Origin of the sequence: Azospirillum sp. A23 (assembly GCF_042938965.1) — a bacterium.
GTDB classification, from domain to species: Bacteria; Pseudomonadota; Alphaproteobacteria; order Azospirillales; family Azospirillaceae; genus Azospirillum; species Azospirillum melinis.
The window spans coordinates 577,358-692,700 of sequence record NZ_CP170666.1; the positions used below are offsets into that span (position 1 = coordinate 577,358).

Here is a 115,343-nt window from a genome sequence, read left to right on the forward strand (position 1 = left end):
CCGGCCCGCCATGAAGGTCAGGTAATTCGGTGCAGCGGCCACAATGGTTCCCGACAGGATCATCAGGACGGTCAATCCCAGAAGCAGATGCTTGCGGTCGAGCGAGCCGGCCAGGGACGAGATGAAAAGGCTGGTCAGCATGGCAAAGGCGCCCGACACGGAAATGGCCTGTCCGGCCTGCCCCTCGGTGATGTGAAGCTCCGACGCTATCGGGGTCAGCAGGCTGACCGGCATGAATTCGGATGCGACCAGGGCGAAGGCGCCGAGGGACAGCGCAAAGACGGCACCCCATGCTGCCGGCTGCGACACGATCCTGTCGGCATCCGAAGAGAATTGAGTTTGCATATTTGCCGAAGTCCAGGGCAGCAACCCCCGTCCGGCGGGCCGCTGGGGGCGCGCCGGTTCGGGGGTGCTCACATTTTTAAAAGGGAAGCGGGAGCCGGGATCAGGCGGACAGGGAAGCGTTGTCGATCACGAAACGGTATTTGACGTCGCCCTTCAGCATCCTCTCATAGGCCGCATTGATGTCCCCGGCGCGGATCAGCTCGATGTCCGCGGTGATGCCGTGCTCGGCACAGAAATCCAGCATCTCCTGCGTTTCGGGGATGCCGCCGATCATCGAGCCGGCGATGGACCGCCGCTTGGTGATCAGGTTGAACACGTTGGGCGAGGGATGCGGCGTGGCCGGCGCACCGACCAGCGTCATCGTTCCATCGCGCTTCAGCAGCACGAGAAAGGCGTCCAGATCGTGCGGAGCCGCCACCGTGTTCAGGATCAGGTCGAAGCTCTTGGCATGGGCGGCCATCTCGCCCTCGTTGCGGGAAACGACGACCTCGTCCGCACCCAGCGCCTTCGCATCCTCCCGCTTGGATTCGGACGTGGTGAAAGCCACCACATGGGCGCCCATCGCGTGGGCCAGCTTGATGCCCATATGGCCGAGGCCGCCGATCCCGACGACGCCGATCTTCTTGCCCGGCCCCGCTTGCCAGTGGCGCAGGGGCGAATAGGTGGTGATGCCGGCGCACAGCAGCGGCGCCACCGCCGCAAGCTGCTCCTCCGGGTGCTTGACGCGCAGAACATAGCGTTCGTGGACGACGATCCGCTGCGAATAGCCGCCCAGCGTGTGACCGGGCGGGTCGTCGGTCGGTCCGTTGTAGGTGCCGACCATGCCGTCGCAGTAATTTTCCAGTCCGGCCTCGCAGTCGTCGCAATGCTGGCAGCTGTCGACCATGCAGCCGACGCCGACCAGATCGCCTTCGCGGAAGCCCTTCACATGGCCGCCGACGGCGGAAACCCGGCCGACGATCTCGTGTCCGGGAACGCAGGGCCACTGCGTGCCGGCCCATTCCGCCCGCACCTGATGCAGGTCCGAATGACAGATGCCGCAATAGGCGATCTCGATCTGCACGTCATGCGGGCCGGGAGCCCGGCGGGCAATGTCCATCGGCTCCAGCGGCCGGTCGGCCGCATGGGCGCCATAGGCTTTTACAGTCATGGGGATACTCCTCGCTTCTCTCGGCTTCTTTTCCGGGACGGGCGGCGTCAGGCGCCGTATTGCTCGTCCGTCACCTTGTCCATCCAGTCGACCGCCTTGCCGTCCAGCTGTTCCTGGATGGCGATGTGCGTCATCGCCATGGTGGGCGAGGCGCCGTGCCAGTGCCGTTCGCCCGGCGCGAACCACACCACGTCACCGGGGCGGATCTCCTCGATGGGGCCGCCCTCGCGCTGGACACGGCCGCAGCCGGCGGTGACGATCAGCGTCTGCCCGAGTGGGTGGGTGTGCCATGCCGTGCGGGCGCCGGGCTCGAAGGTGACGCTGGCGGCGGTCGTGCGGGCCGGCGGGTGCGGCTGGAACAGCGGGTCGATGCGGACCGTACCCGTGAACCAGTCCGCCGGTCCCCTGGTGGATGGCTGCGAGCCGACGCGTGTGATGTCCATGGCCTCGATCCTCCGGTCGTTGCCCGCCGCAGTGCGGCGGTGGTGGCACCAGAGAAGCTAGTCCACGGGACTGTCTGCGATTAGCCCCCCAAAGATGCATGGACTTATGAAGACGCCTCATCAATCCATGTGACGTGTCGCATCCTCGATGTCCGTTCGGAGTTTGGTCAGGCGATGGCGCCTCCGCCATCCACGCGCACCGTTGAGCCGGTGGCAAAGGGGGTTGTGAGGAGGAACAGCACGGCGTTGGCGATATCCTCGGCCTGACCGATCCGGCGGGCGGGCAGGCGCTGGGCGGCACCGGCGAACATCGCCTCCCGCTTCTCCGCCGGCAGGCCGGACCACAGCGGTGTCGCGATCAGGCCCGGCGAAACGGCATTGACGCGGACCGGGGCGAGTTCCAGAGCCAGCCCGCGGGCCAGCGCCTCCAGCGCTGCGTTGATGGCCCCCTGCAGAACGGAGGTCGCGGAGGGCCTGACGCTGAGAAAGCCCGACACGAAGGTCAGCGATCCGGTCTCGCTGATTTTGGCGGCGCGGGCGACGTGGTAGGCGCCCCAGAATTTGCTGTCCATCGCGGTCCGGGCATCGGCGACGGCAAGGCCGCGCACCGGCCCGCCGGGCGTCTGCGCCGCGGAGACGACGACATGGTCCCAGGCCGGCTCTTCGGCGAAGAAGCGTTCGACCGCCTCCAGGTCGCGGGTGTCGAGCACGACGGCGCGTGCGTTGCCGCCGATTGCGGCGACCGCGGGGTCGAGCTTGTCGCGCGACCTTGAGGCGATGGTGACCGAAGCGCCTGCTTCGGCAGCGGCCGTGGCGGTCGCCAGACCGATGCCGGAGCTGCCGCCGACCACCAGCACGCGCGTGTTCTTCAAGCTGTCTGACATGGTGTATTTCCTTCAGGGGTGGATTGGAAGGAAATCTAGAACCTCTCCGGATTGCGCAGTATCCTCGACCTGATCGATATACTCTCCACCGAATAGAAAGAATGCGGCGGGCATGCTGGGTGATCTCGATGAGCTGCGCACCTTTGTCCGCATCGTCGCCGCGGGCAGTCTGTCCGCCGCCGGCCGCGAGATGAATCTGGCGCTGAGTGTGGTCAGCAAGCGGCTGGCATCGCTGGAGCGGCGGACCGACACACGGTTGGTAGCCCGCAGCACCCGGCGCCTCGCCCTGACGGAGGAGGGGCAGCGGCTGTACCGGCATGCCCAGCGCATCCTCGCCGAGGTCGCTGAGGCCGAGGAGGCTCTCAGCCATGGCCGCGTCGAGCCGCAGGGCGTTCTGCGGGTGGGAGCGCCGGCGGCCTTGGGCCGCATGCATGTCGGCCCGGTCTGCCGCGAGCTTGTCCAGGCTTATCCGCGGATTTCGGTCGACCTCCGCCTGACCGACCGCATGGTCGATCTGATCGACGAGGGGCTGGACGTGGCGGTGCGGATCGGGGCGCCCAGGGATTCGGCGCTGGTCATGCGCAGGCTGGCCGACAATCACCGGATCCTGGTCGGTGCGTCGGCCTATCTGGAGCGTCGCGGCTGGCCCGCCTCGCCACGGGATTTGGAGAGCCACGACTGCATCCAGTATCGCGGCACCGGTGGGCGCTGGCGCCTGCTGGGACCCGGCGGTGCGGTGGTCGAACTGGACACCGCATCCCGCCTGCGCTGCGACAATGGTGACGTCGCCCAGGATTGGGCGCTTGCCGGCTGCGGCCTCATGTGGAAGTCGCGGATCGACGTTGAGGACGACCTTGCCGCCGGCAGGCTGGTGCGGGTGCTGCCGGACTGGCATGGCGACCCCGCACCGGTCTGTGCGCTGTTCCCCTCGCAACGGCAGTTGCCGACGCGCGTGCGCCTGTTCCTCGAAGCCATGGCGCGCCGGCTGAACCGGGAGGAGGCGGGCTGATAATTGCCGGTCGGGGTGCCTCAGCCGACCCGCTCGATGGCGATGGCCGTGGCCTCGCCGCCGCCGATGCAGAGGGAGGCCACGCCCCGTGTCAGTCCGCGCGCCGCCAGGGCATGCAGCAGCGTCACGATCAGCCGCGCCCCGGTGGCGCCGATCGGGTGGCCGAGCGCGCAGGCCCCGCCATTGACGTTCAACCGCTCGGGATCGATCTCCAGGTCGCGCTGTGCCGCCATGGCGACGACGGCGAAGGCCTCGTTGATCTCGAACAGATCGACCTCGCCCACCGACCAGCCGACCTTGTCCAGCAGTTTGCGGATCGCCGGGATCGGAGCGGTGGTGAACCAGGCCGGATCCTGGCTGTGGGTGGCGTGCCCGCGGATCTCCGCCAGAATCGGCAATCCGGCGGCCTCGGCCACCGAACGCCGGGTCAGCACCAGTGCCGCGGCACCGTCCGCATTGGCCGACGAACTGGCGGCGGTGATCGTCCCGTCGCGGCGGAAGGCGGGCTTCAGCGCCGGGATCTTGTCGGGGGAGACCTTCAGCGGGTTCTCGTCCTGCGCGACCAGCCGCTCGCCGCCCTTGGCAGGAACCGTGACCGGCACGATCTCCGCCGCGAAGGCACCGCTTTCGACCGCCGCACGGGCGCGGGTCAGCGTCCGGGCGGCGTAGGTGTCCTGCTCGGCGCGGGTAAAGCCGTAGGCTTCGGCCGTCGCCTCGCCGAAATCGCCCATGGCGCGGCCACCCTCATAGGCGTCCTCCAACCCGTCCAGCATCATGTGGTCCAGCAGCCGGTCATGGCCGATGCGGTATCCGCCGCGGGCCTTCGCCAGCAGGTAGGGGGCGTTCGTCATCGACTCCATGCCGCCGGCCACGACGATGTCGGCCGACCCGGCGCGGATCAGGTCATGGGCCAGCATGGTCGCCTTCATGCCCGACCCGCAGACCTTGTTGACCGTGGTCGCTCCGGTCGCATCGGGCAGCCCGGCGCCGCGGGCTGCCTGCCGGGCCGGTGCCTGCCCTTGCCCGGCGGGCAGGACGCAACCGAACAGCAGCTCGTCGATGCTGTCGGGCGGCAAGCCGGCACGCTCCACCGCCGCGGCGATGGCGCGGGCGCCGAGAACCGGGGCCGGCAGCGCCGACAGCTCTCCCTGGAAGCGGCCCAGCGGCGTGCGGACGGCAGACACGATGACGACGGGGTCGTGGGTCGAAGCGGTGTGCATGTTGCGGTCTCCGGATCAGTGGCCCGGCTGGGGCGACGTTTAAATGACGAGTATCATGTTTGCATAATTGATGATGATCGTCATATAATTTGTCAACGGGTCTCCCATCGCTTTGCGGGGACGCTTCTCAGGGTCGGGTCAGGGAAGGTGCATCATGCGGGTGAGCAAGGAGCAGGCGGCGGAGAACCGGCGCCGTGTCGTCGAGGTGGCGAGCGCGCTGTTCCGCGAGCGCGGCTTCAACGGGATCGGTGTCGCCGACCTGATGAAGGAGGCCGGACTGACCCACGGCGGCTTCTACGGCCAGTTCGCCTCGAAGGAGGATCTGGCGGCGGAGGCCTGCGCCCACGCGATGGAGGTGGCGGCGGAGCGCTGGCGCGTGTCGGCGGAGACGAAGGGGGACGAGGCTCTAACGGCGCTGCTGGACAGCTATTTGTCTCCGCGCCACCGCGACCGCAGTGCCGCCGGCTGCCCAATCGCCGCACTCGGAATCGATGTGGCCCGTCAGGGCGGGGTGGCGCGGAGCGCCTTCACCCGCGGACTGCGGCCCTTCCTCGACGGCTTGAGCCGCCTCGTTCCGGGCCGCTCGGCGGAGGCGAAGCGGAAGGCGGCGCTGACCACCCTGTCTGAGATGGTCGGCGCCCTGATCCTCGCGCGTGCCGTCGACGATCCCGCCCTGTCGGAAGAGATCCTGGAGGCGGCACGCACGAGCCTTGGCCGGCCTCCCGGCAAGCCGGAGGCCGGCGACGCCTGAGCGCCGTTGCGTCGATCAGGCGATGCGGCGGAGCAGTTCGATGCGCAGCGGCTCGCCCAGCAGCGCATCGAACTGCGCGGCAAGGCCGGTGAAGGCCGCAGCCTTCGCATGGGTGTCGAGTGCCGCCTGATCCTGCCAGATCTCGTACATCACGACGGTGCCGGGCTTTTCACGGCTGACATGGGCGGAGTAGGCGAGGCAGCCCGGCTCCTTCAGCACGTCCGGAACGATGGCGGTGATGGCGTCGGCCAGTGCCTGCTCCTGGCCGGGCTTGGCGACCAGATAGGCGACGAGTTGAACCTGCTCGCTCGGCGGAGTGGTCATGGAGGTCTTTCCCCTGATGGATGGTTGGGACTGAGGCTTCGCAGCGCCGGAATCCGACCGATCCTCGCCCGCTGGGCGGCGGCTGGCAACCCGGCCCCTTGGCCTGTGACCAAGGAATAGACCGGGCAAATCGAAATCGGAAATGCGGAGTTGCGATTTCAATCAGAAGAAAATCCCATCGATCCCAAGCCGCTTGCCTATGGGGTATGCCATTTCAGACGGCGCGGGCAGCGTGACGATGGGCTTTCCCGCCCTGTTGTCGACGGATTGCCCATCCAACGCTTCTGGAGCCTATGGTTTTTGCCGAACGCAGCGCGCAAGCGCCAGCTGACCGCCGCCGAACGGGGCGCCATGCCGTCATTCTCCTTCTTTGCCTTCTCGCCATCGGCATTTCCATCCTCGCGGCGGCCGGCTCCGCCGTCGCGCAGTCGCCGCTGACGACGTCGGCCCCGGCAGCGGCCTCGGCGCCGGACCCGGCCCCGAACCCAAAGGAGATCGGCCGTCTGGTCGATTCGTTGGAGAACCCGGCCAAGCGCGAGGAATTGCTGGAGCAGCTGAAGGCATTGCAGCAGGTCGAACAGGCCACTAAGCCCGAGCGCGATACCGAGCGCCTCGGCACGCGCCTGCTGACGGTGCTGACGGCACGGCTGGACAATCTGGGGGAGGAGGTCCGGACGACCGGTGAGGTGGTGCTGGCCGCGCCGCAGGGGATGCGCTGGCTGCAGCGGCAGGCGCTGGACCCGGCCAAGCGCGCGACCTGGGCCTGGCTGTTCGCCGAACTCGCCCTTGTCCTTGTCGCCGGGCACAGCATCAGGCTGATCACGATCCGGCTATTGAGCCGGCCGCGGTCGATCCTGGCGGCACGGCCCTTCCAGTCTGCCATCGCCAAGATCCCCTTGCTGCTGGTCCGCGCCCTGATGGATCTGGCACCCATCGCCGCCTTCGCCTTTGCCGGCTTCGGCGTTCTGGTGCTGATCGACCCGCCGGCGACGGTGCGGTTGCTCGGGGTCGCCTTCCTGAACGCCAGCCTGTTCGTGCAGGTCGTGCTTCTGGTGATGCGCGGGCTGTTGTCGCCGCGCTCCACCAACCTGCGGCTTATCCCGATGAGCGACGCATCGGCACGGCGTCTCCTGATGTGGAGCCGGGCCATCGCCGCCACCACCGTCTACGGCCTGTTCGCAGCCGGGACCGTGCGCACGCTCGGGCTGCCGGAACAGTCCTACGACACGCTGGTGAAGCTGGTCGGGCTTGCCGATGCCGTCATGCTGACCGCGCTTGTCCTGCAAAGCCGCGTCGCCGTCGCGTCCTGGCTGCGCGGGGAGATTTCGGCCGCCCCGTCGGTTCCGGATCAGGAGCAGGGGGGAGCGCACGCGACGAGGACCACGCGCCCCGGCCGCCTTCTGCGCGCGGCCGGACGGCGTCTGGCCAATGTCTGGCATGCAGTTGCCATCCTCTACATCGTCGCGTTGTTCGGCATCTGGGCGCTGGAGGTCGAGGGAGGGCTGTTGTTCGTCCTGCGGGCAACCGCCGTGTCGATGGCGGTGATCGCCATCGCCCGGATCGTTGGTCGCGGGATCGCCCAGGGCTCCGCGGCACTGCGGCGGCGGTTGGATCGCCAGCGCTCGACCTGGGGCGAGCAACGGATAAAGCGCTATGTCGGGCCGGGCACCCGGCTGCTGCACTGGTCGGTCGCAGTTTTGACCGCTCTGGTGGTGCTGGATGCCTGGGGGCTGGACATCCGGGGGGCGGTTGAAACCGCCCTGGGCTGGCGGTTCGTCGCCTCGAGCCTTGCCATCCTGCTGGTGGCCGGCATCGCGCTCGCGGTGTGGGAACTGACGAACGCCGTCATTGAGCGGAACCTCGCCACCACCGACCGCAACGGCCACACCATCCAGCGCAGCGCCCGCATCCGCACGCTGCTGCCGCTGCTGCGCAATGCGCTGATGGTGCTGCTGACCACCTTCGTGACGCTGATCGCCCTGTCGGAACTGGGGCTGGACATCGGGCCGCTGCTGGCCGGTGCCGGCGTTGTCGGCCTTGCCGTCGGCTTCGGCGCGCAGACGCTGGTGAAGGACGTCATCACCGGCCTGTTCATCCTGTTCGAGGACACCATCTCGGTCGGCGATGTGGTGAATGTCGGCGGCAAGGGCGGTCTGGTGGAGGGCATCACCATTCGCACAATCCGCCTGCGCGATTTCGACGGAACGGTGCACACGGTGCCGTTCAGTGCGGTGACCAGCATTTCCAACATGACCAAGGACTTCAGCTATTACGTCTTCGACGTCACCGTGGCCTATCGCGAGAATGTCGACCGCGTCGTGTCGGTTCTGCACGAGATCGGGGCGGGGATGCGCGCCGATCCGCGCTTCGCGCCCCTGATCCTCGAGCCGCTGGAGGTACTGGGCATCGACGCATTCCAGGAATCCGCTGTACTGGTCAAGGCGCGGATCAAGACCCTGCCGATCCAGCAATGGACTGTCGGTCGAGAGTTCAACGGCCGCATGAAGAAGCGGTTCGGCGAACTGGGGATCGCCATCCCGTTCCCGCAACGCATCCTGCACATGGCACCGAATGGAATGCCCAAGGCAAACGCTTACGGCGAAGCGGCTGAGTGAAGCCTCGCCGCGCACAGGAATTTGGATCGCGACCACTGACCGAAAGAGCGCGTCGCTTACCGCGATTCGATGTCGAGCCTGCATAGAAGGGTATGTTTCTTTTTTGCGCAGCATCAGCGCTAAGAGTTAGAATAGTTTAAAATGGAGATCAGTGTCCCGATGGTTAAGGCTTTCTCCGATGGAGACAACGGGCATGCTGCAGATCGCTTTTCGTAGCCGGTTGACACAGTTGCTGACCTACACCGACATTCAAAGATTGTGCTTGAACGCTGCCAGGAACAACCGGGAGGCCGGAGTCACCGGCTTCATGGTCGAATGCGGCGGGGTGTTCATCGCGTCGCTGGAAGGAGACACCCGGGCGGTCGACGTAACATTCGACCGCATTCGTCGAGACGTGCGTCACGACAATGTGGAGGTCGTGTTTTGCGAAAAAGATATTGAGCGGCGACGGTTCGGGACATGGGCGATGAACGTCATGTTCCTGGATGACGATGCGTTCTGGCAAACGGTGTTCCGGTCGGACTTCTCCTGTGACGGGATGCTGTCCCGCCAGGCGCTGGAACCGACCTTCGCCGTCGGGCTGCTTGCCGTGGCGTACCGTTACGCCTGTTCACGAGCCAATATCGTGCCGGTTTCGACGAACGGCAGATCGGGACGCATCCCGCGGATCGGGCACATGTTCCGGCGCTGACGGGAAGACTTTCCGCACTGCCGCGTGTGCCTGAGTGGCGCTCTCACAGCTTTCCGCTCAATCGGATCCTCCGGCCCGCCCCGAAAAATGGCCTAGGGTGCCAACCATGATCGTTCGCGCCCCCAACAACGCTGTTGACCAAAGCTGTATTATCCATCATACAGGTTCCTGTCTGATGAATGGACAGCATTGGGTCCCGGTGGGACGGTGTCCGGTGGAAGGGGAGGCGGAGTGCTGTGAAGTCGGCGGTCGAACCCCTGAAGGCTCGCAGGATCTATCTGCTGCTGCGCGACCGCATCGTCGCCGGCGAACTGCCGCCGGGCGCGCGCCTGCCGGGCGAACCGGCTCTGGCCGCCGAACATGCCGTGTCCCGCGTCACCGTGCGCCGGGCGCTGGACCTTCTGGACAAGGAAGGGCTGGTGCAGCGCAAAGCGGGGTCCGGCACCTTCGTCCACGACACGCGCACCGTCCGGCCCATCGTTGCCGACCTGTCCAATGTGCTGTCGCACCTGATCGACATGGGCCGCAGCACCGACGTCAGGCTGCTGTCCTTCGGTTATGGCGTGCCGCCTGAATCGATTGCCGAAAGCCTGGGCCTGAAACCCGGCGAGCGGGCGCAGCGGTCGGTGCGCGTGCGCCTGATCGACGGGGAGCCTTTCTCCTACCTGACCACCCATGTGCCGGAATGGATCGGCCTGACCTATTCGGAGGCGGAACTGGCAGCGCGCCCGCTGCTGGAACTGATCGAACGGTCGGGCGTGACGACGGAACGCGCGACCCAGGCGATCAACGCCACGCTGGCCGGTCCGGAAGCGGCGGCGGCGCTGGATCTGGAGATCGGCTCGCCGCTGCTGACCCTGACCCGCATCGTCTACGAGCCGTCGGGCCGCGGCGTGGAACATCTCCACGCGCTGTACCGGCCCGACCGCTACAGCTTCCACATGGATCTGGTGCGCACCGGCAGCGACGGCGAACGGCGCTGGAGCCCGGCGCTCGGCTGGCCGCGCGCTGCCGACAAGAACAGGGCTGACAAGACCAAGACCGACAAAAGCAAATCCGAGAAAAGCAAATCGGGCGAAAAGCCCACCCGCACCCCGCGGGTCATCAAACAGAGGAGTTGAGCGTTATGGGACGTTCGGTTCAGGACTCCACCCTCGCCGGCATTTCCCGCCGCACGGTTTTGAAGGCCGGTGCCGCGGCCGCCGCCGTCACCGCGCTGCCGTTTGCCGCCCCTTCGGTCCTGCGGGCGCAGACCCCGGGGGTGAAGATCGGCATCCTCCAGCCGGTGACCGGGGCGCTGGCCCATGACGGCGACCTCGGCCGGGCCGGTGCGGAGATGGCGATCAACGAGATCAACGCGGCCGGCGGCATCAAGTCGCTGGGCGGCGCCAAGCTGGAAATGCTGTTCGGCGACGCCCGCTCGACCCCCGAAGCCGGCACGCAGGAGGTCGAGCGCATGCAGGCCGAAGGCGTGTCCGCCATCGTCGGCGGCTTCGCCAGCCCGATCTGCCTTGCCGCCTCGCAGGCGGCTGCACGCTACGATCTGCCCTATCTGGTCGATGTCGGCGTATCGGACCAGATCATGTCGCGCGGCCTGACCAACACCTTCCGCTTCAGCCCCGGCTTCGGCAAGGTCACCCAGGTGGCGCTCGACAACCTGACCGCCATCAACGACAAGGCGGGCAAGCCGGCCAAGACTGTGGTGCTGGTGCATGAGGACGGGCTGTTCGGCTCCGGCCTCGCCAAGCTGCTGCAAAGCGAACTGCCCAAGCGCGGCTTCGAGATTCTGGAGACCATCGCCCACCCGACCCCGGCGCGCGACATGTCCAACGTGGCTCTGCGCATCCGCTCGCTGAACCCCGATCTGGTGATCCCGTCCAATTACTATGGCGAGTTCGTGCTGCTCGCCCGCACCATGCAGCAGCAGCGGATCAAGCCGAAGGGCATCTATGCCATCCTGGGCGGGGCGGCGTCGAACGGACGTTTCGTCAAGGAATTCCCGCAGGCTGCCCAAAACGTCATCGACTGCAACCACTGGCACGATCCGAAGAACCCGAAGGCGCTGGCGCTCCGCAAGGCGGTGGAAGGGCAGGGCAAGTCCTTCGCCTATAATGTCTCGCTGAACTATTCGAACGTCCTGCTGCTGGCCGACGCCATCGAGCGCGCAGGCTCGACCGACCGCAAGAAGATCATCGAGGCGCTGAACGCCTCCACCTTCGCCGGCCATATCATGCCCTACGGCCCGACCAAGTTCGTCAACGGCCAGAACGAGGGCGCCACCCCGATCAACACCCAGATCCAGGGTGAGGACATCAAGGCGATCTTCCCTGAAGCATTCGCCGAGGCGAAGGCCAACTTCCCGGCGGCCTGATCCGTTTTTCGCCGTCGCACCTCCGCATTCCCCCATCCGTCCGGGTCGCCGCGAGCCGACCGACCCGGCGCGGGTGAGGGACCATTCCCCTCATGCGCGGGCTGCCATGTATTCACCTCAGATCATCCTGGAAGCGGCGCTGAACGGTCTGATGACCGGTGCGGTCTATGCCCTGATCGCGCTCGGCCTGACCCTGATCTACGGCGTGCTCCACATCATCAACTTCGCCCATGGCGCGCTTCTGACCTGCGCCATGTTCGCGGTCTGGATCGCCTGGGCGTGGTTGGGAATGGACCCTTATCTGGCCATCCTGCCGCTGGTGCCGCTGATGTTCGTGCTCGGCTATGGCCTGCAGCGCTTCGTCATCGGGCCGGCCAGCCATGGCGACGACGGCAACATCCTGCTGGTCACGCTTGGCCTGTCCATCGTGTTGGAGAATGTGCTGCTGGCGGTGTTCCAGTCCGACACCCGCACGCTCGACACCGACTATTCCTTTCAGGTGGTGGCCTTGGGGCCGCTGCTGCTCAGCTACCCGCGGCTGATCGGGCTGGGCGTCGCCGTGGTGGTCACCGGCCTCTTGTGGCTGGTTCTGAACCGCACCGACACCGGCAAGGCCATCCGCGCGGTCGCCAAGGAAAAGCTCGGCGCCAATCTGGTCGGCATCGACGTGCCGCATGTCTATGCCGTCACCTTCGGCCTGGGCTGCGCCTGTCTTGCCGTCGCGGCGGGGCTGCTGATGCCGACCTTCTACGTCAACCCGCGCATCGGCGGCGCCTTCGTGCTGGTCGCCTTCACCGTGGTGGTGCTGGGCGGCATGGGCTCGCTGCCCGGCGCGCTGCTGGGCGGCCTGTTCATCGGCGTGGTGGAGAGCCTGTGCGGCCTGTTCCTGGGCGACAGCCTGGGCCAGATCGGCATCTTCCTGATCTTCATCGCCGTGCTGCTGGTGCGGCCGACCGGACTGTTCGGAGCCAAGGCATGACCGCGCGCGACCTGATCCCGATCGCCGTCCTCACCCTCCTGGCGGCGCTGCTGCCGCTGGTGGTGACCTCCAGCCCGGTGCTGAACTTCCTGGTCTTCATGCTGATCGTGGCGCTGGGCGCGCAGGGCTGGAACATCCTGGGCGGCTTCGGCGGCCAGTTCAGCTTCGGTCATGCCGCCTTCTTCGGCACCGGCGCCTATGTGACGGCGATCCTGCAAGTGCGCTACGGCGTCAACGCCTGGGCCGGTCTGGTGCTGGCCGTGGCGGCCGGTGCGGCGGTCGGCTGGGTCATCGGCTTCCTCAGCTTCCGGTCGGGACTGCGCGGCTCCTACTTCGCGCTGGTGACGCTGGCTTTCGCCGAGGTGTTCCGCATCCTCGCCAATGCCGCGTCGTTCACCGGCGGTGCGGCGGGGATGCTGATCAAGCTGGATGTCCGTGCCGCCAACCTGCAATTCGACGACCGCGCCGTCTTCTACTGGCTGGTGCTGGCCTTCGTTGCCGCAGTGCTGCTGCTGACGCGCTGGATCCAGCGCTCCCGCTTCGGGGCGCAACTGGTGGCGGTGCGCGAGAACGAGGACGCGGCCAAGGCGTTGGGCGTCAATTCCCTGACGGTGAAGCTGCGCGCCATCGCCCTGTCGGGTGGGGTGACGGCGCTGTCCGGCTGCCTTTATGCCCAATACTTCCTCTACATCGACGCCAACATCGCCTATGGCAGCTGGATTTCGGTGGAGCTTCTGCTGGCCCCGATCATCGGCGGCGTCGGCACCGTCTTCGGCCCGGTGGTGGGGGCGCTGACCCTGCACGGGCTGGGCGAGGTCGCCAAGCAGTTCGCCGGCCGCATCCCCGGCATCGACCTGATCGTCTTCGGCGGCGTGCTGGTGCTGGCCGTGGCCTTTGCCCGCGGCGGCATCCTGGGCCTGCTGGAACGGCTGCGCGACCGCGGCCGCGGGATGGTCACGCGCGGACCCAAGGAGGTTTCCCATGCTGGCCGTTGATGGCGTCTCCAAGAGGTTCGGCGGGCTGATGGCGGTGGACAGCGCCACGCTGTCGCTGCAACCCGGCGGCATCGTCGGGCTGATCGGCCCGAACGGTGCCGGTAAGACCACTTTGTTCTCGATGATCTCCGGCTTCGTCGCCCCGACCGACGGACGCATCCGTTTCGAGGGCACCGACATCACCGCCGAGGAGCCGCACCGCCGGGCCGAGCGTGGCATCGGCCGCACCTTCCAGATCGTCCAGCCCTTCGCCGGGCTGACGGTGTGCGAGAACATCGCGGTCGGCGCTTATCTGCGCCATGCCAGACGCGCCGACGCCACCGCCAAGGCGCGCGACGTGGCGCGCCGCGTCGGGCTGGGTGCCGAGCTTGACCGACCAGCCGGCGGGCTGACAGTGGCCGGGCGCAAGCGGCTTGAGCTGGCCCGCGCGCTCGCCACCGAGCCGAAGCTGCTGCTGCTGGACGAGGTGCTGGCCGGGCTGAACCCGTCGGAGATCCGCGACATCATCCCGGTGATCCGGAGCATCCGCGACGAAGGGGTGACGATCCTGATGATCGAACACGTCATGCAGGCGGTGATGAACCTGTGCGAGCGCGTCTATGTGCTGGCACAGGGCCGCATGATCGCGGAGGGGCCGCCCGCCGTCGTCTGTGCCGATGCCCGCGTGATCGAGGCCTATCTCGGCCACGGCGCCGCCGCCCGGCTGAAGGCGGAGGGGGCGGCACATGGCTGAACAGCTATTGGAAATCCGCGGGTTGAAGACCGGCTATGGCGCCACCGAGGTGCTGCGCGGGATCGACATGGCCGTCCATGCCGGCGAGATCGTCACGGTGCTGGGTTCCAACGGCGTCGGCAAGACGACGCTGAACAAGGTGCTGTCGGGCGTGCTGCCGCCCTGGACAGGGGAGATCCGCTTCGGCGGCACCCGCATCGACGGCAAATCCGCCGCGCGTATCGTGGAAGAAGGGCTGATCCAGGTGCCGGAAGGCCGCAAGATCTTCCCCAACCTGTCGATCCGCGAAAATCTGGAACTCGGCAGCTACCGCCGCGGCAAGCCGAACCGGGCACGGAACCTGGAGCGCATCTTCGCGACCTTCCCCCGTTTGAAGGAGCGCGAGGCGCAGTTCGCCGGAACCCTGTCCGGCGGCGAGCAGCAGATGCTGGCCATCGGCCGCGGCATGATGGCCGAGCCGCTGCTGCTGATCCTCGACGAGCCGTCGCTCGGCCTTTCGCCCCTGGTGGTGGAGGAGATGTTCGGGCTGATCCGCAGGCTGAATGCCGACGGGCTGGCGATCCTGCTGGTGGAGCAGAACGTCGTACAGTCGCTGGAGGTCGCCCGCCGGGCCTACATCCTTGAGAACGGCGTCTTCGCGCTGTCGGGACCGTCCGACGAGATCGCGCGCGACCCCGAACTGAAACGCACCTATCTCGGCCTCTGAGGGGCCGTCCGCCTGGGAGCGGTGACATGACAAGCCTGTCCTTCGACGTGAAGCCGGCGAGCGAGCTGCTCGCCGCCGCCCGCCCCTCCTGGCTCGACCGCTGGGGCGCCTTCGCCGCCGGCCTGACCTTCGCCGACCTGCCGGCCCCGGTGGTGGAGCGGGCCAAGCTGGTGCTGCTCGACTGCATCGGCGTGATCGCCGTCGGCATGCAGGAACCGGAATGCCGCGCGCTGGTCGGCCGGATGGCCCGGACCGCCGGTGCCGGGGATTGCCCGGCCATCGGTTCGGGCCATGGCTTCCCCGCCGGCTCGGCCGCCTTCCTCAACGGCCTCGCCGGGACCATGCTGGAGCTGGACGAGGGCAACCAGTATGCCCGCGGCCATCCGGGGATCCATGTGCTGCCGGCGGTGCTGGCCGCCGGGCCGCGGCTGACCTCCTCCGGTGCCGATCTGCTGACCGCGCTGGCGCTGGGGTACGAGATCGGCTCGCGCATCGGCATCGCCGCCAAGCTGCTGGTCACCACACACCCGCACGGCACCTGGGGCACGGCGGGCGCGGCGCTGGCGGTGGCGCACCTGAACCGGGCCGACGCGGCGGCGATGATCGAGACGATCAACATCGCCTCCACCCTCGGTCTCGCCACCAGCCGGCGGACGATGCTGGAGGGCGGCACCGTGCGCAACGCCTATGCCGGCGTGTCGAACCAGCTGGGCCTGACCGCCTGGGATCTGGCGGCCAGCGGCATCATCGGCGAGACCGACGGGGTGGGCAGCGTGTTCGGCGGCGTCATCGCCCGCGATTTCCGGCCGGACCTGATGATCGACGAACTGGGCGAGCGCTGGGAGATCGCCCGCAACTACTTCAAGCGCCACGCCGCCTGCCGCTACACGCACGGCGCGCTCGATGCGCTGGGGGAGATTGTGGCGCAGGCCGGCGGGCGGATCGCGCCGGAGCAGGTCGCCTCCATCGAGGTCGACACCTATGTCTGGGCCGCCCAGCTGAATGGGCCAGAACCGAAGAACATGCTGGCGGCGAAATTCTCGCTGCCCTTCGCGCTGGCGACCTTCCTCGCCAACGGGGCGGCGACGCCCGACGCCTTCCGCGACGAGGCCCGGCAGGCCCAGGCCACCCGCGATCTCGCCCGCCGGGTGACGGTGCGCGAAGATGTCGGCCTGACCGCCCGCCTTCCCGGACTGCGCCCGGCCCGCGTCCGCCTGACGCTCGCCGATGGCCGCAGCTTCGCGGCGGAGGCGCTGACCAACAAGGGCGACACCGAGGATCCCTACAGCCCCGACGAGGTGCGGGCGAAGTTCGCCGAACTTGCCGGCCCGGTCTGGGGCGCTTCGCACGCCGCCGCCATCGCCGACTGCGTCGAGTCCATCGACCGCGCGGCCGATCTTTCAACCCTGACCCGGCTTCTGTCGGCGCCTGCCGCCGCCGGGGGGAGCGTCTGAGATGACCATGCCCGACCTCAGCTTCAAACAGCGGCTTTCCGAAAACCGCGTCGTGCTGGCTCCCGGCGTCTATGACGCGTTCACCGCGTCGATGGCCACCGCCGCCGGTTTCGAGGCGCTGTATTTGTCCGGTGCGGCCATCGCCTACACCCGGCTGGGCCGTCCCGACATCGGGCTGGTTTCGGTCAGCGAGGTGGCCGACACCATCGCCCTGGTGCGCGACCGCGTGCCGACGCCGCTGATCGTCGATGCCGACACCGGCTACGGCAACGCGCTCAACGTGCAGCGCACCGTGCGCATGTTCGAGCGCGCCGGCGCCACCGCGTTGCAGCTTGAGGACCAGAGCTTTCCCAAGCGCTGCGGCCACCTGACCGACAAGGCGGTGATCCCGGCCGGCGAGATGGCCGGCAAGATCAAGGCGGCGGTCGATGCCCGCGCCAGCGAAGGCACGCTCATCGTCGCCCGCACCGATGCGGTGGCGGTGGAAGGCGTTTCGGCCGCCCTCGACCGCGCCCGCCTTTATGTCGAGGCCGGGGCCGACGTGCTGTTCGTCGAGGCGCCTAAAAGCCGCGAGCAGCTGTCCGCCATCGCCACCGACCTGGGCGGCATCCGTCCGCTGCTTGCCAACATGGTGGAGGGTGGGCAGACGCCGATCAGCTCCGCCGCCGATCTGGCCGAGCTGGGCTACCGGCTGGTGATCTTCCCCGGCGGAATCGTGCGAGCGCTCGCTCGGCAAGCGCAGGACTATTACGGCTCGCTGGCGCAGCACGGCACCACCCAGCCCTTCCGTGACCGTATGTTCGACTTCAACGCGCTGAACGACCTGATCGGTACGCCGGAGATGCTGGCGCTCGGCGAAACCTATAAGGACTTTGGCCCCGCCAAGCGGGAGGACGCAGCATGACCACCAGAACCACCGCAATCGACCCCGTCACGCTGGCCGTCCTGAAGGGCCGGCTGGAGCAGATCGCCGACGAGATGGATGCGACGCTCTACCGCTCCGCCTTCAACCCGATTATCGCCGAGGCGCGCGACGCCTGCCACGGCCTCTACCATGCCGAGACCGGCGCCACGCTGGTGCAGGGCACCAACGGCCTGCCGATCTTCGTCGGCGCCATGGCCTTCGCGGTCAAGGCGGTGATCGACAAGGTGGCGAAAGAGGGCGACCTCCACCCGGACGACATCTTCCTGTTCAACGATCCCTATGACGGCGGCACCCACCTGAACGACTTCCGTCTGGTGCGGCCGATCTTCCGGCAGGGAAAGCTGTTCTGCTGGATGGCGTCGGTCGGTCACTGGCTCGACATCGGCGGCAATGTGCCGGGCAACTTCAACGCCCGCGCCACCGACAGCTTCCAGGAGGGCGTCCGCATTCCGCCGGTGAAGCTGGTCAAGGCGGGCGCGATGAACCACGACCTGCTGGCGATCCTCGCCGCCAATTCCCGTGTGCCGGTGTCGAATTACGGCGACCTCAACGGCCAGCTGAATGCGCTGGATCTGGGCGTGCGCCGCCTGACCGAGCTGCTGGACGAGCATGGCGAGGAGACGGTCGCCGCCGCCTTCGACGCCTTCACCGCGCGGGCCGACGCGCTGATGCGCAGCGCCGTGTCCAAGCTGCCGGACGGCGTCTACAGCTTCGAGGATTATCTCGACAATGACGGCATCACGGCGGACCGGCTGCTCATCGCGCTGGACCTGACGATTGCCGGCGACCGGATGACGCTGGACTTTTCGCGGTCGTCGGCCCCCTGCGCCGGGCCGCTGAACATCGCCTATTCCACCGCGGTTGCCTGCTGCTACGTCGCGCTGAAGCATGTCTTCACCGACGTGCCGGCCAATGCCGGCTGCCTCAACCCGATCACCTTCGTCATTCCGGAAAGCACGCTGCTGGCGGTGAAGCCGCCGAAGCCGGTCGGCGGCTATACCGAAACCATCCTGCGCGTCATCGGCGTGGTGTTCGGCGCGCTGGCGCTCGCCGATCCGGCCCGTGCCACCGCCGCACCCTTCGGCACCATCAACGCGCTGTCGCTGGCCGGCCACCGCAAGGACGGCTCGCGTTGGGTGATGTTCTCCTTCTTCGGCGGCGGCCTGGGCGGCAATCCGGAGACGGACGGGCTGAACCACGCCAACAACCCGATCTCCACCGCCACCATCCCGCCGGTGGAAATCCTCGAAGCCGCCTATCCGGTGATGTTCACCCAATGGGCTCTGCGCCCGGACTCCGCCGGTGCCGGCCTGCATCGCGGTGGGTTGGGGGCCGTCTACGAGATCGAGGCGCTGACCGACGCCGACGTCTTCCTGCTGGGCGAGCGCGGCGTCTTCGCGCCCTTTGGTGTCGCCGGTGGCACCCCGGCGGCGCTGAACCGCTTCACCTGGCAGAGCGACGAGGGCGAGAAGTCGCCGCCGCTCGCCTCCAAGGTCACCGACGTGAAGATCCGCGACGGCCAGCGCGTGAGGCTGGAGACGCCGGGCGGCGGCGGCTGGGGCGACCCGAAGCGGCGCGATGCGGAGGCTGTCGCCCGCGACGTGCGGCTCGGCTACCTCGGCCGTGACGCGGCGCACAGCGCCTATGGCGTGGCGCTGACCGACGACGGCGCGCTCGACATCGCCGCCACCGCGACCTTGCGCGAATCCTCCGCCGCCTGACGATTCCGGGATCCAAGACCATGAGCAACGGTATTTCCAAGGGCGCAATCGTCGGCGTCGATGTCGGCGGCACCTTCACCGACCTGTTCCATTACGACGAGGCGCGCGGCAGCTTCCGCACCGCCAAGGTCCCGTCCAACCGTGGTGACGAGGCGGTCGGCTTCCTGGCCGGTTTGCAGAGCTTCGGCCCGGTGGCGGAACTGGGCTCCATCGTCCACGGCACCACCGTCGGCACCAACGCATTGCTGGAGCGCAAGGGCGCGAAGGTCGGGCTGATCACCACCGCCGGCTTCCGCGACGTGCTGGAGATGCGCCGCCGCGACCGCCGCCACACCTGGGGCCTGTGGGGCGATTTCGTCCCCGTCGTCGACCGCGACATGCGGCTGGAGGTGGCGGAACGCACGCTGGCCGATGGTACCATCCGCACCGGAATCGACCCGGAGGAGGTGCGCGCTTGCGCCCGCCGGCTGGCCGACCAGGGGGCGGAGGCGCTCGCCATCGTCTTCATCAATGCCTACGCCAACCCGGCCAACGAGCTGGCGGCGTTGGAGGCGGCGCGCGAGGTCTGGCCGAACGCCAATCTTGAATGTTCCTCCCGCATCCTGCCGGAAATCCGCGAGTTCGAGCGCACCTCGACCACCGCGCTCAACGCCTATCTCCAGCCGGTGGTCGGCAGCTATCTCGCCAAGCTCGACAACGCGCTGGCCGGCGAAGGGTTCGGCGGACGCTTCCACATCGTGCAGTCGAACGGCGGCGTGATGTCCACCGACACCGCGCGGCGGCTGCCGGTGCGCACCGCCCTGTCGGGACCGGCGGCCGGCGTGATCGCCGCGGCGGCGATCTCCAAGGCGGCGGGCTTTCCCAACGTCATCACCGGCGACCTCGGCGGCACCAGCTTCGACGTGTCGCTGGTGGTGGAAGGGCAGACCATGTTGGCGGCCCAGACCACCATCGATTTCGGTCTGGTCGTCCGCACCCCGATGATCGAGATCACCACCATCGGTGCAGGCGGCGGCTCCATCGCCGGGGTCGATCCCGGCGGCATGCTCCAGGTCGGGCCGGAGAGCGCCGGCTCCAGGCCGGGGCCGGTCTGCTACGGCCAGGGCAACACCCGCCCGACCCTGACCGACGCCAATGTCCTGCTCGGCCGCATCAATGCCGAACGTCCCATCGGCGGCAAGCTGGCGCGGCTGGACGTCGATGCCGCCCGCACGGCCATCGCCACCCATGTCGCCGGGCCGCTCGGCCTCGATGTCATGGCGGCGGCGGAAGCCGTGGTGCGCATCGCCAACAGCAAGATGGCCGGCGCCATCCGTCTCGTCTCCATCGAGCGCGGCCACGATCCGGCCAAGTTCGCCGCCGTGCCCTTCGGCGGCGGCGGGGCGCTGCATGTCGGCGCGCTGATCAAGGAGGTCGGCTTGAAGGCGGCGTTGGTGCCGCGCTTCCCCGGCGTGACCTCGGCGCTCGGCTGCGTCATCGCCGACATCCGCCACGATCAGGTGCAGACGGTCAATCTGCCGCTGGCTGGCATCGACGCACGCTCGCTCGACCGCCGCATGGTCGAGGAGGCCGCCGCCGCCCGCGCCGTGGTGGAGTCCGCCGGTCTCAGCGTCGAGCGCATCGACCTCGTCTTCGAACTCGACATGCACTACATCGGCCAGACCCACACGGTCGCCGTGCCGCTGCCGGTGTCGGTGGAGAACGGCAGCACGGGGATCGACGAGGCGACCATCCGCGCCGCCTTCGAGCGCGCCTATCAGGCGTCCTTCAGCCGTCTGCTGCCGGGGGTGGGCGCAAAGATCGTCAATCTGCGCACCGCCGCCATCGGCCGCCGTCCGCATTTCGATCTCTCCGCCCTGGCTCCGGCCGCCGGAACCACGGTGGAGGGCGCCTATGCCGGGTCGCGGCCGGTGTGGTTCGACGGGGCTTGGCACGAGACCGCCGTCTACAACCGGCTGGACCTGCCGGTCGGTGCCGTCATCCAGGGCCCGGCGATCCTTGAGCAGCCGGATGCCACCACCGTCATCGACCCCGACCTGTCCGCCCGTGTCGACGGCTTCGGCAATGTCATCGTGGAAAGGAGCGCCCGATGAGCGCTGGCGTCATCCCGGTCGAGCGCACCGCCCTGCTGGTCTGCGACCTCCAGAACGACTTCCTGCATCCCGACGGCGCCTATGGCCGCGCCGGACAGACGGCGGCGGAGATTGCGGCGCTGCCGGAGCGGGTGAAGCCGCTGGCCGATCTGCTGCGCTCGCGTGGCGGCTGGGTGATCTCCACCAACTTCACCCTGGTGCCGGGCCGCGGCGGCGAGCCGATGATCTCGCCTCATCTGAAGTCGCTGCGGCCCTTCCTGGCGAAGGGCGATTTCCAGCCCGGAAGCTGGGGTCACCGCACGGTGGATGCGCTCCAGCCCGTCGATGTCGAGGTGGAGAAAATCGCCTATTCCGCCTTCTACATGTCACGGCTGGAATGGGTGCTGGCGAAATGCGGGGTGGAGCGGCTGCTGGTCTGCGGCATCGTCACCAATGGCGGCGTCGCCTCGACCGTGCGCGACGCCCATGTCCGCGATTTCGAGACCATCCTGCTGGAGGATGGCTGCGCCGCCTTCAGCCCGGAGGTGCATGAGGTTTCCGTCGCCGCGATGCGCCCCGTCTGCCGGGTGGCGACGGTCGCAACCATGCTGGAGGAGGTGGCGAACTCATGAGCCGCATCCTGCCCGCCGATGGCGTCGAGTTAGAGTTCACCGTCCCCGTCGTCGTGATCGGCGGCGGGGCGGCCGGAATGGTCTCGGCACTGGCCGCCCATGAGCGGGGTGCCGGCGTGCTGGTGCTGGAGCGCGATGCCCTGCCGCAAGGCTCCACGGCCCTGTCGGCCGGACTGATCCCGGCGCCGGGCACCCGCTGGCAGCGCGATGCCGGAATCGAGGACAGCCCGGAGCGCTTCGCCGCCGACATCATCGCCAAGGCGAAAGGGGAGCCCGACCCGCTTGAGGTCGCCCGCGTCGCCCAGGCGGTCGGGCCGGCCCTGGAATGGCTTGCCGACCGTTACGGCCTGCCGTTTTCCGTGGTGGACAATTTCAGCTATCCCGGACATAGCGCCCGGCGCATGCATGGGTTGCCCAGCCGGTCGGGAGCGGAACTGATCGACCGGCTGCGCGGTGCCGTGGAAACCGCCGGCATCGACGTGCTGTGCGAGGCGCATGTCACCGCGCTCCATGCCGATGGCGCACAGATTCGCGGTGTCGAGATCACGCGGCCCGACGGCAGTGTCGAGCGGGTCGGCTGCGGTGCGCTGATCCTTGCCTGCAACGGCTACGGTGGGAACAGGACGCTGGTCGGGCAGCATGTGCCGGAACTGGCCGACGCGCTCTATTTCGGCCATCCCGGCAACCAGGGCGACGCGCTGCTGTGGGGCGAGGCGCTGGGGGCGGCAACCCGGCATTTGTCGGGGCATCAGGGCCATGGCTCGGTCGCTCATCCCGCCGGCATCCTCGTCACCTGGGCGACCATCACCGAGGGCGGCGTGCAGGTGAATGCGGAGGGGCGGCGCTTCTCCAACGAGGCGCAGGGCTATTCGGAACAGGCGGCGGTGGTGCTGCGCCAGCCGGACGGCATCGCCTGGACCGTCTTCGACGAGCGCATCGCCGCCATCGCCCGCCAGTTCGAGGATTTCCGGCAGGCCGAGGCGATGGGCGCGGTGTTGAGCGCCGACACGCCGGCCGAACTGGCCCGGCTGATGAAGATCGACGCAAATGCCCTCGCCGCCACGCTGGCCGACATCGACCGGCTGAAGGCGGAGGGTGGAACCGATGGCTTCGGTCGCGACTTCGCCGGCTCGGCCCCGCTGGCGGCTCCTTACCGTGCCGTCCGCGTCACCGGTGCGCTGTTCCACACCCAGGGCGGGCTGGTCGTCGATGACGAGGCCCGCGTCCTCGATCCCATGGGAGCGCCGTTGCCCAACCTCTATGCCGCCGGCGGGGCTGCCTGCGGCGTGTCGGGGTCCAAGGCGTCCGGCTACCTGTCCGGCAACGGCCTGCTGACCGCGGTGGCGTTGGGACGCATCGCCGGGATGGCCGCCGCGGGCGCCGTTAGTGAGGAAACCAGCCAATGACCGCACAGCCACGCAGCCTGTTCGAGAAGGTCTGGGACGCCCATGTCGTGGCGACCCGGCCGGACGGTCAGGCCTTGCTCGCCATCGACCGCCATTTTCTGCATGAGGGGTCCTTCCACGCCTTCGGCATGATCGACCATGCCGGCCGCAAGGTGCGCCGGCCGGAGCTGACCTTCGCCGTCGCCGACCATTACGTACCCTCGCACAGCCGGTCCAGGCCGATTGCCGATCCCGAGATCGCCAACATGGTGACGATGCTGGAGGCGAATGCCGGCCGCCACGGCCTGCGCCATTTCGGCCTGCACGATCCGGCCCAGGGCATCGTCCATGTGCTGGCGCCGGAACAGGGGCTGACGCTGCCCGGCCTGACCATCGTCTGCGGCGACAGCCACACCTCGACCCACGGGGCCTTCGGCGCGCTGGCCTTCGGCATCGGCGCCACCGAGGTGTCGCATGTGCTGGCGACCCAGACCCTGTGGCAGCGCCGGCCCAAGACGATGCGCATCACGGTGGACGGAGTGCTGGGGCCGTATGTGACGGCCAAGGACCTGATCCTGGCGGTGATCGCCGTCATCGGCGCCGACGGGGCCGCCGGCCATGTCATCGAATATGCGGGCAGCGCCATCCGTGCCCTGTCGATGGAAGGCCGCCTGACGGTCTGCAACATGTCGATCGAGGCCGGGGCGCGGGCCGGCATGATCGCGCCGGACGACACCACCTTCTCCTGGATCGAGGGCCGGCCCTTCGCCCCCAAGGGGAATGTGTTCGACCGTGCGGTGGAGCATTGGCGCACCTTGCCCAGCGACGCGAGCGCCGTCTTCGACCGCGAAGTGACGCTCGATGCCGCCGACATCGCCCCGGCGGTGACCTGGGGGACCAGCCCGGAAACCGCGGTTCCGGTGACGGCGGCCGTTCCCGATCCCGCCGCTGAGGCAGATCCTGTGCGCGCCGGCCAGATGCGCAAGATGCTGGATTACATGGGCCTCACCCCCGGCATGGCGTTGGAGGAGGTGGCCATCGACCGCGTCTTCATCGGCTCCTGCACCAATGCCCGGCTGGAGGATCTGCGCGCCGCCGCCGCGGTGCTGCGCGGCCGTCGCGCGGCGGTGCCGGGGCTGGTGGTTCCGGGCTCGGTCCCGGTGCGCACGTTGGCGGAGGCGGAAGGGCTGCACCGGGTCTTCATCGACGCTGGGCTGGAATGGGGCGAACCGGGCTGCTCGATGTGCGTCGGCATCAACGGCGACCTCGTTCCGGCGGGGGAGCGCTGCGCCTCCACCACCAACCGGAACTTTCCCGGTCGCCAGGGGCCGAACGCCCGCACCCATCTGATGAGCCCGGCGATGGCCGCCGCCGCCGCCGCGACCGGCAAACTCACCGATGTCAGAAAGCTCGATGTTCGCAAGCTGGGAGTTTCCTGAGGATGGAACCCTTCGTCACGCTGACCGCGCCGGCGGTGCCGCTCGACATCGCCAACATCGACACCGACCAGCTCCTGCCCGCCCGCTTCCTGAAGAAGCCGCGCAGCGCAGGCTATGGCAACTTCCTGTTCCATGACGAGCGCAAGCCGGGATTCCCGCTGGACGACCCGGCCTATGCCGGCGCCCGCATTCTGGTGAGCGACCGCAACTTCGGCTGCGGATCCTCGCGCGAGGGCGCTGTCTATGCGCTGGTGGACGGTGGATTCCGCTGCGTCGTCGCCCCCAGCTTCGGCGACATCTTCGCGGCCAATGCCGCCAAGAACGGCCTGCTGACCGTCACCCTGCCGGAGGAGACGGTGGCACTGTTGCGCCGCCAGTTGCAGGCGACGCCGGGTGCCACCGTCACTGTGGACCTGCCGGCCCAGAGCCTGACCGGTCCGGATGGCCGGGTGCTGTCCTTCGCCATCGATCCCTTCAAGAAGGACTGTCTGGTCGAAGGGCTGGACGACGTCGCCCTGACCCTGCGCCAGCAGGACGCCATCGACGCCTTCGACCGGACGGATGCGGAGCGGCGGCCCTGGGTAATTCCCCCCTCTCTCCCCCGGGGAGAAGGCCGGGGTGAGGGGGATGCACAGGGTTGAATTCCAGGGAAATCCCGCCGCGCGTCCCCCTCACCCTAACCCTCTCCCCGGGGGGAGAGGGGATGTGGGGCTGGATCTTACTCCGCCTCTATCCCCAGAACCTCGGCGGCGATTCTCGCGACGTTGCCGTTGATGGGGGGTGGGGCGATGTTCACACCCTCCTTCAAGGCGGCGGTGACGATCTCCAGCACCCTGAGGCGGGCATGCCATTTGGAGTTCGCCTCCACCGCATGCCAGGGCGCGTTGGTGGTGGAGGTGCGTTCGAACATCGTCTCCGCCGCCTTGACGTAATCGTCCCATTTGGCGCGGTTGCGCAGATCCTCCTCGGTCAGTTTCCAGCGCTTGTAGGGGTTCTTCATCCGCTCGCGGAAGCGCTCCAGCTGCTCCTCCGGAGTGATGTGCAGGAACAGCTTGACGATGCGCACGCCGTCGTCGGTCAGCAGCCGTTCGAACTCGTTGATCTCGTCATAGGCGCGCTTCCACTGGTCCTTGGTGGCGAACTTCTCCACCCGCTCGACCATGACGCGGCCGTACCAGGACCGGTCGAAGATCGCGAAGGTGCCGGGCGCCGGCAGCTTGGTCCAGAAGCGGTACAGGTAATGCTTTCCCTGCTCGTCCGCGGTGGGGGCGGAGATCGGCCAGACATGGAAGCCGCGGGGGTCGAGCGGCTCGGTCATGCGACGAATGGCCCCGCCCTTGCCGGCCGCGTCCCAGCCCTCGAACACCACGATGGCGCGGCGTTTCTCGTGCCAATAGGTCTGCTGGATGTGCAGAAGCTCCTTCTGCAGCTTGCCGAGTCGGCGGTCATATTCCTCCGCCGTCTCGATCCGCGCCTGCTCCTGGTCCAGTTTCCCGAGACGGATTTTCGAGACCTTGCCGGGCTTCTCGGCCATGCGTTGCATCCTGTGCTGGTGGGTTCGGTTGCGGCTTGCCAACAGGGCGGGCGGAACCTTCACTGCTCCTGCGGGTTTTCCGGCGGGGGCACGGTGTCGGCATTCGCGTCGGCGCCGGCACACCCGTGAGGGGAAAAGCACCGATGCCGCCTGGTCGATCCCACAACGGGGAGCGGCAGGCTGTCAACGGAGAAGCAGGGCCAAGGAAGGGGGTTCCATGAGCATCGTCGGACCGCGCATCTACAACCTGTTTCCGACCCTGGTCGGTCCCGTGCGCGATTGGGCCGGGCACCTGCCGCGGATCCAGGGGATGGGTTTCGACTGGATATTCCTGAACCCGATCCACCAGCCCGGATTCTCCGGCAGCCTGTACGCCATCAAGGACCCCTACCGGCTGCATGACGCGCTCCGCGGCGGGTCGCACGAGAGCGACGACGAGCTTCTGCGCCGCTTCACGGCTGACGCCGCGGCGCATGGACAGTCGGTGATGATGGACTTCGTCATCAACCACACCTCGCGCGATGCGTTGCTGGTCGAGCGTCACCCCGACTGGTACAAGCGCGGTGCGGATGGCGACCTGCACCGTCCGGGTGCGGTCGATCCCAACAACACCGCCCATGTCACGGTGTGGGGCGACCTCGCCTCGCTCGACTATGACCGGGCGGACTCGCGCGCCGGGCTGATCGGCTACTGGTCCGACTATCTGCGCCATTACATCGGGCTTGGCGTGCGGGGGTTCCGCTGCGACGCTGCCTATCAGGTGCCGGCGGAGGTGTGGAAGAGCCTGATCGACGCCGCCCATGCCGTGAACCCGGAGGTGAAGTTCTTCGCCGAGACGCTGGGCTGCACGGTGGAGCAGGTGCGCGAGCTGTGCGGCGCCGGCTTCGACTTCCTGTTCAACAGCGCCAAATGGTGGGACTTCAAGGCCGACTGGCTGCTGGACCAGTATGAGGAATTCCGCTGGATCGCGCCGTCCATCGCCTTCCCGGAAAGCCACGACACCGACCGGCTGGCCGCGGAGGTCGGCAGCCAGGACGCCGTGCGGCTCGCTGCCCAACTGAAGATGCATTACCTGTTCGCCGCCAGCTTCTCCACCGGCGTGCTGATGCCGGTCGGCTTTGAATATGGCTTCACCCGCAAGCTGGACGTGGTGCGCAGCAGCCCGGCCGACTGGGAGCAGCCGAAGCTTGACCTCACCGGCTTCATCGGCGCCGTCAACGCCATGAAGGCCGCCACCCCGGCCCTGAACGTCGAGGGGCCGCAGCGCCGCGTGACCTCCCCTCACAGCCCGGTGCTGGGGCTGATCCGGCAGGTGGACGGCGCCGCCCTCGACCAGCCCGACGGCTGCGCCATCCTGGTGCTGAACCCGGACGAGAACCGGACGCACACGCTGGATGTCGGTCCGATCCTGGCGGCCACCGGCGGCACCTACGAGGCGTTCGAGGATGTGACGCCGGAGGCCGAGCCGCTGCCGGTGGAGCCCGGCGTGCCGATGACCCTGCGCCCGATGGAACTGCGCGTCTTCCGAGCCCGCGCCGCCCGCAGCCATGCGATCGAACTGCACGATGTGGAAGAGCGGGAATGGATGGATTCCATCGCCGCCGGCCGCATGACCATCGAGAATGTCTACCCGGAACTGGACGGCGGCCGCTTCGCCATCAAGCGAGCGGTCGGCGATGTGATGGAGGTGTGGGCGGACATCTACACCGACGGCACCTTCGTGCTTGCGGCGTCCGTCATGTACAAGGCGGACGGCGATGACGGGTGGAGCGAAGCGCCGATGCGCTTCCACGAGAACGACCGCTGGGTCGGCCGCGTGCCGCTGACCCGCAACGCCCGCTACACCTACAGCATCGAAGCCTGGCGCGACGTGTGGGAAAGCTGGCGCGCCGACTTCAAGAAGAAGGTCGATGCCGGCATGGTCGTCGATCTTGAGCTGGTGGAGGGCCGCCGCTTCGTCGAGCAGGCTCTGGACCTGAACCATGGTGACGGGCGTGCGGCGCTTCAGGCGGTGATCGAGCGGATGCAGGCGCTGTCGGGTCGCGAGGCCATAGACTACGCCCTGTCGGACGAACCGCGCCGCGTCATGAAGCAATATGGCGAGCGGCAATACAAGTCGCGTTACGTGCGTGAGTTGGAGGTCTATGTCGACCGCACCGCCGGCGCCTATTCGGCATGGTTCGAGATCTTCCCGCGCTCGGCCTCGCCCGACCCGTCGCGTCCCGGCACTTTCGACGACGTGGTCAATCTGCTGCCCATGGTGCGCGACATGGGCTTCGACGTGCTGTATTTCCCGCCGATCCACCCCATCGGCCGCGCCTTCCGCAAGGGCAGGAACAACACGCTGAACCCCGGCCCCGACGATCCCGGCGTGCCCTATGCCATCGGTGCGGAGGAGGGCGGTCACGACGCCATCGACCCGATGATCGGCGACTTCGACGGCTTCCGCCGGCTGGTGCGCGAGGCCAAACGCCATGGCATCGAGATCGCGCTGGACTTCGCCGTCCAGTGCTCGCCCGACCATCCCTGGGTGAAGGAGCATCCGCACTGGTTCTACTGGCGGCCCGACGGCACCATCCGCTATGCCGAGAACCCGCCGAAGAAGTATCAGGACATCGTCAATGTCAGCTTCTACCGCCAGTCCTACCCGGACCTGTGGTACGCGCTGCGCGACGTGGTGCTGATGTGGTGCAAGGAGGGTGTGCGCATCTTCCGTGTCGACAACCCGCACACCAAGCCCTTCCCCTTCTGGGAATGGATGATCCGCGAGGTGCAGGACCGCTATCCCGACGCCCTGTTCCTGGCCGAGGCCTTCACCCGTCCGAAGCTGATGAAGCGTCTGGCCAAGGTCGGTTTCACCCAGTCCTACAGCTACTTCACCTGGCGCACCACCAAGGCGGAGTTGACCGAGTACCTGACCGAGCTGACGCAGGGTGAATCGCGGGAGTATATGCGGCCGAACTTCTTCGCCAACACGCCGGACATCCTGCCGCCGATCCTGACCCATGGCGGCCGTCCGGCGCACATGATGCGGGCGGTTCTGGCGGCGACGCTGGCCGGCGTCTATGGTCTCTACGGTCCCTACCTGCTGTGCGAGGCGGAAGCCTATCCCGGCAAGGAGGAGTACAATCACTCGGAGAAGTACGAGGTCCGGCACTGGGACTGGAACAAGCCCGGCAACATCCGCGACTACGTCACCGCCATCAACCGCATCCGCGCCGAGAACCCGGCGTTGCAGCAGTTCACCAATCTGAAATTCTACAACGCCTTCGACGACAACATCCTGCTGTACGGCAAGATGACGGCGGCGAAGGACAACGTGATCCTGATCGCAGTGAATCTGGATCCGTACAACGGCCATGGCGGAACCATCGAGGTGCCGCTGTGGGAGCTGGGCTTGTCCGACGGTGCCCACGTCCAGGTGGAGGACCTGTTCAGCGGCCACCGCTTCACCTGGATCGGCAAGTTCCAGAATGTCTGGCTGGATCCCGACCGCAACCCGGCGGCGATCTGGCGGATCGTGCCGCCGGGGGTGTGAGGAAGGGATTTCGGCGGCAGATACACTCTGCCGTCCCACATCTGCTGCCGAAGAACTCTGCCGCCGAAGAAATTCCCCAATAAAAAAAGCGGCCCTCCAGGGCCGCTTTTTAAATTCCGTCTATGCGCCGATCAGCGCCGGCGGATCATCGTCACACCGCCGACGGTCTTGTCGAGGAAATCGATCATGGTATCCGGCTTCGGTCCGACCGACGAGGCGGCGAACGCCATCCACCAGCGGGCCATCGGGGTGGTCCAGCCGTAGCGGTCGGCGATGGTCTGAACATCCATGGTAGAGGACATGGTCGTCTGGGCGGTCGCCGCGGCGCGGGTGGCGCCGGACGGGGTAACCTGAGATTCGACGCTGTGCATGGTTCCTCCCAACGGGGACATACGGTGTCCGCTTATGCGGTACATTAGCTCTCAACCGCGGGAAGGGGCAGAGTGGCTTTGGTGCTAACGGGTACTATACCTTTGGCTGCAAAGATCCCATGCCCCGGCCGCCCCTTTCAGGCAGGTGGATGCGGCAATCCGCTGGCCCAGCCCAGGAAAGCCACAAGCGCCGCGCGGTTGGCCGGGCGGAGCAGCAGGGCCAACCGCACCCACAGGGGTGAAAGCTTGTATTCGGCGGCCATCTCCCGGACTTCCTCCGGCGACAGACGCAAATCGGGAGCGGGGTTGTTGCTCACCGGGCAGTCCTCCACCATTGCCAAAGAGTACGATGGATGAAGAACAATCCGTTGCACCGGCAATCGCGCAGGCGCCTGTGACAAAAATATGCTGGGCTTTTACTTGGCCGCCAGCAAGGCCCTTGGCGCCCGGTCGGCACCGCTGGCCAGCGGCACCTTGGGGTTTTCGATCCAGGCGATGACGTCGTTGACCACCAGCTTGCCCTTCAGGTCGCGCAGCAGCATGTGGTAGCCGTCGGGATAGACAGCGACGACATGCCGCCCGCCGGATTCGAAATCCTTCAGGGCACGCTCGACCGGCCGCGGCGGCAGAACCTCTTCATGGGCGCCGTAAAGCACCAGCGAGGGCGTCTGGAGATGCTGGCAGGCGTCGAGCGCTGACCCCATCAGGTCGGTCAGCCCTTCCAGCGCATCGACGCGGGAGCCCTTGATGACCAGAGGATCGCGGCCGAGAGCCCGCAGCATCTCGATGTTGTCGGACGGGTGGATGTCCAGATCCTTCGGCGGATGCACCACCATCCCGGGAACCAGATTGTAGGTGATCCACAGCGCGGCACGCGGGAAGAACCCCATCGCCTGCCGCCCCCAGACGGCGGGGGCGACCAGGATGGTGCCGTCGACCTTGGGCGGGTTGGGGCCGGTCATCGCGCTCAGCACCACCGCGCCGCCCATGCTTTCGCCCATCAGATAGACCGGCACGCCGGGATGGCGCTTGTGCACCATCGCCACCGCGGTGCGGGCGTCGCTGACCAGCGTGGGGGTGCCGGCCCACACGCCGCGTTCACGGGTGGCGCCGAAACCGCGCTGGTCATAGGCGTAGGTGGCGATGCCGGCAGTCGCGAAGTCGCGGCCGGCACCGTCGAAGGCATTGGAATAGTCGTTGTAGCCGTGCAGGGCCACCACCGCGGCCCGCACCTTGCCGTCGGCCGGCAGCCAGGAGCGCATGGGCAGCTCGAAGCCGTCGGCGGCGATCAGCACCTTGTCGTTCAGCTGCGGCTGGACGACGGCCATCCCCATCGGTTGGAAATCCGCGGCACAGCCGCCAAGCAGAAGCCCCAACCCGAGAACAGCCGCCATTCCGCTATGCCGCATGGATTACCCCTGTGTCGCTGTGAGCACCACCCGTCAGTTGGAGGAATATATCCTCAAGATCCGACTCTTCGGTCGTGACATCGACGATCCCAATTCCCGATGCCGCCAGAGCGGACAGGATGGCGCCGGCCCGCTGGCGGCTCGGCTGATAGCGGACGACCAGCCGCCGCGGTTCCGGCAGCTCCACCGTATAGCCTTCAAGCGAGGGCGGGGCGGCGGTCAGGTCGCGCTCCAGGGTCAGGCACAGCGCCTTGTTGTCGACCCGGCGCAGCAGGGTGGTCTTCGGCTCGCACGCCACCACCTCGCCATGGTTGATGATGGCGATGGTGTCGCACAGCTCCTCCGCCTCCTGCAGGTAATGGGTGGTCAGCAGGACGGTGGTGCCGGACTTGTTCAGCGTGCGCACATAGTCCCACAGCTGGCGGCGCAGCTCGACATCGACGCCGGCGGTCGGCTCGTCCAGGATCAGCACCGGCGGGGTGTGGACCATCGCCTTCGCCACCATCAGCCGGCGCTTCATGCCGCCCGACAGCGAACGGGCGTGGGCGTCGGCCTTGTCGGCCAGCCCGACGGCCTCCAGCAGTTCGTCCGTCCGGCGCTCCCTCTTCGGCACGCCATAGAGGCCGGCCTGAAGCTCCAGCATCTCGCGCGGGGTGAAGAAGGGGTCCATGTTCAGTTCCTGCGGCACCACGCCGATAGAGGCGCGGGCGCGGCGCGGATGGTCGGCCACCTCATGCCCCCAGATGGTGGCGGTGCCGCCGGTCTTGTTCACCAGCCCGGCGAGGATGTTGATCATCGTCGATTTGCCGGCGCCGTTGGGGCCGAGCAGTCCGAACAGAGACCCGCGCGGAATGACGAGGTCGATGCCTTTCAGCGCGTGCTTCGGCCCGGCTTTGCCGGTCGGCTGGTAGATCTTGGTCAGGCCGCGCAGCTCGACCGCGTTGGCCGGGAGCGAGACGGGCGTGGGGGTATCGGTTGGCGCGGCCATTGATCCTGAACCATGATGTTTGCGGTTTGCGAAAAAGCCCCGGCGTCCGGTGGTTTCCCCCGTTGATCCGCGGCGCGCGATGGGTATCATCCGGCCCGCGCGCGCGGAACCCTGATCGGGGGCCCGGACAGCGGGCGTGTCCACGATGGCGTGAACCGGCGCGCCTGTCAAAACAGAGGATGACTGCTATGCAGCCGACCGAGACGATCCTTGTTGAAACCTCGACCGTCGGATGCGACGGCGGCGGCGGCGCGCTGGGCCATCCGCTGGTCTATTTGACGCTGGATCGCGAAGGGCAGGTCGAATGCCCCTATTGCTCGCGCCTGTTCAAGCTGAAGGACGGTGCCAAGGTCGCCCACGGGCACTGACAGCCCGTTCTTCCTGCTGGCAGGCCGCGGTCAGACCCGGCCGGCCAGCAGGATCAGCACGGCCAATGCCAGCAGCGCCGACAGCCCCTGCCAGAAGGCCAGCGGGTTGCGCTCGATCAGCGGCCGGCGCCGCATGCCCGCCGCCTGCTTGCGCGGATGGCGCAGGTCGTACAGGAACTCCGACAGTTCTTGATAGCGCTTGGCCGGGTCCGGGTGGACCGCCCTGCGCAGCACCCCGTCGATCCAGGCGGGAACCGCCCGCCGGTCGTCCAGGGCGGTGCGGTAGACCAGCTTGCGCTGGCGCGCCCGCGTGGTGGCCGTCGCCGCATCGGCGCCGTAGGGCAGGCTGCCGGTCAGCATCTGATAGGCGATGACCCCCAGCGCATAGAGGTCCGACGCCGGCGTTCCGCCTTCCCCCAACAGATATTCAGGCGCGGTGTATTGCAGCGTGCCCAGAATCTCGCCGCGGTCGGCGTCGGGCATGGTCTCCAGGATGCCGGGGACCAGAACCGATCCGAAATCGACGATCTTCACCGTTCCGGTGCCGTCGATCATCACATTGTCGGGCCGCAGATCCTGATGCAGCATCTCCAGCCGGTGGAAGGCCTGCAACCCCTTGCCGATCTGCTCGACGATGGCGCGCACGGCGGGCAGGTCGGGGGCGGGGTGGTCGCGCATCCACTGGGTCAGCGTCTGCCCCTCGATATACTCGGTGACGACATAGAGGTGGCGGCGCGGCCGGGTTTGCGGCGGCGGCTTCAGCACATGGGGGCTGTTGAGCCGGCGGGCGATCCACTCCTCCATCAGGAAGCGGCGGAGGTGGGCGCGGTCGTCGCGCCGGTCGATGGCCGGCACCTTCAGCGCCACAGCCGGGGCCACCGCCGGGGCCATCGCCGGGCCCACCCCTGAGCCGCCCGCACCGTCCTGGGCCAGATAGACGTGGCTGCGGCTGCTGGCATGCAACTCCCGAAGAATGCGGTAGCCCTCGAACTCCGTCCTCGGCTCCAGCAGGGGCGGCAGGGGCAGATCGGACAGCCGGTGGAACAGGTCGCCGGCATCGGCGTCGGGAACCGCATCGATTCGGACGATCTGGAGGGTCAGGTTGTCGGTGCTGCCGCGCCGCAATGCCTCTTCCACCGCGAATCGGGCCGCGCGGTCGAGGTCGTCCGGGTGCCTGTCGATTGTGCTGATTAAAAATTCGGCATCGACATGTTCATAGACGCCGTCGGTCGCCAGCAGAAAGACGTCGCCGGGTTCCACCGGCAACTCTCGGCAGTCGATCTCGACATGCGGAACGACGCCCATCGCCCGGCCGAGATAGCTGACCTCCGATGACACCACCACGCGGTGGTCGTCGGTCAACTGCTCCAGCGACCGGCCGGCAATTCGGTAGATGCGGGAATCGCCGACGTGGAACAGGTGTGCGGTGGCCGATTTCAGCACCAGCGCGCTCAGCGTGCAGGCATAGCCGCGATCCTGATCGTAGCGGTACTCGCTGCGCCGGTTCTGGGCGTGCAGCCAGGAATTGGTCGCCGCCAGAACCCGCTGCGCCGCCGTCCTGACCGACCAGCTTTCCGGCGTGCAGTAATAGTCGGTCAGGAAGCTCTTCACCACGGATTCGCTGGCGATGTGGCTGACCAGGCTGGTGCTGATGCCGTCGGCCAGCGCCACCGCGATGCCCTTCATGCCCAGCAGCGGCGCCACCGGGATCAACGCTCCATGGAAGTCCTGATTGGTCTCCTTGCGCCCCTTGTCGGACCACTGGCCGATGGAGATCCGCAGCTCTTTCACGATACCGGCCCCGCTCAAGGAAAACTCCGCTCTCCCCGATCCAGGGTGGACCGGGGAGAGCGGACGGATGGGCAGGGTGGCTTATTCGGCCGGCTGCAGGTGGGGCTGCGGCAGGCGGCGCTTGGGTGCCGTGCGGACATGGGTGGCGTAGAGCGTCAGGCCGGTGAAGGCGAGGCCGCCGATCAGGTTGCCCAGCACCGTCGGCAGCTCGTTCCAGATCATGTAGTCCATGACCGAGAAGTTGCCGCCCATCAGCATCGCCGACGGGAACAGGAACATGTTCACCACCGAATGTTCGAAGGTCATGCCGAAGAACAGCATGATCGGCATCCACATGGCGATCACCTTGCCGCTGACCGAGGTGGAGATCATGGCGCCGACGACGCCGGTGGAGACCATCCAGTTGCACAGCATGCCGCGCAGGAAGATGGTCAGCATTCCTGCCGCGCCATACTGCGCATAGCCCAGCGTCCGATTCTCGCCGATGTGGGAAATGACGGTGCCGACCTTGTCCGGCGGGGTGGAGAAGCCATAGGTGAAGACCACGGCCATCATCACCGCCACCGTCAGCGCGCCCAGGAAATTGCCGACGAACACCAGCCCCCAGTTGCGCAGCACGCCGCCGATGGTGACGCCCGGCCGCTTGTCGATCAGCGCCAGCGGGGTGAGCACGAACACCCCGGTCAGCAGGTCGAAGCCCAGCAGATACAGCATGCAGAAGCCGACGGGGAACAGGATGGCGCCGATGATCGGGAACCCTGTCTGGACCGTGACCGTGACGGCGAAGACCGCCGCCAGCGCCAGGATCGCCCCGGCCATGTAGGCGCGGATGATCGTGTCGCGGGTGGACATGAAAATCTTGGATTCGCCGGCGTCCACCATTTTGGTGACGAACTCGGAGGGCACGAGATACGACATGACAAGTCCCCTTGGAACAAGCGCTGAAGAAACGGCACGGCAGCGTCCGGTGCGATCCGCGCGGCACCGGTCCGGTGCGGGGCGGGAGGAGAAAGGACGCATTGCGTGTGATTTGGGTGCGGGCCGCAGTCATTGGGTCCGCGCTGGTCAAACCGCCGTTGGCTTGATCGGGAAGGCACTTTGCACGGGATGTGCCAAACGCTGGAATACAGCAAAGCAGCGGCATTTCGACCGCTGCGACGAGGGTGCAACGCAAAGAAAATCCTGTACTGCTCAAAGACAGGGCAATGCTGAATAAAAATCAGTCATTTGTACAAGAACGATTATGGTATCTGACAAGCGAACGGCCGTTGCAGCGAGGGCCATAGCGGAGAAGTCTTTCAGGATTTTAACCGAAGCTCGTCAAACTATCGTTGCAAATCAATGCTCTGAGCAATGGTTCGGGTCGGATGTGCCGGTAATGGTCAGGAACGGTTACCTTTTTGTTATATTTTCCCTTCGTACTATGAGACAGTACAGGCGATGTCGCTTGACGGGCTTCATCGAACCGGCGTCTACTTTGCCGCATTGCGGAAAGATGGCAGTTCCACAATCGTTGTTTGAGTTGCAGGCCTATGTTGTTTCCAGGCGGTTCGGGATCGGCGTCGGATGAGGCGCGTACTATGAGTCACGACACTGAAGAGCAGTACCGCAGCATCTTCGAGAATGCTGTCGAAGGCATCTATCAGACCACCGTCGACGGCCGTTACCTGCGGGTCAATCCGGCGCTTGCCGATATCTACGGCTATGCTTCGCCCGAGGATTTGATCGCCAACCTCACCGACATCGCCTGCCAACTCTATGTCGATCCGGGCAAGCGTGAGGCTTTCGCCGACCTGATGGCCCGCCAGGACCGCGTCCTCAGCTTCGAGGCGCGCGTCTTCCGCCGCGACGGCTCCATCATCTGGATTTCGGAAAGTGCGCGCTGCGTGCGCGACGCCGCCGGCCGCATCCGCTATTACGAAGGCACCGTCCAGGACATCACCGAGCGCAAGCAGCATGAGGAGAAAATCCGGCTGCTCGCCACCGTGTTCGACAGCGTCGCCGACGGCATCCTGATCGTCGATCCCGAACTGACCGTCCAGGCGATCAACCCGGCCTACGAGATAATGACCGGCTTCCAACGGGAGGAACTGCTCCGCAAGCCTTTGGTGCTCTTCGCCCCCGGCTCGCACGAACGGGAATTCGTCGACGCCATCTGGACCACGGCGCGCCAGGCCGGCCGCTGGCAGGGGGAGGTCACCAGCTTCCGCCATTCCGGCGACGCCTTCGCCGCCGCCTTGTCGGTGACCTCGGTCCGCGCGCCGAATGGCGTTCTGGAACATTACGTCCTGACCATCGCCGACATCAGCCAGCGCAAGTCGCAGGAACACCAGATCCGCTATCAGGCCAGCTTCGACCGGCTGACCGACCTGCCCAACCGCTGGCTGGTCTGCGAAAGGCTGGAAGAGGCCATCGTCCGCGCCCAGCGGACGAAGAGCAAGGTCGCCGTCGCCTTTCTCGACCTCAACCGCTTCAAGCAGGTGAACGACACGCTGGGCCACCATGCCGGCGACGAACTGCTGAAGCTGGTGGCCCGGCGCCTGCGCAACTGCACCCGCATGACCGATACCGTCGGCCGGCTGGGCGGGGACGAATTCCTGATCGTGGCGCCCGACGCCGCCGACCGCTCCGCCGGAGCCCGGCTGGTCGAGAAGGTGCTCTATTCGATGTCGGAGCCGTTCAGCGTCCACAATCAGGAGCTTTTCTGCGGCGCGTCCATCGGCATCGCCTTCTATCCCGACGACGGCGAGACGGCGGACCAGCTTCTGCGCAACGCCGATCTGGCGATGTACCATGCCAAGCGCAACCCTGAGCACAAATACGTCTTCTACGACAGCGGGATGCGCGAGCGGTCGGGCTTCACGCTGGGGCTGGAGAGCGACCTGCGCCGCGCCAGCGGCGGTGACGAGTTCGAACTGCACTTCCAGCCCAAGATCGATCTGGTCGGCAACCGCACCATCGGGGCGGAAGCGCTGATCCGCTGGCGTCACCCGGTCCGCGGCGTGGTCAGCCCGGCGGAGTTCATCCCGCTTGCCGAGGAAACCGGCCTGATCTGGGAAATCGGCGCCTGGACCCTGATCGAATCCTGCCGACGGCTGGCCGACTGGATCCGGCGCGACCTGCCGATCCCCTCGGTGTCTGTGAACCTGTCGCCGCGCCAGTTCCAGGACGCCCGCCTCGTCGGTTTCGTGCGCAGCGTGGTTGAATCGGCCGGCATCCCGGCCGACCGGCTGGAGCTGGAACTGACCGAAGGTGCGATGATCGGCGACATCGAGAAGGCGGTGACGATCCTCAACGGGTTGAAGGACATCGGCGTCCGCCTGTCCATCGACGATTTCGGCACCGGCTATTCCTCGCTGGCCTATCTGAAGCGCTTCCCCATCGACACGCTGAAGATCGACCGCAGCTTCGTCCGCGACATCGTGAAGTCGACCACCGACCCGGCCATCGTCGGCACCATCGTCAATCTTGCCGAGAGCCTGGGCTTCGACACCATCGCCGAGGGGGTGGAAACGCAGGAGCAGGCCGACATGCTGCGCCAGCAGCGCTGCACCCGCATCCAGGGCTATCTGATCAGCCGGCCGCTGCCGATCGACCAGTTCGAAGCCTTCCTCGGCAACAGCGTGGTTCCGGCCTGATGCCTGTCCCCCTCTCCCGCTGGGAGAGGGGGACACCCCGGCTTACGGCGCCGTCCGCTCCAGGAAATACTCCATCTCCTGGATGATGCCGCTCTGGGCGGCCCAGAGGGCGGCCTGGGTGCGGTTGCGGACGTTGATGGTCTGCATGATGTGGCGGACATGAAGCTTCACGAGATCTTCGGTCATCAGCATCTCGCGCGCGATTTCCTTGTTGCTGCATCCGTCCATGATCAGTTTCAGGATGCGGGCATGACGCGGATAGAGCCCGGGATAACCCAGCAATTCGGTTTCATGCTGGGCCATCGCCCCATCCTCGCCACCGCGGCGCAGTGCGGTGGGAGAGAAGTAATCGAAGCATTCCTCCGGCACCACCGGCTCGCCGGCATGGATCAGGCGCAGGGACAGTACGAAGGCGGCCGGCGCCATCCGGTTCAGGAGATAGCCGCGCACGCCGAAGCGCAGGGCCATCCTCATGTGGTGGGCGGAAAATTCGTCGGCGATCATCGCAAGCTTGGCCTGCTCGCCGTACCAGCTGCGGAAGTTCCAGGCGTCGGTCTTCAGCGAGGCCAGATCGAACAGCACGATGTCGGCGGATCGGTCGGGATTGCCGTTTCCGGAGCCGTTTCCAGGCGGCGCCTCCAGCGTGGCCACAGCCCCCCTGGCGGAGAACCCGTCGGAATAGCGGTCGGCGGCGCCGTTCGTTCTGCCGTTCCACATCGTCTTGGGTGAAAGTCCAGTTACAAGCCGGCTTTGCGGGTCGATGACTTCGAAGCAGTCATCCAGAATGTTCAGGATGGATTCGCGCAGCAATCGGCTTTGGTTGTGAACAATCACACGAATGCGATCGGACATGTCCGTCTCCCCCAGGAATAGACGAAATGGTGGACGGCATTGCGCGGCCGGAAGGCAGGCTTTTCCCCCCTGGACGCTGTGCTTGGACGTCGGCGGTACCGGTGCGTGGCAATTCAGGTTAGCCGGATTCTTATGCCCGGCGTCCGACCTTCGGCCCCCCGTTCGGACCGTTGCCTCCGCAGTCTCCGATGCCGCCGCGCTTGGCCGCGCAATGCCGCAATTCCGATGGACGATGCACGTTGTATCGCTGGTGTCGTGCTCGCCCGTTCGAATTTAGATCAAACTATGATCCGGCACTCACGGCATTGTCTGCTGCACTTTTGGAATTGTTCCAGGCTCAGTGGGGGTGAGAATCACCCTGTCAGGGCGGAGTCCCTTGTCAGACGGACAGCAGTAATAAACCATCCTCGTGTGCCCGGATAGAGATGATTACCCGACAAAGACAGTGGGTGCTCCAAGGGATATCGCCAATCGTGGCGGGTCCGAAGGGAAATGAGTCAAACGATTTTGCCATACTAAGAAGAAAAACGTCATAGCAAAGCAACTTATATTAGATGGATTGACTTGTCATTTGTCCGATCTACGCCAGTTCACCATCGATAATATAGACTCTTAAACAGCGGTTGCCAGGAGAATCTTCGTTGACCATGGAAACGAAAATGGAGCCCCGCCTGGACGGGGCTCCATTTTCGTTCCGGCTAGCTGCGTCTTGGCCGCTGCCTTATGCCGCCACGTCGTGGGTGATGGCATAGACGCCGGTGTCCCAGCGGGCGATGGTGGTGTCGAAGCCGCCGACGCCGTTCACCACGTCGAAACCCTGGGTGGTATTGTGCGTCAGGTCCTGGACCGTGTAATGGCCGTTGGCGAGCTGCAATTCCACATGGGTGGCCACCGCTTTGCGTGCAGCGGTGTCGTTGAAATCGACGCGGTCGGAGGCGACGACGATCAGCCGGTCCTTCTGGTCGTAGAAGCCGTAGCCGGTGATCTGGGCATCCGGGTCCTTGTCGGTGAAGGTCAGAGGGTGGTGGTAGTTCAGCGCCTCGTCGCCGATCAGAACCGGGGCCTTGGCCTTCAGTGCCGCGATCTCGGCGTCGCTGAACAGATTGTGCCCCTCATATGTGGCCTGCGGGATGATGAAGGCGCTGGGCGCGCTGGCCTTGGTCATCGACGTCAGGGCGGCGTCGCTGACGTAATAGCCGAAGGGCACACCGGCGTCGTGCAGCTTGGTGATCGGCTCCAGCAATTCGCCCAGATAGGCATTGCCGATGGAATTGCCGGCCGGCTCCAGCGCATTCATCGCCTTTTCAGCGTTGGCGCTGTAATAGAGCGCCGGGCCGAAGGGACGGGTCGGCACGATGTCGCGCAGCATGTCCAGCCAGGGCTGCTTCACCTCGCCCCAATCGTGATAGCTGCGCGACCACTGCTCCGCCGCCCGCCGGACACCGCCCTGGTCGTCGGCGATCATGGTCCAGCCGCTTTGCAGCCAGGTCTGCTCCAGCCGGCCCCAACCCAGCTCGTCGCGGACCGTGCCGGTGACGCCGGTGTAGAGGCTGTTCACCGCGCCCCAGTAATCGTCCTCCGACGAGGACATCATGTGGCCGAAATGGGCGTCCGGCGCGCGGGCGGCATGGATGCCCAGCATCGCCTGCTCGTAGGAGGCCGGGGCCTGCTTGTGCTGCATCTCGAAGCGTTCGAGGGTCTGCACGTTGAACAGGATGTCCTTCTCGTTCATTTTGTCGGCGATCACGCGGGCATCGACGCCGGCGAATTCGCGCATCGCCGCCGGGGTGAAGGACACCTGGGTGGTCAGCCAGGCGGCCTTGCCGGTGTTCTTCACGATGGCGTCGTCCAGCGCCTTCCAGCCATAGGCCCAGCCGTCGACGAAATAATCCAGCCACTGTGTCGGGTGGTTGTCGACGATGTCCTGCGCCTGCTGCGCCAGCGTGCTGCCGGCCACCTTGATGCCGGTCTTGCTGCTGAATTCCGCAATCATGCGCGAGTTGAAGAAGTCCATCACGCCGGAATGCGGGCTGCCGTCGAAGAAGTCGGCCAGTTCGTACCCACGGGTGCCGGTCAGGGCGGACAGGCGGCCCAGCTTGTCGGCCATCCAGTCGGCATAATGGGCGGTGCCGCCGGTCCAGCCGGCCGGTGCGTCCTTGGCGTCCAGCGGCATCAGCGGGCTGACATAGCCCCAGCCATAGGGGTTGCTGCTGTCGGAGTTCAGGACATTGCCGTCGCCGTCACGTCCCAGATACTGTGAATGGGCCTTGACCCACGACACCCACGCCTTGTGACCGCCCAGATTGGCGAACTCGCCGCCGTTCTGCGAGAACTCGAAGGTGTCCTCCCACAGCTGCAAGCCGATCAGCGGCATCACCCCGTCGGCCAGATGGCCGGCGGCGACGTCGCGGGTTTCCTTCAGATGGGCGGCGTTGGCGTAATCGGGCACCGATTCCCAGAACAGGTGCTGCGGCGCCAGCCCGCGGTCGGCGCCCCAGGAGATGGTCGACACGTCCGACATCAGCGGCGGCCGCTCGCTGCTGACCCCGGCGCTGGCGCTGTGGTCGTTCTTCGGCAGCGTGGCGGCCGGAGCCGTCGGAGTGGTGGGGGTGGTCGGCACCGTGGGGGTGGTGGTCGTGCCGCTGGCCAGCATGTCCTTGCTGACGGGAATGCTGAGCGTGCCGTTCCACCACAGACCCTGCTGGCCGGCGATGACGTCCTTGCCGTCCAGCGCGCCGCGGTCATAGGTGACGCCGGCGGCGGTCGAGGCGACGCTGTGGCCGTTCACCACGACGGAGCCGACATAGAGGCTGCGGTCCTGGCCGTTGACGACGGCGTCGTTGTCGTACTGGACCTGGACCTTGTGCGCCAGGGCCGGATCGAGATCGACCGTGAACTTGTAGGCGGTCTGGCTGGTGGCGGCCACCTTGGCGTCGCCCACCATTTTGCCGTCGACCAGAAGCTTGAAGTGCGGCGGCACGCCGCCGGCACTGGTGCCCCAGGCGTTGACGACCACGCTGTAGGACTTGGTCGCTGCCGGGGTCGCGACCACTGCCTCGGCGGCATCGGTCGCCGCGGGGACGGGGAACAGCGAGGTGGGCAACGGCATGTTCAAGGCGCCGCCCCAATAGAGACCTTCCTGCCCCTTCACCACGTCCTTCCCGTCGACCGCACCCTTGTCATAGGTGACCGACGGGTCGGTGACGGCAATCGAAGTGCCGTTCACCGCCACGGCGCGGACGAACAGGTTGCGGTCGGCGCCGCCGACCACCCCGTCATTGTCATAGACGAGCTGGAGGTTGTGCGCACTGCCGGCGGCGACCTTGGCGGTGATCGTGTAACGGCCCGCGGTGCTGCTGTTCACCGTCGCCTGACCGATGGTCGCACCATCGAGTTTGAGCGCCAGATGCGGCCAGATGCCGCCGGCAGCCTGTCCCCAAGCGTCTATCGCAAAGGTGACATCGATGAGATTGGACTCGGTGGACGACATCGGCACGACTCCTGTTAATCGGATATTAAGATCTTCCAAAACGGGATTACCCGTATCGGTCGGATTACCCTTCTCGTTAGGAGTAGTCGCACGAAAGTTTATGTAATTGAGAGAGTCAATCTTGGGACATGACTCTGACTCATCTTTGACTCTTCCAAAAAAATCGATTTTGAGTCCGCGAATGCTTTAGACACTGAAAGACTGAATCCGACATCGGCAGTCTTAAGCCTGTTGTGTGGAGATCGTATCTTTCGTTTGTTTGGTGTCCGCTCCGCCTCCATGGTCCACTGCGGCACGAACCGTCGCCGATACCGCAGATCAGGCAGGGCAGGAGATTTCCCCATGCGCACCGAATCCCTGCGCATCGCCGTCGTTACGCAGAAGATCGTCCGCCATGACGGCCAGGGCCGCGTGAACGCGGTCGTGGTCGACGAACTGCTTCGCCGCGGGCACGAGGTCGTCGCCATCGCGTCGGAACTGGCGGACGAACTGGCGTGCCATCCGCGCCTGCGCTGGGTCCGCATCGACGGCGGAGGGGTGCCGACGCAACTGGCAAAGGACCAGCTGTTCGCATGGCGGGCCAGCCGGGCGCTGGCGCGGGAAAGGCGACAGGGGAAAGACCAATCAGGAAACGACCTGCCAGGGATAGACAGGGTGGTGGTGAACGGCTTCGTCAGCTGGGCGCGGTCGGACGTGAATGCGGTGCACTTCGTCCATTCCGCCTGGATGCGCTCCCCCACCCATCCGATCCGCAAGGGCGTCTCGCCCCTGTCGCTCTACCGGGCGCTCTACACGCTGCTGAATGTCGGGTTCGAGCGCTGGAGCTTCCGCCGTGCCGGCCGGCTGGTGGCGGTGTCGCGCACCGTGGCGGACGAGTTGCGCCGGGACGGCATCGCGGCTGGGCGGCTGAGCGTGATCGACAATGGCGTCGATGTCGAAGAATTCCATCCCGGAACGCCGGACCCGGCGCTGTTCGGCCTGCCGCCCGGCCGGCCGGTGGCGCTGTTCGTCGGCGATGCCCGCAGCGACCGCAAGAATCTGGACGGCGTGTTGCACGCGCTGGCCGAGGTGCCGGATCTGGCGCTGGCGGTGGTCGGTGACGAACGGGGCGGCCCATTTCCGGCGCTGGCGCGGGCGTTGGGGGTGGAGGAACGGGTCCGCTTCCTCGGCCATCGGCGCGATGTGGCGGCGCTGATGCGGGCGGCCGACCTGTTCGTTTTCCCGACCCGCTACGAGCCCTTCGGCCTCGTCCTGCTGGAAGCGGCGGCGAGCGGGTTGCCGGTCGTCACCACGCGTCTGGCCGGTGCCGGCCGGCTGCTGGAAGACGGAGCGGCCATCGTGCTGGATCGCCCGGACGGCCATGCCGAGCTGGTGCAGGCGATGCGCAGTCTGGCGGCCGACCCGGCGCTCCGCCGCCGCATGGGCGAGGCCGGGCGCCGCATCGCCGAGAGCCAGGACTGGTCGGTGACGGCCGGGCAGTATGCCGACCTGCTGGAGGAGCCGGGATTCTCGGGGCGAGCGGTTGAGGGCCGGGGACTGTTGGCCGGATCGGCCTCCTGACCGGGTGCCGTCAGCGCACTCCCAGCCGCAAATCCATCATCACGCTGTCGCTTCCCGCCGGGGCGTCCGCCACGGCCACACCCACCGCAACCGCGGGGCTGGCAGAGGAGTCGACCCGCTGAGGAACGCCGCCGGCAGGGCGCAGCAGGCTGCCCATGCGGATGGCGGCACGGGTCTTGCCGACCGGTGCGGTGCCGCTGGTGGCGACCGGCACGACGCCGCCGGCTGGAGCGGAGGTCAGGGCGACGCCGTCGGCCGGGCGGTCTTGCTCCAACCGGCGCACCCGGTCGTAATCGCGCTGCACCAGATTGCCGGCATCGACGCCGCCGGCCCCGGCCTTGCGGAACTCGCCCGAGCAGTCCACCGCCTCGAACCGGTTGGCCCGGCAGGTGCCGGAGATGCTGAGAGCCGGAGCGAACCCGTCGCGGCCGAGGCGGATCAGCCGTTCCGCATCCTCGAACCGGTTGCCGACGGCCGAGGATGCCACCACGGCCGCGGTCTCGATGTCGGCGGCGCGGTCGTTGGTGCCGTCGCCGAAGCTGGCGCTGCCGCCGGTGAACCGGTTGCGCTCCAGCGACCGCACCACGATCAACCCGGTGACCGGACGCCCGGCCAGACGATAGTCGGGCAGCAGAGAGCCGCTGCAGCCGATCAGGACGTTGCCGTACATCTCCGCCATCGGCCCCTGGATCCAGCCGTTGCCGCAGGCCTCGAAGGCGCAGTCGAGGAACTTGTTGTTGGACAGGAATGTCCGCTTCGGCGCCCCGTCCTCCGCCAGGATTGCGTAGGGCGAGAAGCCGAAATGGCAGGAGAGGAAGCTGGCATGATCGATGCCGTTTTCCGGCGCCACGGCGATGGATGCCAGCGTGTTGCCGGCGAGATCGGTGTCGAGGAACAGATGATCGCCGAAGCTGTCGGTTCCCGCCGACCAGTAGGCACCGATGTGGTTCTTGGTCAACTGGCAGGAGATCAGCGAGGAGTGGTCGCGCCAGACATCCACCCCGGCGCGGAAGCCGTAAATCCCGACCCGTTCCAGCAGGAAGCGGGAGGTCAGGGCCACCCCTCCCATGCCCGGCGGCGCATCGCCCGGCCGGTTGCCGGGCTTCGGCCCGCGCAGGCTGAGATGCGCGATGCGGCTGCGCTGATAGCCCTTGTTGTCGTCGCGGGCGGCCTGCCGGCTGCCGGCACGGATGGCGAAACGGCCCGGCCCCAGATCCTCCGGCCAGGACAGCAGCGAGGACCGCATGCCGGCGCCGACGATCTCGACCTCGTTGAAGGCATCGTCGTAGCGGTCGAGGTTGGGGAGGACGATCTCGCCGTCCAGCCGGTACTGGCCCGGCGGCACCAGCACCGTCCCGCCCTGGCCGGTGCGCGACAGTTCCAGGACAGCACCTTGCAGGGCGGCCCAATCGCATTCCTGGTCCAGGGAACGGGCATGCGGATGGACGTGCCGCGCCGCCTCCAGGGTCTTGTAGCGTTCCGACAGGGGGTGGCTGCGTCCGTCGCCGATGGCGCCACGGTCGCGGATCGACAGGGCCGGGCCGTTCCGCGGCGGCGGGTCGGGCTGGGGGCTGGGCGATGGGCGCGATGGCTTGTCCGGCGCCGCTTCGGCAGTGACGGCGGCGGATGCGGCAGCCGGCAGTGCCAGGGCCGCGGCCAGCAGCGCGCGCCTGCCGATGCGGCTGCCGGTTCGGTCATTCATGGTGCGCGAACCCGAGCCGGTCGCTGGAGCCCGCCGCTGAGGGCGGCGCGATAGACCTCCTCCACCCGGTCGAGATGGCGATCCAGCGTAAAGGGTGCTTGCCAATAGCGGTCGTAGGCGTTGCGGCCCATCCGCGTCACCTCCGCATCGTGGGAGAACAGCTTCAGGCAGCGTGCGAGGTCGGCGGTGTCGCCGCTGCGGAACAGAAAACCGTTCTCGCCGGACAGGACCGCCTCCGCCGCCGCACAATTGTCGCTGACGATGACAGGGACGCCATTCGCCAGCGCTTCATAGGCGGCGAGGCCGAAAGTCTCGTACCACAGCGACGGAACCACCAGGGCGCGCGCGCCCCGCACCTCCTCAAGCACTCCATCGGGCGGCAGCCAGCCGGCAAGCTCCGCCTCCGGGTTCAGCCGGCGGACCGTCTCCATCTCGTCGCCGTCGCCGATGAAGCGCACCGGGCAGCCGGCCTCAGCCGCCGCTTCGGCCAGCAGGGCGGCGCCCTTCTCGCGCGACAGGCGGCCGACGAACAGCATGTGGCGGTTGCCGGCGACCGCAGCCGGACCGCGATCCCTGATCTCGTCCGGCACCTCGACCGGGTTCGGAATCGGCAAGGTCATGGTGCCGGGCGGCAGATGGGGGGCGATCACCGCGCGCTGGCGGTCGCTGAGCGTCACCAGCGCCATGCCCCCGGTGAAGCCGCCGGCCAGCGCCCCTGCCGCATGGCGGGCCGCCCGCCACCATTTGTGATGCAGGGCACGGGCATCGCAGTCGGTGGCGAGACAGCCGGCGGACAGCGCCCGGTGCGGACAGTTGACGCCTTCGGGAAAGACGAAGAAGGCGCCGTTGGGGCAGAGCGGGAAATAATCGTGCAGGGTCAGAAGCACCGGCAGGCCGGATTTGCGGCAGACCGGGAAGACGCTGGGCGACAGCGCCTTGGCCCAGCCATGGATATGGATCACCGTGTCGTTGGCCGGGCAGCCGGCAAGCAGGCTCTCCAGGGCACGCGCCGCTTCGCGGTTCCAGAGTCCCCGCAGCGCTGCCTGCACACGGTCGGCATTGCCCTTCAGGTCGGCCTGTTCCAGGCAATGCACGGTGATGCCGTCGGTCAGCAGGGCCGGATCGACAGGCGGCACGGCGGTGAAGAATTTGACCCGGTGGCCGCGCCCGGCCAACCCGACGGCGCTCGCGATGGCGACCTTCGCCAGCCCGCCGCTGGGGTGGGCATGGTCGCAGAGGATGACCACCGTGCTCATAACAGGATACTCATTGCAGGGCGCCGCGGTAGACCGCGGCGGTGCGGGCGGCGATCACTGGCCAGTCGAAACGGCTGCGGACCAGGGCTCGACAGGCTCCGGCATCCGGCAGGCGGCGGACGCCGGTCAGCGCTTCGGCGAGGCCTATGCCGATGGATCGTGCGTCGGTCCCGGCCAGGACGAGGTCGCCGTCCAGCCCCTCCACCACCTCCGGCAGCCCGCCGACCGGGGTGACCATCACCGGGGTGCCGGCTGCCAGCGATTCCAGCGCGGTCAGGCCGAACCCCTCCAGCGCCTGGGACGGCATCACGCACAAATCGGCGGCGCGGTAGGCCAGCGGAAGATGGGCATCGGGTACGAAGCCCAGCAGCCGCACATGCTCCTCCAGCCCCAGCGCGCCGATGCGGTCCTGAAGGGCTGCCGCCTCCGGCCCGCGCCCGGCCACGATCAGCAGCACGTCCGGCACCCGGCGGCGCAGCTCCGCCATGGAATCGACCAGCGCGGCCAGCCCCATGCGCTTCACCAGCCGCCGCACCGTCAACACTGTCGGACGCCCCGGAGGCCAGCCGAGCCGGGCGCGTGCCCGCTGCCGGCTGTCGGGAAGGTCGTAGCGGTCGGCATCGACGCCGCCCGGCACCCGGTGGATGCGCTCCGGCGGTACGCCATAACGCTCGGCCAGGATGGTGGCGAAGGACCGGGACAGCACGACGAAGCGGGTGGCGCGGTGATAGACCAGCCGCTCCACCATGAATTTCAGCCGCACCGCCAGCGGACCGGCCCCCTCCGCAGCGCTTTCCAGCGCCCAGGGGCCATGGAAATGGACGACCATCGGGCGGTTGCGCAGGGCCGGCAGAGCCCCCACCGTGTTCAGCGCGAAATGCGAGGCGACGAGGTCCGGTGCCTGCCGGCGCAGCGCCTCCGCGATGGCGGTCCGCGCCGCCACCATCCGGCGCGGCAGCGAGGCCGAAGGCGGCGCGAAGCTGGCGATGCGGGCGCCATTGTCCAGCGTTTCGGAAACAGTGCCCAGCACCAGCCCGGAGAAGGCGATGCCCTGCTGCGGCAGATGGCGGGCGAGGTGGTAGAACATGTTCTCCGCCCCGCCATGGGTCTCCGGAAACCAGCCCAGCCCAAGCTGGAGCACGCTGGCCTCCCGCATCTCCTCCGGCAGGGCGCCGGGCAGGATCAGGCTTCCGTCCATTGCTTGTCCTCTTGGAATTGGCGTTCGGCGGCTTGTTCGACGGCGGCCTGCTGGGTGGCGAGCCCATGGTTCTTGGCGGCCATCGCCATGCCCAGGAAGAACCAGAAGCCGACGCCCGTGACCTTAACCAGCGTGTGCTCGAACACCATGCAGAGGAGGATCGTCAGCGCCGCGGTCTCGGCGCAGCGGGCGAAGGGGTCGGGCGGCGCCCCGCCGCGGCGCAGCATGCCCACCGTCAGCGCGATGATTCCGGCGACATAGCCCAGCGTGCCGGGCCAGCCAAGCTCGTAGGGCACGCGCAGGATGCCGCTGTCGAAAAAGGCCATGGCACCCAGCTGGCCGTCCTCGTTGGTCAGCTTGGTCGCGGTGTCGATGGTGCCGAGCCCGGCGCCGCGCACCTCGGTCAGCGCCTGGATCAGGAAGCGGCCGTAGAACTCCTGCCGCTCCTGATAGCTGCGGTCGTTCTCCATCGAATTCAGCGTGTCGAAGCGGGAGACGATGGCCTGGTTGACCAACGGCACGCTCAGGAGCGGCAGGGAGCAGAGGATCAGTCCGACGCCGACGGCGACCAGCCGCAGCCGGTGCCGGCCGGGCATTGTCAGCAGCAGCCAGGCGAAGGTGAAAAGCCCGGCTAGCCACGCCGCCCGCACCAGACTGAGCAGCAGCGACCCCAGCGCCAGCGCACCGGCAATCGGCACGAGAATGCCGCGGGCCGCCGGCAGCACCGCCAGCCCGGTCACCAGCAGGAAGGCCAGCGGGCCGGAGGAGTTCAGCGTGCTGAACACCCGCACCTGCATCGGCAGCGGCATGCCCTGGTTGGTCATGCCGACATTGATCAGCCAGCGCGCATCCCAGGCCGGCATGAAGAAATATTGGATCAGCCCATAGCCGCCGACCAGCGCCAGCCCTGCCACGAAGGCACGCAGCACCGCGTCGCGCATCTGCGGGTAGAGCGGCCAGTGCAGGGCGACATAGAGCCCCAGCGTCACCGGAACCAGCCAGTTCAGCAGCGCGAAGGTCGCCGCCGCCAGGCCGGCCTGGGTGATGCCGTTGAAATAGGCGTAGAAGATGCCCAGCATCACCGGCACGAAGCCGAAATAGGCGCGGTAGCGCAGCATCGGCAGATATTGCGCGATCACGAGCCAGGTCATGGCGCCGACGGCGAAGGGCGTCACCATGACCGGACTGATGACGCTCCAGCCCGCCTGGTAATCGACCAGCCGGCGCACCTCCGGCGTCAGGAACCACAGCCACCAGGTAAAGGCGGCGAAGCGGGCGGGATCGCGCGTCACCAGCAGCGCGCCGACGGCCAGCGCCCCCACCGGGAAGATGATCTCCAGCAGGCCGGCCTTGCCGACCAACACCGGCATCAAGACCAGGAACCAGAAGACCGGTGCGGCCAGCTTGCCCAGGGACGGCAGGCCGCCCGCGCCGTGATGGGTATAGGCCGGATGGCTTTGCGCCAGATGGTTTTGGTCCTGGCCGGCGGTGGCGAAGGTCATGCCGCTGTCTCCCGCCAGTCTCGCATCCCCGCCAGCCGGCCGCGCAGCGTGGCGCGCAGCTTCGCCCCGGCATGCCGGTCGCCCCGCAGCCGCAGCCTTGCCCATTGCGCCAGCCCGGGAAACTCGCAGGTTCCCACCAGCATGGCCCAGGCGGCGAAGGCGGCGCGGTTGGCCGGGCCGAAATGGGCCATCAGCGCCAGCGTGTCGTTGAAGGTCGCGTTCTCCTGTGCCAGCGGGTGGAAATGATCGCTGCCACGCTGGTCGATGTCGAAACGGACGGCCGGAAAATGGTCGACCGCAACCAGCGGATCGTAGACCAGCCGCCAGCCCTGGCGGGACAGGCGCAGGCAGAAATCCACCTCGTTACGGACCTGGGCGCCGCTGCCGCGCAGCCGGGTGTTCAACCGCTGGCCGGCGATGGCCGCCCGACGGAAGCTCCAGTTGGCGCCTTTCAGAACGTCGACGTCCTGCGCCGGGCCGACGCCCAGATGGTGGTTGCCGATGACGCGGCCGAACCATTGCAGCCGGCCGACGATCTCCGCCTCTCCGGTCTCCGGTACGTCGCCGTGAAAGACATGGTCGCGGCCACCGACCCCGCCGATGCGGGGGTCGGTGCGATACCACGCCTCGATCCGCTCCACCCAGTCGGGATGCGGGACGGCGTCGTCGTCGGTGATGGCGACGATTTCTCCGATGGCATTGTCCATGCCGCGGTTGATCGCGGCGACCTGCCCCGGCACGTCGATGCCGACGACCTGGACGGGCAGCGCGGGGCGGTAGCGGCGGGCGACCTCGGCCGACTCCGGATCGCTGTCGCGCACGGTGACGACCACCTGGACCGGCGCCAGGGTCTGGCGGACCAGCCCGTCCAGGCAGCCGGCCAGCTGGTCCGGCCGGCGGTAGGTCGGGACGATCACGGTGACGCCCAGCCGCTCGGTGGCGGTGGGATCTATCGGCACCAGCGATACCGGACGGGTCGTCATGGAAGGAGTGGTGTTGCCGTTCATGCCGGTGCCAGCTCCCGTCCGCGGCGGCTGATCGCCGTGGGGCGGTCGGGCGCCAGCGAGGCTTCCTCGCCGTTCATCCAGCTGTCGATGGTTTCGCGCAGGCGCGCCTTGAACACGTCGCGGTCGAAGCGGGCCGCATGGGCGCGGATGGCGGCGGGGTTGAAGCGCGCCTCCTGCGCCTCGAACCGCTCCACCGCCTCGATCAGGCCCTCCGGCGTCTGCTGGTCGAAGAACAGGCCGGACAGGCCGTCGCGCACCGTCTCGGTGGCGCCGCCGCGGTTCAGAGCGATCACCGGCCGACCGGCGGCCATTGCCTCCACCGGGACGATGCCGAAATCCTCGTTGGCGGTGAAGATCAGCGCCCGGCAGGACGCATAGTGGCGGTCGAGGTCGGCCGGGGAGCAATGGCCGACCAGCTCCACCGTCGGTCCGGCCATCTGCTTCAGGCGCCGGAACTCCTCCCCCTCGCCGACGACGACCAGCTTGCGACCCATGCGGTTGAACGCCTCGATGGCGACGTCGGCGCGCTTGTAGGAGACGAGCTGGCTGACGAACAGGTAATGGTCGCTCCTGTCGCCGCCGTTGGGAGAGGTGACGGTGGCGAAGCGCTGCGTTTCCACCGGCGGGTGGATGACGGTGGCGTCGCGGCGATAGACCCGCCAGATGCGCTGGGCCACCGTGTGCGAATTGGCGATGAAGCGGTCGACCCGCGCCGCGGTCGCCAGATCCCATTGCCGCAGGCGGTGGATGGCATAGGGCATCAGCGGCCGGACGATCGGGCCGGCCGAGTGCAGATAGTCGTGATAGCCGCTCCAAACATAGCGCATCGGCGTGTGGCAGTAGCAGACATGCAGCGCGTCGGGCCGCGTCAGCACGCCCTTGGCCGGTCCGGATTCGCTGCTGATGACCAGATCGTAGGCGCTGAGGTCCAGCTGCTCCAGCGCCAGCGGCATCAGCGGCAGGTATTTCTGGTACATCCGGTGGGCCATCGGCAGCCGGTCGATGAAGGTCGTGGTGACCAGGTGGCTGCGGATGATCGGCGACATGCGTTCCGGCCGGTAGACATGGGTGAAGATGTCTGCCTCCGGATACAGCTCGCACAGGGCTTCGACGACCTTCTCGCCCCCGCGCATCCCGACGAGCCAGTAATGGACGATCGCGACTTTCATGGTGGGTTCTCCAGAAAGGGACCGGCGCTTGCCTGAGCCCAAGGGTTCGATCTCAGGCGATGCGGCGCAGGCGGTAGGAGCGGCCGCTGGGCGGGCGGGCGCCATATTCGAGATTTGCGTGTTCGCGGGCATTGACCATCGACAGCACCGCTCCCCCGATCCGCCCGCCCACCTGCCGCACCTGCTTGATGCCGGCGCTGGCGTGGCTGGAGGCGGTGCGCGCCCAGCGCACGACGTAGAGGACGCGGTCGGCCAGCGGCGCCAGGATCAGCGCGTCGGACACCGACAGCACGGGCGGCGTGTCGAGGACGACGACGTCGTAGCGTTCGGCCAGTTCGACCAGCAGCGACAGCATGGTCTTGGAGCCGAGCAGGATCTGCGGACGGTCGACCGGCCGGCCGGCGGCGATCACCGACACCCGGCGGCGGTCGTCGATGTGCAGCACCTGATCGAGCGTCGCGTCGCCTTCCAGCAGGTCGGTCAGCCCCTTGGGCGGCCGGACGCCGCCGAGAAGCCGGTGCACGGCCGGCCGGCGGGTGTCGCAATCGACGATGACGACGCGCCGGCCGGTGTCGGCGAGGAAGGCGGAGAGTGCCACGGCCAACGTGGTCTTGCCCTCTCCCGCCACCGACGAGGTCAGCATGACCACCTCGCCTCCCTTGACGCTGGCGGGCTCTGCCCCGGTGCGGACCAGATGCAGCCGGGCGCAGAGGCGCCAGACCGCCTCGGCGAAATCGCCGCCGCCGGTGTTGGAATAGGGATCGCGGGCGTCGTCGGCGCGTGCGGACCGCTTGGTCCGGCCCAGCAACGGCACGATGCCGACCGCAGGCAGGCCCAGCAGCGCCTCGACCTGATGGGAGCTGTAGACGCCGCGCTGCCGCATGGTCCTAACCAGGGCGACGCCGGTGGCGATGGCGCCGCAGACGACCGCAGCCAGTCCGGCAAGCACCGCCTTGCCCGGCCCGACCGGGCCGCCCGGAACGGCGGCGGCCGATACGATGCGCACGTCAGGCGTCATCTCCAGTGCCTGGAGCACCTGCGTCTCCTTCAGGCGGGTGACGGCGCGGCGGTAGTTGTCGTCCGATGCATCGGCCTGCCGCTGAAGGTCGCGCAGCCGCACTTCGGCCTGAAGCGTGTCGAAGGATTCCGCCCGCAAGCCTTCCAGCCGGCGGGAGAGGTCCTGGATCTTGGCGACCTGCTGCTCCACCTCGCCCCGCAGGCTGCGGACCACGCGGTCGATTTCGGTGGCGAGGGTGGCGTTCAGCTCGCGCAGTTCCGCGGTCGGCCGGTTCAGCGCCGGGTGGCGGTCGCCGTACTGGGCCCGCAATTCAGCGAGTTGGGCGTTCAGCGCCGCCTGGCGCTGGCGGAGGGTCGTGATCAGCGGATCGCCGCCGATGTCGTTGCCGGTCAGCAATTCCGGGTTGCCGGGCCGGACCGACTGCAGCTGGCGCAGACGCGCCTGGGCGTTGGCATGGGCGGTGCGCGCCTCGGCCAGCTGCGCGTTCAGGGCGGACATCTCCTCGTTCACCAGCGGAGCATCGCGGCCTTTCACCATGCCGGTTTCGGACCGCATCGCCTCCACCGCGGCGCGGCCGGTGGCGGTCATGTCCTGGCGCAGTTCGTCCAGTCGGCTTTGCAGCCATTCGCTGGCGTTCTGGGTGGCTTTGCGCTTCGCCTCCACCTGGATGGCGAGATAGGCGTCGGCGACGGCATTGGCAGCGCGGGCGGCAAGCTGCGGGTCCTTCGCCTCGACCGTGATGCGGATCGCGCGGGACTGCACGCCGGGGCTGATGCGCAAATTCTTCTGGAACGCCTCGGTCAGACGGTCGGCTTCCCTGTCCTGTGGGCTGCCGGTCGGGGCGACCGGGCGCGGTGGCGGCGTCAGCAATACGGCCAGAGATTCCGGCAGCATCGCGGTCACTTCCGTCAACAGGGTGCGGCCTTCCTCCATCAGCGGGCTGAACAGGCCGGACTTGTTGGTGGGTGCTGCGTATTCCGGTTCCTGTCCCAGGTTCAGCGCCTCGACCACGCGGGCGGCGAGATCGCGGGAGCGCAGGATTTCCACCTCGGTGTTGACGGTGTCGAGATAGATCCCCATCGGCTCGGAGACGGAAGGGATATTGATGACGCGGTTCGGATGCGGGTCGATCACCACGACGGCGGAGGAACTGTAGAGCGGGGTCATGGCGTTGATCAGAAGCACCGCCGGCAGCCACAGCACTGCCGTCAGCCCGAGGATCAGCCATTTCTGGCGCCACAGCATCTGCACCAGCCGGCTGACGTCGACCTTGTCGGCGCCCGTTCCGACCGGCGGTGCGACAAAGCCGGCGGCGAGACCGGACGTGCCTGACGGCAATCGGTGTTCCGGTGCGTCCATGGGCTCAACTCCTTCATATCGGGCGAACGGTGCGCGGTGTTGCAAGACGGCTGTGGCGCCTCAGGCGACCTCTGCCGGGTCGCGGCTGGGCTGGCGGATTTCCGGCGCTTCATCCTGTGGCCGCGTGCCGCCGACCTCCGGCGGGAGGGCGGGGTGCGCGGGGGCGCCATGTCCGGCCTTGGACTCGGCCAGGATGCGGGCATAACGGGCGACGGTGTTGGGGGTGACGTTGACCAGCATTCCGGTCCCGCCGCCATTGGCGACGAGCTGGGCCACTTGGAACAGCGCGCGTCCCTTTTCCAGAACCTCTCCGGGCAGCATCCACAGGATGGAATCGATGTTGGAGGCCAGCCATCCCGGCTTCCCGCTGCGCGTCAGACGGCGTTCAGCCGACCGGACCTGCGCAGTGTTGCGGATGGTGTAGAAGGGCGACCAGCCGTCCCAGTCACCGGCGGTGAAGGGCAGTGCCACGAAGCCGTCGCCACCTGCGCCGTCCATCACCACCGCCTCGGCGGCACCGAAACCGGACTTGGTCCACATGTAGTCGAAGCCGGCGGAGCGGACGGCGGCGGCGACCTCCGGCCGCAGCGGGCCGGGGCGGGCGCTGTCGTAGGGCCGCCACGCCTCGTAGAAACGGTCGAGCCGGTAGCGGCGCAGCGCATTCCCGATCAGGCGCCGGGCGTCCATCGCCGGTGCGCCGGTCTGCGGTGCCGTGCGCGGCGTGCCTTCAGGTGCCGCCTCGACGCTGGCTGCCGGAGTTTCTGCCGGGCGGGGGCGCGGGGAGATGCGCAGGACGGGGCGGCCCTCCTCCCAGTGCAGGCGCGGGGTGTGTCCGGGCACCAGGGGTGAGTCGACCAGCGGCCACCAGCCGCGCGGCATCAGGCCGGGCGGCAGCATGGTGGCGATCTCCGCACGGGCGTCGGCCAGCAGGCGGGTCAGTTCGCCGCCCTGATTTTCGAGGCCCGGCATTTCCCCCTCGGCGCAGACGCCGCGGCCGGTGCTGCCCAGCAGAAGCTCCACCTGGCCCAGCACGCCGCCGCGCTCCTCCGGCACCGACAGCAGGGCGAGGTCGGCGGGGCTGGACTGGGTCAGGCTGTCGACGGTGACCACCAGCCCGCAGCGCAGGCCGGTCGCCGCCACCAGATCGAGAATGCGCGGGATGCAGTGCAGCTCGCGGATCATGCCGGACCACAGGACCAGCGTGGTCAGCACCCGCCCCTCCGCCGCCCAGCGGCGCAGGGTGGCGTCGTCGGGCTCGAAATCGGTGAAGGGGCGTGGCGGCTCGGCGATGCGCAGCGGCACCGCGGCGGTGCTGGCGAAGGGCGGGTCGGGGTCGACGATCTGCAGGCCGCGGCCCAGCCGGCCGAGCGCGAAAAAGTCGTGATCGTCGAACTGCCGGCCATAGACCGGATCGGCCCCGGCCTGGATCAGGTCGGCGGCGCGCTCGATCACGTCGGTCTGCGGCCGGCCATAGAGCGGCAGGAGGCGCTTGGCCGCCGCCAGCGGCAGCTGGGCGGCGATCAGGTCGGGATCGCCCAGCAGGGTGCCGCGCCCCCAGCCGGCATGACGGCGGGCCAGCGCCACGCTGAAGCTGGCATAGCTCTCCCCCGCCACCTTGCCCTCGACCGCATCGAGGCCGCCGGGAAAGGCGCGGGCGCGCACCGGATCGACGCAGTGGCCGGTGAAGCGTCGGGCGCCCAGCGCCTCCAGCCTCTGCCGCAGCCCGGCATCGGCACTGGCGTCGATGCCCAGGCACGGCTCCGCCATCAGACGCGGATAGAGGAACGGCGCGGCGACGATGCCGAGCGGGGTCTGTGGCGCCATGTCCAGCACCGCGACCTCCTGCGGCAGCGGCTGGCCCAGCAGACGGAAGGCGGCATCAAACAGGGCGGCCGGATCGGTGCCGCGCAGGGCGCATTCGCCGCCTGCCTCGACCACCGGCCAAAGCGGAGAGGCCGGATCGCCCAGCGCCACGACGCGGAAGCAGGTGGTCAGCCACAGCGCATGGTCCAGGTGCCGGCCGCCGGCCATCAGGCTGCCGGTACCGGTGGCCTCGGTGCGGTTGCCATCCTCCCAGCCGCCGAAATGGCGTCCGCTGCGGCGTCCGTCGTAATAGAGGTCGAAGGTCCATCCGGCGCGTTCCGCGGCGGCGGCCAGCACCGGCGCCATGGCGACGCGGTGCGGATCGCCGCCATGGGCGAGGAAGAGGAGAAGGGGCGGTTTGGTCACGATGCGCGGCCCTCCGTCCCGCCGCCGCGCCGGCACCACCACAGGTGCCATTTCGCCACCCCCGGCGGGCCGAAGTGATCGGTCTTCTGCAGGGTCAGGCCGGTGGCGGCGATGGCCTTGCGCATCTCCGGTGCCCAATGGTGGCGGACCAGCGCCTTCCATTCCGGCAGCACGCCGTGGCAGCGCATGGTCGCCAGCAGCCGGTCGGGCCGCCAGCGGTAATAGCGGGGATAGGCGATTACCCACAGCGGGTTGGCGTTGGTGGTGTCGCAGACGATCCGGCCGCCGGGCTTGACCACCCGCTGCAACTCGCGCACCCCGGCTTCCAGATCCGGCAGGTGGCAGAGCAGGTCCATCGCGATGACGAGGTCGAAGCTGTCGTCGGGGAAGGGCAGCTTGCGGGCGTCGGCCTGCTGGACGGTCAGGGCGGGGAAGCGCTCCTTCGCCTCCGCCAGCATCTCGTGCGAGATGTCGAGCAGCGTCACGTCGTGACGGCCGGCGAAGGGACCGGTGATGCGGCCGTAGCCGCCGCCGACGTCGAGGATGCGCATCCGCGGCAGCCGTTCCAGCTCCGCCGCCACCGCGCGCCGCTTCTCGTCATAGATGCGGTAGAAGGGGGTGGTCGGGTGGTCGGGGCGGAAATGGCGGCGGTAGCCGTTGTTGTAGATGCCGGAACCGGCGGCCTGCGTGCGTTCCGCCTTGGCATTCTCCAGCAGGGCGGCGACCTGGGCGGCGACGGTGTCGACGTCGAAGCTCCTGGCATGCTCAAGCCCCGCCGCGGCGACCGTCTTCAGCCCCTCGCGGTCGGCCAGCCGGGCGATCAGCATGTCGCGCAGCGGTTCGGCTTCCCCCGGCGGGACCAGCCAGCCGGTGCGGCCGTGCTCGATGATTTCCGGGAAGCCGCCGCAGTCGCTGGCGACCACCGGTACGCCCAGCGCCATCGCCTCCACCACCACGAAGCCGAAGCTCTCCCACAGGGAGGGGACGACCGCCATCTCGGCCCGCGCCACCACGGCCAGCGCGTCGTTGCGCGGCAGGGCGCCGGTGAAATGGACGCGGTCGGCGACCGGAGCGACATCGCGGCGGAACTGGTCGATGACGGCGGCGCTCGCCGCATCCTCGCCGCCGATCATCATCAGATGCAGGTCGGGGTTGGCGGCCAGGACGCCCGGAATGGCGCGGCCCAGCGTGGCGATGCCCTTGCGCCCCTCCAGCCTGCCGAAGAAGGCGATGAAGCGCTTCGGCAGTTCCATCGGCGGTTTGGCCGTCCGGTTCGCCGCCACCGCGGCAACGTCGATGCTGTTGGGGATGACCTGGATCAGCTCCGGCGCGATGCGCCAGTAATCGGCCACCCGCCGGGCGATGGCGCGGGTGGAGGCGTAGATCGCGGCACTGCGTTTGGTCTGGTCGCGCTCCAGCGCGTTCAGCAGATGGGTGTGCGGAACCCAGGGCTGGGTGTTGGTGTCCATCACCAGCCCGGTCGGGGTCGCCAGCCGCGTCACCACCGGAATGGTGCTGAAGCGGGTCAGCCACCATGCGTCGGCATCGAACTCCGCCGCATGGACCACGTCGGGACGGAAGGCGCGGACGGCATCGGCCAGCCGGCGGTTGGTCCGGAAGCGGTCGACCACCGCATGCCTGTGCGGACCCGGATCGACGCGCTGCACCGTGACGCCGTCTTCGATGGTGGTTCCGGCCGGCAAGCCGCCGGCCTTCCATGGGGTCACCACCTGGACGGTATGGCCCAGCCGCGCCAGCGCGCGGGCCATCGTGTGGGTGTGCGTGGCGATACCGCCGAGCTTTTCGCCGGGTGGGTATTCGGGCGTCAAGAGCGACAGTCGCATTGCGGTTTCCTCGATTCCTAAAGAATGTCCGATGGGTTCGGTCACTTGCCTGTAGGGCCGGCCGGGGTGGAGATCGGAGTAAGGGCCGGAGCGGGTGTCACCGGGGCCGGCTTGTCGAACAGGCGCCGCGGCAAGGCTGCGAGCATCGTCGGGTCGGGAAGGAAGACGCGCCAGGGCAGTCCGGTTGCGCGGCGGTAGAGCGTCGCCGCGGTGGCGAACACCAGCGTGTAGGCGACGGTGGAAACGATGGCCGCCGCCAGGATCCCGCCGCTGCGCAGGAACAGCAGCAGCCCGCCCAGCGTGACCACCATGCCCAGCAGATTGGCCAGGGTGGCGGTGAAGGGCCGGTTCTCCGCATAGAGCCCGTTCAGCAGGATCGACGCGGCGGCATAGAGGACGGCGCCCGGCAGCAGCAGCCGCAGCGGCAGCGCGCTGTCGGCGAAGGACGGGCCATAGACCAGCCCGATGGCGATGTCGGCGAAGACGAACAGCCCGCCGCCCAGGAGGCCGCCGATGGCGAAGGTCGCCTGAAGGCTGTTCAGCACCAGCGCGCGCCCCGGCTGTCCCCGCCGGGTGGCGGCGGGCATGACGACGGTGGCGAGCGCGCCGGAGAGGCTGACGATCAGCCAGGACAGGCTGGTCGCCAGCGCATAGAGCCCGACCTGCGTCGCCGACAGGAAGGCCGGGATGATCAGCAGGTCCAGCCGTTGCGTGATGACGCCGCCCACCACGTCGCCGTGGGTGCGCAGTGCATACCAGACGGTCTGCCGGCCGAGCGCCGGATCGGGCCGGCCGATGCCGTGGCGGCGGACCAGCAGAGCGGTCGCCGCCACCAGCACCAGCGTGCTCATCGCCGCCTGGACGATGACGGCGGCCTCCACCGTGAAGCGGCCGGTGGCCCACAGCGCGGCATAGACGATGGCGACGCCGGCCGGCTGAAGGAAATTCAGCGCGTTGAAGCTGCGGAAATCCTGGTCGCCGAGGATCAGGCCCAGCATCAGCTCGGACAACAGGGCCATGGCGATCATCGGCAGGTAGAGCCGCGCCAGCGCCAGAGTCTCCGCCGGCTGTGCCGCCAGCAGCGTCGGCAGCAGCAGATAACCGACGCCGATCGCCACCGCCGCAACCGGCAGCAGGATGAGGGTCCAGGTGCTCAGCAGGCGGCCACCGGCGGCATGGTCCCGCGACAGCGCATAGGTGACCGCCTTGCCGCAGCCCATGCCGAACAGCCAGCCCAGCAGCTGCACGGTGGTCAGCACTGCGGTCAGCGCCCCCCGGCCGTCCGGACCGATGGTGCGGGCGACCAGGATCCCCGTCAGCAGCCCCAGCGCCATCGTCGCGGCGGTGACGAGCACCGTCGCCACGCCATGCCGGGCGAAGCTGTTCCGCTTTGCCGCCGCCTTCCGTCCGGTCAAACCCTTCAGCATCGCGCCGTCACCCCCGTTGATGGCCCTGAAATCCGCGCACTGCGTAACCTGCCGTTCTGGAACTCCTGTTTTGATTGCAGCCCCATTCCCGATTTGAAGCGGCTTTCACTTGCCTACTTTTACCGGCGAAAAATAGTTGGCATTGCCAACATTGCGCGACGAATTCAAAAGTTATCGGGAAGAGGAACAATCGTAAAATGCGGCCGTTATTTCATCCGACGCGCATTTTTGTTGTGCGTTGCAAACAGGACGGTAGTGGGGTGTTGGTCCAGGGTCAACGCCGCTTTCGGAACTGTTCTTCCCGCACACCAGGGGAGTATTTTTCTTTGAACATCCGTTGGCGGAGATTGTCAGACCTAGCGTATCTTTCGGGCACCGGTTATCGGCGAAGCCCATTTTCCGGCATCGGGATTAGCCCGTTGCCGGGCCGGTCGCACACGGGAGGGGAGGGGGAGGCGCCGTTGTGCCCCGCCGCATGGCGTCTTCGGACCGCCGCCTGACGCCATTGATGGGTGTCTTCAGTCGGCCGCGGCCATCCGCACGGCGGTGGAGCCGCGCACGATGCAGGTGCCGCCGAGAATGAGGCGGCGGCTGGGACGGTCCGGCGCCTCCAACCGTTCGAACAGCAGTCCCATGGCGGACTGACCGATGTCCTGCACCGGCTGTTCGATGACGGTCAGGCCGGGACCGACCAGCTCCGTCCAGGGTTCGTTGTCGAAGCCGGCGACCGCCAACCCGTCCGGAATCGGCAGGCGCAGCCGGCGGGCGGCCTTGACCACGCCCATCAGGAACAGGCTGTTGCTGACGATGAAGGCCTCCGGCCGGTCGCGCTCCGACATCCACGCCACCACCGCCTCTTCCGCCGCATCGGCATGGGGGGCGAGAAAGCGGGCCGCCGGGGCGAGGCCGCGGGCGGTCATGGCGGCGCGGTATCCCTCATGACGCTCCTGGCCGGTGGTGCTGGTGTTGCCGAACAGGCCGGCGATGCGGCGATAGCCCTGGGCATGCAGATGCTCCACCAGCATCGCCGCGGCACGCGGGTTGTCGAGGACCACGGCATCGTGACGGCCGGTCGGCGCGTTGCGGTCGATCAGCACGACGGGGAAATCGAGGTCCAGCCCGTCCAGCCGGTCGAGCGTCGCCCGGGTGGGGGCGAAGATCAGGCCGGTGATCCGCTCCTCCTGCATCAGGCGGAGGTACAGCTCCTCCCGTTCGGGATTCTCGTCGCTGTTGCACAGGATCACGCGCATGCCGGCGCGGTAGGCCGCGTCCTCCACGGCGCGGCTGACGGCGGTGAAGAAGGGGTTGCGGATGTCGGACACCACCAGCCCGATGGTCTGCGAATGCTGCGAGCGCAGCCGCCGCGCCGACAGGTTGGGGCGGTAGCCGGTGGCGCGCACCGCATCCTCCACCCGCTTGCGCAGGGTGTCGCTGACCGGACCGTTGCTCAGCACGCGTGACACGGTGGCGACCGACACGCCGGCAGCCAGGGCCACGTCCTTGATGCCGGCGGTTTTTCCCGAGACGCTCATGTCCAGACCGATCGTGTGGAGGGATGCCCCGATTGGGGACGCGACCTTAGCCGCATGGGCCGAAGATGACCAGGGCGGGGTATTTTCTGAAAACGTTTCCAGCATCCTCGGCAAAACATCCTTTATTTTTGTCCGCCTGACAAGCCGTTCATCCAGGAAAGTCCATATGCTGCAACGCAACAAGCGTTGACAGCCGGACTGTAATCGTTTTCACTTGGTTCAACAGCACAAACAAAAGCCCGCGGAGGATACGGTCGCCATGCTCACCGACACGCACCCCTTGAGCCTTCCCCCCGATCTGATCCGCCTCGGCGCCGCTCCGGCGGGCAAGGAGGCGGCGATCCGCGAGGCGGCGCAGCTGCTGATCGCCGCGGGCTGCATCGATCCCGCCTATGCCGACAGCATGATCCGGCGCGAAACGGTGGCGAACACCTTCCTCGGCCATGGCGTCGCCATCCCGCACGGCATGGTGGACGACCGCAATCTGGTCCGCCGCAACGGCATCGCGATCCTGCAGGTGCCGGACGGCGTGGTGTGGAACGACGGGCAGACCGCCCGGCTCGTCGTCGCCATCGCCGCCCAGTCCGACGCCCACATCGCCATCCTGCGCCGCCTGACCCGTCTGATGCAGGACGAGGCGCGGCTGACTGCCCTGTTCACCACCGGCGACCCCGCCGATCTCGTCGCCGCGCTGTCCGACGAGACCGCATCGCCGATCCCCTCCGCCGCCGATACCGGCGATCTTGCCGAGAGCTTCGACTGGGTGGTCGATTATCCGACCGGCCTGCATGCCCGCCCCGCTGCCGCCTGGGTCGAGAGCGCCCGGGCCGCGTCCGGCCGGGTCCGCGTCCGCTATGGCGGGGAGAGCGCCGACGGCAAGACGCTGGTGGCGCTGTTGCAGCTGGGCCTGCGTCCGGGCGACCGCATCACCGTGTCCACCGACGGACCCGACGCCCGCGCGGTACTGAACCGGCTGCGCGCCACCATCACCGGGCTCAGCGCACGGGAAAAGGCGGACGCCGCCGCCGCGGCGCGCAAGGCGAAGGCCGTGGTGCAGGGCTGGACCCCGCCGGCCGCCGCCGGCACGAATGGCGGCCGCGAGATGCCCGTGGTTGCCGGCATCGGCGCCAGCCCGGGCCTGACCATCGGCCCGGTCCACGTGATGCCGAAGGCCGACCTGACCGTTCCCGACCGTCCGGCCCCGCTGCTGGAGGGGGGCAACCGCCTGCATGAGGCGCTGAACCTGACGCGCCAGCAGTTGAAGGCGCTGGCCGACGACACCGCCCGCCGGCTGGGACCGGCCGAGGCCGGTATCTTCGCCGCCCAGGCGGAGCTGCTGAACGACACCGACGTCATCACGCTGGCCTGCCAGCTGATGGTCGAAGGGCATGGTCCCGGCTGGTCGTGGAACGAGGCGGTGGAGCGCAGCGCCGCCAAGCTCGCCGCCAACCCCAATCCGGTGCTGGCCGGCCGCGCCGCCGACCTGCGCGATGTCGGACGCCGGGTGCTGACCCGCATCGATCCGGACCTGCGCGGCGGCTCGATCCGCGACCTGCCGGACACCCCCTGCATCCTGGTCGCCGACGACCTGTCGCCGTCCGACACCGCAGCCCTCGACATGGGCCGCGTCATCGGTCTGGCGACGGCGCAGGGCGGCCCGACCTCCCACACCGCCATCCTGGCGCGCACGCTGGGCCTGCCGGCGATGGTCGCCGGCGGCGCTGTGCTGACCGGGCTCGCCAACGGCACCACCGCCATCCTCGACGGCCAGTCCGGCCGCCTCTATCTGCAGCCCTCCGACGCCGACATCGCCGCCGCCCATGGCTGGATCGAGGAGCAGCGCGTCAGGAAGGCCCAGCAGGAGGAGCGGCGCAGCCTGCCCGCCCGCACCCGCGACGGCCACACGGTGGAGATCGGCGCCAACGTCAACCGTCCCGATCAGGTGGCGATGGCCCTGTCGCAGGGCGGCGAGGGTGTCGGCCTGATGCGCACCGAATTCCTGTTCCTGGAGCGCGGCGATGCGCCGAGCGAGGAGGAGCAGTACCAGACCTACCGCGCCATGCTGGAGGCGCTGGACGGCCGTCCGCTGATCGTCCGCGCGCTCGACATCGGCGGCGACAAGCAGGTGCCGCATTTGCAGCTGCCGCATGAGGAGAATCCCTTCCTCGGCGTGCGCGGCGCCCGTCTGCTGCTGCGCCATCCCGAACTGCTGGAGCCGCAGCTGCGCGCGCTCTACCGCGCCGCGAAAGAAGCGAAGCCGGGCGCACTGCTGATCATGTTCCCGATGATCACCACGTTGCGCGAAGTCGAGACGCTGCGCGCCGTCTGCGACCGCATCCGGGCCGAGCTGGACGCCCCGGCGGTGCCGCTGGGCATAATGGTCGAGGTGCCGGCCGCCGCCATCCAGGCCGACGTGCTGGCCCGCCATGTCGATTTCTTCTCCATCGGCACCAACGACCTGACGCAATACGCGCTGGCCATCGACCGCCAGCACCCCGAACTGGCGGCGGAGGCCGACAGCCTGCACCCGTCGGTGCTGCGCCTGATCCGCCTGACGGTGGAAGGGGCGAAAAAGCACGGCCGTTGGGTCGGCGTCTGCGGCGGCATCGCCGGCGACCCGTTCGGCGCCGCGTTGCTGGCCGGTCTGGGCGTACGCGAGCTGTCGATGACCCCGCGCGACATCCCCGGCGTCAAGGACAAGCTGCGCGACAGCGACCTCGCCGGCCTGCGGGCATTGGCCCAGCGCGCGCTGGATTGCGAATCCTCCGACGAGGTGCGGGCGCTGGAGGGGGAAGCGTCATGACGAAATCCGGCTTGAAGTCCGTCGTCACCATCACGCTGAACCCGGCCATCGACCAGACCATCACGGTCGAGGCGCTGAAGCCCGGCAGCGTCCATCGCGCCAAGGCGGTTCGCCACAATGCCGGCGGCAAGGGCGTGAACGTCGCCAGCTGCCTTGCCGACTGGGGAACGCCGGTGGCTGCCACCGGCCTGCTCGGCACCGGCAACGCCGCTCCGTTCGAAGCGCTGTTCCAGGCCAAGGGCATCGCTGACGCCTTCCTGCGGTTGCCGGGCGAGACGCGCGTCAACATCAAGATCGCCGACCTCGCGGCCAATGACACGACCGACATCAACCTGCCGGGCCTGAGTGCCGATGCCGGCGCCGTCGACCGCGTCCGCGAGACCGTGCTGGGGCTGGTGGAGCTGGGCACGCCGGTGCTTCTGGCCGGCAGCCTGCCGGAAGGTTTGCCCGCCGACGCCTACGCCGCCCTGACCGCCGATCTGGCGGCGGCCGGTGCCCGTGTCGTGCTGGACAGCAGCGGGGCGCCGTTGGCGGCGGCGCTGGCCTCCACCGGCGCGCTGCCCCACTGCATCAAGCCCAACCGGCACGAGCTGGAGGATTGGGCCGGCCGGCCGCTGCCGACGAACGCCGACCTGCTCAATGCGGCCCGCGATCTGCATCGCCGCGGCGTGTCGGTGGTGGTGGTGTCGCTGGGGGCGGACGGCGCGCTGTTCGTCGATGGCGCCCGCGCCCTGCACGGCCAGTTGCCGCCGGTCCAGGCGCTCAGCACCGTCGGGGCGGGCGACGCGATGGTGGCCGGGCTGATCGCCGCCTTTCAGCAGGATGGCGGGCTGGAGGATGTCGCCCGGCTGTCGGTGGCCTTCGCCGCCGCCAAGCTCGGCTGCTTCGGTCCCAACCTGCCCGATCCGGCGACGGTGCGGTCGCTCGCCGCCCAGGTGGCCCTGACCCCGATCGACTGAGACTTCCGACACCATCGGACTGAAATCAACGCAGTGACAGGCGCGGGCTCGAACCCGCCAGGAGGAAACAATGGCGACCCTGTTGGCCGTGATCGCGGCGGGCGATCTTACCACCCAGGCCGTTCTGGCGGCCGAGGCCCTGCGCAAGGCGGCGGCGAAGGCCGGCCACCGCATCCAGGTGGAGATCCGCACCAGCCTCGGTATCCAGTCCCCGCTCGACGCCGCAGCTTTGTCCACGGCCGATGGGTTGATCCTGATCGGCAGCGGTGACTTTGACGACGGGCGCTTCGCCGCGCTCAAGCGCAGCACCGCCTCGCTCGACGAGGTGCTGGGCAATCCCGCCGCCGTGCTGGAAAAGGCGTTGTCCTCCGCGTCTGCCGCTTCCGCGGCGGCCGGTCCGCGCCGGATCGTCGCCATCACCTCCTGCCCGACGGGCATCGCCCACACCTTCATGGCGGCGGAAGGCATCCAGCAGGCGGCGACCGCGCTCGGCCACAAGGTCCGAGTGGAGACCCAGGGCTCCGTCGGTGCGCGCGACACCCTGACCGACGAGGAGATCCGCGAGGCGGATGTCGTGCTGATCGCCGCCGACACCCAGATCGACCTGTCCCGCTTCGCCGGCAAGCGTGTGTTCCTCAGCGGCACCAAGCCCGCCATCAATGACGGCAAGGCCCTGGTCAACCGTGCCCTGGCCGAGGCGAAGACCCATGGCGCCGCCGGCGGTGCGGTTCCGCTGGCCGACGCCGTCGCCGCCGGCAAGGCCGAGCGCTCGGCCCAGCGCACCGGCCCCTACAAGCACCTGATGACCGGCGTGTCCTTCATGCTGCCCTTCGTCGTGACGGGCGGCCTGCTGATCGCTCTGGCCTTCGCGCTGGGCGGCATCTACGTCTATGAGGAATCCAACGCCGGCACGCTGGGCTATGCCCTGTTCCAGATCGGCGCCAAGGGCGCCTTCGCCCTGATGGTGCCGGCGCTGGCCGGCTACATCGCCTATTCCATCGCCGACCGTCCCGGCATCGCTCCCGGCATGGTCGGCGGCATGCTGGCCGGCAGCATCGGTGCCGGCTTCCTGGGTGGCATCGTTGCCGGCTTCATCGCCGGATACGGCACCGCCTTCCTCAACCGGCACATCAAGCTGCACCGCAACCTGGAGGGGCTGAAGCCGGTCCTGATCCTGCCGCTGCTGGGCTCGCTGCTGACCGGCCTGCTGATGATCTATGTCGTCGGCACCCCGGTCGCCGAGGCGCTGGCCTGGATGAGCGCCTGGCTGAAGGGCATGCAGGGCAGCAGCGCCATCCTGCTCGGCCTGCTGATCGGGGCGATGATGGCCTTCGACATGGGCGGTCCGGTCAACAAGGCGGCCTACGCCTTCTCCACCGGCCTGATCGCCTCCCAGGTCTACACGCCGATGGCCGCCGCCATGGCTGCCGGCATGGTGCCGCCGCTGGGTCTGGCGCTCGCCACCAAACTGTTCGCCGACCGCTTCACCGCGGAGGAGCGCGAGGCCGGCAATGCCGCCGCGGTCCTCGGCATCGCCTTCATCACCGAGGGCGCCATTCCCTTCGCCGCCCGCGATCCGCTGCGCGTCATCCCGGCGCTGATGCTCGGCGGTGCGCTGACCGGTGCGATGTCGATGGCCGTGGGTGCGGAGCTGAAGGTTCCCCATGGCGGCGTCTTCGTCCTGCCGATCCCCAACGCGGTGACGCATCTGCTCGGCTATGTGGTGGCCCTGGTGGTCGGCACGGTGGTGACCGCCGTCGCCCTGCGCATCCTGAAGAAGCCGGTCGCCGTCGCCGCGGCAGCGCCGAAGCCGGCGGTCCGGCAGGCCGGTGCGCACGCCTGACCCTTGTCCCTTTCCTCTCGGGCGTCCTCCCGAAACTGGCCCCTCTCCGCATCCGCGGGGAGGGGCTTTTCTTTTTCTCCCTATCCGAAGAATCCGCGCCAGCTTTCGCGGCGCCGCCCGTGGGATCGGTCAAGACATCGCCCGGAGTGACCGATCCATGCTCGACGAAAAGCCCGATGTGATGCTGGGCAACATGCTGCTGCATGTGAACCTGCTGGCCCTTGGCACACTGATGACCAAGATGATGGCGGAGATGTTCCGCAAGGACGAGGATCCGGCCGGCAAGGCGGATGAGTGGCTGCGCCTGTTCGAGGCGACCGCCGCGCAGATGACCTTCGCCAACGAGACGCCGGAATGGAGCGACCTGACGGCGCAGGAGTTCCGCGACGTTCTGATGCAGCATATCCACCGCGCCCGCGCCATGGCGCTTGGAGAGGACTGCGACCCGCGCGCCTATCTGCGCCATCACGGCTGAGAGCAGTCACCGGTATTCCTGCCGCCGCGCCAGACCGTCCTTCAGGTGCCGGATCGCCGCGTGCACCTTCGCCGGCACGTGCCACTTCTGCGGATAGACCGCCCACACCGCCGTGTTGGGCGGCCGGTGGCGGTCCAGCAGGGAAACCAGCCGTCCCTCCGCCACCGGATCGCGCACATAATAATCCGGCAATTGGCACAGCCCGAATCCACGCAGTGCCGCGTCCAGCACCGAGAAGCCGCTGTTGCAGCGCCAGCGGCCCCGCGGCCGGAACAGCCAGTCCTGACCATTGTCGTCGAACAGCCAGTGGTCGGAGGTGCCGGTCAGGCACTGGTGGGAGCCGAGGCTGGTCAGGCTGTCCGGACTGCCGTGGCGTTCCAGATAGGACGGGGCGGCGCACAGATGCATCACGCGGGGGGCGATGCGCGTCGCCACCAGACTCGATTCGCTGAGGCGGCCGAGCCGGATCGCCAGATCGTACCCTTCCTGCACTAGATCGAGCTGCCGGTTGGTCAGTTCCACCTCGATGCTCAGCTGCGGGTGGCGCTCCATCAGGTCGTTGATCAGCGGCATGACGAACTGCTCCCCATAGGCGGTGGCGCAGGTCATGCGCAGTACGCCCTTCACATCGCTGTCGCTGCCCCCCTGCAAGGCGCCCACCGCCAGGAAGGCGTCGTCGCGCTGCTCCGCCAGCCGCCGGCAGCGGGCGAGGAAGGCACGCCCGCTCTCGGTCAGGCTGACCTTGCGGGTGGTGCGGTAGAACAGGCGGGCCTGAAGCCGGTCCTCCAGCCGCGCCACGCTGCGGCTGACGTGGGAGGAGGAAACGCGCAGCTGCTCCGCCGCGCGGGAAAAGCTGCCGGTTTCGGCCACCGCCACGAATTCGTCGATGCCGTCCCAGCCGCTCACGGTCATTCTCCCAGGGCCATCCGGCCATTATCCCCATACGGCAAAAATCTATTCCCGAAATCGCCGTTCTGGCAATGACCGGTCGCGGTCTACACTGCGGAAATCAAATGCCAATCCTCATTGGCAAACCCGCCTGCGGGGCAAACCCGTTCTCGGGACCAATCCGACTTGGGGAAGGAAACCCACATGGTTCTGTCGCGCGCCGCCGTCGCCTGGGAAGCCAACCGTCCGCTGGAGATCGAAGAGGTCGAGGTCGCGGCCCCCAAGGCCGGCGAGGTGATGGTCCGCATCGTCGCCACCGGTGTCTGCCACACCGACGCCTACACCCTGTCCGGCAAGGATTCCGAGGGCGTCTTCCCCTGCATCCTCGGCCATGAGGGCGGTGGCGTGGTGGTGGAGGTCGGTCCGGGCGTCACGTCGGTGGCGGTCGGCGACCACGTCATCCCGCTCTACACGCCGGAATGCGGCAAGTGCAAATTCTGCCTGTCCGGCAAGACCAACCTGTGCCAGGCGATCCGCGCCACCCAGGGCAAGGGCCTGATGCCGGACGGCACCAGCCGTTTCTCGCTGAAGGGCAAGGAGATCGCCCACTACATGGGCACCTCGACCTTCTCCGAATACACGGTGCTGCCGGAGATCGCACTCGCCAAGATCAACAAGGCGGCGCCGCTCGAGAAGGTCTGCCTGCTGGGCTGCGGCGTCACCACCGGCATGGGTGCGGTGATGAACACCGCGAAGGTGGAGCCGGGCTCGACCGTCGCCATCTTCGGCCTGGGTGGCATCGGCCTGTCGGCCATCATCGGCGCCACCATGGCGAAGGCCAGCCGCATCATCGGCATCGACGTCAACCCGTCGAAGTTCGAGATCGCCAAGCAGCTCGGCGCCACTGACGTCGTCAACCCGATGGATTTCGACCGCCCGATCCAGGAGGTGCTGGTCGAGATGACCGACGGCGGCGTCGACTACAGCTTCGAGTGTATCGGCAACGTCAAGGTGATGCGGGCCGCCCTGGAATGCTGCCACAAGGGCTGGGGCGAGTCGGTCATCATCGGCGTCGCCGGCGCCGGCGAGGAGATCGCCACCCGTCCGTTCCAGCTGGTCACCGGCCGCGTCTGGCGCGGCTCCGCCTTCGGCGGCGTCAAGGGCCGGTCGGAGCTGCCGGAGTATGTGGAGCGTTACCTGCGCGGCGAGTTCGAGCTGGACACCTTCATCACCCACACCATGGGTCTGGAGGACATCAACCACGCCTTCGACCTGATGCATGAGGGCAAGAGCATCCGCTCGGTCATCCTGTACAACCAATGAGGTTGACGGTGGCTCTTTCCCTCGCTCCTTTTGCCGGGACCGGGGGAGTGAGCCTTCCGGCCATCGTTTTTCAAAAGGCGTTTCCATGACCGATCCCCTCACCACCCTGTCGGAAACCCGTGTCTTCGGCGGCCGGTTGAAGCGGGTGCGGCACCAGTCCGCGGCGGTGGATTGCGAGATGACCTTCGCGATCTTCCTGCCGCCGCAGGTGGAGTCCGGCGCCAAGGTGCCGGTCTTCTACTGGCTGTCGGGACTGACCTGCACCGACGAGAACTTCATTCAGAAGGCCGGCGCCTTCCGCGTCGCGGCGGAGCTTGGCCTCGCCATCGTCGCCCCCGACACCAGCCCGCGCGGGGAGGGGGTGCCCGGCGACCCCGACAATTCCTGGGATTTCGGGCTCGGTGCCGGATTCTACGTCGATGCGACCGAGGAACCGTGGGCGCGCCATTACCGGATGCACGATTATGTGACGCGGGAATTGCCGGCGCTGATCGAGGCGAATTACCCGGTCACCGACAGGCGGTCGGTCGCCGGCCATTCGATGGGCGGGCATGGCGCGCTGGTCTGCGCGCTGAAGCATCCGGGCTTCTACAAGGCGGTGTCGGCCTTCGCCCCCATCGTCAACCCGGCGGCGGTGCCCTGGGGCGAGAAGGCTTTCGGGCGTTATCTGGGGCCCGACCGCGACCGCTGGCTGGAGTGGGATGCCTGCGCACTGATCGAGACCGCCGGCGAACGGCTGCCGATCCTGATCGACCAGGGCGACCGGGACGGCTTCCTGGAAGCACAGCTGAAGCCGGAAGCGCTGGTCGCCGCGGCGGAGGCGGTCGGTCATCCGGTGACGCTGCGGATGCAGCCGGGCTACGACCACAGCTACTTTTTCATCAGCACCTTCATCGAGGACCATCTGCGCCACCATGCGGCGGCGCTGCTGGGGTGAGATGCCGAACGGGCAGGGGGCAAGACACCCCCCCTGCTTTGTACCTTCCGTCAGGCCACCCGCCGCGTCAGGTGGTTGTCCCACCGGAAGGCCGGCGCCTTGCGCTCCGGTCCCGCTTCGGCGCTTGCCGAGACCGGTTCGATGACGCCGAGCCCGCTGGTCGCCAGATAGCCGTCGCCGTTCGGTGCCAGACCGCAGCCGTCGGCCAGCGCGGTGGAGCCCAGCCATGCCCCGCTTGCCGCATCCCACAGCCCGATGATCCCGCCCATCGGTGAACTGGCCGCCACCGTCCTGCCGTCCGACGCGACGCTGCCGATATAGCCCTGCATGCGCGACAGCACATCCTCCGGCGTGTCGAACAGGCGGATCGCGCCGCCGCCGGGACGGTGGGCGCCGGTCAGCGGCTGGAGCATGCCGATGGGCCGCTCGTCCTGCACGCCCAAGGCGATCCCGCCATCGTCGAGCAGGGCGATGTGGCGCATGCCGAGATTCGTGTGCTCCTCCGGCAGCCGCACCTTGTCGAGCAGCTTGCCGGTTGCCGCCTCGACATAGGTCAGCGAGCTGTCCATGCTGTCGAGATTCAGCTTGGCACGGCCGGTGTCGGGGTGGGTGATGACGCCGCCGTTGGCGACCGCCAGCGTCGTGCCGTCGCGCATCAGGATCAGTTCGTGCGGCCCCAGCCCATGGGTCGGGATGGCGTCGATGCGGCGGTAATTGTCGGTGGCGTCATAGACGCCGATGGCGCCCTCTTCGCGCGGCACGTCGTCCTCGGCGACGAAGAGGGTGCGTCCGTCGGCGGAATAGTCGCCATGGCCGGTGAAGCGGCGGTCGTCCGGCGCCCGCACCACCGGGCCGGGGGTGCCGTCGGCCAGCGACAGGGTCTGGAACCAGCGGCCGGGCCGGCGGGCGAAGACGGCGGCCTCCGCCATGCCGGGCCGGGGCATGATGCCATGGGCGCGGCCGGGGGTGGCGGTGGTGAACAGCACCTTGCCGGTCCGGTCGAGCGCCGCGACGCCGAAGCTCGGCTCCGCCCCGGCGGTGGCATAGGCGTTGAGGTAGAGCGTGCCGGCTTCGGCCGCATGGGCCTTGCCCGTCAGCACGGCCAGCAGCCCGCCCGACAGACCGGCGCCCGACAACACGCGCCCACCGAAGATGCGCCCGGCCAGCAGGCTCAGGATGTTCCTGCGGTCGACCGCCATCGTCAGTCTCCGTCCAGTTCGTTGAAGCCCAGCGTGATGTCCAGCAGCGGCGCCAGCGTGCCCAGCATCTCCACCCGCGCCGCCTTGACCAGCCGCAGCGCGCTCTCGGTCTTCTTGCGGGTGGCGGGGTCGGTCACCGCCTTGTTCAGCGGGCCGGGGACCGCCTCCACCGCGCTGATCGCGGCGGCGAAACTCTCATCGATGGCCTGCTTGGCGGTGGCGCCGTCGTCGTTGGCGGGCAGCAGCGAAACGAAGCCCGGACCGCCATGCTCGCCCATCAGCAGGGCGCGCAGCCCCTCCAGGTTCAGCACGACATTGCGCAGCGACCGGCCGCTGCGCAGCGCCTCCACCACCGTCGGCTTCGCATCCTCGATGCTCGCGCCGAGCGGGGCCATCAACTTCTGGTCGATCACCACCTGCATCGCGGTGATGGCGGAGGCATAGAGCGTGTTCACGGCTTCGGACGCGGTCGGACCGAGCACGGTCGCCTGCCCGGCGGCGAGCGGCGCCTCCAACTCCTTCCACCCGTCGCGCGCATCGGTGGCGATGGCGGCGACGTTGCGGGCGGCGGCGGCGGCGAGCCTGGCGCGGTACTGCTTGGCATCGCTGCCGGTGAAGCCGTCGGCGGTGACGCCCTCGTCGAACAGCAGCCGCTCCAGCACGGTCAGCCCCTGGACGGCCGCACTCTGGCGGGCCAGCGCGCCGGGCTCCAGCAGCTTGGGGTCATGGTCGCGCAGGATCTGGCCGATCTGGCGCTGGACCACGCCGGGCCGTTCCGGCCAGAACGACATGCGGTCGGCCCGCAGATTCATGGTCAGCGGACCGGGGCGCAGATGCTGCACGGCGGCCCAACCGTCGGTAACCTTGAAGTGGGCGGCGCGCGCCTCCTCAAGCCCGGCGGCGGTGGGGCCGGCGGCGAAGCGGTCGAGCGTATCGGCATAGGCGGTGGCCGCCGTCACCAGCGCGTCGAAGCGGGGCAGGGCATGGGTGCGGACCATGCCGCCCAGGAAGGCGGCATCCTTGTCCGACTGGCGGGCGGCGAAGGCCGGCGTCCGCGGCAGCAGGGCCGCCACGGCGGCGGCGGCCGACATCAGTCCCAGCACTATGCGGCGTCGCATACGATCAATCCCTTCTGCCTTTGACGTGGAGCGAACCCCCCGCCCTTCCTTTACAAACCCAGCACGTAGCGCACCAGACGTTTCCGGTCCGCGCCCGGCAGAGACTTGAAGCGGTCCTTCGCCGCTTCCGCCTCGCCGCCATGCCACAGGATCGCTTCGGTCACGCTGCGGGCGCGGCCGTCATGCAGAAGCGACAGCTGCCCATCCTTGGCTGCCAGCCGGTTCAGGCCCCACAGCGGCGTGGTGCGCCAGTCCGATCCGTTCGCCTCGCCCATCGGCAACCGGTCGCCCAGCCCGGGGCCGAGGTCGTGGAGAAGCATGTCGCTGTGCGGGAAGATGTCGCGGTTGGACAGCGACGGATGCTCGGCATCCTCCCCCGTGCGCCAGGACGGGCGGTGGCAGGCGGTGCAGCCGGTGTCGGCGAACAGCGCAGTGCCGGCCTTGTCCTTCGGCGCCTCCAGGCTGCCGTCGGGCGGCAGGTCGCGCAGGTAACCATCGATCAGGCCGATGACGGTGCTGGGGATCTCGAGCCCCTCGAACTGCTTGGAATCGCCGTGGGGAGCATTGCGGCAGGCGGTCTGTTCCGGGGTGCAATCGCCCCAGGGCTCCGGGAAGGCCGGGGTCGACATGCCGATGTCGAGGCTGAAGGCTTCCGCATCCTGATGGTCCAGGGTGGGGTGCATCGCCTTCCAGCCGAAGCGGCCGACCTGCCGCTTGCCATCCACCGTCACGTAATTCACCCGCCCGGCGGCCGGACCGCCGGAGGCGGCCTGTCTGGCGGCCTCGGCTTCGATGGCCTCGGCCGGGATGCGGTCGAGCAGGCCCATGCCATGGACGCGCGGCGGCACGCGGGCGGACATCACCGTCGCTTCGGCCAGCGGGCCATAGCCGAGATCCTCGACCACCGGCGTCGGGTGGCGCAGTCGGACGGTCTCGCCGTCGGGGAAGCGGACCGTCTCCTCGCGGTAGGTGACGCGGGGGCGGCCTTCGACCAGTTGGCCCGGAATGGCGTTCGACTGGATCTGCCGGCCATAGACCGGATCGGCGTTCAGCTTGATCGCATAGCCGACGCCCTGGTCGTCCTTCACCGCCGGATCGGGCGGCCGGCCGCCGGCACCACGCGGATGGCAGGTGGCGCAGGAGCGCGCATTGTAGAGCGGACCGAGCCCGTCCGCCGCCTGCGTCGCGGTGGGCGCCGCCACCCACATGCGGCGGAACAGCGCCTCGCCGATGCGGTTGTCGAGGCTGTCGGCAGCGTGAGCGGTGACAGGGGCGGTGAGAAGGAGCAGGGCGGTCAGGGTGGCATGCAGCCACTTGCCCTCTCCCCCCCGGGGAGAGGGAGGGGACCCGCGCCACAGGCGTGGGGAGGGTGAGGGGGCCGGCGCGCGAACGCGCGCCGCCAAGGGGCATTCTGCCCCTTGGCAATCCCCTGGCACGGGCTGACGCCCGTGCTGCCCCCTCACCCTGACCCTCTCCCCGGGGGGGAGAGGGGATTCCAACTGTACGATTCGTGAGTCACGCAACGCGGATGTATCCCATCATGCCGGTGTCCTGATGTTCGATGATGTGGCAGTGGAACATCCAGTCGCCGGGATTGTCGGCCTTGATGGCGACGCGCAGCCGCTCCTTCGGCTCCAGCAGCACCGTATCGGCATGGTGGGGCACCACCTTGCGGGCATCGGAGGACAGCACCTTGAAGGTGTAGCCATGGATGTGGATCGGGTGCAGGTGCGGCGTCAGGTTGGCCAGCTCGAAGATGTAGCTCCGGCCCTTCTCCAGCGTGACCAGCGGCGGCGGCAGGCGTTCATGCCCGCCCTCCGGCCAGCTCTGCTGGTTGATCGCCCAGAAGGTCTTCGCCGACAGGCACAGCGCATCGGCATAGGGCAGGCCGGGCAGGGCCGCCGCGTCGAAGCTCTGTGCCACCGCGGTGGCGGAGAAGGCCATCGGAATGATCGGCGCGTCCTTCAAATCCGGCTCCGGAATGGCGGAGGCAGGCAGGGCGCGCGGCTTGAAGCGCTTGTTGGGCAGGCTCGGCCCAACGGCGCGGAAGGTGGCGAGCGGCCGGGGTTCGGCCGAATAGACGTTGGTCAGCCGCAGGGTCTGGCCGGCCTTGGAAGGCGCACGGAACAGCACGTCGATGCGCATGGCCGGCCCCATCGGCCAGCCGTCCAGCGGGCGGGGCGGCAACGGATTGCCGTCGACGGCGACGATCCAGGCCTCGGCCCCCTCCACCCGCAGATCGACCACGCGGGTGCTGTCGATGTTGTAGAGACGGGCGCGGATGTCGCCGTTGGCGGGGACCTCGATCACCGGCTCGATGGCGCCATTGACGGTCGAAACGCTGCCGAAGGTGCCGGCGCGCGAGGCGCCGCGGTCGGTCATGAAGGTGCCGAACGTGCCGGTCTTGTCCAGCTGCCAGTCCTTGAGCAAACAGACGATGTCGGCATCGACCTTCGGCGCGTCCGGCTCCTCGACGATCAGCACGCCGGCAAGGCCGCGGCCCAGCAGTTCCACCGTGTTGCAGTGGGGATGGAAGAAGAAGGACCCGGCATCGGCCGGGGTGAATTCATAGACGTGGCGCTCGCCCGGCTTGGTCGGCGGCTGGGTCAAATAGGGCACGCCGTCTTCCAGGTTCGGCAGGCGGATGCCGTGCCAGTGGATCGAGGTGTGCTCGTCCAGCCCGTTCACCAGAGTGGCGCGCAGCCGCTGGCCCTTGCGCATGCGGATGATCGGGCCGGGAAAACTGTCGGCATAGGTGATCAGCGGCGACAGCCCGGCCGGTTCCGGCAGGATGCGCAGCATCCGCTGCCTGGCGACCAGTTCCACCTCGACCAGATCGCCAGCGGCGGTGACCGGCGTCGGGCCGGCGAGACCGCCTTTCAGCGCACCGGCATCGGGGGCGGCAAGGCCGGTTCCGCCCAGCGCCGTCGCCGCGAAGGCGGCACCCCCGGCGCGCAGGAGGGTGCGACGGGACAGGGCGGAGGCGGGGCGATGCGGCATGACTGCGGTCCAAAAAACTTCAGGCAGGAAAAGGCCGGCTCCGGTCCCTTCGCCATCCCCCGCCGGGTCGGCCCGGAAGGGAAGCTCGGGGGAAACGGTCCTGCGCGGAAGGGCGCGGGACCGGAGCCGGGCAGGCGTGCTTACTTGCCGACCTTCGACGGGTCGTCGAGGCTGTCGGAGCCCTTGACCTCGACCGAGACGCCGAGCGCGGCGACGGCGCCTTCCAACGCCTTCTTCTGGGCGACGAGGCCGTCGATGCCGGCGGACACCAGCTTGTTGCCCTCGTCGTTGTCGGCGGCGATCATCTGGTCGTAGGCCATCTTGCCACTGTCGGCGGTGTCCTTGATCGCCTGCATCGCCGTCATGGTGTTGGCCAGGGCGGTCTTGACCGCGGCGTCGGCGTCGGCGGACTTGGCGGCGACCAGCTGCGACAGCGAGGCACCCGAAACGGTCTTGCCGTCGGTGCGCTTGTAGCTGCCGTTGTAGACATTCACCATGCCGACTTCGTCGTAATAGTGCGAGTTGTGGGTGTTGTCGGAGAAGCAGTCATGCTCCTCTTCCGGATCGTGCAGCATGAGGCCGAGCTTCATGCGCTCGCCCGCCAGTTCGCCATAGCTCAGCGATCCCAGGCCGGTCAGCATGCGGCCGACGCCTTCTCCCTCCGGAGCCTTGGCGATGGAGACGCGGGCCTTGCCCTTGGCGGCCCAATCGGCGGTCATTTCCGACAGGTCGTCGACCAGCATCTGGGTGGCGACCTTCAGATACTGGACGCGGCGGTCGCAATGGCCGTTGGTGCAGTCCTTGCCCTTGCCGTAGTCGGTGGCCTTGCGCTCACCCGCCCCCGGGCCGGTGCCGTGCAGATCCTGGCCCCACAGCAGGAATTCGATGGCATGGTAGCCGGTGGCGACGTTCGCCTCGACCTTGCCGGCGCCATGCAGCTTGTCGGTCAGCAGGTCCTTGGTGATCTTGGAGGCGTTGATGGTCTTGCCGCCGGCCGTGATCTTCGGGTTGGCGATGACGTTCGCCTTGGCGTAGGGGTTGCTCTCGCCGCCGGCATAGCCCTCGTCGACATAGTCGATCAGGCCCTCGTCCAGCGGCCAGGCATTCACCTTGCCTTCCCATTCGTCGACGATCGGATTGCCGAAGCGGAAGGCTTCCGTCTGCATGTACGGAACGCGGGCGGCCTTCCAGGCGTCGCGCGCCTTCGCCAGATTGTCCTCGGTCGGGTTGGCGACCAGGGCGTCCACCGCCTTCTTCAGCGCCTTGGCGCCGTTGGTGGCGTCCTCATAGGCGGCATGGGCGATGTCGGCGTAGTTCTTCGCCACGTCCTTGTAGGCCGGACCGGCAGCCTGGGCAACGTACGGCAGCAGGGCAACGACGGCTACGGCGGCGAAGCCGGCAGCGCGCTTCGACATGGAGGTCTCCTCGAACGTCGGTGGTCGGTAATGACAGCAAGTGCGACTTATTCTCAGCGAATAACGTCGCGAATCATTCTCACTGTCAAGCCCTATCCGCGTTGGGGGTACTCGGAAATGCGCAAGCTCCGTCGTGCCGCGTCGATATGTCCCGCCGCTCTGTCCCGCAGACGGCGGGAGGTGGACGGTCCTCAGTCCTGTCCAAGCGCCTGCGACAGATCCTCATAGAGGTCGTCCGGCGACTCCAGGCCGACCGACAGGCGCAGCAGGTCGCCCGGCACCGGAGAACTCGGCCCTTCAATGCTGGCGCGATGCTCGATCAGGCTTTCCACCCCGCCGAGCGAGGTGGCGCGGCGCCAGATTTCGACGCGGGCGGCGGTGTCGATGGCTGCCTGGGTGCCGCCTTTCACGCGGACGGACAGCATGCCGCCATAGCCACCGCTCATCTGGCGCGATGCGATGCCATGGCCGGGGAAGCCGGGCAGGCCGGGATAGAGCACCTCGGCCACCCGCGGATGGGCGGACAACCGCTCCGCCAGGGCCATGGCGGCGTCGCTCTGCCAGCGGACGCGGGCGAACAGGGTGCGCAGGCCACGCTGCAACAGCCATGCCTCGAAGCTGCCGAGGATGCCGCCCTGCTGGGTCTGCACCGCCTTGATCCGAGCCCAGAATTCGTCCTTGCGGGCGGCGGTCAGGGTGCCGGCGACGACGTCGGAATGGCCGTTGAGATACTTGGTCGCCGAATGCATGACGATGTCGGCGCCCAGTTCCAGCGGACGGGTGAGCACCGGGGTGGAGACCGTGCTGTCCACCGCCAGCCACGCCCCCGCCTCGTGCGCCAGTTCGGCCACCGCGGCGATGTCGGTGACGGTCCACAGCGGGTTGGCCGGGGTCTCCACCCACACCAGCCGCGTCTGGCCGGGGCGGAGTGCGGCGCGCACCGCATCGGTGTCGCTGGTGTCGACGCCTTCGACCTTCAGCCCCCAGCGGGTCGCGGGACCATGCACCCAGTTGCGGAAGGCCCAGTACATCACGTCGGGCACCAGCACATGGTCGCCGGGATCCAGTGCCTGGAACACCGCGGTTGCCGCCGCCATGCCGGAGGCGAACAGCAGCGTGTCGACCCCCTTTTCCAGTTCGGTGATGGTCCTGGAGGGAATATCGAAGGTCGGGTTGTCGGCGCGGGCATACACCCGGCCGCGGCCATAGCCGTTGTCGGGGTCCCGGACATAGGTGGTGGACGGGTGGATTGGCGGGATGACCGCGCCGCTGGCCGCATCCTCAAAGCCCAGGGCGCCGGCGGCGATGGTTTCGGGACGGTGGGGACGGTCGGTCATTGCCGGGGCACTCCGGGATCGGTTATGAAAGGGGGGTATCAAGGATACGTCCGCCGGACGCCGGGGCGCAATGGCGCCGCGCAACCGTCAGGCGTAGCGTGCGATCAGGCGGGCCAGCGGCGGCCCCGACAGCACCACCACGAAAAGCCGAAGGGTTTGCAGGGCCAGCACCAGCGGCAAATCCACCCCGCTACCCAGCGCGATCACCACCACGGAATCGAGCCCACCCGGGCTGGTGGCGAGGAAGGCGGTCAGCGGGTCGGTCGGGAGCAGAGTGACCAGGACCCAGGCCGACAGGCTGCACAGGGCGATCATCAGCCCGGTCGACAACAGCATCTGCGGCACGGCACGCAGGGCGTGGCTCAGCACCTCGCGGGTAAAGCGCAGGCCGATGCTCCAGCCGATGACGGTGTAGGTGACGGTCAGCAACGCATGCGGCAGTTGCAGGGTCACGCCCGCACCGGTCTGGACCAGCGCGCCCAGCACCATCGGCACCAGAAGAGCACCGGAGGGAATGCGGAAACGGTGGCCGATCCAGCCGCCCGCCGCGGCGACCAGCAGCGTCGCCGCCAGCCCGCGCAGGTCCAGCGCCTCCACCGGAGCCACCGGGATGGCGGAACCCTGCGAACCGGCGGTCAGCGCATGCGTCACCAGCGAGGCGCTGAGCACCACCAGCACGACGCGCAGATATTGCATCACTGCGACCAGCCGGACGTCCGCGCCATAGTCGCCGGCCATGGCGACCATGGCGGAGGCCGCACCCGGCGACACACCCCAGGCCGCGGTGGTGCCGGGCAGGCTGCCGTAGCGGACGAACAGCCAGCCGACGATGCCACTGACCAGCACCGTCAGCCCGACGGTTCCCAGCATCAGCGGCCAGTTCTGGGCGATGGACAGCAGGATCGACGAGGTGACGGCATGGGCGACGAGGCAGCCGATGATCGCCTGCGCCATGGTGAAGCCCGAGCCCGGAACGCGGATGGTGGCGCCGCCGACGCCCAGCCCAATGGCGCCGATCATCGGCCCGATCAGCCAGGCCGCCGGCAGCCCGGCCGCATCGAGCCCCAGCGTCGCCGTCGCGGACAGGGCTAGCAGCCCCACCCATTGCCCGACCGTCCGCAGGCGGAGCCACGATTCGTCGCCATTCCCGGGGCCATTCCTGGGGCCCTTCCCAGAGCCGTTCCCGCCGCCATCCCTTGCGCTGACCACGAACCCATACCTGTACGAATGATTTGCGACCGCCCCATGCTGCCCGCCGACGCCCCCGTCCGTCCAGCAGGCGAGGGGGCGCGGCAGCCATGCGCGGCGGATCAGCGGGCAGCGCGGATGCTGGTCAGGAAATCGCCGACGCCCCGGTTGAGATCGTCCGCCTGCCGGTGCAGCAGTCCGGCGGCGGCCAGCACCTCCTGCGCGATGCCGCCGGTCTCCGACGAGGACTGCGTGACCTCGCCGATGGAACCGGTGACCCGGCGGGTGCCGACCGCGACCTCCTGCACGTTCCGGGTGATCTCCTGCGTCGCGGCGGTCTGCTGCTCCACCGTCGCGGCGACCGTGGTGACGATCTCGTTGATGTGGACGATGGTGCGGCCCACGGCATGGATCGCATCGGCGGCCTGGACCGCGGCATTCTGCATGCCGGCGATCTGGCTGGAGATGTCCTCCGTCGCCTTGGCGGTCTGGTTGGCGAGGCTCTTCACCTCGCTGGCGACGACGGCGAAGCCTTTCCCCGCCTCGCCGGCCCGCGCCGCCTCGATGGTGGCGTTCAGAGCCAGCAGGTTCGTCTGGCTGGCGATGTTGTTGATCAGGTTGACCACGTCGCCGATGCGCTGGGCCGCCTCCACCAGACCGCTGACGGTTCCCTTGGTCCGTTCCGCCTCACCGACGGCGGAGGTGGAGATGCGGGAGGATTCGTTGACGTGCCGGCTGATGTCGGTGATGGAACTGGCAAGCTGTTCGGTCGCCGCGGCCACCGTCTGCATGCTGGACGAGGCGAATTCCGTCTCCGACGCGACATCGGCGGAGCGGCGGCTGGTGCTGGTGGCGATCTGGGACATGCGCTGGGCATGGGCCTGCATCTGGTTGGAGGCGGCGACCGTGCCCTCCACGATGCTTTTGACGCTGTCTTCGAAATTGCCGGCGAGCTGGTCGAGGGTGGCGCGCTTGCTCTCCTCTTCCGCCACCCGATAGGTCTCCAGCAGCAGTTCGATGTCGAACCACGCGATCTTGTTCAGCGTCTCCAGCTGTGCCGTCCGGTTGCGGCGGGCCGCCGCGCCGAACAGGCCGGCTCTCAGCCCCTCGTCGCCCCCGGTGAGGCCGAGTTCGCGGGCGAGGTTGGAACTGACGATGTAATGGCAGATCGACACCGCATAAGCCGGGACGCCGTTCTTGTAGAACAGGGTCGCAAGCCGTTTGGCGGACTCGGCGAAGCCGGCATCGATCCGACCGGACACGGCCCGCGTCCAATGATCCAGACGGGCGGCATGCACATCAGGGCGTTGCAGCGCCGCCTGGATTTCCGGCCATGCATCGAAATACCGATGCCACTCGGTCAGCAGTGCAGGAAGACGCTGCTCCGCAAACTCCCGGTTGCCCCTTAACCGGTCCAGATCATCGTGGGTGATCGAGAAGGTGGAAAGTCTCTTCGTCTGCACATCTGTCAGTTCGACGGTCATCTTCTGGACGATCCTCAGTTCCGGGGCCTCGCATGGATCGTTCTACGCCAGGAATGTTCTTCTGGATTGCCCCTCGACGGCAACTCACCACCTCATTTTTAGCATACCCACATATGTATAAGAAGGAGAGCAGTGGCCGGTCATACAACGCTGGCGGCAGGTCCACAGGCGCACTTTGGGCCTATGGTCGACGGGAACCCGGCGGCGGATTCACTCCCATGTCGGGACGCGGGCGCAGGCCGTTCAGCAGCAGGGCGATGGACTGGCGGGCGATCTCCGCCGGGTCCAGATCGCCGTCCGGGCTGTACCAGCGGGCGACCCAGCTGAGCGCACCCGACAGCGTGAAGGCGGCGATCTTCGGATCGCAGGGGACGATGCTGCCCTCGGCGATGCCGCGTTCGATCAGGTTGCGGAATTTCAGGTCGATGCGACGCTTCAGGCCGCGCAGGGTACGGCGGCTGTCCTCGGTCAGCGGTTCCTCGCCGACCCGGATCACGCACATGCCGAAATCCATGGTGACGATGTCGACATAGGTGATCATCACCTCCACCAGCTCGTCATAGGCGCTGCCGCCATGACCGGTCACGTCGTTCGAGGCGCTGTCGAGCATTTCCAGCCCGATCCGCACGCACTCGAACAGGATCTCCTCCTTGTTCTTTACATAATAATAGATCGTCGGTTTGGTCACGTTCAGCCGTCGGGCGATGTCGTCCAGCGAGGTGGCGTGATAGCCAAGCTCGTTGAAGGCCTGCGCCGCCGTCCGCAGCACGGCGATCCGCTTTTCCTCCCGTTCGCTGCGGCGGTCGGCGGCGGTCTTCCATGGCGAGTCCGACATGCGGTGCTGGCTCCCTTCGCTGATTCTTTCGGCCTATCGCTTTCCCATTTGGCTGTGCCCATGTCCAGGCCGGCAAACAGTCAGTTCGCCAAGCAAACTTGTTTCGGTTCCTACTTTCAAGTAACTTAGGTTTCATACAGTAAAGAAAAGGCCGGACGAGCCCATGACCGGGTGTGCGGCTGACGGCGTCAGAACCTTGCAGAACCGGGAGGACACGCATGCCCATGGACGTTGCCAAGGACGCCATCGCCGCGGCGCGCGGCACCAGCATCGGCGGGGCTCTGGCACGGGCGGCGCGGCGCTATGGCGACCGCATCGCCTTGCGCTACGACGGCCGGGACTGGAGCTTCGCCGGCCTGCATGAGGCTGCGAAGCGGGTGGCCCGGCGGCTCCACGACATGGGTCTGCGGCCGGGCGACCGGGTGGCCGCCTTCGGGCGCAATTCCGACGCCTATGTCGTGGCTTGGCTCGGCTGCGCGGTCGGCGGCTTCATCCATGTGCCGGTCAACTACGCCCTGACGGGAGAGGAGCTGTCCTACATCCTGACGCAGTCGGGCGCGCGGATGGTGCTGCACGACGCCGATCTGGCCGGCATCCTGGCCGATGCCGGGAAAGCGGCGCGGATGGAGTGGATCGGGACGCTGGCTGCCGGTGCCGGCGATCTGGACGTGCTGGCCATCGCACAGGAACGGGGCACCCCGGCGGACATCGACGTGGCGGTGGATGCTGATACGGTGGTCCAGCTTCTCTACACCTCCGGCACCACCGCGGCACCGAAGGGCGCGATGATGACCCATGGCGGCCTGCTGGCGGAGTATGAGAGCGCCATCCATGACTGCCGCTTCGCCGAGAGCGACCGGGCGTTGGCGGCGCTGCCGCTCTACCATTCGGCGCAGATGCATGTATTCCTGATGCCGCAGCTGATGGTCGGAGCCACCACCCTGCTGATCCAGGCTCCGGCCCTGAAGCAATGCCTGGAACTGATCGAGGCGCACCGCATCACCTCCTTCTTCGCGCCGCCCACGGTGTGGGTCGGGCTGCTGCGCCATCCGGATTTCGACGCGCATGATCTGGGGTCGCTGGAGAAGCTCTATTACGGCGCCTCGATCATGCCGGTTCCGGTGTTGCAGGAGCTTCGCCGGCGCCTGCCCAACGCCAAGCCCTTCAACTGTTACGGCCAGAGCGAGATCGGCCCGCTCGCCACCGTGCTGACACCGGAAGAGCATGAGGAGCGCCCCGCCTCCGCCGGCCGCCCGGTACTGAATGTCGAGACGCGGGTCGTCGATCTGGAAATGAACGATCTGGCACCGGGCAGCCATGGCGAGATCGTCCACCGTTCCCCCCAGTTGATGGTCGGCTATTGGGACAAGCCGCGCGAGACGGAGGAGGCCTTCCAGGGCGGCTGGTTCCATTCCGGCGACGTCGGCTATCTCGACGAGGCCGGTTATCTCTACATCGTCGACCGCATCAAGGACGTCATCAACACCGGCGGCGTGGTGGTCGCCAGCCGCGAGGTGGAGGAGGCGATCTACACCCATCCCGCCGTCGCCGAGGTCGCGGTGGTGGCGCTGCCCGACCCGAAATGGATCGAGGCGGTGACCGCCTTCGTCGTGCTGCGCCACGGCCGGAGCGTCGATGCCGAGGGTCTGATCGCCCATTGCCGCGGTCATCTGGCGCCCTTCAAGCTGCCCAAGCAGGTGCATTTCGTCGACAGCCTGCCGCGCAACACCGCCGGCAAGCTGCTGAAGCGGGAGCTTCGCCGGGCCTACAGCGAGACCGCGGCGTGAGTGCGGAAACATGAGCGTATACGAACCGCCGCTGCACGCCGTCCGCTTCCTCGTCAGCGAGGTGCTGTGAAGATCGCGACCCGAGCGATGGGGCGTCTAGGGGTAGCCGCCCCTCAAGCCGCGGAAACGATCAGCAGGGCCGCGACCAGCGCCACCGCATCCTCCAGCAGGGCGGCGGGGCGGTCGCGGCCGAATGCGGCGGCCATGCGCATGCGGGCGGCATAGCCGACCAGTGTGCCCACCACGGCGCCGATGCCGCCGGCCACCAGCCCGCCGATCCAGAATCCGGCATTCGTCCCGATGGCCGCACCGGCGATGGCGCCGCCGGCGATGCGGCTGGCGAAGGGGAAGGGCAGCTTGCGGCTGGGGGTGGTCGGCAGCTTGTCGACGACCAGTTCCACCACCGCCATGGCGGTGAAGACCCAGGGCGATACCGGATGCCCGAGGAAGAACAGCCAGCTTCCCGACACGTCGAGCCAGCCGCCATAAGCGGCCCAGCTGACGGCCGCCGGGGCGATCAAGGTGCGCGAGCCGGCGACGGCGCCGATCAGAAGGGCAAGGGCCAGGGCAAGCATCCGGTCATCCGTGTTTCGTTGGGGTCAAAGTCAGTCGTGGGCCACAGTCAGGTGAGGCCCATGGTCATCCGGCGGACCGTCCGCGCACCGCCTGCACCAGTCGCCGCAGCGCTCTGCCGCGGGTGCCGGGCCCGCCATGGAACAGGCGCAGCGCCGCCAGCATCAGCGCCTCGTCACCGGCGTGCGGCTGGTCGAAATGGGGGCGGAGCCGCCCCTTGCGGACCGAGACGGTCTTCACCTGCGTCATCTCCAGCAGCCCCTCGGTGCCACGGGTGACGCCCCAGCCGCTGGCATGCCGCCCACCGAAAGGCAGGCGCGGGTCGGCGGTCGGCACGATGAGGTCATTGATCGTCACGGTTCCGGCGTCGATCCGTCCGGCCAATTCCCGGGCCTGCATCTCCGGCCCGAACACGGATGCCCCCAGCGCATAGGGGCTGCCGGCCGCAACCGTCAGCGCCTCCTCCATGTCCCGCACCGGCACCAGCGACAGCAGCGGGGCGAAGACCTCCGCGCGCAGCAGCGCCATGTCGGGCGTCGCGTCGGCGAGGATCAGCGGCGCCATCGCCGGACTGTCCTCCCCCGGCAAAGCGCCCAGCGCACGGGCTCCGCCCGCCACCGCATCCTGGGCAAGGGCGGCGAGCCGGCGTCCGGTCGGCGGGGACACCGGCACCGCCGGTATCGCGCCGACATGGCGGAGGAGAGCGGCCTCCAGGCCCGCCGCCATGCCATGGGTGACGAACACCCTCCGTGGCGCAATGCAGGTGGCGGAGCCGTTGAGCCGAAGGCCGAAAGCCAGGGCGCGGGCGACCTGTTCCAGATTCGCACCCGGCAGGACAAAGACGGCGTCGTTGCCCGACAGCTCCATCGTCGAGGGCACCAGATGCCGGGCCAGCTTCTCCGCCACCACCCGTCCCGTATCGGCCGATCCGGTCAGCACCAGCTTGTCGATGCCCTCCTCGATGGCCTCCGCCACCGCGGCGGCGGATTCGTCCAGCACCCGGAACAGCCCAGGCGGCAATCCAGCCTCCTCCAGCCAAGCCCCAAGCAGGATCATCGGTGCGCTGCATCCCGGTGCCGGCTTGACCAGCACCCGGTTTCCGGCCGCCAGAGCCTGGACCGCCTGAACGCCCGGCAGCAGCAGGGGGTAATTGGCCGGACCGACGATCAACACGGTGCCGACCGGCTCCCGCCGCACCTCCGCCTCCACCCCGAACAGCCAGACCGGACGGCCGCGCCGACCCAGCCGCTTCGGCGCCAGCAGCCTGGACGCTTCCCGCTCCAGAAACCGGCAGGCCTCCGCCAGCGGCAGGATTTCCGCGCTGACGCTCTCGGCAGCGGTTCGGCCGGGCCGCGCCTGCAATGCTTCGACGAGGTCTTCCGCACCGGCGGCGATCCGGTGGCGAAGTCCACGAATAGTGGAAAGGCGTAGAGAAATATCTCGTTCGGACCATGCCGTAAAGCCGACCGCCCCCCGAGGGATCGCTTTTCTTATCCAAGGAGATAAGACATCAGGAGAGGGGTTGTTGTTGCGATCCATTTTCGACCCAGCTTCGTAAAGATCACGACTGAATTTTGCAGCGCAGGAGCGTTTGGCAAGCGGATGGAACGACAAGTCGTGATCATCGGCGCGGGACCGGGCGGATTGGCATCCGCGATGCTCCTCGCGCTCACCGGAGCGAAGGTGACGGTGCTGGAACGGCAGGACCGCATCGGCGGCAGGTCGGCGGGCTTCTCGCTTGACGGCTACCGCTTCGACAGCGGCCCCACCTTCTTCCTCTATCCCCGCATTCTGGAGGAAATCTTCGAGGCCTGCGGACGGCGGCTGTCGGACGAGGTCGACCTGATCCGCCTCGACCCGCTTTACCGGCTGGTGTTCGAAGGCGGCGGGGACCTGCGTGTCCATGCCCAGGTGAAAGCGCTGATGGCGGAGATCGCCAAGCTCAGCCCGGGCGACGCCGACGGGTTTCCGCGCTTCCTGGCCGACAACCGGGCGAAGATGGAGCGTTTCCGCCCGGTTCTGGAATCCGATTTCTCCAGCCCCTGGGCGCTCGCCTCGCTGCCGATGCTGAAGGCCCTGGGCAGGCTGGCGCCACACCGCTCGGTGGACCGCGACCTGTCCCGCTATTTCCAGGATCCGCGCATCCGCCTCGCCTTCTCGTTTCAGAGCAAATATCTGGGCATGTCGCCCTTCCGCTGTCCCAGCCTGTTCACCATCCTGTCCTTCCTGGAGCATGAGCACGGCATCTTCCATCCCCGCGGCGGGACGGAATCGGTGATGGAGGCGATGCGGAGGGTGGCGGAAAGCCTGGGCGTCACCGTCCGGCTGAACGAGACGGTGCGCCATATCAAGTTCCAGGGCCGCCGCGCCGTCGGCGTGCGGACGGACGCCGGCGATTATCCGGCCGACGCGCTGGTCATCAACGCCGACTTCGCCCGCGCCATGACCACGCTGGTGCCAGACGATCTGCGCCGGCGCTGGAGCGACGCCCGCCTCGCCACCAAGAAATTCTCCTGCTCCACCTTCATGATGTATCTGGGCATCGAAGGCAAAGTGGACGGGCTGGACCACCACACCGTCTATCTGGCGGAGGATTACGCCCGCAACCTCGCGGAGATCGAGGAGTGCCGGGAGTTGCCGCGCAAGCCGTCGATCTATGTGCAGAACGCCTGCGTCACCGATCCCGATCTGGCGCCGCCGGGTGGCAGCACGCTCTACATCCTGGTGCCCGTCGGCCACCAGCGCGGCCACATCGATTGGAAGGCGGAGGCGCCGCATTACCGCAGGCTGGTGCTCGACCGGCTGGCCGGCTTCGGCCTGACCGATCTGAAGCGCCGCATCCGGGTGGAGCGGGTTGTGACGCCGGCCGACTGGGACAGCCAGTTCGCCGTGCACCGCGGCGCCACCTTCAATCTGGCGCACAGCCTGGACCAGATGCTTCACCGCCGTCCGCGCAACCGGTTCGAGGATCTGGACGGCGTCTATCTGGTGGGCGGCGGCACCCATCCCGGCAGTGGCCTGCCGGTCATTTTCGAAGGCGCACGCATCACGGCGCGGCTGTTGGCCCAGGAACTGGGCCTGCCGACGCCTTGGCGCACAAAGACCATGGGCTTGTCCGGCATGCTGCGGCAGGCCGTTGCAGGGGGGATGGCATGACGGATCGGATCGCAGTGATCGGCGGGGGCCTGGGCGGACTGGCGGCGGCGGTGGTGCTGGCGGCGCGCGGGCACAAGGTGACCCTGCTGGAAAAGAACGCCTGGGTCGGCGGCAAGGCGGCCGTTCTGGAGGAAGGCGGGTTCCGCTTCGACATGGGGCCGACCATCCTGACGGTGCCGCGCGTCCTGCGCCGAATCCTGGAGGAGGCCGGCTGCGATCTGGACCAGGAGCTGGACATGGTCCGGCTGGAGCCGCAATGGCGCTGCTTCTTCGACGACGGCACGGTGCTGGACCTGTCGGAGAATGTCGGAACCATGGCGGCGGAGCTGGACAGGCTGGCGCCCGGCCGCGGGGCGGGGGAGGGCTATCGCCGCTTCCAGGCGATGTCGGAACGGCTGCACGGCATCTCCGAACGCTTCTTCTTCTGGAAGTCGGTGGAGGATCTCGGCGACACGCTGAACTTCCGCAACAGCTTCAACGCCAGCACCCTGTCGGACGTGCTGGCGCTCCGCATGGGCAGCACGGTCGCCGGCACCATCCGCGGCCATGTGCCGGATGCGCGGGCGGCGCAGATGCTGGACCATTTCACCCAGTATGTCGGATCCTCGCCCTACGGCTCTCCGGCGGTGCTGTGCGCCATCGCCCACATGCAGACCAATGACGGCGTCTGGTATCCGATGGGCGGCACACGTGCCGTGCCGACGGCGCTGGAGCGGGTGGCGAGGCGGCTCGGCGTGGAAATCCGCACCAACACCGGTGTTCGCCGTCTTCAGGTGGAACGCGGCCGGGTGGTGGCGGTCGAGACGGACGGCGGCGAGCGCATCCCGGTTTCGGCCGCCGTGTCGAACATGGATTCGGTCCGCACATATCAGGAACTGATCGGCGGACCGCCGGCCAAGCGCTTCGCCAAGCGCCGCAGCTACGAGCCGGCCTGTTCCGGCGTGGTGTTCTATCTGGGCCTGGACCGCGCCTACGATCATCTGCTGCACCATGACTTCGTCTTCTCGCGCGATCCGGAAGAGGAATTCGACTGGATCTATCGCCAGGGCGAGCCGGCACCCGACCCGACCTGCTACATCGCCGCTCCGGCCCGCACCGAGCCGGGCGTCGCACCGGCGGGCGGCGAGGCGCTGTATGTGCTGGTCCACACCCCCTATCTGCGCGAGCGTCACGACTGGAACCGCATGCTGCCGGCCTACCGCCGCGTGGTGTTCGACAAGCTGAAGCGCACCGCCGGCATGCCCGATCTGGAGGACCGCATCCGGGTCGAGCATGTGCTGACGCCACAGGACATCAACGACCGCTACAATGTGCTGAACGGCGCCATCTATGGCTTGGCGAGCCATGGCCGCTTCATGGGCGCCTTCAAGCCCGGCAACCGTTCCCGCGATGTCGAGGGCCTGTATCTGGCCGGTGGAGCCGCCCATCCCGGGCCGGGCATGCCGATGGTGCTGATGTCGGGCTGGATCGCCGCCGACAGCCTCGATCAGGACATGCGCGACGGCGTCCACGGTGATGCCGGGGCAGGCTCCGCGCGCGCCGTGGCCTGACGGAAGGCGGCGGGAGGATGACGGACGATCCGGTTGCGTTACGGTCCCGGCTGCTCTGCTGGTTCTTCGGTGGCGTCATGGCCCGGCGGCTGCGGCGCGGCTTCCATGCGGTGCGGCTGGCGCGGCCGGGCTGGCCGGCCCTGCCGCCGGGCCGTCCGGTCATCGTCTATCTCAACCACCCATCCTGGTGGGATCCGGCACTGCTGATCGTGATGGGCACCACCCGCTTCCACGACCGGCCGGGCTATGGGCCGATCGATGCGGAGATGCTGCGCCGCTACCGCTTCATGCGCCGCATCGGCCTGTTCGGGCTGGAGTCCGGCCGCGCCGGAGCCGTCTCCTTCCTGCGCAACGCCGAACACATCCTGGGCGACCCGCGCGCCATGCTGTGGATCACGGCGGAGGGTGCCTTCACCGACCCGCGCCGCCGCCCGGTGACCTTGCGGCCGGGCATCGCCCATCTGGTCCGCCGCATGCCCACCGCCCTGGTGGTGCCGCTGGCGGTCGAATACCCGTTCTGGGACGAGCGCACGCCGGAGGCGCTGATGCGGTTCGGCCAACCCTTCGAAGCCGCCGCTTTTGCCGGTCTGCCGGTGCAGGACATCGCGGCGGAGTTGGAAGAGCGACTGGAGACGGTGATGGACCAGTTGGCGCTCGATGCGCAAGGCCGCGACCCGGCGCGTTTCCTGACGCTGATCGAGGGAATGGTCGGGGTCGGCGGCATTTACGACCTGTGGCGCCGGCTGCGCGCCCTGGCCGGCGGACAGAGCTTCTCTCCGGGCCATGGCAGCCGGGAGGAGGATGGCAGGCAAGGGAGCAGCCGGCAAGGACCGGCCCGGCAGCAGGAGATGCAGCAGGAGATCGAGGGGCCATGAGCGTCATCGTCCTGATCGCCGCGCTGTCGCTGCTCCTGGCCCTGCTGCCGCTGGGGCAGGGGATCGTGAACCTGTTCCTCTACCGCCGCCCGACCGTCGAGCCGCCGCCGGGCACCGCCGTCAGCATCCTGATCCCCGCCCGCAACGAGGAAGCCGGCATCGCCGCCGCCGTCGACGCCGCCCTGCTCAGCCGTGGTGTCGATGTCGAGGTGGTTGTGCTGGATGACCACTCCACCGACCGCACGGCGGAGATCGTCCAGGCCATCGCCGCCCGCGATCCGCGCGTTCGTCTGGAGAGCGCGCCGCCGCTGCCGCCGGGCTGGTCAGGCAAGCAGCATGCCTGTCAGATGCTCGCCGGATTGGCGCGGTACCCGGTTCTGCTGTTCCAGGACGCCGATGTGCGGTTGTCGCCGACGGCGGCCCGCCGGGTCGGCGGCGCCCTGCTGGCGGGTGAATGCGGTCTGGTCAGCGGCTTCCCGCGCGAGGAGACCGGAACGCTGGCGGAAGCGCTGGTGATCCCGCTGATCCATTTGCTGTTGCTGGGCTATCTGCCGATGGCGGCGATGCGGCGATCGGCCGATCCGCGCTTTGGTGCTGCCTGCGGCCAGCTGATCGCGGTTCGGCGGGACGCCTATCTGAAGGCCGGCGGCCATGCGGCCATCGCGACGTCGCTGCATGATGGGGTGACGCTGCCGCGTGCCTTCCGTCGGGCGGGGCAGGGTACCGACCTGTTCGACGCCACCGGCTTTGCCCGCTGCCGGATGTATCGCGGCTGGCGCGAGGTGTGGTCCGGCTTTTCCAAGAACGCGACGGAGGGAATGGCGACCCCGGCCGCCCTGCCGGTCTGGACGCTGCTGCTGTTCAACGGCCATGTGATGCCCTGGGTTCTGCTCGGCTGGGCGGCGCTCCGTCCACTGCCCATTTCGGCGGTCGTGCTGGCGGGGCTGGCGGCGGCGGCCGGGCTGCTCTTCCGCCTGCTGCTGGCCGTCCGCTTCCGCCAGAGCGTCGTCGGCGCCCTGTTGCACCCGGTCGGCGTGCTCATCATGCTGGCGATCCAATGGACGGCGCTGCTGCGCGCCCGCCATGGCAAGCCGTCGGAATGGCGCGGCAGGGCCTATCCGGCTGGGCCGGGGCCGGGGGTGGAGCCGGGACAAGGTGTTCCATGACGCCCTGGCTGCGCCGCCACGGCCACCGCATCTTCCACCCGCTGGCCGGGGCCGATGCCGCCACGCTGGCAAAGGTTCTGCGCGATGGCGGCGGTGTCGGGCCGCTGCACCTGCATCGCGTCGCGACCGCGCTGGGCGCCGCCGCGATCCGCGCACCGCTCGACCTGCTGGAACGGCGGCGGGTGACGGAGCTGGTCGGGCAGGGCAGGGCCGCAGGGCCGCCGCCGCTGTTCATCCTCGGCCATTGGCGCAGCGGCACCACCCATCTGCTGAATCTGCTGGCACAGGATGCGAGGTTCGCCGCCCCCGATCCGCTGGCGGTCGGCCTGCCCTGGGGCTTCCTCGGCCTGAATTCCTTCTGGCGCGCGCGGCTGGAGGAGTGGCTGCCGCCCGACCGCATCATCGACGCCATGCCGGTCGATCCGACCTCTCCGCAGGAGGATGAACTGGCGCTGGCCCTGATGCAGCCGCTGTCCTACTACCACGGCATCTTCTTCCCCAGGCACCTGCACCGCGCCTTCCGCCAGGGTGTGCTGTTCGAGGGATGCCGGCCAAAGGCCATCGCGCTGTGGCGCCGCCGAATGGACCATTACCTGAGCAAGATGCAGATCCAGTACGGCGGACGGCGGCTGCTGATCAAGAATCCGGCGCACACGCCGAAGCTCGCGGAACTGCTGGCGCTGCGGCCCGATGCCGTTTTCGTCCACATCCACCGCGACCCCTATGAGGTCTTCAGCTCGACCCGGCGCATGCTGCTGACCCTGCTGCGGGAATTCTCGCTGCAATCCTACGATCCGCGGGCGGTGGACGATCTGGTGCTGGATCTTTATCCGGCGATGATGGCCCGGTTCGACTGCGACCGGGCGCTGCTGCCGCCCGGCCGGCTGGTGGAGATCCGCTACGACCGCTTCGTCGCCGATCCGCTGGAGACGCTTTCCGGGATCTATGACGGGCTCGATCTCGGCCCCTTCGCGCCGGTTCAGCCGAAAATGGAACGCTATCTGGCAAGCGTGCGCGATTATCGCCGAGCCCGGCACGATCTTGAGGATCAGGCCCGCCGCGCGGTGCGCCGCCGGTGGGCCTTCGCCTTCGACCGCTGGGGCTACTGACCAGTCAGGCTTCGCCGCGCTCCTCGCGCTTGGCCTGCTGCCACATGGCCTCCATCTCGTCCAGCGTGGCGTCCTGGGGCTTGCGTCCCTCGGCGGACAGCAGCGCCTCGATCCGGTGGAAGCGGCGTTCGAACTTGGCGTTGGTGCCACGGAGCGCCGTTTCCGGCTCCACCTTCATCCGGCGGGCGAGGTTGACCAGCGCGAACAGCAGGTCGCCGAGTTCGTCCGCCACCCGCTCCTGCGCCGAACCGGCATCCATCTCGGCCCGCAGCTCCTGCACCTCCTCCTCGATCTTGTCGAGGATGTCGCGGGCGTCGGTCCAATCGAAACCGACCCGCGCGGCGCGATTCTGCAGCTTCAGCGCCCGGGTCAGCGCCGGCAGCCCGGCGATGACGCCTTCCAGCGCCGACGGCGCCCGGCCTTCCTCGGCGGCCTTGGCCGCCCGCTCGGCCGCCTTGTGGTCCTCCCAGCGCGAAGTCTGCTGGTCCGACGATTTCACCTCCTCCGGCCCGAAGACGTGGGGATGGCGGCGGATCATCTTGTCGGTGATGACCCCGGCGACCTCGTCGAAATCGAACAGCCCCTCTTCGCGCGCCATCTGGCTGTAATAGACGACCTGGAACAGCAGATCGCCCAGTTCCTCACGCAGGGCGGCCTTGTCGTCCTTCTCGATGGCGTCGGCGACCTCATAGGCTTCTTCGATCGTGTGCGGCGCGATGGTGCGATAGGTCTGCTCCAGATCCCACGGGCATCCGCCGTCGGGATTCCGCAGCCGCGCCATCACGTCGAGCAGCCGGTCGATGTTGCGGGTCATGTCTTACGGTCTCCGATTGCGGGGAGGTGAAAGTCCGCGACGATAACCGAGCGGAGCGGGCGGTGGAAGCGGCGAGGGCGGACGCCGTTGTAGACCGGGCAGCCTAGGCGGAGCCGCCGCCGGCTGCATCGGCCGACGCAGGAACCGGACGCCCATGCAGGCCGACCTGCCCGCGTCCATTGCGCTTGGCGGCATACAATGCCTGGTCGGCATAGCGCAGGACCGTGTCGAAATCCGTGTCGTCGACCGGCCACAGCGCCATCCCGATGCTGCACCCGATACCGATTTCCGCTTGCTCCAGCCTCATCGGAGCCGACAGCGAGGCGATGATGCGGGCCGCGACCTCCTGCGGCGTCAGCCAGTCTGCCTGTGGGAGTGCGAGGCAGACCAGGAACTCGTCGCCGCCGAGCCGGATGACCTCGTCGCCGTCACGCACGCAGTTGAGCAGCCGGCGCCCGACCTCCGCCAGCACGGCATCGCCGACATGGTGCCCGTGGCGGTCGTTCACCGGCTTGAAGCCATCCAGGTCGATGCAGAGCGTCGCCACCGTCGGGCGCCTGCCGGGCGGCAGGTCGGCCAACTCCCGAACCCTGGCTTCGAGGTAGCGGCGATTCCCCAGGGCGGTGAGTTGATCCTTGTAGGCGAAGCCATGCAGGGTGGCGCCCATGTCGTGGATCGCCTGCGCGGCGTTGCCCATCTCCCGTGTCTGGAATCCGGCTGCGGCACTCTTCGAGACGGAATCGATCCGCCCCGCCGACAGGTCGGTGGCGGAGCGCTGGAGGTCACGCAGCCCGCGCAGGACAAGGACGTCGAGCAGGAACCAGACGCCGGCGACGATCGTTGCAACGACGCCGGCCAGGATCGCGATGCCCCACATGATCTTGCCGTTCACTTCGTCGAGGACGAGATCGCGCGGCACCCCGACAGCGATCCGCCCGCCGGTGTCCTCCAGCTTCGCAAAACCGATGATCCGCGGATGGTCTTCAAAACCGGGACGCTCGACGATGCCGAAGTCGGCCTGGAAGATCGCGCGTGTGACGGGATGGTCGGCCATGGGCTTGCCAATCAGGGCGCTCGGCCCCGGTTCGCGCGCCAGGATCGTTCCCTCGGCGTCGAACAGGGTCACCGTGGTTCCGGGAGCTTCCGCGGCCTCCCTCGTCAGGTCGCCCAGCCATTTCAAATCCAGTCCGGTCAACAGAACCGCCTTGACGGCACCATCCTGATCGAGAAGGGGCAGGGCGGCGGCGAGAAGAGGCTTGCCGGAGCCTCGCCCAATGCGGAAATTGCTGGTGCTGAATGCCTTCGTGGCCAGCGCCAGCATGAAGTAATCCTGATCCGCCACCGTCGTCACCGGGCTGCTGCCAAGTCCCGTCCGGCAGATAATCCGGCCGTCAGGGGCGGCGACGGCAAAGCCGGTGCTCCAGGGCTGGAACGCCATGGCCCTGCGCAGGGGCGGGCCGCAATCCTCGGCCCCGTCCCTCCGGACCTCGGGGATCAAAGCCAGCGTCTGCAAGGTCTCGCGAACCCGCGCGATGGCATCGGCATGCTGGGATGCACCTTGCTCGGCAAGCATCAGAACGCGTTGACGGGCATGTTCGATGTCGGCGTTCCATTGCTGCAGGTAGAGCGACAGAACAAGACCAACCAATGGCAAGAATGCGGTTACGATAAAAATTTCGAGCCGGACACGCAGCCCCATACCGCCCCAGATATTCATTATGGATTTTCTTATAGACCCAATGAACATGTCATTTCCAGAACGGCAGGAGTATTTCGATGGCCGAGGTTAAACACCATAGGTATGCGATTGAGCAAAAAGATTGGAGTTACAGTTGCGCCAAAGCGTCCACTGTCCGAAGGGACGCACCGGACCCCTCCATAGAGCCGGTTGGGGAGACCGTATGCCTCCAGTATTTCGAAAATGCCAGTTCTTCTTGTTAAATTCGCTTATGCTTGATGCAACCCGGCCATGCGAGGGACTGACAGTTTAGCTTTGCGCTTACAAAGAAAAAAACACATAATTAACATTATGGAAACTAATTCCATAAGCCGAGCGATCTATTGCGCGGCGAGCCGCATCCGCAGTTCAGTGACATACTGGAGCGGCGTCATGTCGGTAACCGACATGGATAACCCGTGCCGTGTCCGACGAGGCGCAGAGCGCCGGCGGCCTGATCGTCGCCGCGGTGCAACTCGCCATTGCCACGGGGAGCCGCGGCGGGGGAGCCATCTTCGGTGTCAGCGGCCTGACCGGGGTGTTCACCATGATGGCCGGAGCGGTGCTGCTGCTGATCGCCGTCCTGACCATCCTGCTCGGCGTCCGCACCCGGACGGTCGAGACCGCCTGAACATCGCATCCCCAACCGATACGCCCGGAGGGGAACTATCTCCCGGCCCCGCCGGTCGCCACGCAGGCGACCGGCGGGGCCGTCGTGCTTTTTGCACTGCGGCATTCCAGCCATGCGGCGAACGGGGCCTCAGGACCACACCTGCCTCTTGCTGGATTTAGATAGCAAACCTATTAAATAGGAATGCTACAAGATAAGGCTCTGCGCCTTCCTCCGAATTTTGGCTTGCACCTGTTCCGCGCCTCCCATCTGTGGCGGCGGGCGGCGAACAAGGTACTGGCGGACAGCGGTTTTTCCGCATCGGCCATCACGCCGCTGATGCTGCTGGCCGAACTTGGCGACGGGTTGCGCCAGCGCGAGCTGGCGGAGGAGATGGGCGTCGAAGGCCCGTCGCTCGTGCGTGTGCTCGACGGGCTGGAAAGCGCTGGATTGCTGGAGCGGCGCGAGGATCCCTGCGACCGCCGGGCGAAGACCCTGCACATGACAGATGCCGGCCGGCACCTGCTGGTGCAGGTGAACGAGGCGCTGAACGACGTCCGTCAGCGCCTGATGGCGGAAGCGGGGGAGGCCGATGTCGAGGCCTGCTACCGCGTGCTTTCCATCATCGAAGCCAACGCCAAGCGTGAACAGACCTGATCGTGCCGTGTTCTCCGGGGATGCGCGCCATGGCCGGTTCCGGCCGCGGCGACCTCCGGTCGCATCGGTGCGGTGATTGAGGAACCAAGACCGTGACACTCTTTCCTTCCTTCCGGACCGTGGTCCGGATCGCCGTGACCCTATTGGTGACCGTGGCGGCGGCCGGCAGCGGGCTGTGGCTGTGGGATTATTACATGAACGAGCCCTGGACCCGTGACGGCCGCGTCCGTGCCGACATCGTCCAGGTGTCCTCCGACGTCGCCGGTCTGGTGACCGACGTCCGCGTGACCGACAACCAGCTGGTCCACAAGGGCGACCTGCTGTTCGTCGTAGATCCCGGCCGCTACAAGCTGGCGGTGGAACAGGCCCAGGCCAACCTCGACAGCACCAAGGCGGAACTGGCCTACCGAACCGCCGAAGCCCGCCGGTACGAGCAGCTGGGCACCAACGTCGTCTCCACCGCCCAGAAGCAGGAGGTGGCGTCGGCCATGTCCAAGGCCGCCGCCGCCGCCAAGCAGACCGAGGCGGCGCTGGACCTCGCCCGCTTCAACCTGGAGCGGACGGAGGTCAAGGCGACGGTCGACGGCTATGTCACCAACCTCCAGATGAAGGCCGGCAATTATGTCGCCGCCGGTCAGGCGGTGGTAGCGCTGATCGACAGCCATTCCTTCTATGTCATGGGCTATTTCGAGGAAACCAAGCTGCCGCGCATCCATGTCGGCGCGCCAGTCTCCGTCCGCATCATGGGGGCGGGCGCCGATCTGCGCGGCCGGGTCGACAGCATCACCCGCGCGATCGTCGACCGCGACCGGGCGGAGGGCACGGGACTGGTCGCCAACGTCAACCCGACCTTCAACTGGGTCCGGTTGGCCCAGCGCATCCCCGTGCGCATCGCGCTGGACGAGGTCCCGGACGGCCTGCAGCTGGTCGCCGGCCGCACCGCGACCGTGTCGGTGATCGGGTCTCCCGACAGCACGCCGAAGGTTGCCCAGCTGCCGGCCGGGCAGTGAGCACACGGCCATGCCAAAAGCATCTTCCTGGGTCCCTTCCCTGAACGAGCTGGTCTTCTCGCTGAAGTCCTTCGCCGCCTCCATGCTGGCGCTCTACATCGCCTTCGGCATGGGGTTGCCACGGCCCTTCTGGGCGATGCTGACCGCCTATGTGGTGTCGAGCCCGCTGTCGGGAACCGTGCGGTCGAAGGCGGTGTACCGCGTCGCCGGCACGGTCGTCGGCTGCATCGCCGCCATCGTCCTGACGGTCGAACTGGTCAATGCGCCGGAACTGCTGTCGCTGGCGGTCGGGCTGTGGGTCGGCGGCTGCCTGTTCATCTCGCTGCTGGACCGCACGCCGCGCAGCTATGCCTTCATGCTGGCCGGCTACACCGCCGGCCTGATCGTCTTCCCCGGCGTCGCCAATCCGGAGGCCATCTTCGACACCGGGCTGGCCCGGGTCGAGGAGATCATCCTCGGCATCGTCTGCGCCACCGTCATCCACAGCGTCATCCTGCCGCGCGGCATGGGGCCGGTCCTGCTCGGCAAGCTCGATGCCTCGCTGCGCGATGCGGAACGCTGGACGCTCGACGCGCTGGAGCGGGTCGCCACCGACGCGCGGCTGCGCGACCGCCACAAGATGGCGACCGATCTGACCGAACTGCGGGTGATGACCACCCACCTGCCCTACGACACCTCCGACCTGCGCTGGATGACCCGGCCGATGCGGGCCTTGCAGGACCGCATGGTCTATCTGCTGCCGGTGCTGACCGCTGTGCATGACCGGCTGGGCGCGTTGCGCCGCCCGGATGGCGCGATGCCGCCGGATCTGGCGCCGGTGGTGGCCGCGGTCCGCGATTGGATCGCCGCCGGTGCAGCCGCCGATCCGGCGGACGCCGCCCGGCTGATCGACCGGCTCGACCGGCTGGAAGCGGCGGAGTCCCCGCAGTCGGCGGACGGCTGGAAGGCCGCGACCCGCTTCAGCTTCATCCGCCGTCTGCGGTCGCTTGTGGAAATCCACCGCGATTGCCGGGACCTGCGGGCGCATTTGGCCACGGGCGACCAGGCCCTGCCGGATCATCTCGATCCGCTGGCCCGCAAGCGCTCGCGCGGCGTCTTCCATCTGGACTACGGGATGGCGGCATGGTCGGCGGCAGCTGCCCTGCTGGGCATCACCAGCGTCTGCGCCTTCTGGATCCTGACCGGCTGGTCGTCCGGATCGGCGGCGGCGATGATGGTGGCGGTCTTCACCTGCTTCTTCGCATCCTTCGACGATCCGGTGCCGGGCATCCGCCTGTTCCTGGTCTACACGATGGCTTCGCTGCCGCTGTCCGCCTTCTATCTGCTGGTGGTCCTGCCGTCCTTCGACAGCTTCCCGATGCTGGTGCTCTGTCTGGCGCCGACGCTGGTGACGCTGGGCATCTTCGTTGCGCGCCCGGCGACGATGGGCAAGGCGATGGCGCTGATCTTCGGCGTCGGCGGCTCGCTCAGCCTGCTCGACACCGGCAACGGCGATTTCGCCTCCTTCCTGAACAGCAGCATCGGACAGATCGTCGGCATCGTCGGCGCCATGCTGGTCACCCGCATGTGCCGGTCGGTCGGCGCGGCGTGGAGCGCCCGGCGCCTGCTGCACATCGGCTGGCGCGAGATCGCCGATATGGCGCGGACGCGCGGGGTGCCGGCCAATGACGGCTTCGAAAGCCGCATGCTGGACCGCGTCGGCCTGCTGTCCGCCCGGCTGGCGCAGGCCGGCGGGTCGGTCGATGTCGACGCCATCGATGCGGTGCGCGACCTGCGGGTCGGGTTGAACATCGTCGAGCTTCAGCGGGCGCGCCCGGTGCTGGGCCATGCAGGCGGAGCGGCGCTGGATCGGCTTCTGCGTGGCGTCGCCGTCCATTTCCGCGCCCTGTCGGCCAAACGGCCCGACCCGGCGCCGGCCGAGCTGCTGGGCAGCATGGACGAGCTTCTGTCCGCCATCGGCACCGCCCCGCCCTGCCCCGAGCGCGACCGGGCAGTGGTGGCGCTTGCCTCGCTGCGGCGCAGCCTGTTCCCGGGCGCAGCCCTGCAACCGCCGCCTCTGGCCAACGAGGAGATCCCTCCAACCATGCATCAGGAAAGGGCACGCGCATGATCGGCGAAATCGATGTCTACGGCCTGTTCCTGCCGCCGCTGCTGATCATGGCCGTGGTCGCCTGGGCGGTGTCGGCGCTGCTGCGGCGGGGACTGCGCGCCGTCGGCGCCTATGGCTGGGTGTGGCACGCGCCGCTGTTCGACTTCGCGCTCTATGTGCTGGTGCTGAGCGGGCTTGCCGGCCTGTGGTCGGTCTGGTCGGCCTGATGCGATCCGGCTGACCCGTTCCGCCTGAAATCGTCCACACCGCGGGTCATCCGGCATGCTAGTCTGGCCGCCATGACCGCCCCCCTGTCGCAGCCCTTCTCCATCCCCGGCATCCCGTCCGATGCCGACGCCGAGAGCGCCTGGATCGACGTGATCCGGAAGATGGACGAGACCTACGCCAATCTGGTGACGCAACAGGTGGAGCTGGAGCACAAGAACGCGGAGCTGGAGGAGGCGCAGGCCTTCATCGCCAGCGTTCTGGGCTCCATGACCGACGTGCTGATCGCCTGCGACCGCGATGGCCGGATCGAGCAGACCAACCCGGCGGCCGAACGGGCGCTCGGTTGCGCCGGGCGTGACCTGACGGGACGGCCGCTACGCGATTTCCTCGACCCGGCTTTCCATCCCGCCTTCGCCCGGCTGTGCAGCGCCGCCCTCCAGCGCGAGGAGGTCAGCGATGTCGAGCTGTCGCTGCGCGGCCCCACCGGCCCCTTCCCGGTCGCGGTCAACAGCACGGTTCGCTACGACCAGCGCGGCCATGCCATCGGGATGGTTCTGGTCGGCCGGCCCATCGGGGAATTGCGCCGCGCCTACCGCGACCTTGCCGCCGCCCATGAAGGGCTGAAGCAGACCCAGCAGCAGCTGGTCCATTCGGAAAAGATGGCCTCGCTCGGCCGGCTGGTGGCGGGTGTGGCGCATGAACTGAACAACCCGATCTCCTTCGTCTATGGCAACGCCCATGCCATGCGCCGCTATGTCGACCGGATGACCGCCTATCTCGACCGCGTGCATGACGGTGCCGCGGCGACCGAACTGGCGGGCTTGCGCAAGGACCTGCGCATCGACCGCGCCCGTGCCGATGCCGCGGCGACGCTGGACGGCATGCTGGAGGGGACAGAGCGGGTGCGCGACATCGTGGCGGAGCTTCGCCGCTTCTCGTCGGAACAGAAGCATGCCTCGGAACGCTTTGATCTGACGGGACTCTTGCGTTCCGCAGTCACCTGGGTCGCCAAGGCGCAGATGCCCGATCTAACCGTGGTTTTCGATCTGCCCGACACGCTGGACATTGCCGGCCATCCCGGTCATCTGCATCAGGTCGCGATGAATCTGGTCCAGAACGCCATCGACGCCATGGCCGGTGCGGCGGTCAAGCGGCTGGAACTGCATGGGCGGGAGGAGGCTGGGACGGTCATCGTCACCTTCCGCGACACCGGCCACGGCATTCCCGATGCGATCCTGGCCCGTGTCTTCGATCCCTTTTTCACCACCAAGCCTGTCGGCAAGGGCACCGGCCTCGGCCTGTCGATCAGCTATCAGCTGGTGCACGACCATGGCGGCGCGCTGTCCGCCGCCAATCATCCGGAAGTTGGGGCGCAGTTCACCCTGACCTTGCCGGCCGCCGGTCAGCGTGAAGGAGCCGGACGATGAGAGAACGCCCGCTGTCGGTACTGTGGCTCCAGTCGGGCGGCTGCGGCGGCTGCACCATGTCGCTGCTCTGCGCCGAATCCCCGGATTTGCCGATGCTGCTGGAGACCGCCGGTATCCGCCTGCTCTGGCACCCCAGCCTGTCGGAAGAGACCGGGGCGGAGGCGGTGGAGCTGTTCGAGCGCATCCTGTCGGGGGCGGAGCCGCTGGACGTGCTGTGCGTCGAGGGATCGCTGCTGCGCGGACCGAACGGCACCGGGCGCTTCCATGTTCTGGCGGGGACCGGCCGGCCGACCATCGATTGGGCCCGCGATCTGGCGGCCGTCGCCGGCACCGTGGTCGCCGTCGGCACCTGCGCGGCCTTCGGCGGCATCACAGCGGGCGGCGAGAACATCGCCGATGCCTGCGGCCTTCAGTATGAAGGCACGCAGCGCGGCGGCGCCTTGGGTGCGGAGTTCCGCGCACAGGGCGGACTGCCGGTGGTCAATGTCGCCGGGTGCCCGACCCATCCGAACTGGGTGACCGAGACGCTGATGCTGCTGGCCGAAAACGCCCTCGCCGCCTCCGACCTCGACCTCTACCAGCGTCCGCGCTTCTATGCCGACCATCTGGTCCACCATGGCTGTCCGCGCAACGAGTATTACGAATACAAGGCCAGTGCGGAAAAGCCGTCCGATCTCGGCTGCCTGATGGAGCATATGGGCTGCCTCGGCACCCAGGCGCATGCCGACTGCAACACCCGCCTGTGGAATGGCGAAGGCTCCTGCACCCGTGGCGGCTACGCCTGCATCAACTGCACGGCGCCGGGATTCGAGGAGCCCGGTCATCCGTTCCAACAGACGCCGAAATTCGCCGGCATTCCCATCGGCCTGCCCACCGACATGCCGAAAGCGTGGTTCGTCGCGTTGGCCTCCCTTGCGAAGGCGGCGACGCCGGAACGGGTGCGCCGGAACGCCGCCGCCGACCGCATCGTCGTCGCCCCCACCGTCCGCCCCACCCGGAAAGGCTGATCCGGTGAGCGAAGCCCCAAACCGCCGCCTGATTGTCGGCCCATTCAACCGCGTTGAAGGCGATCTTGAAGTCCGGCTTGAGATATCCGGCACAAATGTCTCTTCTGCCTACGTAAATTCGCCGTTGTTCCGTGGGTTCGAGCGCATTTTGGAGGGGCGCGACCCGATGGATGCGCTGGTGGTGGCACCGCGGATCTGCGGCATCTGCTCCGTCTCGCAGAGCCATGCGGCGGCGCTGGCGCTGGCCGGCGTCATGGGGCTAAAGGTGCCGCGCAACGGACTGTTCGCGACCAACCTGATGACGGCGACCGAGAATGTCGCCGACCATCTGACCCATTTCCACCTGTTCTTCATGCCCGACTTCGCCCGCCCTGCCTACCAGGGCCGACCGTGGTTCGAGAGGGCGGAGGCGCGGTTCAAGGCCGCCCAGGGCATTGCCGTGCGTGGGGCAACTGCGGCACGGGCGGAACTGTTCCATGTGCTGGGCATTCTGGGCGGCAAGTGGCCGCACACTCTGACGCTTCAGCCCGGCGGCGTCACCCGTGCGGTCGATGCGCGCGACCGGGTGCGGTTGCTCGCCACCGTCCGAAGTTTCCGCCGTTTCCTGGAGGACAGCCTGTTCGGCGCGCCGCTCGACCGGGTGCTGGCCCTCGCGGGGCCGGAGGATTTGGAGCGCTGGCGCATCTCCGGTCCGGCCGGCGACTTCCGCCTGTTCTTGGAGATCGCCGACGATCTGGAGCTTGCCGGCCTCGGCCGTGCCTATGGCCGTTTCCTCAGCCACGGCGCCTATGCCGACCCGGAGGGTGGACATCTCTATCGCCGCGGCACCTTTGCCGACGGTCAGGACGGCCCCTTCGATCCGGATCGGGTGGCGGAGCACCATCGGTTCAGCCGCATGGCCGGACAGGACCGTCCGCATCCTCCCTTCTCCGGTTCGACCGTTCCGGATGGCATGGACGAGACCGGTTACAGCTGGTGCAAGGCGCCGCGGTTGGATGGCCTACCCTATGAGACCGGTGCCATTGCCCGGCAATTGGTGGACGGCCATCCGTTGATCCGGGCGCTGGCGGCACAGGATGGCGGTTCGGTGCGCAGCCGAGTGATCGCTCGTTTGCTGGAACTGGCCCGCACCACCGATGCGATGGAAGGCTGGCTGCGTGCCATCGAACCGTCCGCCCCATGGTGTGCGGCTTCGGAAATGCCGGACAGCGCGCAGGCGGTTGGGCTGACGGAGGCCGCGCGCGGAGCATTGGGGCATTGGCTGCGGGTTGAACGCGGGAAGATCGCCGGTTACCAGATCATCGCTCCGACCACTTGGAACTTTTCACCGCGAGACTTGGACGGAGTGCCTGGCCCTCTAGAAAAGGCGCTTGTCGGAGCGCCGGTTACGGAAGAAGAGCGCACACCAATTTCTGTTCAACACATCGTAAGATCTTTCGATCCCTGCATGGTATGTACGGTTCACTGATTATTTTTATTTATTAAAATTTATATATCAGGAATTTATTGAAAATAATATTGTAAATTTACTTACGAAATGATGAAGGCGGCGTAGGACATTACACTGACGAACATCAGCAGAGAGACCATCGGGGCCATTTTCAATCTCCATCGGACTGGGTGGTTCATTCCTTTCCAAAGGATCTACGCCTCGTCCGCGTGGGGATAAATGTCCCGTTCCTGGATTCATCGTTCGGAGTTTTCGAACAATGGATGGCGTTTGCCGCCGCCCCCTGTTGACGTCGGGCCAACGCTCCGTCGTCCGCTACGCTTCCTGTTCGCCGAAGCCCGCGAAATCATGAAAAAGAAAGAATCCTGCGTCCCAAAGACGGCGTCGCTGGAGGGTACAGGTTTTCACCTATGCCGACCGCCTCAGATTTTTAGAGGATTTCCTTCAACATATTTTGGAACGCTAAATCAGATAGCGGATAAAGCGAACTTCGATCAGAAATAAAACCTTCTCTTTACACTATCGTTATTATAAATCCACAGTCTTTAAGGATTACATTTAAAAATTAACATCGATCGAAGGCCCCGTTCCCGTGCTTCGACAAAAGGGGATGCTGCCATGACTAACCAGACATTCGCCGATCCGGACTCATCGGTTGAAGAGACTCCCGGAATCCCGGAACAGACGAAGGCGCGCCTGCGGCACATTCTGTCTGGAGGACAGCGTCACTCGGCCGGTGCGGTCCAACTGATCGGACTGGGCACCCTGCGCGACCGGTTGGGCAAACGCTGGGACATTGTCAAGGAGCGCATCTACGAGCAGACCGAACGGCTATTCGACCGCCATCTGCCCCCATCCGATGTCTGGCTGCGGGCCGACGACGCGAATTATCTGGTGGTTTTCGCGACGCTCGACCGGCAGGCCGCCGAACTGATCTGCGGCAGGATCGTGTCGGAACTGCATCGGTTGATGCTGGGAAACAGCGACACGAGCCAGATAACCGTGCGCAGCATCGTGACCGAACTCGACGGCAACATCGCCATCGAAGCGATGCAACTCGATCAGCTGATTGCGAGGGCCGCCCAGCAGGGCGCTGCTTCTTCGCAAAGCGAGGCGGCCGATGCCGGCGATGCCCGGACGGGTCCAGCCGCCGATGTGCACGAGGGCGGCAGTTTCCACCCGACCATCTGCTATCGCCCGGTATTCGATACATCCCACAAGGTGCTGTCCACCTATGTGTGCCACGCCGATGAGGAAACGAAACGTATCCTGAATGCCCTGTCGACCGACGATGCGCAAAGCGAGGATTACAGATTCAGAACCGATATGGAAATCCTGAGCCAGTCGATAGAAATCTATGAGGAGCTGTACAAAAACAGCTTCCGCTATATCCAGAATCTAACGGTGTGCTTTTCAACCCTCTCGATTGGCCGGCATCGGCGGGAATACCTCGCTCGCTGCCATTCGATCCCGTCGCATCTCATACCCTTCATCGTGTTCGTCATAGAGGGGGTTCCCACCGGTGTCCCCTATAGCCGAATCTCCGAAATCACGACGGTCCTGAAGCCATATTCGCGCGCCGTCCTTGTCCTGCTCGACGACGGAGCACCAAATCTCGCGGCTTTCGCCCAGGCGGGCGTCCGCGGCATGGGCATAACGGTTCATGCCGGGGAACCGGATGCAAGGGCAACCAATCGCCTCCATAGCTTTGGAACCCACGTGAAGCGCCATGGAATGATCTTCTTCGTCGATGGCATCAGGTCAGCGGCCATGCTGCGCATCGCCGAGGACGCCGGAGCGTCCTATGTGGCGGGACCGCTGATCGGCCAGGACACCGATGTGCCCGGCCATATGAAACGCATGACCGAACGGGAACTGATCCAGAAATCCGCCAAGACCGCCCGTCATCGCTGACCGGCAAGCTTCCAGCCATACTGGCAAGTTGGTTGCCAGTTTCCACTCATGCTGTAATGTTGATGTCCACAATCGCTGCTATATCGAGCGATGGGCGTCGAAATACGCAATCCAATCAATGGCCTGACTCAGCCGCCGATCCTGGCATGGAACTTGTACGAACGATGGTTCGGCGGCAGGACGCCGCATCATTGGACGGATGCCGGGGCACAAATGGAGTTGGCTGGAAACGAGGGCGGTCGCGAAACGGCACGAATCCTGGTGCTGGGCATCGGCAACATCCTGTGGGCCGACGAGGGATTCGGTGTCCGCACGGTGGAGCGCCTGGCCGCCGATTGGCGCTTCCCCGACACCGTCACCGTGATGGATGGCGGAACCCAGGGTCTGTATCTGCTGCCGCATCTGGAATGCGCGGACGCGCTGATCGTGGTCGATGCCATCGACTATGGGCTGCCGCCCGGCACCAGCCGCGTCTTCCATGGCGATGACGTACCGGCATTCCTCGGCGCCAAAAAGATGAGTCTGCATCAGACCGGCTTTCAGGAGGTGCTCGCGAGCGCCATGCTGCTGGGCCGCTGCCCGCAAACGCTGATCCTGGTCGGCGTTCAGCCGGAATGCCTGGAGGATTACGGCGGCGGCCTCACCGGCACCGTCGCCGCCCAGGTCACCCCGACCATCGAGATCATCCTCACGCTTCTGCGCGACGGGTTCGGCGTGGAGGGCACGCGCCGCGATGCCGCCGCCGACCTCGCCGCCCCGGCGATCGCCCGCGATGCCTATGAAGGCGGACGCCCCAGTGCCGATGAAGCGTGCCGCATCGGCGATCCCCGCATCCTGGCGGCACTGTCCGCCGCCCAGGCCTGAACCGAGAGCGCCCAGATCATGTGCATCGGCATTCCCCTGCGCCTCACCGGCGTCGACGGCGTGGTCGGCCGGGTTGAGGATGGGTCGGCCGTCGACCTTTCACTGGTTCCGGAGGCCGCCGCCGGCGACTGGGTGCTCGGCTTCCTCGGCGCGGCGCGCCGTATGCTGGAGCCGGAAGAGGCCGCCCAGATCCTCGACGCGCTGACAGCAATGGCCGCGGCATTGGATGGGGAAACCCTCGACGGCGCCTTCGCCGACCTGACCGGCCGCGAGCCCACCCTTCCCCCCCACCTGGAGGCGGCCCGCGCGGCCGGCCTGACGGAGGCCTGACGCCATGACCGACCTCGCCCCCCCTCCCGCCAAGCAACGCCTGCCCCTGCCCCCGCTGGTCGATCTGCTGACCGATGTGCACGGTTATCTGCGGCTCGACCATGCCGACGACCGGCCATGGCTGGACGATCCGGCGAAAAGCTGGGTGGTCTTCCTGCCCGGCCACGGCAAGGGCAATGCGGAGACCGCCGACGTGGCCGTCATCCTGCCGGAACTGGTCCGCGCGCTGCACCCGCGCCTGTCTCCGGCTGTGGCTGGCGAGGCAGCGGAGCGCGCGCTCCTGGCCCTGGCCGGCATGATGAGCCTGCCGTCGCTGGTCTTCCTGCGCGGCGACCGGCTGCTTGGCAGCATCCCGCGCGTGCGTGACTGGGACGATTATCTGCAGCGGATCGGCGAGATCCTGGAAGGTTCTTTGGAAGGCGGTGCGGCATGAGTTCCCTGTTCGGCATGACCCATGCGCCGGTCGGCTTCGGCCCCGGCAGCCAGCCCGACGCCAGCGAGGAAGGGCTGGAATATCTGCCGATGCCGTCCGGCATGCGCGTCTATGAACCACACCTGCCGGAGGTCGCCGATCCCGCCCGCGCGGCGGCGGCCCGCGAAGTGCTCGTCCGCATCCAGGAGGCGCTTGCCAAATGGTCGCCCGGCGAGGAAATCCGCATTCCGGTCGACGATCTCGACGCTCCCGTCCTGGCCCTGGTCGACGAGGCGCTGGGCGAGGGGGAGGTCGCGGTCAAGGTGGAGCGGGCCGGCGACCGGCTGGAGATTCAGGAGGCGTCTCTCGCCGGCGTCTGGCGCGTGCGCGCCTTCGGCGACGGGCCGACGCGCGAAAGCCTGTTGGTCGGGGCCTTCCCGCGGGTGGCGCTGAACCGCGCCTTCACCACCACGGCATCGGTCGTGACCGGCCCGGCACCTGCCGGCTTGATGCCAACCGGCCTGATGAATGGCCAGCCGATCCTGACCGAGCTGCTGGACCGCAGCGCCGCCTGGCGCCGCGGCGACGGCCCCCATGCGGTGAATTTCAGCCTGTTGCCGCACACGCCGGAGGATCTGGCCTTCGTCGAACAGCGTTTGGGCGTCGGCGCCACCACCATCCTGTCGCGCGGGTACGGCAATTGCCGCGTCACCGCCACGGCGACGCCGAATGTCTGGTGGGTGCGCTATTACAATTCGGTCGACACGCTGATCCTCGATACGGTGGAGATCGTCGACGTGCCGGCGGTGGTCTGCGCCGCGGTGGAGGACATCGCCGACAGCGCAGAACGGCTGGCCGAAATCCTCGATGCGCTGGCAACCGACCTGGAGCGGGTGCGATGAGCGCCGTCGCGTCCCGCTTCGAAGGCTCCTATCTCGGCGACGCCAGCCGCATCGGCGCGGCGACGCGGATGGAATGCAAGATCTGCTGGCATGTCTATGACCCGGCGGAAGGGTGCGAGCAGTGGCAGGTGCCGCCCGGCACAGCCTTCGCCGCCCTGCCCGACCATTGGCGCTGCCCGGTCTGCGACGGCGCCCGCGACCAGTTCATGGCGCTGGACGGCGAGCCGGCGGCCACGGAAACCGCCGCCCCGCCGGCTGCCGTTGCGCCGGTGACCGGCCCTGCCCTGCCAACAGAGGCCATTGCGCGGCTGGAAGCGGTCTTCCGCGAAATCCACACCGCGCAGATGCGCGGCATGCCCATCGTCAATGACGCGCTTGCGGTGAAGGCCGTCGGCTTCCGCCGCCATGGCGAGCGTTGGCTCGGCGCCCTGGTGACGCCCTGGTTCCTCAATCTCGTCCTGCTGCCGGGCGAGGGCGACAACTGGTCGGGGCTGGTGCCGGGGGCGAAGGAACTGATCGAGTTTCCGTCCGGCTGGTACGAGTTCGTCCATGCCAACCGCAAGGGCGTCGGCGCCTACAAGGCCTGCTCGCTCTTCTCGCCGATGTTCGAGTTCGCCTCGATGCTTCAGGCGACGGAAACGGCCTCGGCGGCTCTGGTCTCCCTCTTCGATCCCTCCATCCGCGAAGACGGCGCCCAGACCGCCGAGATCCGCCGTCGGCGCGAGGAGGAACTTGCGCCCCCGCCTGAGCCTGCTCCGGTACAGGCCGAGCCAGTGCGCCCGTCGCGCCGCGCACTGCTGGGCATGGGGACCGGAGACACTGCGGATGCATGAGATGGCGCTCTGCGAAAGCCTGCTCCAGGCGATGGAGGAGGCCGGTCGGACGAATGGGTTCAGCCGCGTGACCAAGGTCCGGCTGGAGATCGGCCGTTTCGCCGGGGTGGAGGTGGAGGCGTTGCGCTTCGGCTTCGACGTGGTGACGCGGGGATCGCTGGCCGACGGGGCGGATTTGGTGGTGCTGGAAGTGCCGGGCCGTGGCTGGTGTTTCGACTGCAACGACACGGTGGCTCTGGACGACCGGCTGTCGTCCTGCCCACACTGCGGCGGCAGCCGGCTGCATCCCAACGGCGGCACCGAAATGACGATCAAGGATCTTGAGGTTGAGTGAGGCGAGGTCGAAAGAGGCAGGCCCGATGACGAAGGACCCCGCGCGATGACCGATCCCGCCCGCCCCGGCATCCTGGTGGTGGATGACGAGCCGCGCTCCGTCGAGGTCATCGCCCGCCTGCTGGACGAGGAGTTCGAAGTCTTCACCGCCCTGTCGGCGGCGGAGGGCCTGCGCCTGCTGGAAACCGAATGGATCCAGGTCGTCTTCTCCGACCAGCGGATGCCGGAGGTCAGCGGCGTGGAGTTCCTGACCCAGGTCCGCGAGCGCTGGCCCGACGTGGTGCGCATCGTCATCACCGGCTACATCGACCCCGAGGACATCATCGGCGCCATCAACACCGCCGGCATCCACCAGTTCATCACCAAGCCCTGGCACCCCGACCATCTGCTGCTGACCGCCCGCAACGCCGCGAGGCTCTACCGGCTCCAACGCGAGCATGACCGTCTGACCAGCGAGCTGAAGCTGCTGCCGCCGCTGGCCGAGACGCGGGTGGCGACCAGACGCGAGCGGGTCCGGCAGTCCTACCGCTTCGACGGGCTGATCCGTGCAGAGGGCAGCCCGGTCGACGAGGTCTGCCGGCAGGCCGAACGGGTTTCGGGCTTCAACGTCCCGGTTCTGGTGCTGGGGGAGACGGGCACCGGCAAGGAACTGCTGGCCCGCGCCATCCATTACGGCAGCCCGCGCTCCGACCAGCCATTCTATTGCGAGAATTGCGGCGCCATCCCGGACGAGTTGCTGGAAAGCGAACTGTTCGGCCACAAGAAGGGCGCCTTCACCGGCGCCCACAGCAACCGCGTCGGCCTGCTGGAGCAGGCGGACGGCGGCACCATCTTCCTCGACGAGATCGGCGACATCAGCTCGGCCTTCCAGGTCCGGCTGCTGCGCTTCCTGCAGGAGGGTGAGATCCGGCCGGTCGGGTCCAACGAGACCCGGCGGGTCGATGTCCGCGTCGTCGCCGCCACCCATCGCGACCTGACCGCCGAGGTGAAGGCCGGCCGCTTCCGCGAGGATCTCTATTACCGGCTCAGCACCATGACGCTGACCATGCCGCCCCTGCGGGACCGGCCGGACGACATCCCGGTGCTGGCCCGCCACATCCTGGAGCGGCTGTCGGCCGCCCACGGCAAGCCGGTGACCGGCTTCGCCGCCGACACGCTGGCCTGCCTCGAATCCTACGGCTGGCCCGGCAATGTGCGCGAGTTGCAGAACGAGATCATGCGCATGCTGGTGCTGTGCGAGGGCGACACTCTGGATGCCGATCTGCTGTCCGACCAGGTGCTGCGCGGCGCGGCGCTGAATGCCCGCCCGGCCTCGCCGGAGGACGGGCCACTGCCGCCGCTGGACCTGATCGGCCAGGGCGGGCCGCTGAAGTCGCGGATCGAGCGGGTGGAGGCCGGCATCCTGATGGAAACGCTGGTCCGCTGCCGCTGGAACAAGAGCAAGGCCGCCGACGAGCTGGGCCTGTCGCGCATGGGCCTGCGCGCCAAGCTGGAACGCTACGGCATCGAGCGCGGGCCGGCACAGCGGCACTGAGCATTTCAATTGCCCTTTCCCGGGACGGGAGAGGGCACATTCCCCGATCACCCAAAACCACAAAAACCCCGAGGAGCCGTTCGATATGTCGAAATTCACCCGCCTCGCCGCCGTCTCCGCGGCCATAGCGCTTGCCGCCACCCCGGCGCTGGCCCATCCCGGCCATCTCGCCGGGGCCGGCTTCCTCGACGGTGCCGCGCATCCGCTGGGCGGGCTCGACCACCTGATCGCCATGGTCACGGTCGGCGTCTACGGCGCCACCATCGGCGGCCGTGCCGTTCTGGCCGTGCCGGCGGCGTTTCTGGCCGCCATGCTGGCCGGCGGGCTGTTCGCGCTGGCTGGCGGCGAGTTGCCGCTGGTCGAGCCGGCCATCTATGCCTCCACCGTCGTGCTGGCGCTGCTGTGCGTCATGCCGATGTCGCGCAACAGCCTGATCGGCGTCGTCTTCGCCGCCGGCTTCGGCCTGTTCCACGGCTTCGCCCATGGGGCGGAGATGCCGGCCGACGCCGCGGCGCTCGGCTATGCCGCCGGCTTCCTCGCCAGCACCGCCGGGCTGCATGCGGCCGGCGTCGCAATCGGCTGGGCGCTCCACCGCCTGATCGGCCGGCCGGAAGAGGATGGCCGGACGGCCTGACCGCCACCGGCAACCGACTTTCCACCCCGGCCGTCGTTTCGGCCGGGGAGTTGCCAGCGGCGACGGTCCTTACAGCCTTGTGACCGTTGGATTGCCAAATGTTCGTACTACGGCACGATTGTTGCCTATGCCCGCGGGAGAAGCGCACCGGACCCTCGCACGCCGGTGCTGCCCGACGGGAGAAAACAAACCGATGGCAACGCTGGAAACCTTCTACGAGGTGATGCGGCGGCAGGGGATCACACGCCGTTCGTTCCTGAAATACTGCTCGCTGACCGCCGCGGCCCTGGGGCTTGGGCCGGAACTGGTACCGCAGATCGTCCACGCCATGGAAACCAAGCCGCGCACCCCGGTGCTGTGGCTGCACGGGCTGGAATGCACCTGCTGCTCCGAATCCTTCATCCGCTCGGCGCATCCGCTGGTGAAGGACGTGGTGCTGTCGATGATCTCGCTGGACTACGACGACACGCTGATGGCGTCGGCCGGCCACCATGCCGAGGCGATCCTCGACGAGGTGATGGAGAAGTACAAGGGCAACTACATCCTGGCGGTGGAAGGCAATCCGCCGCTGAACCAGGACGGCATGTCCTGCATCATCGGCGGCAAGCCCTTCACCGACCAGCTGCGCAAGGTCGCCAAGGACGCCAAGGCGATCATCTCCTGGGGCTCCTGCGCCTCCTTCGGCTGCGTCCAGGCGGCGCGTCCGAACCCGACCCGCGCCACCCCGGTGCATGAGGTCATCACCGACAAGCCGATCATCAAGGTTCCCGGCTGCCCGCCGATCGCCGAGGTGATGACCGGCGTCATCACCTACATGCTGACCTTCGACCGCATCCCGGAGCTGGACCGCCAGGGCCGGCCGAAGATGTTCTACAGCCAGCGCATCCACGACAAATGCTACCGCCGACCACATTTCGACGCCGGCCAGTTCGTCGAATCCTTCGACGACGAGGGCGCGCGCAAGGGCTATTGCCTCTACAAAGTCGGCTGCAAGGGCCCGACCACCTACAACGCCTGTTCCACCGTGCGCTGGAACGAAGGCACCAGCTTCCCCATCCAGTCCGGCCACGGTTGCATCGGCTGCTCGGAGGACGGCTTCTGGGACAAGGGGTCCTGGTACGCCCGCCAGTCCGACATCCTCCAGTTCGGGATCGAGGCCAACGCCGACCAGATCGGCACCACCGCCGCCATCGGCGTCGGCAGCATCATCGCCGCCCACGCGGCAGTCAGCGCCCTGAAGCGCGCACAGCACAAGGGAGACGTCTGACCATGGGCATCGTCCAGACCCCGAACGGGTTCTCGCTCGACAACGGCGGCAAGCGCATCGTCGTCGATCCGGTCACCCGCATCGAAGGGCACATGCGCTGCGAGGTGAATGTCGACAGCGACAACATCATCCGCAACGCCGTCTCCACCGGCACGATGTGGCGCGGCCTCGAGGTGATCCTGAAGGGCCGCGACCCTCGCGACGCCTGGGCCTTCGTCGAGCGCATCTGCGGCGTCTGCACCGGCTGTCACGCGCTGACCTCGGTTCGCGCGGTGGAGGATGCGCTCCAAATCCGCATCCCGAAGAACGCCCACCTGATCCGCGAGATCATGGCGAAGACGCTGCAGGTCCATGACCACATCGTCCATTTCTATCACCTGCACGCGCTGGACTGGGTCAACCCGGTCAACGCGCTGAAGGCCGACCCGCAGGCGACCTCGGCATTGCAGCAGGCGGTGTCGCCGCGCCATGCCAAGTCCAGCCCCGGCTATTTCCGCGACGTCCAGACCCGCCTGAAGAAGTTCGTGGAGAGCGGCCAGCTCGGCATCTTCAAGAACGGCTACTGGGACAACCCGGCCTACAAGCTGTCGCCGGAAGCCGACCTGATGGCGGTGACCCATTATCTGGAGGCGCTCGACCTCCAGAAGGACATCGTCAAGATCCACACCATCCTGGGCGGCAAGAACCCGCACCCGAACTACATGGTCGGCGGCGTTCCCTGCGCCATCAACATGGACGGCACCGGGTCGTCGGGCGCGCCGCTGAACATGGAGCGGCTGAACTTCATCCGCGCCCGCATCCAGGAAGCAACGGCCTTCGTCGAGAACGTCTATCTGCCGGACGTGCTGGCCATCGCCAGCTTCTACAAGGACTGGCTCTATGGCGGCGGCCTGTCGGCGACCAACGTCATGGACTATGGCGATTACGAGAAGGTGCCGTACGACCATTCGACCTGCCAGTTGCCGGGCGGCGTCATCCTGAACGGCAACTGGAACGAGGTCCATCCCATCGACCCGCGCGACCCGGCGCAGGTGCAGGAGTTCGTCGCCCACAGCTGGTACCATTACGAGGACGAGAGCAAGGGCCTGCACCCGTGGGACGGCGTGACCCAGGCCAAGTTCGAGCTGGGCGCCAACACCAAGGGCACCCGCACCGACATCAAGGAGCTCGACGAGGCCGCCAAGTATTCCTGGATCAAGGCCCCGCGCTGGCGCGGCCATGCGGTGGAGGTCGGTCCCCTGCCCCGCTACATCCTGGCCTATGCCCAGGGCGTCGGTTATGTGAAGGATCAGATCACCGAATCGCTGGGTGCCTTCAACGCGCTGGCTGGCACGAACTTCACGCCGCAGCAGGCGCTGCCGACCACCATCGGCCGCACGCTGGCCCGCGCGCTGGAATGCCAGTACTGCTGCACCATGATGATGGACGACTGGAACGCCCTGATCGCCAACATCAAGGCCGGCGACACCGCCACCGCCAATGTCGAGAAATGGGACCCGAAGACCTGGCCGAAGGAGGCCAAGGGCGTCGGCACCGTCGCCGCCCCGCGCGGCGGGCTCGGCCACTGGATCAAGATCAAGGACGGCAAGATCGACAATTACCAGTGCGTCGTGCCGACGACTTGGAACGGCAGCCCGCGCGATCCCAAGGGCAACATCGGCGCTTTCGAAGCTTCGCTGCTGAACACGCCGATGGCCCGCCCGGACGAGCCGGTGGAGATTCTGCGCACCCTGCACAGCTTCGACCCGTGCCTTGCCTGCTCCACCCACGTCATGGCGCCGGACGGCGCCGAACTGGCCCGCGTCACCGTGCGCTGACCGGCAACCGAGGAGGATTTAAGTCATGGCTCCTCTCGACGACGCGAAGCCGGTCGCGACACCGGACGAGGAAGGGACGGCCGCTCCGGCGGCCGGCCGTTTCCTGAAGGCAATCTATGTGTACGAGGTGCCGGTGCGGATCTGGCACTGGGTCAACGCGCTGGCGATCGTGGTTCTGTCGGTCACCGGCTACCTGATCGCCAATCCGTTGCCGACCATGCCGGGCGAGGCCAGCGCCAATTTCCTGATGGGATACATCCGCTTCGTCCATTTCGCTGCGGCCTACATCTTCGCCATCGGCTTCATCGGCCGGCTCTATTGGGCCCTCGTCGGCAACCACCATGCCAAGCAGCTGTTCCGCTTTCCCTTCTGGGACCGTCACTGGTGGGGGGAGCTATTCCTGGAAGCCCGCTGGTATCTGTTCCTGGAGCGCAAACCGAAGCTATATGTCGGCCATAACCCGCTGGCGCAATTCTCGATGTTCTGGGCCATCGCGGTGGGCAGCGTCTTCATGATCGTCACCGGCTTCGCGCTCTACAGCGAGGGAGCGGGCCAGGGCAGCTGGCAGGACACACTGTTCGGCTGGGTCATCCCGCTGTTCGGCCAGAGCATGGACGTCCACACCTGGCACCATCTCGGCATGTGGGCGATCCTGCTGTTCGTGATCGTCCACGTCTATGCCGCGGTGCGCGAAGACATCATGTCCCGCCAGTCGATCATCTCCACCATGATCAGCGGCGTGCGCACCTTCAAGGATGCCGAGGCCCCGGCGGACGAAGGGCATGAGCGTCCGGTGAAGAAAGCGGCGCGGGCGGGGTGAGATTACCTTCACCAGCACGCTGCACCCG

The 115,343-nt window shown here is 67.8% G+C and carries 95 protein-coding genes (1 of these 95 cut by a window edge); 55 read left to right on the forward strand and 40 right to left on the reverse strand.

Annotated features, from left to right (window positions below):
- The 4 genes from ABNQ40_RS11620 to ABNQ40_RS11635 all read right to left on the reverse strand — a co-directional run.
- Positions 1–345 carry the start of an MFS transporter gene (locus ABNQ40_RS11620; protein ID WP_109049120.1) on the reverse strand. It extends 873 nt beyond the left edge of the window, so 345 of the gene's 1,218 nt are visible here — the first part of the coding sequence; the start codon lies at positions 343–345; its stop codon lies off the left edge, out of view.
- 100 nt (positions 346–445) lie between these two features.
- The gene (locus ABNQ40_RS11625) at positions 446–1,495 is read right to left on the reverse strand and encodes an NAD(P)-dependent alcohol dehydrogenase (protein WP_109049119.1); all 1,050 of its coding nucleotides are present in this window, start codon (positions 1,493–1,495) and stop codon (positions 446–448) included.
- 47 nt (positions 1,496–1,542) lie between these two features.
- Positions 1,543–1,938: a cupin domain-containing protein gene (locus ABNQ40_RS11630; protein ID WP_109049118.1), complete on the reverse strand. Its 396-nt coding sequence runs from the start codon at positions 1,936–1,938 to the stop codon at positions 1,543–1,545.
- A 167-nt stretch (positions 1,939–2,105) separates the two neighbouring features.
- On the reverse strand, positions 2,106–2,822 hold the full coding sequence (locus ABNQ40_RS11635) for an SDR family oxidoreductase (RefSeq protein ID WP_109049117.1): 717 nt from the start codon (positions 2,820–2,822) through the stop codon (positions 2,106–2,108).
- Positions 2,823–2,934: 112 nt separating this feature from the next.
- On the opposite strand from ABNQ40_RS11635, the gene ABNQ40_RS11640 reads away from it, so the two are divergent.
- Positions 2,935–3,831, forward strand: coding sequence for a LysR family transcriptional regulator (locus tag ABNQ40_RS11640; protein WP_109049116.1), 897 nt, complete (start codon positions 2,935–2,937; stop codon positions 3,829–3,831).
- 20 nt (positions 3,832–3,851) lie between these two features.
- On the opposite strand, the gene ABNQ40_RS11645 is transcribed toward ABNQ40_RS11640, so the two are convergent.
- A complete protein-coding gene (locus tag ABNQ40_RS11645) occupies positions 3,852–5,051 on the reverse strand; it encodes an acetyl-CoA C-acyltransferase (protein WP_109049115.1) in 1,200 nt (399 codons plus the stop codon).
- Between the two features lie 154 nt (positions 5,052–5,205).
- On the opposite strand from ABNQ40_RS11645, the gene ABNQ40_RS11650 reads away from it, so the two are divergent.
- A complete protein-coding gene (locus tag ABNQ40_RS11650) occupies positions 5,206–5,802 on the forward strand; it encodes a TetR/AcrR family transcriptional regulator (RefSeq protein WP_109049114.1) in 597 nt (198 codons plus the stop codon).
- A gap of 15 nt (positions 5,803–5,817) precedes the next feature.
- Here ABNQ40_RS11650 and ABNQ40_RS11655 read toward each other — a convergent pair whose 3' ends face one another.
- Entirely contained in the window at positions 5,818–6,126 is a 309-nt protein-coding gene (locus tag ABNQ40_RS11655; protein WP_109049113.1) for a putative quinol monooxygenase, read from the reverse strand.
- Positions 6,127–6,419: 293 nt separating this feature from the next.
- Here ABNQ40_RS11655 and ABNQ40_RS11660 point away from each other — a divergent pair, with 293 nt between their 5' ends.
- The 16 genes from ABNQ40_RS11660 to leuD all read left to right on the forward strand — a co-directional run bounded on the left by ABNQ40_RS11660 (position 6,420) and on the right by leuD (position 25,485).
- On the forward strand, positions 6,420–8,741 hold the full coding sequence (locus ABNQ40_RS11660) for a mechanosensitive ion channel domain-containing protein (RefSeq protein WP_109049112.1): 2,322 nt from the start codon (positions 6,420–6,422) through the stop codon (positions 8,739–8,741).
- Between the two features lie 193 nt (positions 8,742–8,934).
- Positions 8,935–9,432, forward strand: coding sequence for a BLUF domain-containing protein (locus ABNQ40_RS11665; RefSeq protein WP_158285553.1), 498 nt, complete (start codon positions 8,935–8,937; stop codon positions 9,430–9,432).
- Positions 9,433–9,668: 236 nt separating this feature from the next.
- The gene (locus ABNQ40_RS11670; protein WP_109049110.1) at positions 9,669–10,553 is read left to right on the forward strand and encodes a GntR family transcriptional regulator; all 885 of its coding nucleotides are present in this window, start codon (positions 9,669–9,671) and stop codon (positions 10,551–10,553) included.
- A 5-nt stretch (positions 10,554–10,558) separates the two neighbouring features.
- Positions 10,559–11,803: an ABC transporter substrate-binding protein gene (locus ABNQ40_RS11675; RefSeq protein ID WP_109049109.1), complete on the forward strand. Its 1,245-nt coding sequence runs from the start codon at positions 10,559–10,561 to the stop codon at positions 11,801–11,803.
- A 106-nt stretch (positions 11,804–11,909) separates the two neighbouring features.
- Positions 11,910–12,782: a branched-chain amino acid ABC transporter permease gene (locus tag ABNQ40_RS11680; protein ID WP_098738525.1), complete on the forward strand. Its 873-nt coding sequence runs from the start codon at positions 11,910–11,912 to the stop codon at positions 12,780–12,782.
- On the forward strand, positions 12,779–13,777 hold the full coding sequence (locus ABNQ40_RS11685; protein ID WP_109049108.1) for a branched-chain amino acid ABC transporter permease: 999 nt from the start codon (positions 12,779–12,781) through the stop codon (positions 13,775–13,777). Before ABNQ40_RS11680 ends, ABNQ40_RS11685 begins: the two co-directional genes overlap by 4 nt.
- Positions 13,764–14,510 carry an ABC transporter ATP-binding protein gene (locus ABNQ40_RS11690; protein WP_109049107.1) on the forward strand — a complete coding sequence of 249 codons (747 nt, stop codon included), beginning with the start codon at positions 13,764–13,766 and terminating at the stop codon, positions 14,508–14,510. Before ABNQ40_RS11685 ends, ABNQ40_RS11690 begins: the two co-directional genes overlap by 14 nt.
- Positions 14,503–15,216 carry an ABC transporter ATP-binding protein gene (locus ABNQ40_RS11695; RefSeq protein WP_109049106.1) on the forward strand — a complete coding sequence of 238 codons (714 nt, stop codon included), beginning with the start codon at positions 14,503–14,505 and terminating at the stop codon, positions 15,214–15,216. The genes ABNQ40_RS11690 and ABNQ40_RS11695 overlap by 8 nt, the downstream gene beginning before the upstream one ends.
- Positions 15,217–15,242: 26 nt before the next feature.
- Positions 15,243–16,670, forward strand: coding sequence for an MmgE/PrpD family protein (locus ABNQ40_RS11700; RefSeq protein ID WP_109049105.1), 1,428 nt, complete (start codon positions 15,243–15,245; stop codon positions 16,668–16,670).
- A 1-nt stretch (position 16,671) separates the two neighbouring features.
- Positions 16,672–17,574 carry an oxaloacetate decarboxylase gene (locus tag ABNQ40_RS11705; RefSeq protein ID WP_109049104.1) on the forward strand — a complete coding sequence of 301 codons (903 nt, stop codon included), beginning with the start codon at positions 16,672–16,674 and terminating at the stop codon, positions 17,572–17,574.
- On the forward strand, positions 17,571–19,316 hold the full coding sequence (locus ABNQ40_RS11710; protein WP_109049103.1) for a hydantoinase B/oxoprolinase family protein: 1,746 nt from the start codon (positions 17,571–17,573) through the stop codon (positions 19,314–19,316). Before ABNQ40_RS11705 ends, ABNQ40_RS11710 begins: the two co-directional genes overlap by 4 nt.
- A 20-nt stretch (positions 19,317–19,336) precedes the next feature.
- On the forward strand, positions 19,337–21,409 hold the full coding sequence (locus tag ABNQ40_RS11715; protein WP_199235284.1) for a hydantoinase/oxoprolinase family protein: 2,073 nt from the start codon (positions 19,337–19,339) through the stop codon (positions 21,407–21,409).
- Complete coding sequence (locus tag ABNQ40_RS11720) at positions 21,406–22,020, forward strand: cysteine hydrolase family protein (RefSeq protein ID WP_109049102.1); 615 nt, start codon at positions 21,406–21,408, stop codon at positions 22,018–22,020. Before ABNQ40_RS11715 ends, ABNQ40_RS11720 begins: the two co-directional genes overlap by 4 nt.
- Positions 22,017–23,426, forward strand: a complete 1,410-nt coding sequence (locus ABNQ40_RS11725) for an FAD-dependent oxidoreductase (protein ID WP_109049101.1) — start codon at positions 22,017–22,019, stop codon at positions 23,424–23,426. The genes ABNQ40_RS11720 and ABNQ40_RS11725 overlap by 4 nt, the downstream gene beginning before the upstream one ends.
- On the forward strand, positions 23,423–24,844 hold the full coding sequence (gene leuC, locus ABNQ40_RS11730; RefSeq protein ID WP_109049100.1) for a 3-isopropylmalate dehydratase large subunit: 1,422 nt from the start codon (positions 23,423–23,425) through the stop codon (positions 24,842–24,844). Before ABNQ40_RS11725 ends, leuC begins: the two co-directional genes overlap by 4 nt.
- Before the next feature lie 2 nt (positions 24,845–24,846).
- Positions 24,847–25,485, forward strand: coding sequence for a 3-isopropylmalate dehydratase small subunit (gene leuD, locus ABNQ40_RS11735; RefSeq protein WP_109049099.1), 639 nt, complete (start codon positions 24,847–24,849; stop codon positions 25,483–25,485).
- Positions 25,486–25,562: 77 nt separating this feature from the next.
- Here the strand turns inward: leuD and ABNQ40_RS11740 are convergent, their stop codons facing one another.
- The gene (locus ABNQ40_RS11740; RefSeq protein ID WP_247879704.1) at positions 25,563–26,378 is read right to left on the reverse strand and encodes a polyphosphate kinase 2 family protein; all 816 of its coding nucleotides are present in this window, start codon (positions 26,376–26,378) and stop codon (positions 25,563–25,565) included.
- A 217-nt stretch (positions 26,379–26,595) separates the two neighbouring features.
- Between ABNQ40_RS11740 and ABNQ40_RS11745 the strand changes: the two genes are divergently transcribed.
- Positions 26,596–29,916 carry a maltotransferase domain-containing protein gene (locus ABNQ40_RS11745; protein ID WP_109049098.1) on the forward strand — a complete coding sequence of 1,107 codons (3,321 nt, stop codon included), beginning with the start codon at positions 26,596–26,598 and terminating at the stop codon, positions 29,914–29,916.
- 131 nt (positions 29,917–30,047) lie between these two features.
- On the opposite strand, the gene ABNQ40_RS11750 is transcribed toward ABNQ40_RS11745, so the two are convergent.
- The 4 genes from ABNQ40_RS11750 to ABNQ40_RS11765 all read right to left on the reverse strand — a co-directional run bounded on the left by ABNQ40_RS11750 (position 30,048) and on the right by ABNQ40_RS11765 (position 32,684).
- On the reverse strand, positions 30,048–30,287 hold the full coding sequence (locus ABNQ40_RS11750; protein ID WP_246306903.1) for a hypothetical protein: 240 nt from the start codon (positions 30,285–30,287) through the stop codon (positions 30,048–30,050).
- 137 nt (positions 30,288–30,424) lie between these two features.
- Positions 30,425–30,604, reverse strand: coding sequence for a hypothetical protein (locus tag ABNQ40_RS11755; protein ID WP_146255431.1), 180 nt, complete (start codon positions 30,602–30,604; stop codon positions 30,425–30,427).
- A 99-nt stretch (positions 30,605–30,703) separates the two neighbouring features.
- Positions 30,704–31,681, reverse strand: a complete 978-nt coding sequence (locus tag ABNQ40_RS11760) for an alpha/beta hydrolase (RefSeq protein ID WP_109049095.1) — start codon at positions 31,679–31,681, stop codon at positions 30,704–30,706.
- 4 nt (positions 31,682–31,685) lie between these two features.
- Positions 31,686–32,684: an ABC transporter ATP-binding protein gene (locus tag ABNQ40_RS11765; protein ID WP_109049094.1), complete on the reverse strand. Its 999-nt coding sequence runs from the start codon at positions 32,682–32,684 to the stop codon at positions 31,686–31,688.
- Positions 32,685–32,863: 179 nt separating this feature from the next.
- Here ABNQ40_RS11765 and ABNQ40_RS11770 point away from each other — a divergent pair, with 179 nt between their 5' ends.
- The gene (locus ABNQ40_RS11770; RefSeq protein ID WP_109049093.1) at positions 32,864–33,052 is read left to right on the forward strand and encodes a zinc-finger domain-containing protein; all 189 of its coding nucleotides are present in this window, start codon (positions 32,864–32,866) and stop codon (positions 33,050–33,052) included.
- A gap of 30 nt (positions 33,053–33,082) precedes the next feature.
- On the opposite strand, the gene ABNQ40_RS11775 is transcribed toward ABNQ40_RS11770, so the two are convergent.
- Both ABNQ40_RS11775 and ABNQ40_RS11780 read right to left on the reverse strand, forming a co-directional pair.
- Entirely contained in the window at positions 33,083–34,861 is a 1,779-nt protein-coding gene (locus ABNQ40_RS11775; protein WP_247879703.1) for a bifunctional protein-serine/threonine kinase/phosphatase, read from the reverse strand.
- A 63-nt stretch (positions 34,862–34,924) separates the two neighbouring features.
- Positions 34,925–35,761, reverse strand: a complete 837-nt coding sequence (locus ABNQ40_RS11780) for a formate/nitrite transporter family protein (RefSeq protein WP_109049092.1) — start codon at positions 35,759–35,761, stop codon at positions 34,925–34,927.
- A gap of 662 nt (positions 35,762–36,423) precedes the next feature.
- On the opposite strand from ABNQ40_RS11780, the gene ABNQ40_RS11785 reads away from it, so the two are divergent.
- Positions 36,424–38,481 (forward strand): EAL domain-containing protein, encoded by a 2,058-nt coding sequence (locus ABNQ40_RS11785; protein WP_391346613.1) that lies wholly within the window; start codon positions 36,424–36,426, stop codon positions 38,479–38,481.
- Between the two features lie 42 nt (positions 38,482–38,523).
- Here ABNQ40_RS11785 and ABNQ40_RS11790 read toward each other — a convergent pair whose 3' ends face one another.
- A complete protein-coding gene (locus ABNQ40_RS11790) occupies positions 38,524–39,333 on the reverse strand; it encodes a response regulator transcription factor (protein WP_109049090.1) in 810 nt (269 codons plus the stop codon).
- A 721-nt stretch (positions 39,334–40,054) separates the two neighbouring features.
- Positions 40,055–42,823, reverse strand: coding sequence for a carbohydrate-binding domain-containing protein (locus ABNQ40_RS11795; protein WP_247879702.1), 2,769 nt, complete (start codon positions 42,821–42,823; stop codon positions 40,055–40,057).
- Positions 42,824–43,165: 342 nt separating this feature from the next.
- Between ABNQ40_RS11795 and ABNQ40_RS11800 the strand changes: the two genes are divergently transcribed.
- The gene (locus ABNQ40_RS11800) at positions 43,166–44,383 is read left to right on the forward strand and encodes a glycosyltransferase family 4 protein (RefSeq protein WP_109049088.1); all 1,218 of its coding nucleotides are present in this window, start codon (positions 43,166–43,168) and stop codon (positions 44,381–44,383) included.
- Positions 44,384–44,393: 10 nt separating this feature from the next.
- Here the strand turns inward: ABNQ40_RS11800 and ABNQ40_RS11805 are convergent, their stop codons facing one another.
- The 11 genes from ABNQ40_RS11805 to ABNQ40_RS11855 form a co-directional block, all read right to left on the reverse strand.
- Positions 44,394–46,085 (reverse strand): hypothetical protein, encoded by a 1,692-nt coding sequence (locus tag ABNQ40_RS11805; protein WP_109049087.1) that lies wholly within the window; start codon positions 46,083–46,085, stop codon positions 44,394–44,396.
- A complete protein-coding gene (locus ABNQ40_RS11810) occupies positions 46,082–47,341 on the reverse strand; it encodes a glycosyltransferase family 4 protein (protein WP_109049086.1) in 1,260 nt (419 codons plus the stop codon). The genes ABNQ40_RS11805 and ABNQ40_RS11810 overlap by 4 nt, the downstream gene beginning before the upstream one ends.
- 10 nt (positions 47,342–47,351) lie before the next feature.
- Positions 47,352–48,497, reverse strand: coding sequence for a glycosyltransferase family 4 protein (locus tag ABNQ40_RS11815; protein WP_109490852.1), 1,146 nt, complete (start codon positions 48,495–48,497; stop codon positions 47,352–47,354).
- A gap of 26 nt (positions 48,498–48,523) precedes the next feature.
- Complete coding sequence (locus tag ABNQ40_RS11820; protein WP_109049085.1) at positions 48,524–50,041, reverse strand: O-antigen ligase family protein; 1,518 nt, start codon at positions 50,039–50,041, stop codon at positions 48,524–48,526.
- Positions 50,038–51,048, reverse strand: a complete 1,011-nt coding sequence (locus ABNQ40_RS11825; RefSeq protein WP_247879700.1) for a glycosyltransferase family 2 protein — start codon at positions 51,046–51,048, stop codon at positions 50,038–50,040. Before ABNQ40_RS11825 ends, ABNQ40_RS11820 begins: the two co-directional genes overlap by 4 nt.
- Positions 51,045–52,217, reverse strand: coding sequence for a glycosyltransferase (locus tag ABNQ40_RS11830; protein ID WP_391346620.1), 1,173 nt, complete (start codon positions 52,215–52,217; stop codon positions 51,045–51,047). The genes ABNQ40_RS11825 and ABNQ40_RS11830 overlap by 4 nt, the downstream gene beginning before the upstream one ends.
- A 52-nt stretch (positions 52,218–52,269) precedes the next feature.
- A complete protein-coding gene (locus ABNQ40_RS11835) occupies positions 52,270–54,594 on the reverse strand; it encodes a GumC family protein (protein ID WP_391346623.1) in 2,325 nt (774 codons plus the stop codon).
- Positions 54,595–54,654: 60 nt separating this feature from the next.
- The gene (locus ABNQ40_RS11840; protein WP_391346625.1) at positions 54,655–56,823 is read right to left on the reverse strand and encodes a hypothetical protein; all 2,169 of its coding nucleotides are present in this window, start codon (positions 56,821–56,823) and stop codon (positions 54,655–54,657) included.
- The gene (locus ABNQ40_RS11845; protein ID WP_109049082.1) at positions 56,820–58,667 is read right to left on the reverse strand and encodes a glycosyltransferase; all 1,848 of its coding nucleotides are present in this window, start codon (positions 58,665–58,667) and stop codon (positions 56,820–56,822) included. Before ABNQ40_RS11845 ends, ABNQ40_RS11840 begins: the two co-directional genes overlap by 4 nt.
- A 41-nt stretch (positions 58,668–58,708) precedes the next feature.
- Complete coding sequence (locus ABNQ40_RS11850; protein ID WP_391346628.1) at positions 58,709–60,094, reverse strand: oligosaccharide flippase family protein; 1,386 nt, start codon at positions 60,092–60,094, stop codon at positions 58,709–58,711.
- 518 nt (positions 60,095–60,612) lie between these two features.
- Positions 60,613–61,626: a LacI family DNA-binding transcriptional regulator gene (locus ABNQ40_RS11855; protein WP_391346631.1), complete on the reverse strand. Its 1,014-nt coding sequence runs from the start codon at positions 61,624–61,626 to the stop codon at positions 60,613–60,615.
- On the opposite strand from ABNQ40_RS11855, the gene ABNQ40_RS11860 reads away from it, so the two are divergent.
- The 5 genes from ABNQ40_RS11860 (at position 61,625) to ABNQ40_RS11880 (ending at position 67,706) form a co-directional block, all read left to right on the forward strand.
- On the forward strand, positions 61,625–61,816 hold the full coding sequence (locus tag ABNQ40_RS11860; RefSeq protein WP_146255430.1) for a hypothetical protein: 192 nt from the start codon (positions 61,625–61,627) through the stop codon (positions 61,814–61,816). The genes ABNQ40_RS11855 and ABNQ40_RS11860 overlap by 2 nt on opposite strands.
- Positions 61,817–61,885: 69 nt before the next feature.
- The gene (gene ptsP / locus ABNQ40_RS11865) at positions 61,886–64,429 is read left to right on the forward strand and encodes a phosphoenolpyruvate--protein phosphotransferase (protein ID WP_109049079.1); all 2,544 of its coding nucleotides are present in this window, start codon (positions 61,886–61,888) and stop codon (positions 64,427–64,429) included.
- The gene (gene pfkB, locus ABNQ40_RS11870) at positions 64,426–65,388 is read left to right on the forward strand and encodes a 1-phosphofructokinase (RefSeq protein WP_109049078.1); all 963 of its coding nucleotides are present in this window, start codon (positions 64,426–64,428) and stop codon (positions 65,386–65,388) included. Before ptsP ends, pfkB begins: the two co-directional genes overlap by 4 nt.
- Before the next feature lie 70 nt (positions 65,389–65,458).
- Complete coding sequence (locus tag ABNQ40_RS11875) at positions 65,459–67,231, forward strand: fructose-specific PTS transporter subunit EIIC (RefSeq protein WP_109049077.1); 1,773 nt, start codon at positions 65,459–65,461, stop codon at positions 67,229–67,231.
- 157 nt (positions 67,232–67,388) lie between these two features.
- A complete protein-coding gene (locus tag ABNQ40_RS11880; RefSeq protein ID WP_109049076.1) occupies positions 67,389–67,706 on the forward strand; it encodes a hypothetical protein in 318 nt (105 codons plus the stop codon).
- Positions 67,707–67,712: 6 nt separating this feature from the next.
- Here the strand turns inward: ABNQ40_RS11880 and ABNQ40_RS11885 are convergent, their stop codons facing one another.
- Positions 67,713–68,612, reverse strand: a complete 900-nt coding sequence (locus ABNQ40_RS11885; protein WP_391346635.1) for a LysR substrate-binding domain-containing protein — start codon at positions 68,610–68,612, stop codon at positions 67,713–67,715.
- A gap of 186 nt (positions 68,613–68,798) precedes the next feature.
- On the opposite strand from ABNQ40_RS11885, the gene ABNQ40_RS11890 reads away from it, so the two are divergent.
- Positions 68,799–69,917, forward strand: coding sequence for an S-(hydroxymethyl)glutathione dehydrogenase/class III alcohol dehydrogenase (locus ABNQ40_RS11890; protein WP_098738560.1), 1,119 nt, complete (start codon positions 68,799–68,801; stop codon positions 69,915–69,917).
- Positions 69,918–70,002: 85 nt separating this feature from the next.
- Positions 70,003–70,854: an S-formylglutathione hydrolase gene (gene fghA, locus ABNQ40_RS11895; protein WP_109049075.1), complete on the forward strand. Its 852-nt coding sequence runs from the start codon at positions 70,003–70,005 to the stop codon at positions 70,852–70,854.
- 50 nt (positions 70,855–70,904) lie between these two features.
- Here the strand turns inward: fghA and ABNQ40_RS11900 are convergent, their stop codons facing one another.
- From ABNQ40_RS11900 to ABNQ40_RS11940, 9 genes are all read right to left on the reverse strand, one after another.
- A complete protein-coding gene (locus ABNQ40_RS11900) occupies positions 70,905–72,053 on the reverse strand; it encodes a DUF1513 domain-containing protein (protein ID WP_109049074.1) in 1,149 nt (382 codons plus the stop codon).
- A 2-nt stretch (positions 72,054–72,055) separates the two neighbouring features.
- Positions 72,056–73,171, reverse strand: a complete 1,116-nt coding sequence (locus tag ABNQ40_RS11905; protein ID WP_109049073.1) for an imelysin family protein — start codon at positions 73,169–73,171, stop codon at positions 72,056–72,058.
- Between the two features lie 50 nt (positions 73,172–73,221).
- A complete protein-coding gene (locus ABNQ40_RS11910; protein ID WP_247879699.1) occupies positions 73,222–74,574 on the reverse strand; it encodes a di-heme oxidoredictase family protein in 1,353 nt (450 codons plus the stop codon).
- A gap of 112 nt (positions 74,575–74,686) precedes the next feature.
- A complete protein-coding gene (locus ABNQ40_RS11915) occupies positions 74,687–76,171 on the reverse strand; it encodes a multicopper oxidase family protein (RefSeq protein ID WP_109049072.1) in 1,485 nt (494 codons plus the stop codon).
- A gap of 140 nt (positions 76,172–76,311) precedes the next feature.
- Positions 76,312–77,586: an imelysin family protein gene (locus ABNQ40_RS11920; protein ID WP_109049071.1), complete on the reverse strand. Its 1,275-nt coding sequence runs from the start codon at positions 77,584–77,586 to the stop codon at positions 76,312–76,314.
- Between the two features lie 191 nt (positions 77,587–77,777).
- Entirely contained in the window at positions 77,778–78,923 is a 1,146-nt protein-coding gene (locus ABNQ40_RS11925) for a PLP-dependent aspartate aminotransferase family protein (RefSeq protein ID WP_109049070.1), read from the reverse strand.
- An 87-nt stretch (positions 78,924–79,010) separates the two neighbouring features.
- On the reverse strand, positions 79,011–80,024 hold the full coding sequence (locus ABNQ40_RS11930) for an AbrB family transcriptional regulator (protein WP_247879698.1): 1,014 nt from the start codon (positions 80,022–80,024) through the stop codon (positions 79,011–79,013).
- 209 nt (positions 80,025–80,233) lie between these two features.
- On the reverse strand, positions 80,234–81,595 hold the full coding sequence (locus ABNQ40_RS11935; protein ID WP_109049069.1) for a globin-coupled sensor protein: 1,362 nt from the start codon (positions 81,593–81,595) through the stop codon (positions 80,234–80,236).
- Positions 81,596–81,776: 181 nt separating this feature from the next.
- A complete protein-coding gene (locus tag ABNQ40_RS11940; RefSeq protein ID WP_109049068.1) occupies positions 81,777–82,430 on the reverse strand; it encodes a TetR/AcrR family transcriptional regulator in 654 nt (217 codons plus the stop codon).
- Positions 82,431–82,648: 218 nt separating this feature from the next.
- Here ABNQ40_RS11940 and ABNQ40_RS11945 point away from each other — a divergent pair, with 218 nt between their 5' ends.
- On the forward strand, positions 82,649–84,217 hold the full coding sequence (locus tag ABNQ40_RS11945; protein WP_109049067.1) for a fatty acyl-CoA synthetase: 1,569 nt from the start codon (positions 82,649–82,651) through the stop codon (positions 84,215–84,217).
- A gap of 113 nt (positions 84,218–84,330) precedes the next feature.
- Here ABNQ40_RS11945 and ABNQ40_RS11950 read toward each other — a convergent pair whose 3' ends face one another.
- Positions 84,331–84,792, reverse strand: coding sequence for a DUF4126 family protein (locus tag ABNQ40_RS11950; protein WP_109049066.1), 462 nt, complete (start codon positions 84,790–84,792; stop codon positions 84,331–84,333).
- 64 nt (positions 84,793–84,856) lie between these two features.
- Positions 84,857–86,329, reverse strand: coding sequence for an aldehyde dehydrogenase (locus ABNQ40_RS11955; RefSeq protein WP_247879697.1), 1,473 nt, complete (start codon positions 86,327–86,329; stop codon positions 84,857–84,859).
- Between the two features lie 63 nt (positions 86,330–86,392).
- On the opposite strand from ABNQ40_RS11955, the gene crtI reads away from it, so the two are divergent.
- From crtI to ABNQ40_RS11980, 5 genes are read left to right on the forward strand one after another with little or no spacing between them, the layout of a single operon-like run.
- Positions 86,393–87,946, forward strand: coding sequence for a phytoene desaturase family protein (gene crtI, locus ABNQ40_RS11960; RefSeq protein ID WP_109049065.1), 1,554 nt, complete (start codon positions 86,393–86,395; stop codon positions 87,944–87,946).
- Entirely contained in the window at positions 87,943–89,496 is a 1,554-nt protein-coding gene (locus ABNQ40_RS11965; protein WP_109049064.1) for an NAD(P)/FAD-dependent oxidoreductase, read from the forward strand. Before crtI ends, ABNQ40_RS11965 begins: the two co-directional genes overlap by 4 nt.
- A gap of 17 nt (positions 89,497–89,513) precedes the next feature.
- Entirely contained in the window at positions 89,514–90,371 is an 858-nt protein-coding gene (locus ABNQ40_RS11970) for a lysophospholipid acyltransferase family protein (RefSeq protein ID WP_109049063.1), read from the forward strand.
- Complete coding sequence (locus ABNQ40_RS11975; RefSeq protein ID WP_109049062.1) at positions 90,368–91,537, forward strand: glycosyltransferase family 2 protein; 1,170 nt, start codon at positions 90,368–90,370, stop codon at positions 91,535–91,537. Before ABNQ40_RS11970 ends, ABNQ40_RS11975 begins: the two co-directional genes overlap by 4 nt.
- Positions 91,534–92,646, forward strand: coding sequence for a sulfotransferase (locus ABNQ40_RS11980; protein ID WP_109049061.1), 1,113 nt, complete (start codon positions 91,534–91,536; stop codon positions 92,644–92,646). Before ABNQ40_RS11975 ends, ABNQ40_RS11980 begins: the two co-directional genes overlap by 4 nt.
- Before the next feature lie 4 nt (positions 92,647–92,650).
- Here ABNQ40_RS11980 and mazG read toward each other — a convergent pair whose 3' ends face one another.
- Both mazG and ABNQ40_RS11990 read right to left on the reverse strand, forming a co-directional pair.
- Complete coding sequence (mazG, locus tag ABNQ40_RS11985; RefSeq protein WP_109049060.1) at positions 92,651–93,460, reverse strand: nucleoside triphosphate pyrophosphohydrolase; 810 nt, start codon at positions 93,458–93,460, stop codon at positions 92,651–92,653.
- 103 nt (positions 93,461–93,563) lie between these two features.
- Positions 93,564–95,177 carry a diguanylate cyclase domain-containing protein gene (locus ABNQ40_RS11990; protein ID WP_247879695.1) on the reverse strand — a complete coding sequence of 538 codons (1,614 nt, stop codon included), beginning with the start codon at positions 95,175–95,177 and terminating at the stop codon, positions 93,564–93,566.
- A gap of 424 nt (positions 95,178–95,601) precedes the next feature.
- On the opposite strand from ABNQ40_RS11990, the gene ABNQ40_RS11995 reads away from it, so the two are divergent.
- From ABNQ40_RS11995 to cybH, 20 genes are all read left to right on the forward strand, one after another.
- Entirely contained in the window at positions 95,602–95,808 is a 207-nt protein-coding gene (locus ABNQ40_RS11995; RefSeq protein ID WP_109049058.1) for a hypothetical protein, read from the forward strand.
- A gap of 183 nt (positions 95,809–95,991) precedes the next feature.
- Positions 95,992–96,444: a MarR family transcriptional regulator gene (locus ABNQ40_RS12000; protein ID WP_109049057.1), complete on the forward strand. Its 453-nt coding sequence runs from the start codon at positions 95,992–95,994 to the stop codon at positions 96,442–96,444.
- 92 nt (positions 96,445–96,536) lie between these two features.
- Entirely contained in the window at positions 96,537–97,454 is a 918-nt protein-coding gene (locus ABNQ40_RS12005; protein WP_109049056.1) for an HlyD family secretion protein, read from the forward strand.
- 10 nt (positions 97,455–97,464) lie between these two features.
- Positions 97,465–99,564: an FUSC family protein gene (locus ABNQ40_RS12010; RefSeq protein ID WP_109049055.1), complete on the forward strand. Its 2,100-nt coding sequence runs from the start codon at positions 97,465–97,467 to the stop codon at positions 99,562–99,564.
- The gene (locus ABNQ40_RS12015) at positions 99,561–99,770 is read left to right on the forward strand and encodes a DUF1656 domain-containing protein (protein ID WP_109049054.1); all 210 of its coding nucleotides are present in this window, start codon (positions 99,561–99,563) and stop codon (positions 99,768–99,770) included. Before ABNQ40_RS12010 ends, ABNQ40_RS12015 begins: the two co-directional genes overlap by 4 nt.
- Positions 99,771–99,842: 72 nt before the next feature.
- The gene (locus tag ABNQ40_RS12020) at positions 99,843–101,198 is read left to right on the forward strand and encodes a sensor histidine kinase (protein WP_109049053.1); all 1,356 of its coding nucleotides are present in this window, start codon (positions 99,843–99,845) and stop codon (positions 101,196–101,198) included.
- The gene (locus ABNQ40_RS12025; protein ID WP_109049052.1) at positions 101,195–102,205 is read left to right on the forward strand and encodes a HupU protein; all 1,011 of its coding nucleotides are present in this window, start codon (positions 101,195–101,197) and stop codon (positions 102,203–102,205) included. The genes ABNQ40_RS12020 and ABNQ40_RS12025 overlap by 4 nt, the downstream gene beginning before the upstream one ends.
- A 4-nt stretch (positions 102,206–102,209) precedes the next feature.
- Positions 102,210–103,673: a nickel-dependent hydrogenase large subunit gene (locus tag ABNQ40_RS12030; protein WP_109049051.1), complete on the forward strand. Its 1,464-nt coding sequence runs from the start codon at positions 102,210–102,212 to the stop codon at positions 103,671–103,673.
- Positions 103,674–104,273: 600 nt separating this feature from the next.
- On the forward strand, positions 104,274–105,569 hold the full coding sequence (locus ABNQ40_RS12035; RefSeq protein WP_247879692.1) for a hypothetical protein: 1,296 nt from the start codon (positions 104,274–104,276) through the stop codon (positions 105,567–105,569).
- A gap of 213 nt (positions 105,570–105,782) precedes the next feature.
- Positions 105,783–106,433 carry a HyaD/HybD family hydrogenase maturation endopeptidase gene (locus tag ABNQ40_RS12040; protein WP_109049050.1) on the forward strand — a complete coding sequence of 217 codons (651 nt, stop codon included), beginning with the start codon at positions 105,783–105,785 and terminating at the stop codon, positions 106,431–106,433.
- Positions 106,434–106,451: 18 nt separating this feature from the next.
- The gene (locus ABNQ40_RS12045; RefSeq protein ID WP_109049049.1) at positions 106,452–106,763 is read left to right on the forward strand and encodes a HypC/HybG/HupF family hydrogenase formation chaperone; all 312 of its coding nucleotides are present in this window, start codon (positions 106,452–106,454) and stop codon (positions 106,761–106,763) included.
- 4 nt (positions 106,764–106,767) lie between these two features.
- Positions 106,768–107,196 (forward strand): hydrogenase, encoded by a 429-nt coding sequence (locus tag ABNQ40_RS12050; RefSeq protein WP_109049048.1) that lies wholly within the window; start codon positions 106,768–106,770, stop codon positions 107,194–107,196.
- Positions 107,193–108,077 carry a hydrogenase expression/formation protein gene (locus ABNQ40_RS12055; RefSeq protein WP_109049047.1) on the forward strand — a complete coding sequence of 295 codons (885 nt, stop codon included), beginning with the start codon at positions 107,193–107,195 and terminating at the stop codon, positions 108,075–108,077. Before ABNQ40_RS12050 ends, ABNQ40_RS12055 begins: the two co-directional genes overlap by 4 nt.
- Complete coding sequence (gene hybE / locus ABNQ40_RS12060; protein ID WP_109049046.1) at positions 108,074–108,910, forward strand: [NiFe]-hydrogenase assembly chaperone HybE; 837 nt, start codon at positions 108,074–108,076, stop codon at positions 108,908–108,910. The genes ABNQ40_RS12055 and hybE overlap by 4 nt, the downstream gene beginning before the upstream one ends.
- A complete protein-coding gene (gene hypA / locus ABNQ40_RS12065) occupies positions 108,903–109,244 on the forward strand; it encodes a hydrogenase maturation nickel metallochaperone HypA (protein WP_109049045.1) in 342 nt (113 codons plus the stop codon). Before hybE ends, hypA begins: the two co-directional genes overlap by 8 nt.
- Before the next feature lie 45 nt (positions 109,245–109,289).
- Positions 109,290–110,777, forward strand: a complete 1,488-nt coding sequence (locus ABNQ40_RS12070) for a sigma-54 dependent transcriptional regulator (RefSeq protein ID WP_109049044.1) — start codon at positions 109,290–109,292, stop codon at positions 110,775–110,777.
- Positions 110,778–110,862: 85 nt separating this feature from the next.
- A complete protein-coding gene (locus ABNQ40_RS12075) occupies positions 110,863–111,411 on the forward strand; it encodes a HupE/UreJ family protein (RefSeq protein ID WP_109049043.1) in 549 nt (182 codons plus the stop codon).
- A gap of 193 nt (positions 111,412–111,604) precedes the next feature.
- Positions 111,605–112,678 carry a hydrogenase small subunit gene (locus ABNQ40_RS12080; RefSeq protein WP_174469319.1) on the forward strand — a complete coding sequence of 358 codons (1,074 nt, stop codon included), beginning with the start codon at positions 111,605–111,607 and terminating at the stop codon, positions 112,676–112,678.
- A gap of 2 nt (positions 112,679–112,680) precedes the next feature.
- Entirely contained in the window at positions 112,681–114,495 is a 1,815-nt protein-coding gene (locus ABNQ40_RS12085) for a nickel-dependent hydrogenase large subunit (protein ID WP_109049042.1), read from the forward strand.
- A 25-nt stretch (positions 114,496–114,520) separates the two neighbouring features.
- Complete coding sequence (gene cybH / locus ABNQ40_RS12090; RefSeq protein ID WP_109049041.1) at positions 114,521–115,315, forward strand: Ni/Fe-hydrogenase, b-type cytochrome subunit; 795 nt, start codon at positions 114,521–114,523, stop codon at positions 115,313–115,315.
- The last annotated feature ends 28 nt before the right edge of the window (positions 115,316–115,343 follow it).

Bases quoted from the DNA above. Each gene is read 5' to 3' on its own strand.
- ABNQ40_RS11625 (WP_109049119.1), bottom strand. From the start codon at position 1,495: ATGACTGTAAAAGCCTATGGCGCCCATGCGGCCGACCGGCCGCTGGAG.
- ABNQ40_RS11630 (WP_109049118.1), bottom strand. From the start codon at position 1,938: ATGGACATCACACGCGTCGGCTCGCAGCCATCCACCAGGGGACCGGCG.
- ABNQ40_RS11635 (WP_109049117.1), bottom strand. From the start codon at position 2,822: ATGTCAGACAGCTTGAAGAACACGCGCGTGCTGGTGGTCGGCGGCAGC.
- ABNQ40_RS11640 (WP_109049116.1), top strand. From the start codon at position 2,935: ATGCTGGGTGATCTCGATGAGCTGCGCACCTTTGTCCGCATCGTCGCC.
- ABNQ40_RS11645 (WP_109049115.1), bottom strand. From the start codon at position 5,051: ATGCACACCGCTTCGACCCACGACCCCGTCGTCATCGTGTCTGCCGTC.
- ABNQ40_RS11650 (WP_109049114.1), top strand. From the start codon at position 5,206: ATGCGGGTGAGCAAGGAGCAGGCGGCGGAGAACCGGCGCCGTGTCGTC.
- ABNQ40_RS11655 (WP_109049113.1), bottom strand. From the start codon at position 6,126: ATGACCACTCCGCCGAGCGAGCAGGTTCAACTCGTCGCCTATCTGGTC.
- ABNQ40_RS11660 (WP_109049112.1), top strand. From the start codon at position 6,420: ATGGTTTTTGCCGAACGCAGCGCGCAAGCGCCAGCTGACCGCCGCCGA.
- ABNQ40_RS11665 (WP_158285553.1), top strand. From the start codon at position 8,935: ATGCTGCAGATCGCTTTTCGTAGCCGGTTGACACAGTTGCTGACCTAC.
- ABNQ40_RS11675 (WP_109049109.1), top strand. From the start codon at position 10,559: ATGGGACGTTCGGTTCAGGACTCCACCCTCGCCGGCATTTCCCGCCGC.
- ABNQ40_RS11680 (WP_098738525.1), top strand. From the start codon at position 11,910: ATGTATTCACCTCAGATCATCCTGGAAGCGGCGCTGAACGGTCTGATG.
- ABNQ40_RS11685 (WP_109049108.1), top strand. From the start codon at position 12,779: ATGACCGCGCGCGACCTGATCCCGATCGCCGTCCTCACCCTCCTGGCG.
- ABNQ40_RS11690 (WP_109049107.1), top strand. From the start codon at position 13,764: ATGCTGGCCGTTGATGGCGTCTCCAAGAGGTTCGGCGGGCTGATGGCG.
- ABNQ40_RS11695 (WP_109049106.1), top strand. From the start codon at position 14,503: ATGGCTGAACAGCTATTGGAAATCCGCGGGTTGAAGACCGGCTATGGC.
- ABNQ40_RS11700 (WP_109049105.1), top strand. From the start codon at position 15,243: ATGACAAGCCTGTCCTTCGACGTGAAGCCGGCGAGCGAGCTGCTCGCC.
- ABNQ40_RS11705 (WP_109049104.1), top strand. From the start codon at position 16,672: ATGACCATGCCCGACCTCAGCTTCAAACAGCGGCTTTCCGAAAACCGC.
- ABNQ40_RS11710 (WP_109049103.1), top strand. From the start codon at position 17,571: ATGACCACCAGAACCACCGCAATCGACCCCGTCACGCTGGCCGTCCTG.
- ABNQ40_RS11715 (WP_199235284.1), top strand. From the start codon at position 19,337: ATGAGCAACGGTATTTCCAAGGGCGCAATCGTCGGCGTCGATGTCGGC.
- ABNQ40_RS11720 (WP_109049102.1), top strand. From the start codon at position 21,406: ATGAGCGCTGGCGTCATCCCGGTCGAGCGCACCGCCCTGCTGGTCTGC.
- ABNQ40_RS11725 (WP_109049101.1), top strand. From the start codon at position 22,017: ATGAGCCGCATCCTGCCCGCCGATGGCGTCGAGTTAGAGTTCACCGTC.
- leuC (WP_109049100.1), top strand. From the start codon at position 23,423: ATGACCGCACAGCCACGCAGCCTGTTCGAGAAGGTCTGGGACGCCCAT.
- leuD (WP_109049099.1), top strand. From the start codon at position 24,847: ATGGAACCCTTCGTCACGCTGACCGCGCCGGCGGTGCCGCTCGACATC.
- ABNQ40_RS11740 (WP_247879704.1), bottom strand. From the start codon at position 26,378: ATGGCCGAGAAGCCCGGCAAGGTCTCGAAAATCCGTCTCGGGAAACTG.
- ABNQ40_RS11745 (WP_109049098.1), top strand. From the start codon at position 26,596: ATGAGCATCGTCGGACCGCGCATCTACAACCTGTTTCCGACCCTGGTC.
- ABNQ40_RS11750 (WP_246306903.1), bottom strand. From the start codon at position 30,287: ATGCACAGCGTCGAATCTCAGGTTACCCCGTCCGGCGCCACCCGCGCC.
- ABNQ40_RS11760 (WP_109049095.1), bottom strand. From the start codon at position 31,681: ATGGCGGCTGTTCTCGGGTTGGGGCTTCTGCTTGGCGGCTGTGCCGCG.
- ABNQ40_RS11765 (WP_109049094.1), bottom strand. From the start codon at position 32,684: ATGGCCGCGCCAACCGATACCCCCACGCCCGTCTCGCTCCCGGCCAAC.
- ABNQ40_RS11770 (WP_109049093.1), top strand. From the start codon at position 32,864: ATGACTGCTATGCAGCCGACCGAGACGATCCTTGTTGAAACCTCGACC.
- ABNQ40_RS11780 (WP_109049092.1), bottom strand. From the start codon at position 35,761: ATGTCGTATCTCGTGCCCTCCGAGTTCGTCACCAAAATGGTGGACGCC.
- ABNQ40_RS11785 (WP_391346613.1), top strand. From the start codon at position 36,424: ATGAGTCACGACACTGAAGAGCAGTACCGCAGCATCTTCGAGAATGCT.
- ABNQ40_RS11790 (WP_109049090.1), bottom strand. From the start codon at position 39,333: ATGTCCGATCGCATTCGTGTGATTGTTCACAACCAAAGCCGATTGCTG.
- ABNQ40_RS11795 (WP_247879702.1), bottom strand. From the start codon at position 42,823: ATGTCGTCCACCGAGTCCAATCTCATCGATGTCACCTTTGCGATAGAC.
- ABNQ40_RS11800 (WP_109049088.1), top strand. From the start codon at position 43,166: ATGCGCACCGAATCCCTGCGCATCGCCGTCGTTACGCAGAAGATCGTC.
- ABNQ40_RS11805 (WP_109049087.1), bottom strand. From the start codon at position 46,085: ATGAATGACCGAACCGGCAGCCGCATCGGCAGGCGCGCGCTGCTGGCC.
- ABNQ40_RS11810 (WP_109049086.1), bottom strand. From the start codon at position 47,341: ATGAGCACGGTGGTCATCCTCTGCGACCATGCCCACCCCAGCGGCGGG.
- ABNQ40_RS11815 (WP_109490852.1), bottom strand. From the start codon at position 48,497: ATGCGGGAGGCCAGCGTGCTCCAGCTTGGGCTGGGCTGGTTTCCGGAG.
- ABNQ40_RS11820 (WP_109049085.1), bottom strand. From the start codon at position 50,041: ATGACCTTCGCCACCGCCGGCCAGGACCAAAACCATCTGGCGCAAAGC.
- ABNQ40_RS11825 (WP_247879700.1), bottom strand. From the start codon at position 51,048: ATGAACGGCAACACCACTCCTTCCATGACGACCCGTCCGGTATCGCTG.
- ABNQ40_RS11830 (WP_391346620.1), bottom strand. From the start codon at position 52,217: ATGAAAGTCGCGATCGTCCATTACTGGCTCGTCGGGATGCGCGGGGGC.
- ABNQ40_RS11835 (WP_391346623.1), bottom strand. From the start codon at position 54,594: ATGGACGCACCGGAACACCGATTGCCGTCAGGCACGTCCGGTCTCGCC.
- ABNQ40_RS11845 (WP_109049082.1), bottom strand. From the start codon at position 58,667: ATGCGACTGTCGCTCTTGACGCCCGAATACCCACCCGGCGAAAAGCTC.
- ABNQ40_RS11850 (WP_391346628.1), bottom strand. From the start codon at position 60,094: ATGCTGAAGGGTTTGACCGGACGGAAGGCGGCGGCAAAGCGGAACAGC.
- ABNQ40_RS11860 (WP_146255430.1), top strand. From the start codon at position 61,625: ATGTCCAGACCGATCGTGTGGAGGGATGCCCCGATTGGGGACGCGACC.
- ABNQ40_RS11855 (WP_391346631.1), bottom strand. From the start codon at position 61,626: ATGAGCGTCTCGGGAAAAACCGCCGGCATCAAGGACGTGGCCCTGGCT.
- ptsP (WP_109049079.1), top strand. From the start codon at position 61,886: ATGCTCACCGACACGCACCCCTTGAGCCTTCCCCCCGATCTGATCCGC.
- pfkB (WP_109049078.1), top strand. From the start codon at position 64,426: ATGACGAAATCCGGCTTGAAGTCCGTCGTCACCATCACGCTGAACCCG.
- ABNQ40_RS11875 (WP_109049077.1), top strand. From the start codon at position 65,459: ATGGCGACCCTGTTGGCCGTGATCGCGGCGGGCGATCTTACCACCCAG.
- ABNQ40_RS11880 (WP_109049076.1), top strand. From the start codon at position 67,389: ATGCTCGACGAAAAGCCCGATGTGATGCTGGGCAACATGCTGCTGCAT.
- ABNQ40_RS11890 (WP_098738560.1), top strand. From the start codon at position 68,799: ATGGTTCTGTCGCGCGCCGCCGTCGCCTGGGAAGCCAACCGTCCGCTG.
- fghA (WP_109049075.1), top strand. From the start codon at position 70,003: ATGACCGATCCCCTCACCACCCTGTCGGAAACCCGTGTCTTCGGCGGC.
- ABNQ40_RS11900 (WP_109049074.1), bottom strand. From the start codon at position 72,053: ATGGCGGTCGACCGCAGGAACATCCTGAGCCTGCTGGCCGGGCGCATC.
- ABNQ40_RS11905 (WP_109049073.1), bottom strand. From the start codon at position 73,171: ATGCGACGCCGCATAGTGCTGGGACTGATGTCGGCCGCCGCCGCCGTG.
- ABNQ40_RS11915 (WP_109049072.1), bottom strand. From the start codon at position 76,171: ATGCCGCATCGCCCCGCCTCCGCCCTGTCCCGTCGCACCCTCCTGCGC.
- ABNQ40_RS11920 (WP_109049071.1), bottom strand. From the start codon at position 77,586: ATGTCGAAGCGCGCTGCCGGCTTCGCCGCCGTAGCCGTCGTTGCCCTG.
- ABNQ40_RS11925 (WP_109049070.1), bottom strand. From the start codon at position 78,923: ATGACCGACCGTCCCCACCGTCCCGAAACCATCGCCGCCGGCGCCCTG.
- ABNQ40_RS11935 (WP_109049069.1), bottom strand. From the start codon at position 81,595: ATGACCGTCGAACTGACAGATGTGCAGACGAAGAGACTTTCCACCTTC.
- ABNQ40_RS11940 (WP_109049068.1), bottom strand. From the start codon at position 82,430: ATGTCGGACTCGCCATGGAAGACCGCCGCCGACCGCCGCAGCGAACGG.
- ABNQ40_RS11945 (WP_109049067.1), top strand. From the start codon at position 82,649: ATGCCCATGGACGTTGCCAAGGACGCCATCGCCGCGGCGCGCGGCACC.
- ABNQ40_RS11950 (WP_109049066.1), bottom strand. From the start codon at position 84,792: ATGCTTGCCCTGGCCCTTGCCCTTCTGATCGGCGCCGTCGCCGGCTCG.
- ABNQ40_RS11955 (WP_247879697.1), bottom strand. From the start codon at position 86,329: ATGGATCGCAACAACAACCCCTCTCCTGATGTCTTATCTCCTTGGATA.
- crtI (WP_109049065.1), top strand. From the start codon at position 86,393: ATGGAACGACAAGTCGTGATCATCGGCGCGGGACCGGGCGGATTGGCA.
- ABNQ40_RS11965 (WP_109049064.1), top strand. From the start codon at position 87,943: ATGACGGATCGGATCGCAGTGATCGGCGGGGGCCTGGGCGGACTGGCG.
- ABNQ40_RS11970 (WP_109049063.1), top strand. From the start codon at position 89,514: ATGACGGACGATCCGGTTGCGTTACGGTCCCGGCTGCTCTGCTGGTTC.
- ABNQ40_RS11975 (WP_109049062.1), top strand. From the start codon at position 90,368: ATGAGCGTCATCGTCCTGATCGCCGCGCTGTCGCTGCTCCTGGCCCTG.
- ABNQ40_RS11980 (WP_109049061.1), top strand. From the start codon at position 91,534: ATGACGCCCTGGCTGCGCCGCCACGGCCACCGCATCTTCCACCCGCTG.
- mazG (WP_109049060.1), bottom strand. From the start codon at position 93,460: ATGACCCGCAACATCGACCGGCTGCTCGACGTGATGGCGCGGCTGCGG.
- ABNQ40_RS11990 (WP_247879695.1), bottom strand. From the start codon at position 95,177: ATGAATATCTGGGGCGGTATGGGGCTGCGTGTCCGGCTCGAAATTTTT.
- ABNQ40_RS12000 (WP_109049057.1), top strand. From the start codon at position 95,992: ATGCTACAAGATAAGGCTCTGCGCCTTCCTCCGAATTTTGGCTTGCAC.
- ABNQ40_RS12010 (WP_109049055.1), top strand. From the start codon at position 97,465: ATGCCAAAAGCATCTTCCTGGGTCCCTTCCCTGAACGAGCTGGTCTTC.
- ABNQ40_RS12015 (WP_109049054.1), top strand. From the start codon at position 99,561: ATGATCGGCGAAATCGATGTCTACGGCCTGTTCCTGCCGCCGCTGCTG.
- ABNQ40_RS12020 (WP_109049053.1), top strand. From the start codon at position 99,843: ATGACCGCCCCCCTGTCGCAGCCCTTCTCCATCCCCGGCATCCCGTCC.
- ABNQ40_RS12025 (WP_109049052.1), top strand. From the start codon at position 101,195: ATGAGAGAACGCCCGCTGTCGGTACTGTGGCTCCAGTCGGGCGGCTGC.
- ABNQ40_RS12035 (WP_247879692.1), top strand. From the start codon at position 104,274: ATGACTAACCAGACATTCGCCGATCCGGACTCATCGGTTGAAGAGACT.
- ABNQ40_RS12040 (WP_109049050.1), top strand. From the start codon at position 105,783: ATGGAGTTGGCTGGAAACGAGGGCGGTCGCGAAACGGCACGAATCCTG.
- ABNQ40_RS12045 (WP_109049049.1), top strand. From the start codon at position 106,452: ATGTGCATCGGCATTCCCCTGCGCCTCACCGGCGTCGACGGCGTGGTC.
- ABNQ40_RS12050 (WP_109049048.1), top strand. From the start codon at position 106,768: ATGACCGACCTCGCCCCCCCTCCCGCCAAGCAACGCCTGCCCCTGCCC.
- ABNQ40_RS12055 (WP_109049047.1), top strand. From the start codon at position 107,193: ATGAGTTCCCTGTTCGGCATGACCCATGCGCCGGTCGGCTTCGGCCCC.
- hybE (WP_109049046.1), top strand. From the start codon at position 108,074: ATGAGCGCCGTCGCGTCCCGCTTCGAAGGCTCCTATCTCGGCGACGCC.
- hypA (WP_109049045.1), top strand. From the start codon at position 108,903: ATGCATGAGATGGCGCTCTGCGAAAGCCTGCTCCAGGCGATGGAGGAG.
- ABNQ40_RS12070 (WP_109049044.1), top strand. From the start codon at position 109,290: ATGACCGATCCCGCCCGCCCCGGCATCCTGGTGGTGGATGACGAGCCG.
- ABNQ40_RS12075 (WP_109049043.1), top strand. From the start codon at position 110,863: ATGTCGAAATTCACCCGCCTCGCCGCCGTCTCCGCGGCCATAGCGCTT.
- ABNQ40_RS12080 (WP_174469319.1), top strand. From the start codon at position 111,605: ATGGCAACGCTGGAAACCTTCTACGAGGTGATGCGGCGGCAGGGGATC.
- ABNQ40_RS12085 (WP_109049042.1), top strand. From the start codon at position 112,681: ATGGGCATCGTCCAGACCCCGAACGGGTTCTCGCTCGACAACGGCGGC.
- cybH (WP_109049041.1), top strand. From the start codon at position 114,521: ATGGCTCCTCTCGACGACGCGAAGCCGGTCGCGACACCGGACGAGGAA.